This is a genomic window from Moraxella canis, from assembly GCF_002014965.1.
In the GTDB taxonomy this organism is placed as follows: domain Bacteria; phylum Pseudomonadota; class Gammaproteobacteria; order Pseudomonadales; family Moraxellaceae; genus Moraxella; species Moraxella canis.
Window position 1 is genome coordinate 138,428 of the sequence record NZ_MUXT01000004.1, and the last position, 115,343, is coordinate 253,770.

Here is a 115,343-nt window from a genome sequence, read left to right on the forward strand (position 1 = left end):
AGGTGCGGTGGTGTCTTTTGGGTTATTGGGCTTAGGATCTGCTATAGGAGATGTTATAGGCTGATCTGTAGGAGAGGAATTTTTGTTTGAGGCTTTAGGTTCTGATTTGTTATCATGAAGCGCGGCAGCTGTGATAGCGCCAACACCTAGCAGGCCCATTCCAGCTTGAAAATAGGCAGAGTAATCGATTGTTTCGACTTCTGATAATAATGCTTGGATTTGTTCCAGTTCGGCATCGCTGATGTCATTATCGATGAATATTTTGGGGGGGGAGGTTTCCAAAGATTCAGTTTGCATTGCTTCCAAGGCCAACTGATCTCCAATCTCCAAACTGATGATAGAGCCATCTTTAAGCAAAATGTTAAGCTTACCATTTTGACGTACAATAGATTGAACCTGCGAGTAGTCTAAAACTAGTCGGCTTCCATCTGCACGAATAATCAATAACTGCTTCATATTATTAACCTCACGGTAGGATAAGAAATATTTCTCACTCACAAACAATAGCAAAAACGATTGTCACTTTTCGTGACCAAATTAGCACAAAAATGATAACAAGTAAATACATTTAATTAATAACAACTTAGTAGCTTAGCCATAATTTACAGTGAAAATAGGTTATTTTTTTAAAATGATTATCTTTATAAAAATTATTCCCCAAACCCCTATATTTTTTTGATGATTTTTAGTAAAATTCTATTTTACCAGCAACAGATATATTACTATGAGTACTAAATTTATCTTTGTAACCGGCGGTGTCGTGTCATCACTTGGCAAGGGCATTGCTGCGGCTTCCATTGCGGCCGTGTTAGAGGCTCGCGGTCTTAAAGTCACCATGACCAAGATGGATCCTTATATTAATGTGGATCCCGGCACGATGAGCCCATTTCAACATGGTGAGGTCTTTGTCACAGAAGATGGTGCGGAGACGGATTTGGATTTGGGCTATTATGAGCGCTTTTTACGCCGCTCAAAAATGAGCAAAGCAAACAACTTTACCAGTGGACGCATTTATCAAACTGTACTTGCTAAAGAGCGCCGCGGTGACTATTTGGGCGGTACTGTCCAAGTCATTCCCCATATTACCGATGAAATCAAGCATAAAATCCGCGCCAGTGGCGAAGGATATGATATTGCAATTATTGAAATTGGCGGAACCGTCGGAGATATTGAAAGCTTACCTTTTATGGAGGCGGTTCGCCAAATGCAAGTTGAGCTTGGTCGCACACAGTCGTTACTGATGCATTTGACTTTGGTGCCTTATATTGCTTCGGCAGGCGAGTCTAAGACCAAGCCAACTCAGCATTCGGTCAAAGAACTTCGTTCGATTGGTCTGCAGCCAGATGTGCTGATTTGTCGTTCAGAGCAGCCAATTTCTGAAGATAACCGTCAAAAAATCGCGCTATTTACCAATGTTGAGACGCGCGGGGTTATCTTGTGTGAAGATGCAAAATCGATTTATCAAATTCCACGCCGCCTCCATGAGCAAGATTTGGATGATTTGATTTGTGAGCGTTTTGGCATTACCGCGCCAGAGGCGGATTTGTCAGATTGGGATAAGGTTGTTGATGATTTATTTAACTCTCAAGGTGAGATTGTGGTCGCCATGGTGGGTAAATATGTCGAACTTCCTGATGCTTATAAGTCTGTCAATGAGGCTTTGCTTCATGCAGGCATTCATAATAAAACAAAAGTCAACATTCGATATGTCAGCGCCGAGTCGCTAGAGACCGATCCAGAGGCGATGAAGCAGATCACCGATGTGGATGCTATTTTGGTTCCAGGTGGATTTGGTGAGCGCGGTACTGTGGGCAAGATGAAAGCCATTCAATTTGCGCGTGAAAATAACAAGCCATTTTTGGGCATTTGCTTAGGGATGCAGCTTGCAGTGATTGAGTATGCGCATAATGTCTTGGGTATTGAGGCTAATTCTACTGAGTTTGATCGAAAAACGGCAAACCCTATTATCGGTTTGATTACCGAATGGTTTGACGAAAAAGGTGAGCTTCAGATCCGCTCTGATGACAGCGATTTAGGCGGTACCATGCGCTTGGGTGCCCAAGAGGCAGAATTAGTATCAGGTTCTAAGCTTGCTAAGATTTATGGCGCGCATAACATTACCGAGCGCCATCGTCATCGTTATGAGATGAATAATCGCTATATCGAGCCTTTAGAAAATGCTGGTATGAAAATTTCAGGCTATTCTGCCAAGCAGCATTTGGTTGAGTCGGTCGAAATTGACAATCATCCTTGGTTTGTCGCGGTGCAATATCACCCAGAGTTTACCAGCTCGCCTCGAGGTGGTCATCCGCTATTTAACAGCTTCATCAAAGCTGCGATAGATGTGAAACAAGCCTAATCATTGAGCACATCAAACCAATTGGCTTTGATGTGCTTTTTACTATTTATGATGTTTTTGAGTGAGTTTGGTAGTATAATGACGATACCAAACTTGCTATTTATGCAGGATAAATAAATAAAATTGTAAGGATTTGAGATGACACAGCCAATGACAGCCGCTCAATCAACCATTACTGTATCAGGGATTGAGATTGGTAATGATAAGCCTTTTGTTCTATTTGGCGGTATGAATGTGCTTGAAAGCCGTGAATTGGCTTTTGAGATTGCTGAGCAGTATATCGATATTTGTCAAAGACTGGATATCGGTTATGTATTCAAAGCAAGTTTTGATAAAGCCAATCGTTCAAGCTTACACTCTTTTCGCGGTCCAAGCCTTGAGACTGGCTTGACTTGGTTGAATGATATTAAAGAAACTTACAATGTCCCGATCATTACTGATGTGCATGAGCCTTATCAAGCCGCACCCGTTGCTAAAGTAGCTGACGTATTGCAGCTACCGGCTTTTTTGTCCCGCCAGACCGATTTGGTGAGCGCCATTGCGCGTACTGGTAAGGTGATTAATGTCAAAAAAGCACAGTTCTTGGCACCGCATGAGATGCGCCATATCATTAATAAATGCTTAGAAGCAGGTAATGATCAAGTGATCCTTTGTGAGCGTGGTTCGGCGTTCGGCTATAATAATTTGGTGGTCGATATGCTTGGCTTTGATACAATGAAGTCAATGAATGTGCCGGTGTTTTTTGATGTGACACATGCGCTTCAAGAGCCTGGTGCTCGTAGCGATAGTGCAGGTGGTAGACGCCATCAGATTACCACGCTTGCTCGTGCAGGTATGGCGACGGGCTTGGCGGGACTATTTTTGGAAGCCCACCCCGATCCTGATAAAGCCAAATGCGATGGTCCAAGTGCCTTACGCTTGGATCAACTTGAGCCATTTTTGACACAAATTAAGCAGCTTGATGATTTGGTCAAAGGCTTTGAAACTTTAGATACAAAATAATTAAAGAATTTTATCATTAATAAGCGATTGCGATAGGAGCTACTATGTACGCTGAAGAGACAAAAAATGTTGTAGAAATTAAAGACATCATTGCTCGAGAGATTCTAGACTCTCGCGGCAACCCAACCATTGAAGCGGATGTTATTTTGGCAAATGGTATCTGTGGACGCGCTGCAGCGCCGAGTGGTGCATCGACTGGCTCACGCGAAGCGTTGGAGCTGCGCGATGGCGACGCTTCTCGTTATTTGGGTAAAGGTGTCAAAAAAGCGGTGGCGAACGCCAATAGCCAAATCCGCACCGCGCTACTTGATAAAGATGTCACACAGCAGACCGAGATTGACAACATTTTGATCGAGCTTGATGGCACAGAAAATAAAGGCAATATGGGCGCCAATGCCATGCTGGCGGTATCGTTAGCAGCAGCCAAAGCAGCAGCCATCGCCCAGTCACTACCTTTGCATCAATACATCGCCAATCTGCGCGGTCAGACTTCACTGACCATGCCTGTACCAATGATGAATATTCTAAATGGTGGCGCGCACGCTGACAATACAGTCGATATCCAAGAGTTCATGATTGAGCCTGTGGGATTTACGTCATTTTCAGAGGCGCTGCGTGCAGGCACTGAAATTTTCCATGCGCTCAAATCAGTGCTAAAAGCACAAGGTCTAAATACAGCTGTGGGTGATGAAGGTGGCTTTGCGCCTAACTTGCGCTCAAACGAAGAAGCGATCACAGTCATCATGCAAGCCATCGATAAAGCTGGCTACAAAGCAGGTCAAGACATTTATTTGGCACTAGATTGTGCGGCATCTGAATTTTATAAAAATGGTCAATACATTTTGGCAGGGGAAGGCGACAAAGCCTTTGATAGCCAAGGTTTTAGCGATTATTTAACCAGTTTATGCAACCAATATCCAATCATCTCTATCGAAGACGGTTTGGATGAAAGCGATTGGGAAGGCTGGGCATATCTGACCAAACAGCTGGGCAAAAAGGTTCAATTGGTGGGCGATGATTTGTTCGTGACCAATCCTAAGATCTTGCAAGAAGGTATTGATAAAGACATCGCCAATGCCATTTTGATCAAATTTAACCAAATTGGTACTTTGAGCGAAACTTTAGATGCCATCTATTTGGCTAAACAAAACGGCTATGCCACTGTCATCAGCCATCGTTCGGGTGAAACCGAAGATTCAACCATTGCAGATTTAGCCGTCGGTACAGCAGCAGGTCAGATCAAGACAGGTTCGCTGTGCCGATCTGATCGTGTCGCCAAATATAATCAGCTTCTGCGCATCGAGCAGCAAGTACGCGCAGCCTATCGCGGACGCGAAGAATTTATCGGTCTGCGTGGCTGATCTGTAATCTTTATCAATGGCTTGGGAAAACCACTGTGGCAAATGCGAATAAAACACTTAAACAGATGATGGTCAATCAGCTTAAGCTGATGATTGCCATCGCTATTGCCGCAGTGATTTTGGTGTTGATGCAGATGCAGTACTGGTACGGCGACTATGGTCATGCCAATTTAGCCGCTGTAAAAACTCAGCTGCGCGAACAAAATCGCTTGAATCAAGAGCAGATCTACAAAAATAACATCTTGCTGGCTGATGTCAAAGATCTAAAATCGGGTCTTTCGGCAATTGAGGAACATGCGCGGTTAGACCTTGGCTTAATCAAGCCTGGCGAGACGTTTATTCAGCTGTCAAATGCACCAATCACTTATTCACGCCAGCCCTTGCCTGAGATTGACGAAGGCATAGAGTCTGTGGATTCTGTCCCAGAGCCTACGCCTGATCGCTGATTTATAAAATTTTTTGATCGCCAAACTGTTTGATCTGCTTTGGCGATTTTTATTATTTGATGACTTATGAAGACAACTATTTATCCACTGATCGTCGCTGCTGGCACAGGATCAAGATTCGGCGCCAACAGACCTAAACAATACCTGAAAATCGGTCCCAAAAGCATCTTGGCACACAGTGTTTCTCGGTTAAACCATTCTGATCTTAGCGCACTGACGGTGGTAGTTGCTGATGATGATACCTATATCCAAGATGAAATGTTAGCGATTCAATCTTCTTTTAATCAGAGGGTTTATTACACGATTGGTGGCGATGAACGGTGGCAATCGGTGATGAATGGACTTGCTAAAATCTGTGACGAAGGGGGTCGAGATGATGATTGGGTGCTCATTCATGATGCAGCAAGACCGTGTTTGCCCTATGCTGATTTGGATCGATTGATTCATAAAATCCGAAGCGATCAATACAGTGCGGCAATACTGGCTGCAGCTGTGGTGGATACATTAAAATTTGCCAAAGATGATCATATCAGCCATACGGTCAGCCGAGATCATTTGTGGCAAGCTTTGACGCCTCAAGCGTTCAAAATCGGGGTTTTAAAGTCGGCTTTTAAATTTGTCATCACAAACCGCCTGCAGATCACTGACGAAGCGTCGGCTTGCGAAGCGATGGGAGAGCCTGTCGCCATTGTGCCGGCGTCTCGGATGAATATCAAGCTGACTTATCCTGACGATCTGCCGCTCATGGAAGCAATCTTAAGCAGTTCATTTGATGCATTAGCTTAACAAGCGCTATGGCGGTTTGGTTATTTGCCTTTGTTAGCTTGGCTGCACTAGCCATCTTGGGCAGTATTGAGCAGTTTTGGTTTAATCAAAAATGGCTTGATATTTTAGCTTCAGAGGGATTTACACTGCTGATCACTGCAGGCGTACTGCTGTGTTTATTTGGGTGGCAACTGATAGATGCATCTGGGAAAGCGAAGCTTAGCCGATTACTCAAAGCTTGGATGCTTATCAGCGTTGTTTTATTATTTGTCATGCGTACATTGGTAGCGTATGTCGCTTATGAGTCACACACGCCAAGCGCTCGCTACATCGTCAGTGCTGACGCCCACATTCATACCCTCAGTGATGGCGTTTATGATGAGGTGCTGGGCACATCATTTCGCCAAGTGGCAACGTTGCATAATATTAAACCTGTCACCGCTTCCACTCACCACGCCTCGCATTTAAAGATTTATAATCCTTTTGGGGGATTTGATCATGACCGTTTAGAGGGTTTAAATCAAGGGGATTTAGAAAAATTAAACTCAATGGAGGGCATGACGGTACTTTTGTTAGCCAATCCAAATTTTACGAAAGCTGACTTGAGCACACTGACCGAAGTTCAGCCTGCAACGCGTTTGGCTACTCAAATTGTGATCACGCCGATCGATAAGACACCCTCGGCAAGCGGTTTTGATACCAATCAGTGGCTGCGCACTCGGCATGTCCATGCTCAAGCAAATATTTTGTCCGTTGATGAGATCACACCGCTTGAGGCAGAGTCTTTTTTCCAGCAGTTTTATTTTCGTCTTGAGCGATTTCGGTATCAGCTCAGAGCGCACTTTTACCAAGATTGGCATGAGCTTAGCGCATCAGAGGCGCAGGCACGCGCTGTCTCACTAAGTTTGATGACAGGCGATCGCGCTTTGATTGATAAAAACACCAAAGAGCTGTATCAATTGGCGGGCATCTCTCATTTGCTTGCCATCTCAGGGACGCACGTACTGTTTTTGGCGGTGATTTTATCGGCGCTGGTAACATTTTTGACGGATAAATTTGCACAGCGCATTTATACGCACTTGCCAAGATGGCAGATTCGCATGATGGTGATGGTGGCGGCAAGTTTGGTTTATGCGCTGTTTACAGGATTTGATGTGCCTGCGGTGCGAACTGTTTATTTATTGGTTGCAGCTTGGTTGGTGCGATACTTAATACTGCCTGCTGGTATGATCTCTGTACTGGCGTGTGTGGCGCTGGTTATGATTTGGCTTGATCCTTATGTGTTATGGCAAGCAGGCTTTTGGTTGTCATTTATTGCGGTGCTGTTGTTGATGCGATATGAGACATCCAAAATTGATATGATGGATCATACCCGTCAAACTCAGGGGCGGCTTGAGCGGTGGGGCTTTGAATTCAAGCAGGCGACGTGTTTGCAATTTTGGCTATTTTTTAGCATGCTGCCTGTTTCTATTTTATTATTTGGTAAGGTGTCGATCTGGGGTCTGGTGGTGAATTTATTTGCCATTGGATTATTTGGTTTTGTGATTGTGCCTATCAATTTGATCGCTGGCGCGGTTTTTGGGATTTTACCAGAGCTATCGCAGATACTATGGGGCGCATCTTCTGCTGTGCTTTATTGGTTGCATGATGCTTTATATTTTGGACTCAGTAGCCAAATTGGTGGTTTGGGTGCTTGGCTGTATGCACCTTTTGGAATGGCGGGATTTTTGCTCAGTTTTATGGTCGTGGGCTTATGGATACTGCCAAATGTCTTGCCTAGGGTGCTGATCATACTGCCTGTAGTAGCGATGATATTTTTGGTGCTGCCCAAGCAGGCACCGCGTTTTGAGCTGATCATTTTGCCAAGTGATACGCCCAATATCAGTCAAGCACTGCTGATCTATCACAATGATCATCAACAAAAACACTGGCTCATCTTAAATGATTTGGGCGCTAAAACCCTGAGGGCGAATCACACTCAGACGCTGACAGATCAGCTGTATCGACTGGGTGCAGCACAGCATGGCATCGATGGTATCATCGTCCAAAGCCCAAGCGGCATATTTTTGCCTGTGGTGGGTCAGCTTGCCAAAGCGCTGCCAGTGCACCGCTTTTGGCAGGCGGGTAATCATGAGCCTTTGGCAAATATTCATCACACACCATGCAGTGCAGGGCTGCATTGGCAGTCTGAAGGCATCAGCATAAAAGCTCTGACAGGTTGGCATGAGATCAGCGATGAGCGCGTGCAGCACTGTGAAATTGAAGTTTTGGCGGATTTACCCCTGAGCGCTCCGGACTTGATGGAAGATGAGCCTGAATCTGACTTAGGAGCTGATGTCGCCACTTCAAATCGAACGCAGCTGATCATCAGCACCAATCGTGAACCGCTGCTTTGGCAGCTGTGGGATATGCTGTGTCTTTCTGATGATCGGCTGAAGTTAGCGACGCCTTTAGGCTATCACTCTGTTTGGCTTAGCACCACACGCGCCGCTGATGCCAGTCATGCCAAAGCCAACTTAGATGCCCCGCAATTACTTTACTTGGATAAATAGTGAATAATCAGGCGGGTGTGCTATCGTTCGGGTGGTTTTTGAGTTACAATAAAGGTATTTTTACAGTTTAAGCATTTATATATAAGGTATCAATTATGGCATGGCCACCAAATCCTGACAAATCACCCCAAAAAATATCACCCGACACACCCATGAGTGCACCCAGACAGGGCGAAGAATGGCGTCTGCTTGAGAAGACTTTGCTTGCCAGTATCGAAGAACAAAAATCAAGCCGCCGTTGGTCAATTTTCTTTAAATTGCTCACTTTTGCTTATTTGATGTTTGTGATTGTCGCGCTTGGTTTTGGGTGTAGTGGCGGCGGCTCATCGCTTGAGCGCGTCGGGATAGGTGAGCCGCACATTGCTGTGGTGGATGTGACTGGCGCGATTACCGCGAATGGTGATACCAATGCTTTGAATATCAACGACTCTTTGATGGAAGCTTTTGATAACCAAAACGCCAAAGCAGTGGTCTTAAATATCAATTCACCCGGCGGCTCTCCTGTGCAGTCAGATGAAGTCTGGCAAATGGCTATGATGCTCCGCCAAGAAAATCCTGACAAAAAACTCTATGCCATCATCGGTGATGTTGGTGCATCAGGCGCGTATTATATCGCGTCGGCAGCTGATGAGATTTGGGTCAATCCATCAAGCTTAGTCGGTTCTATCGGTGTGATCATGTCTGGCTTTAATGCAGAAGAGCTGATGAGAAAAGTAGGCATCAAAGATCGTACACTGACCGCAGGTGAGTATAAAGACATCCTAAGCGTCAGCCGTGAGATGACCGCCAGTGAGCAGCAGCATATCCAAAATATGCTAGATAACACACACCAAAACTTCATCAATGCTGTCAAACAAGGTCGTGGCGATAAATTGATCAATCCTGAACAAAATCAGCTATTTAGTGGTCTGATTTGGACGGGTACAGATGCTGTTGAGCTGGGGCTAGCGGATAAAACAGGCAGTATCAGTGAGCTTAAAAGACAGCTCGAGCTGGATACGGTGGATTATACCTATGTTAATCCGATGAATAAACTGTTTGATCGTTTTGGCGTGCAGGTCGGTAAAGGTTTGGGTGAGGGCTTGAAATTTAGCCTAAATCAAGAACAAACGGATATAAAATAACCAAAAATAAAAACGCTCACTGAGAAAGTGGGCGTTTTTACTTTGTGTCGATTTTAAGGAAGTTATTTAAATTTATCCCAAATCGCATTTTTGATTGACATCGTTCAATGCTTCATCAATGATGGATTGACTGACGCCTTTTTTGCGCAGCTTTTCGATGAATAGCGTGTCATGGGCAAGCGTGTAATTGGAATTATCGCGGTCAAGACCTTGACGAATGTATAAGCGAATCAGACCTTGGATGCGGTTAAATCCATGCATCTGAGCGGTCTCTTCAAGATGCTGAATGATTTCTTCGGACAAGCGCAAATGCACAGGACGCATGATGGTCTGTGGATGATCTGAATAGCGATTTTTAATGTGTGGGGGTAACATAAATATCCTGATGGTTTATTTTCAAAAAGATTATAGCATGATGGTGGGGGATGTCAATTTTTGGCTTAATTAAGAGTTTGGGTCATATTTATACGATTTAAGAATTGATTCTAGATTAATTATTTTAATAATTTTTATTAAATCTTTATATTGAATTGCACTAAATCTGGAGCATAATGCCTACTGGGTTTATCTTTGATTTGTCATCTTATTCTAATATCGCTGACATAATAAGTGTATAAGCTGTCATCATTGTTTGATAGTGAAATACAATTTAGATCTCTGCCTCTAGGTCAGCGACCACTAAACTGCTACGTTGATCTATAAATATTTCGACATATTAAACATATGCTTTAACTTAAGGATACTTGTTAAAGCTGATTCGTTGGGTGTGGTTGATAAGTTTAAATGACGTTAAATTTCTATCATCGCTAGTGATTTAGCAATCGCCATGATCTATAAGCACTTGGATAACTGTCAGGGTATATAATCATGTATAAAATTTTTAAAGGTAATCATAATTTTAAGGGTCAATCTGGGACGTGTTTGCATAACACCGACAGCCGCCACAAGAAGTTTAAGTTGGTATCAGGCGTCTTAGCAACAGCGATGCTGGCGACGACGACTGTTTATGCTGCAGAGCCGTTATATCAAGGTCAAAATAATTCGATCACAAATAATGATCCATCTGCCGAAATCAGGGTTTGGGGTAGTGACAATACCGACATATCTGAGAATGCAGGCAAGATTACTATCATTGGTAGTACAAATGAAGAAATTTTTAAAAACTTGGCAAATTCGAAGATTGTCATCATTGGAGATAATAATTATTCATTTAGCGAAAATGCTGGTAACATCCATGTTAACGGTAATGTTAATGGTCAAATTACTGGCAACCTAGAAGGTTCGGTGATTAAAGTATTTGGTAGTGATAACTATGAAGTGAAAGATAATAATGAAAATGTAATAGTTGGTGTGATAGGTAATAATAATGACTTTATTAATAACAATAAAGAAGCGGCTACCATAAGCATCTATGGTAATAAGAATAGCACCATTGCTGAAAATCAAGAGCGTTCTATTATTAGCATTGTCGGTGATTTAAATACCGATATTAATCAAAACTCTGGCTCAATAACTATTATTGGTAATGACAATGCCCGTGTGCAATCTAACGAAAACTTGGTAATCATTGGTCATAACAACGAAGATATCAGCAATGTGTCTGATACCTTTATCTTAGGTAACGATGTCACTAATGTACAAAGCAACTCCGTTGTATTGGGTAATGCTTCTGCTGGTAAAGCAGTTACTGAAGTTTCAAGCCAAGAAGTGGCAGGTGGCACATATACTTTCGCTGGTGCTGCTTCTCAAGACAATGGTTCGGTATCGGTGGGTGCAAAGGACAAAGAGCGTCAAATTCACTATGTGGCTGCAGGCGAAGTCTCTAAGAATTCAACTGATGCTGTGAATGGCAGCCAATTGCATGCCGCTTATCAGGGTATCAAACTAAACGATGCCCGCATCTCAAATATGGAGACCAGAGTTGACCGTATTAATGGTCGAATTGATGTTCTAAATAAACAAGTCCATGCAGCGGGTGCGACTTCTATGGCAATGGGTAACCTTGTCCAAGCTTATCGTCCGGGTCAAAATTCGACAACAGTTGCTCTGGGTCATTATGGGGATGCGTCAGCGATCGCCTTTGGTTTGAGCACTGTTGCTGATGACGGCAAGTGGGGCGCGAAGATCAGTTTTGCTGCCAATACCGAAAGCGAGTTCGGTGCTGGTGCTGGCCTAGGTTACTTCTGGTAATTGTCTGTTGTTTTAGTTTGTTAAATCAAAAATCCAGTCTTACTAGGCTGGATTTTTTTTATTGCTGAATCATAAAAGAGGTGTCAAGAATTGTTGTAATTTTTCGTATATGTTATATAATAACGCCCCTTAATGTTTTGTTATATTATATCATATTATGAGGGCATCATGACAAAAAAACCACTTGTATGCGCGATATTGGCGGCTTTTTCATTACCAGCGATGGCTCAAACTGAGTTGACAGATGAACCAACGGTTGTTTTGGATGAAGTTTTAGTGACTTCTCAAGCCAGCCAAAATTCAGGATTTGCATTTAATAATACCAAAAAAGCCAGTGATGTCACTGTGACAAGAGATAAGCTAAAACACCGTTCTGCCACGCTTGGCAATGCCTTGGCAAATGAGCTGGGCGTACACAGCAATCCTTTTGGTGGCGGTTCATCAGCGCCTGTGGTACGCGGACAAGAGGGCGTTCGGCTGAAGATTTTACAAAATGGCACAGATGTCATCGATGTGTCCTCTATGTCGCCTGATCATGTGGTGGCAGCCGATACGCTTTTGGCTGAGCGAGTGGAGCTAGTGCGTGGCGCCAATACGCTACTTTATAGCACTGCATCGCCTGCTGGGGTGATCAATGTGGTTGATGGTCGCATTCCTGAGCGTATGCCTGAAGGGACTATCCATGAAAATATGGAAGGCGAGGCGATTTTACGATACAACACAAACAGTAACGAAAAAGTCGCTACCGCTGGCGTTACCTTTGGTGTGGGTGAGAATGTCGCGGTGAGAGTTGAGGGCTTGAGCCGTAATGCTGATGAGTATAAAGTGCCACATTTTCAAGCCGATAAGATGCTAGATTATTTACCAGGCAGTGAAAATAAATCTACCGTTGGTATGGTGGGTGTGTCTTATATTGGCGACAGAGGCTTTATTGGCGCATCTTATAGCCGCCGTAAAGATCGCTACGGCATTCCAGGTCATATCCACTGTGACAGTAAGCGTGAGCACTTTATTAAGTGGCATGATCTTTCAAAATCCAATTATTATCTGCCCATTTATCCACATTTGATGGAAGATGAGGATATTTATGACAATCCACATACACATTGTAGCCATGATCATGAAGATCATGTAGGTGAGCACAATCCAACAGGCGTCCCTGTGAACCATGAGCACCATTCGCCTTGGATCGATATGGAGACGGATCGCTACGATATTCGCGGCGAGCTGCGCCAGCCGATCACAGGCTTGGATAAGGTTAAATTGAGTCTGACTTATGCTGACTATTATCATGATGAAAAAGACGCAGGTAACGAGCAAACCTTAGATAATTTTAAGCCATCTGAACGACAGACGACGGTAGATCGAGGCTATGCCAGCTCCATTTTTACCAAAAAAGGGTTTAATAGCCGCTTGGAATTTTATCACACCCCGACCGAGCGCTTATCGGGTATGATTGGTGTGCAGTACCAAGATCAAAAATCCAGCGCAGGTGAAGCGTATCTGCCAAGCTATTTTGAGTCAGAAGAAGAGTGGCAAAAAGCCCAAAGCCAAAATATCAACCAATATCGCCCATATTTATTGGTGCCTAATACCAATAAAAGTTTCAGCGTATTTGGGCTTGAGCAGTTTAAATTGGATAATTTAACCTTTGAGGTGGCGGCGCGCTACGAAAAACAAAAAACACCGATTGATTATGAGCAGCATTTGCTTGATCATGCTTTGGAGTATTTTTTGAGTAAGGCGCAGGTCAAAGCACCTGATCATCCTGATTTGAGCACTTATAAGCAAAGTGCTGTATCCTACGCAGGGACGGCGCTGTGGGGCATTACGCCTGAGTATCGCTTGTCGTTTACTTATTCGCATAATGAGCGTATCCCATCGCCGATGGAGCTGTATTATCAAGGCGGGCATTTGGCGACCAGCTCATTTGAGCATGGCAATAAAAATCTCACCAAAGAAAAATCAGACAACTTTGAGATTGGGCTGACGCATACAGGCGATAAACTGAGCTACAAAGGCAGTGCTTATTATAGCGATTTTGATAATTATATTTTTAATGAAAATATCGCCAAAGAAGGCAATCTTTATATGCGCCGCTACAATCAAACCACTGCTAAGTTTTATGGCTTAGAAGGTGAGATGACTTATCAGCCGAATATGAATCACAGTATCACGCTCTTTGGCGATATGGTGCGTGGCAAAATCGGCGCTTTGCCAGATGTTAAGGGCAGACTCATGCACGCTGGCAGAAAATGGGTGTATTTTGACGATGACATCAAAGAGATGACAGTGGATGAATATGGTGACTATGACAATACCAGTGATTTGACCTGCAGCTCAAAAACGCCTGAAGAATGGGGGCAGATTAATGAATATAATGAATGTAGTACAACCATCAATGTCTATAAAAATGGCACAACCATCGCTGGAGAAGAAGATTACGACCGCTTGGCTCGCCATGCGACCAATGCACCGCGCGTACCACCGAGCCGCTTAGGATTGCGCTGGCAAGGTTATTTTGGTGATAACTGGTCAGCCAATGCTGAGTTTAGCCATGTGTTTTCACAAAATAAAGTGACCACTTCAACCATCGCCATCAAGCCTGAATTCAGACGCCCAGAAGGCTGTGAGCGCATCGACAGCGACTGTGTGGTGAGCGAATATGGCAGCGAAAATAATCCTTTGACCATGCAGCCGCGTTATGTGGTAGAAAATAAAACCGCAGGTTATAATCTGCTCAATCTTGGCGTGGATTACAATAATGTGTATAAAAATGTGGATTATACGCTGTCTTTGCGCGCCAATAACTTGCTTGATGAGCAAATCTATGTTCATAACTCATTTTTACCATTTGTGCCGCAAATGGGGCGTAATGTGACCTTGGGACTGACGACGAAGTTCTGATTTGATTGAGTTTGATCAATAAAAATCACCCTAAGATCATCTTGGGGTGATTCTTATTCAAATGCATGGATAAATCTAACAAGCAACAAAAAGCCCTTATTGATTTGATATCAAAACAATAAGGGCTTTTAAAATATGGCTCCCCAACCTGGGCTCGAACCAGGGACACACGGATTAACAGTCCGATGCTCTACCGACTGAGCTATTGGGGAATGATGGTGGGTCGTGCAGGATTCGAACCTGCGACCAATTGATTAAAAGTCAACTGCTCTACCAACTGAGCTAACGACCCTTAGCGAGTACTAGAATCAATGGTGGGTCGTGCAGGATTCGAACCTGCGACCAATTGATTAAAAGTCAACTGCTCTACCAACTGAGCTAACGACCCATTGATCTAGTCGGATACGGTATTCCATATCGCTAACGTGGTGCATATTATACGCAAAAATTTTTTGATTGCAAGTGTTTATTTTCAAAAAATGTCAAAAAAATGAAAATTTGACTAAAATCTCAATTTTTGCCTTGAGTGCTAAAAAAAATCCCAAGCAAAAGCTTGGGAGGATGGTTAGCCAATTAAAGTGCTTCACACGAGACACCGATGGATGCGCCCGTAGCGTCGGTGAATGTAAAGTAAGCAGTGCTTGCTTTTTGGTGCCATTCGCCGCCGTGACCAAAGAAACCTTCGGTGTTCACATAGCGCTCGCCTGAGGCAGATGGCGTGTGATTGAGGATGGCGGTCGCATTTTGGTGACTGATGATGGTCAGCTGTCTTCTGCTTGTGCCTGCTGGGCTGACTGCGACACTGATGCCATTTTCGCACTCAAATCGCTGGGTTTCAGTAGGTTTGGTGTTGGGTGTGGTGGGCGCGGATGTTTTGGTGTCGGTAGCTTGGCAGCCAGCTAGTACAGCCGTTGCACAAATACTGGCAATCAGTGAGTTTTTCATAATAACCTCCTTGGAAAAACGATCATATAAGCATTCATCACAATGCCTGATTTGAGTATTTTAGCATAGCATTTTTAGTATCGCTATGGCGTCTTAGGTGATGAATCTGGGGTGAGCCAAAACGACTATTTAAAGATATTAAGTTAAAGATATTAAGCAAACGACTATTTTTAGGTATTAAGTATGGCGATTTAGAGCATCGACAGGATTTAGGCGTGCTGCATTTCGCGCAGGTAAAAACCCAAAAATCACCCCAATCATCATTGAGCAGGCTAAGGCGGCAGCGATTGATAAAGGCGAATAGATGACCTGAAAATTCTCGCCGCCAAAGCGATTGATCACGCTACCAATGGCATAGGCTAAGCCCACGCCAAGTAAGCCGCCAAGAATACACACCAAGACAGCTTCGATCAAAAACTGCTGTAAAATATCACTTTGGCGCGCACCGACTGCCATTCTTACGCCAATTTCGCTTGTGCGCTCTGTGACTGATACGAGCATGATATTCATCACGCCGATGCCGCCGACGACCAAGGAGATGATGGCAATCGATGAGATGAGTAAGGTCATCGTGCTGGTCGTGGACTCGACCGTTTGGCGGATTGAGTCGGTATTCATGATGCTAAAATCATCTGTACCATGCCGTGCTTCGATGAGGTCGCTGATGGCAGTTTCTGCGACAGCTGAGGGCGTATCTTCATCGATGAGTACCACAAACCGATCAATGTAACTTGTGCCCAATATCCGATGCATGACGGTGGTATGGGGCATGTACAGCTGAGGGGTATTGGTTTGGCGACCAAAGCTCGTGTTCTTTTTGGATAAAACACCAATGACTTGACCGGGCACATTACCCACTAAGATGACTTCACCGATGGGATTGCCTTCGCCATTAAAAAACGCTTGATAGGCGTTGTGATCCAAAATGATGTCTTGGGTGAGATTTTGGACATGATGATCACCAAAACCTTGTCCAAGCATCAGTTTTTCACCTGTGACTTCAAGATAATTTTGACCGACGCCATTGACGCTTGCATTGGTTTCGATGTCTTTATATCGGGCGATGACAGAGCTGTCAACCTGAGGGCTGACACTTTTGGCGTAGGGCTGTGCGGCGACGGCATCTGCATCGGCAGTGGTGAGATTATCATACCCAAAACGCCGCCTTGGATCCCCAAACGGATAGCCGTCATTGACCGTGATGGTATTTGTACCCAGTTGATTGATATCAGCTAGGATTTTTTGCTGTGATCCTTGACCCAATCCAACGATCGAGACGACAGAGGCGATGCCAATGATGATCCCAAGCATGGTCAATAAGGTGCGCATTTTATGGGCTTTTAATGCGTATATGGACATTTTGAACGCTTCTTTTAGGCGATCAAAAACGCCTAATAATGCACCAGAAGTTTGGGGATGCTCAGAGGCGCTGCTTTGCAAGGCTCGTTGGCGGTCGGCATTGGATGTGTAGTGATCATCGATCACTTGACCATCTTTAAGTTCGATGACGCGGTCGGCTTGCTGGGCTAAGCTTGGGTCGTGCGTCACCATGATGATGGTATGACCTGCTTCTTTAAGCCTGTGCAAGATGGTCATCACATCGATCCCTGAGGCGCTATCTAGCGCGCCTGTCGGCTCATCAGCTAAGATGATATCACCGCCATTCATGAGCGCTCGAGCGATTGACACGCGCTGCTGCTGACCGCCTGACAGCTGGCTGGGTCGATGATGCGCTTTATCGCCCAAGCCCAAAGCGGTCAGCAGCTCTAAGGCTCGCTGCCGACGCTTGGCGGTCTCCATGCCAGCATAGACAGCAGGCACGGTGACATTATCTTGAGCGCTGATATCGCCAAGCAGATGATAGCGCTGAAAAATAAAGCCAAAGTGTTCGCGGCGTAATTTGGCAAGCGCTTCGGAATCTAAATCGTTTACCGAGCGACCATAAATAAAATATTCGCCCCCACTGGCTTGATCTAGGCAGCCTAAAATATTCATCAAAGTGGACTTGCCTGAGCCAGATTGTCCAATGATAGCCACCATCTCACCTTGATAAAGCCTCAAGGTGATACCATGCAAAATGCGTATCGAGGTTTCCCCTGTCGAAAAATCACGAACCAAATCCCTGATTTCAATCAGCGGTGTCTTGGGCGGTGATGCTGGTATTGTCATCGGTTATCCTTATCGCATCATCGATCTGCCAGAGTTTCTGGGTCTGCCTGAGCTTGGTTCGCCTGACGCTTCGCCGATGACGATGACATCGCCTTCACTGAGCCCTGATATCACTTGAGCATTTACGCGATTATTCATGCCGATGACTACTTCGACTGGTGTAGCAAAGCCATCTTGATCAATGATACGCACGGTGGTTTTGCCGTCGCTCTCTTCGATGGCGGCGGCGGGGATGACGAGGACATTTTTTGCTTGGTCAATGATGATATTGACTTGGGCGGTCATGTCAATGCGAAATTTGCCTTCGGCATTATCCACATCCAAATAGCCAATATAATATACCGCGCCATCAGTGCTGCTTGAGCTACTCATCGTTTCTGGGGCGGGCTCAATACCTGCCAAAATGGCATCGTACTGCTGATTGGGATTGCCGATGATATTAAATCGTGCTGGCATTTGGGGATGGATATTGACCACATCAGCTTCAGAGATTTGGGCATTGATACGCACGCGGCTTAGGTCAGCAAGCGTCACTATGGTAGGGGCTGACTGATTGGCATTGACTGTGGTGCCTTGTTTTTGGCTCACCGAGACCACAGTACCATCCATTGGGGCGCGAATGGTGGTGTAGCTTAGATCTTCTTCTGCGGTTGCGACATCATTTCGTGCTTTGGTGATGGCGGCTTCTTGACTATGGATGGCAAGCTTTGCATTAGTGACTGCGGTGAGTGCGTTTTGATAATTGGCTTGGGCGGTGGCAAGCGCGCCTTGGGCTGCCAAGACTTTGGCGTGAGCTTCATCATATTCTTCACGGCTTACAGCGTCTATGTCAATGAGATTTTGCAGCCGCTCAAAACTTTGTTTGGCACGATTTAATTCAGCTTGCTTAGTATCAACAGTCGCTTGAGCGCTCACGACTTCACCTTGGCGACTGCGTAAATCTCCATGAGCTTGGTTTAGGCTTGCTGTGGCTTGACCAAGGGTCGCTTCGGCATTAGACAGGACATTTTTTTGCTCAACTTGGCTGATCTGTGCGATGATGTCGCCTTGTTTGACAAAATCGCCGACATCCACATGCAGTCGCACAATCTCTCCTGACACCTGAGCGCCAACCTCAACCGTTTGGATGGCTTTGATTTTGCCAGAAGCCATCACAGTATTTTCAATATCACCCAAGCGGACTTCAGTGGTGAGGTATTCGGGCGGAGTGGGTGCTGGATTGAGTTTTTGATAAATAAAAACAATCAAAAGCACTGTCAGCACCGCGATCACCAGCCATTTGATGGGCGAGCGTAATTTAAAAGATCTTTTTGAAGAAGGTATGAACGATGACATGTGTAAATCCAACAAAAACCTGCAAAAGCGCTTTGAATTTTATCCAAACATAAAGCTATGATAACAAGATTTTGTTTATAAAAAATCAAATAATGTTGTTATTTGTATGCCTGCTAAGGCGTTGGTGGATTTTGGGTGTGATTTGATCACCAAACAGTCACACGCTGACACCACAAATTGATAATACCAGCCTGCGAATCAATCGCCATGCGTTGTCTTGGCTGAGTCCTTTGATGGTTTTATCAATGTCATAAACTTCGGTGAGCCAGTGAGAGATCATGCCATCAGAGACTAAATTTGCAAGAGTTTGATAACTAAAGACTTTGTTACGCCAAATGCCAAGCTTTTGGGGGTCTTGACCATTTCTTAGGGCGGCGATGAGATGAATGTCTTTTGATATTGCCCATAAAATAATGCTGGGTGCGGTATCGGTTTGGTGAAGATAGTCAATGATTTTTAGGCATTGATTGGGCTGCCTTTGGATTAGCGCATCAGATAAATCAAAAACACTGAACACACCACCTTCAGATAGAAGTGTACTAAGATCAGGAATATCGATCACCGCAGGCGGTGACTGGCTAGGCAGGGTATGAACATAAGACAGTCGCCACAGCGTCTGATAAGCGGTCAATAAATCGTGCTGAGTATGGCTCATGAGCATCTGCCATGCGTCAGCGGTGAGCGAAAGCCCAAACTCTTGGGCTTTGGCGGTTAAAAGGGCGCGCCGCTCAGATTCGTTTTGGATGGCGCCATGGACGATCAGTCCATGTTGGTCAAACAGCTTAAAGGCTTTGGTGTTTTGAGATTTTTTATCTTGTTTGGGTAAAAGCCAAATCAGGTGATGTGAACTGGCACCGGCTTTGACATCATTGGCAAAGTCTGCTAATTGGCTTAAGACGGCATCGTCAGGCTTATGCTTACCGCTGATGATAATGGCGCTAGATTCCCCAAAGAGTGACAGTGAATCAAGTTCTTGGGTGGCTTCTTGCCAACTTTTGGGGGAGGTGAGGTCAATGCGCTTGATCACTTGATGATTGGCTTGCCAAATCGGACGGCACGCATCAATGAGCCACTGAAGAATCAGCGGCTCGTCAGAGTGTGACAGCCATAAACCGCTCAGCGTCATGGCAGGATCTTTGAGGGATTCAGCAACTGCCAAAAAGCGCTTTTGCATGGCTAGGGCGTATGAGTCTGACTGCCAAGCGCATAGTACTGCTCAGCGATGCGATGCGCCAAGCTGTTTTGTAGCCATACCTTGACAATTTCGCCTTGCTGATCGCTGGTCGCTACACTGGCTTCATTATATTGATAGCTGCGCTCAGTTTGCACCACTTTGCGAATGGTTTGACCATTCATCTGATAGATGACATCAGCAGTCAGCACTAAGCGAATTTCGGATAATACGCCAAGCAGCTTATATTCACGATATCGCAAATTATTGACTTGAATCTGATGGGCGGCGCTGGCGTCACTCACCACACCAAGCTGAGCCAACTGTGTCTCAAGCTTGGGTTTGAGCGCATAACCAACAGCGCTACTTTCAGTCACGATATTGACATGGTCATAAGTCGGCGCCAGCTGAACGCCCGTATCGCTGACACCGCGTAGACCAAACCCGCAGGCAGTCAGTGACATTAAAGTCAATGCCATCACGCCTGCTTGCATCATGGATTTTATTTGCATCAAGCACCCGCCACAACAAAACTGATGAGTTTATTAGGTACGACGATCTCTTTTTTGATTTCGCCAGTCAGATATTTCGCCACGCCTTCAATATTCTTGGCTTCTCGGATAAGCTCGGCTTGATCTGTACCAGTGGCAACTTCCATCTTACCGCGTACTTTACCATTAACCTGCACGACCATGGTGATGGTGTCGTTGATCAAAGCTGATTCATCCAAAGTTGGGAAAGCTTGGGTGTGCGCATCAATGTTGAGCGCCTGTAATAAATACTCGCCAACGTGTGGAGCATACAAAGACAACATCGTCAATAATGCAACGATGGCTTCATGGCGCACCGCGATGTCATTATGATCGGTCGGCTTAAAGCTGGCAATTTCATTACAAAGCTCCATCAGGCTAGATACAGGCGTATTAAGCGCCATATGCTCGCCTAGGCTGACATCGATCTTGGCGATGGTCTCATGGGTTTTGCGGCGTAGGTTTTTGGCATCTTTTGACAGAGCATCTTTATTAATTGTCAAATCAGTTGATTGACTATTTTCAATGGCTGACAAATGTTCGCCAACGGTGCGCCATACTTTTTTGACAAAATTATGCGGACCTTTGAGTGCGCTGTCTGACCATTCAAGCGTCTGATCGGCAGGCGCGGTGAACATCGTATAAAGACGAACTGTGTCCGCTCCGTATTGCTCAACGATATCCTGAGGATCGACGCCGTTGTTTTTGGACTTACTCATTTTTTCGATTTTACCGATCACCACAGGCTTACCATCAGCTTTTAAGGTGGCGCCTTCGATTTCGGTGCCGTTCATGACAAAGTCAATCTCGTGCGGGAAATAGTAAGTGGTGCTGCCGTCGCTATTTGAGCGATAATAAGTGCCCGCCAATACCATGCCTTGAGCCAACAGATTGGCAAAGGGCTCATCTTTACTTACCAAGCCTTCATCACGCATCACTTTGTGGAAAAATCTTGCATAAAGCAAATGCAGTACCGCATGTTCAACACCGCCCACATACTGATCGACAGGCAGCCACTTATCGGCAGCGGCGCGCTCAATCATTTGGCTATCATCATGTGGTGACGCAAAACGCTGAGCGTACCAGCTTGATTCTACAAAGGTATCAAACGTGTCGGTTTCACGTTCGGCTGGCTGACCGCATTTTGGGCAAGTGGTGTGTAAAAATTCAGGCATATTTTTTAGGGGGTTGCCGCGCCCATCAGGGATGACATCGGTTGGTAGCACTACAGGCAAATCGGCTTCATCCACAGGCACCGTGCCGCAGTATTCGCAGTTTACCATTGGAATTGGGCAGCCCCAATAGCGCTGACGACTCACGCCCCAGTCGCGCAGACGATACTGGGTGGTGGCTTGACCTAGGCCTTTTTCGGTGATGATGTCATGGACTTTGGTGACTGCATCGTCATAAGATAAGCCGTCCAAAATGCCTGAATTGATACAAAATCCTGTCTTGTCGCTGTACCAATCTTGCCACTGGCTAGTACTGTAGTCGCTTGGTTTATCTTTAAAATCAATGACTTGTGGGATGGGCAGATTGTATTTATTGGCAAATTCAAAATCACGCTCATCATGCGCAGGCACCGCCATGACAGCGCCAGAGCCATAGCTCATCAGGACATAGTTTGCTACCCATACTGGCACATCGGCACCTGTGATGGGGTGTTTGGCGGTCAAGCCTGTGTCGATACCAACTTTTTCGGCTTTGGCGATGTCGGCTTCGGCGACCGAGCCTTGCTTACATTCTGCGCAGAATGCAGCAATGGCAGGGTTTTGTTTGGCGGCGTGCTGAGCAAGCGGATGTTCGGCTGCCACTGCCAAGTAACTGACGCCCATGATGGTATCAGGGCGCGTGGTAAAGACGCGCAAGACATCATCACAGCCATCAATTGAATAAGCAAAATCCAGCTCCATGCCTTGGCTTCGACCAATCCAATTTTGCTGCATAGAAAGCACTTGCTTTGGCCAATGACCTTCCAAGGTCTTTAGGTCATCCAATAGCTCATCGGCATAATCGGTGATCTTAAAGTAGTACATCGGGATGTCGCGTTTTTCGACGATGGCACCCGAGCGCCAACCACGACCATCGACCACTTGCTCATTGGCAAGAACAGTATTATCCACAGGATCCCAGTTTACGGTGGCAAGTTTTTTATAGACCAAGCCTTTTTTATACAGCTGCAAAAACAGCCACTGCTCCCAGCGGTAATATTCAGGTGTACAAGTGGCAAATTCACGCGACCAGTCAATCGACAGCCCCAATGCCTTGAGCTGCTTACGCATACTGGCGATATTTTCAAAGGTCCATTTGGCAGGCGCAACTGCATTGGCGATGGCGGCATTTTCGGCAGGCAAGCCAAAAGCATCCCACCCCATCGGCTGCATCACATCATAGCCTTTTTGGCGATAATATCTGCTAAGCACATCGGTGATGGCGTAGTTGCGTACATGCCCCATGTGCAGCTTGCCGCTTGGGTAGGGGAACATCGAGAGCATGTAGCGAGTGGGCTTGTCGGTTTTCTCGTTATTGGTGTGATAGCGTTTGTCGCTTTCCCATTGGGCTTGTAATTGTTTTTCGATGGCGGAAAAATTGTAATCTTCTAAAGAAATTTGGCTCATGTTGCTATCCAAAAAAGTGGAAAGTTAAGAAATAAACTTAGCTATTATACCCAAATTCGCTGATACTTTGCTATACTTTGATCACTTTAAATAAAAAACTTCATCAAGGAGATAGGCTCATGACAATCACCATTTATGGCATCAAAAATTGTAATACGATGAAAAAGGCTTTTGATCAATTAAACGCACTTGGCAAAGCGTATGAGTTTTTTGATTATAAAAAACAGCTGCTGACTTTGGATGAATTTGGTGAATTTGTGACACTCTTTGGTGATAAAGTCATCAATAAGCAAGGACTAACCTACCGAAAACTTGATGATGACGCCAAAGCGGTGCTCGGCAGTGGCGATGTGTCAGCGATGTATGAGATTGTCAAAACCAATCAAAGCATGATCAAGCGCCCAATCATTTTGGGTGGTGCCAAGCCAGTGATTGGATTTGATGATGCAGAATATGAGCAGGTGTTTGGGTAATACAGTAAGCAACCTAACTGACATTTTGAGTTGTTGAGAAAGCGATATGCAGGTACATATTTTAAATCAGTTAAAAATTTCTTTAGATAAAGATGATGATTTAGGAAAAATTCTTAAGAGTAAAGATTTTTATTTTCAGAAAGCTCAAGATGCACTGATTAAGTTTCAAGAATTACCACTATCCAAAGATGAAGAATCTTTTTTATTCAATCATAAAAAAGATTATCAAAAGTTAAGGTATGAATTTGAGACCAATAGCAAATACAAGGAAGTTGGAAATCTGATTTTTGAGATCATTTCTTATTGTGATTATCACGCAAGAGATAAGGATAAATTGAATCAATATGATGATAATCGTACACTTGCCAAAGCCTATGTTAGAATGCATTCTTGGGTTGAACATCTAATTTCATTCAAACTTGATAAGCAAAGTATATCATCTGTATCGGTGGATAATGCCATCAGGTATTTATTGGATCCGATAAACAATTTTACAATATTGAGCGAAAATCATCGAAAGCAAATCTGTAAAGTGCTTCAAAAACCGTATGATCCAACTAAATTTAACGAGTATCTTGTAGATTATTTTAATGCTATTGATATACCTGTTAAGCATCCTTACAATAAAAATTGGTCATCTCATTGCTTTGTTATCAAATAAAAGATGAGTGGCAAAACGCATCTGCTAAAAATGATACCTGTTTTGAAGTTGAAAACTTAGAAAAGATACTCAAGTCCAAAAATCAGATTATCTTGCAAGGTCCGCCAGGTACAGGTAAGACAAGGCTTGCCAAAGCTTTGGCAGTCAGCTTATTAGCTTTAAAAGATATGGATGGTTTGAAAGATTCTCCAAACTGCCAAATCATCCAATTTCATCCCAGTTATACTTATGAAGATTTTGTGCGTGGCATTGTCGCTGTGCCGCATGATAATGGCATCCAGTACCAAGCTCAAGATAAGATTTTGGCGAAGATGGCAGCGATGGCGGCAGCCAACCCAAGTCAAAATCATGTCCTAATCATTGATGAAATTAACCGCGCCAATTTGTCTGCCGTACTTGGCGAGCTGATTTATGCGCTTGAGTATCGCGGTGAGGCGGTCGAGTCGATGTATGAGGTCGATGGTAGCCGAACCATCATGCTGCCGCCAAATCTGTATGTGATTGGTACGATGAATACCGCTGATCGCAGCGTGGGTCATATTGATTATGCCATCCGTCGGCGATTTGCTTTTGTGGATGTCTTGCCGACCGATTTATCTGACGAACTTGGTGATGAGTTTGCCAAGGCTTGCTATGACTCAGTCCAAAAGATTTTTGATGAAGAGACTTCAGGGGATTTTGACAAACGCGATGTGCAGCTTGGACATGCTTACTTCATAACCGATAAGATGGATATTCAGACACGCCTAGATTATGAGATCAGGCCCATTTTATATGAATATCTCAAAGATGGTGTGCTAAAGCCATCCGCCAAACAAAAAATCGATGAGCTAACCGCTTAATGGCGCTGCCAATGAGTTTACAACTTAAAATACTTGGATATGATAAAAATTCGTCTAAGAGAACATGAGCTAGTAACAATTGGCTCAAAAATCGTATCTACCGACTATGCGCTGCCGTCAGAGATTTACGAATCTTTGAGCGTGGCTAAGCCTAGGCGAATTTTTGCAAATGTCAGCCCATTTAGCCTGACTAAGGATGATGACAAGGGCGTTTATCACCTGCAAGCGGGTTATTATATCGGTGCAGATTGGCTTGTCGAAAATGGCGCCTTTGTCTATGTTGAGCCTAAGATCAATATTGGGCGCATCCACCACTTTGAAAAAGCGGTGGAGCAATTGGGTGATGCAGATCCGCCCACTCAAGATTCATCAAGCCAGGCGATGTTTTATGAAGTGGATATCATAAAAATGCTGACAAAGATCTGTGAAGAACCCGAAGCGGTCAAGCATATCGATTCGCTATTGTTCATTGATTGGCACAGTCCGCAGATAGAGCTTGAACAAAAATCAGACATTTTGACGCCATTTTTGATCGCGCAGTTTTTGGGCGTGCTCAAAAATATCGTCAAAAAGGCTTAAAAAAATCCTATCATCAAACCCAAGAAAATCTGAGCGGTAAAATGAAAGGCAGGCTTTTGGTTGCCAAGCACATCCAAAACAATGTGATCAAAAATCATATGATCAAAAATTTGTGCGAATATCCTGCTTTTGACATCAATATTCCTGAAAATCAGTTTTTGAAGTATGTTTTAAGGGTTTGTGATCGCTACCTTGAGGGTATCGGCAGTGCGTCTGGCAGCCAAGACATGCGGCAATTATTGAATTTTTGCCGAGCGGCTTTTGAGCAGGTGAGCGACCAAATCAAGGTCAAGATCCCAAAACATCGTCGGCAAAATGCCTTTTTTAAAGATTATCAGCAAGCGATCGAATTGGGTGAATGTATTTTAAAGCGTTTTGGGTATCAGCCATCGGTCGATGAGGCACATCAAAAGACGCCGCCGTTTTGGATTGATATGCCCAAGTTATTTGAGCTGTATGTGTACACTAAGATGCTAAAAACTCATCAATCTGCCAAGCTGATTTATCAGTTTGGCACGTATGGCAATGTCTTGGATTTTTTGATCGCTGATGGCGAGCATTCACTGATTATTGATGCTAAATATAAATTAAAATACCATCATAGCCTGATCCACCAAGACATTCGCCAAGTGTGTGGCTATGCGCGGCTAAATAAAGTGCGCCAAATAGCCAAAGTGTCAGACGATCAGCACATACGGTGTTTGATCATTTATCCTGTCATTGATTCATCAAAAAGTCAGCTTGATTTGAGTGATCAGACGCCAATTCATGGCTATTATAAAGTCTTTAAATTGGGCTTGGCTTTACCAATCACGCCTAAGGTTTTGCCTGCTTAGATGTGATTGGTAAATGTTAAAGTGATGGCTTAATCAGCGTTTTTATCAAAATCTGGCACCTGCATGCCCCAATTGGCATAAAACTGCGCCACAAATTCATCAAAGCGATTATTTTCAATGGCTTGGCGAATGTCAGCCATCAGGCGCTGATAGTAGCGCAGATTATGAATCGTTGCCAGTTGCGCAGAAAGCATCTCTTTACATTTGTGCAGATGGTAAAGATAAGCACGGCTGAAATTTTGGCAAGTGTAGCAGTCGCAATGCTCATCAAGCGGTGCTGTGTCGGTGCGATACTGACTGTTTTTGATGCGAATCACACCTTTATTGTCGCTATTACCAGTAACAAAATAATGCCCATTTCTGGCGTTTCGAGTCGGCATCACGCAGTCAAACATATCCACACCGCGACGCACCGCTTCGACGATGTCGGCAGGCTTGCCCACGCCCATCAGATAGCGCGGCTTATCATGAGGCATGGCATTTGGCAGATAGTTGAGCACTTTGATCATTTCTTCTTTGGGTTCGCCGACCGACAGACCGCCAATGGCATAGCCATCAAACGGCATCTTAAGCAGCCCATCTAGCGACTGCATGCGCAAGTCTTGATACATACTGCCTTGGATAATGCCAAATAGGGCGTTTTTATTGCCTAGGCGCTGATGCTCATCGATGCAGCGCTGACCCCAGCGCAGTGACAGCTCGAGCGATTTTTTGGCGTCTTCATGCGTGGCAGGATAGGGCGTACACTCATCAAACTGCATGACGATGTCAGAATTTAGATCGTTTTGAATTTGCATGGAAGTTTCAGGCGACAAAAATACTTTTGCGCCATCAACGGGTGAGCGAAAAGCCACACCTTCTTCGGTGATTTTACGCATCGCACCCAAACTAAAGACCTGAAAGCCGCCTGAGTCGGTCAAGATGGGCTTATTCCACCCCATAAAGTCATGCAAGCCACCAAATTCACGAACCACTTCCATGCCAGGGCGCAGCCACAGATGGAAAGTATTTCCAAGAATAATGTCTGCGCCGATGCCCTCAATGTCGCGTGGCAGCATACCTTTGACCGTGCCATAAGTGCCTACAGGCATAAAAGCGGGCGTTTGTACCTCGCCATGTGCCAAGCTGACTGTGCCGCGGCGTGCGTGGTTGTTACCGCCGTCGGTATTATGTAGGGTAAATTTCATAAGTCTCAAATCTGTCTTTATTGATCAAAACCGATTATTTTATCATAAAACTTACTTTGATAACATGGACTTGTTATGAATTTGTTGGGCTTAGTGGTCAGTATATTTACCTATCTTGATGATGTTTGTCGTTCAAGAAACATCGCATCACCATAGCTGAAGAATCGATACTGATGTTCGATGGCATGATTATAAGCATCTTTGATGGCTTGGGTGCCGGCAAATGCTGAGACCAGCATGAGTAGCGTCGATTTGGGCAGGTGAAAATTGGTAATCAAACAGTCCACCACGCCAAACTCATACGGGGGATAAATAAAAATTTGGGTATCGCCTGAAAACTCGACCAATTCACCGTCTATTCGATGTAGATGCGCTGTCTCAAGCGTCCGTGTCACCGTCGTCCCCACGGCGACGATGCGACCGCCCGCTACTTTTGTGGCATTAATCAGCGCTGCGGTAGGGGTAGGCAGATGGGCGTACTCAGCATGCATGATGTGGTCGGTTAAGTTATCCACCTTAACCGGAGCAAAAGTGCCAGAACCGACATGCAAAGTCACAAAAGCAATTTGAACGCCTTTTTGTCTAAGCTGTGTGAGCAGCGCCTCATCAAAATGCAAGCTCGCTGTGGGCGCTGCGACACTGGCAGATTTGTCAGGATCATGGAATACAGTCTGATATCGCTCGTCATCTTTTTCGTCAGCTTTTCGCTCAAAATAAGGCGGAATGGGCATTTGACCGTATTTATCCAGATCAGCCAAAATGGGCGACTCAAAGCTTAAAATAAATAAATTGTCTTGGCGACCCATCACGGTGGCACGCATTTGATCGTCGGCAAGGCTCAGCACCTGACCTGCTTTTGGTGAACGGCTTGAGCGCACATGGCACAAGGCTTGATTGGCAGGCGCGCCAGCCTCATCGGGCAAAATACGCTCAACCAGCACCTCAACTGCACCGCCTGTTTGCTTTTGACCATGCAGGCGAGCTTTGATGACCTTGGTGTCATTGAGCACCAACAAATCACCAGGGTTTAATAACTTAATCAGATCGCCAAAATGCAGATCTTGGCAGGTGCGATCACTGACATGTAACAGGCGGGAGCTGGTACGATTTTCTAAAGGATAGCGCGCGATCAAAGATTCTGGCAGGTGATAATCATAGTCGCTGAGTAAAAGGGGCTTTGTTTGCTGTGTCATGGCTTAGGGGGTAATAATTAGTCAATGCGCATTTTAACAAACTTTGAGCATATTCTCTAGCGGCTGATTAAGCATAAGGACTGTCTGCGTGATGGCTGCTTGACTTTATGCCACACTATAACTGTGCTAAAATGCCCCAGTGATCAGATAATAATAGTTATCAAAAAGTGATTTAATTAATAAAGCCAGTATGGCGGTGACATATGTTTGAATTATTTAAAAAGAAAAAACCAACCTCCAGCGCCGTGCAAGCGGTCATTGATGACATGACGCTCTACGGACACCCTTTTACAAAATATATTGAAAAAATGAATCTGACCGATGGCAAGGTGTTGGATCTACAAATGCGCATTGCAGAATCTGATGATACCGCTGAGCTTGAGCAGCAGTATCACACACTTCAAAAGCGGCTATACCCGCTGGGCATCGAGGAGGTGAATATCAATGTGACTGTCACCTCAAAGGATGGCAGCTTGGCTAATACCCATGACCACACCGCGCAGCCTAATCTGGTAAAAACCCATCACCCCACCAAAAACGCCGATACCATCCCCGCTCACCATGATGAGCCTGCACCTACGAAGGCGGCAACTAAGCAGTCGCAGCTGAGTGCCCATCCGCGCATCAAGCATATCATCGCAGTGGCTTCGGGTAAGGGCGGCGTCGGTAAATCAACCACGACAGTGAATTTGGCATTAGCACTTCAAAAGATGGGTAAGCGCGTCGGTATCTTAGATGCTGATATTTATGGACCGTCGATTCCGACCATGCTGGGCGTAGCCTCGGCAAAACCTGAAGTTGAAAATGATCAATTTATACCTATCGATGCCCATGGCTTAGCCGTACTTTCGATTGGTAATTTGATCGAAGCTGAAAATACACCGATTGCATGGCGGGGCATTAAGGCCACTGGCGCACTGATGCAGCTATACAATCAAACCAACTGGCCGCAGCTGGATTATTTGCTCATTGATATGCCGCCGGGTACGGGCGATATTCAGCTGACACTGGCACAGCGCATTCCTTTGACGGGCGCGGTTGTCGTCACGACGCCGCAGCATATTGCACTGCTGGATGCCAAAAAGGGCGTGGAGATGTTTCGTAAAACAGACATTGCCGTTTTGGGCATTATAGAAAATATGGCGCTGCACACTTGTTCAAATTGTGGTCATACCGAGGCGATTTTTGGCGTTGGCGGCGGTGATGAAATGGCAAAAGCCTATGGCGTGCCTTTGCTTGGACAATTGCCACTGGACGCCGCTATCCGCGCGGCGATGGATAATGGTAACACAGATGAGCTGACTGGTGCTGATTTTTCTCGGCACTATGAGCATATCGCCAAGCTGCTTGACGAGCGCGCAGGACAATTTACCAAAAAGTCCAGTGAGCGATTTTTTTAATCCAAATAATCCAAAGTATGAGCTTGGCGGTTATTAACCAATCAAAAAGATGCTTGTGATAAGCATCTTTTTGATTGGTGAAATTATGGGCAAAGGGCGTTAATGATGTTTTGATTGGTGGTGTCATCAAACGCCAAAGTGGGATTGGTACAATCAACAGAAATACCAAGCGGATGCGCTGCTGCACGGCGTTCAAAAAAATACAGTGTGCTGTGTTTGATGGCTGGATTATTGGCATCTGTCTGAGTATTGCCCTTATCTAGTACCACGAACTGAAAAACTTGTGGTTTGACATACGACCATGGACGAAACCAGGTGGTTTTTTCTACTTTGGCGACGACAACGCTTTGGTCGGGCAGTTTGGCGATGGTATCATTTGCCCAAGTATATTCGGTATATACCTGAAAGCCGATCATCCCCAATCCTGCAGCCGCAGGTACGATCCATTTTGGCGTGCGCTTATAAAACAAGCGTATCGGCATGACAAGACCTGCTAATAAAAAGCCGCTAAAGATGGTCGCCAAAATTTCCCAAAACATCATGGTTGGTATATCCTTTATGCCTGTATAAAATATGTAATTTTATGTAGTAAAATATTATGAATAAGTATTATAGACAACTACGAATCAAAATGCCATAAAAATTATCATAATATGACAACGATAGCCAGTACTTCTAACTCAATTAAAAAATCGCCCAGGACTCTGAGCGATTTTTTTTGTGGAGGGGTGGATTAGTGATCAATCGCGCCGCCTGCACCTTTTGGATAACGAACACTTTCAACCAAGTCTTGAACTTCTTTAGGTGGTGGATTACCCATTGACGATACAGCGATTGCAACAATAAAGTTAATCACAGCGCCAATCGCACCAAATGATAGTGGAGAGATGCCCAAGATCCAGTTAGCTTCTACGTTCTCAAAGGTGTTTGTGCCTGGAATGAAGAACCAGCCCATGTACAAGAACACATAGATACATGTTGCGCTCAAGCCTGCAATCATACCTGCGGTTGCACCTGTTGAATTGACGCGTTTTGAGAAGATACCCATCATCAATGCTGGGAATAAGCTTGATGCGGCGATACCGAAGGCTACAGCAACAACCTGTGCAGCAAATCCTGGCGGATTCATACCCAAATAAGTCGCAACCACAATCGCAATCGTCATCGAGATACGCGCTGCCATGAGCTCGCCTTTATCGGTAATGTCAGGTTTAATGGTTTTCTTGATAAGGTCATGTGAGATGGCTGATGAGATCGCCAACAACAGACCTGCGGCAGTAGATAGTGCAGCTGCCAAACCACCTGCTGCGATCAAACCGATGACCCAGCTTGGTAGATTTGCAATTTCAGGGTTAGCAAGTACCAAGATGTCATTGTTCACAGTCAGCTCATTACCTTGCCAACCTTTTTCAGTCGTGGCAGCTGCTGCGTATTCTTCGTTTTTGTCATTGTAGTACTGGATCAAACCATCGCCGTTTTTGTCTTCATATTTCAAAAGACCAGTAGTTTCCCAGTTCTTCATCCACTCTGGACGTGCTTCGTATGACAATGCTGGCTGATCAAGTCCTTGTGGATAAACCGTATTAATGATGTTTAGGCGTGCCATAGAACCCACTGCAGGTGCTGTGGTGTATAGCAAGGCAATAAAGATCAATGTCCAACCTGCCGAAATACGCGCGTCTGATACCTTAGGTACAGTAAAAAAGCGGATGATAACGTGTGGCAAGCCAGCAGTACCAATCATCAATGACATGGTCAACAAGAACATGTTGAGCTTATTTGGTACATCAGCAGTGTACTGAGCGAAGCCAAGGTCGGTGACTAGCATATCAAGCTTCTGTAGAATTGGCATGCCTGTATTGACATCATTACCGAACATACCTAGCTGAGGTAACGGGTTACCAGTCAGGTTTAAAGAAATAAAGATGGCAGGAATGATATAAGCAATCATCAATACGCAGTACTGAGCAACCTGGGTGTAGGTAATACCTTTCATGCCCCCAAGAACCGCATAGAAAAGAACCACAATCGCCGCGATGATCAGACCTGTGTTACTATCAACTTCTAAGAAGCGAGAAAAAGCAACGCCTGCACCAGTCATCTGACCAATAACATAAGTGGTACACGCCATGATCAAGCAGACAACCGCGACCAAGCGAGCAGCTTTACTATAGAAACGATCCCCAATAAAGTCAGGCACGGTGAATTTACCAAACTTACGCAAATACGGCGCAAGCAGCAAGGCTAACAGAACAAAACCGCCAGTCCAGCCCATCAAGTAGGCAGAAGCAGCATAGCCGCCCATGGCAAGCATACCTGCCATTGAGATGAATGACGCCGCACTCATCCAGTCAGCAGCAGTCGCCATTCCATTGACAACTGGGTGTACGCCACCACCTGCTACATAAAATTCTTTGGTGGAGCCTGCACGCGCCCAAATCGCAATACCGAAGTACAGCGCGAACGACAAACCAACAAAGATGATGTTAATCCAAAACTGACTCATGGGTTAGTCCTCCTTGACCCCAAAGCGTTCTTCTAGCTTGTTCATTTGCCATGAATAAAAGAAAATCAGAACAATAAAGAACAAAATTGAACCTTGTTGCCCAAACCAAAAGCCCAAGTCAGCACCGCCGAATTGGATGCCTGCAAGCATTGGTCTGAGCCAAATGGCAAAGCCATGTGAAACAAGTGCCCAAATAATTAAACAGATAGTAATGATTCGGACGTTGGCTGCCCAATATCCGCTGGTATCATGATGTTGATGTTCATGTTGTGACATAGATCACTCCTTATCAAAGGAGCAGGGTATGGCGTATCATCAATGTGACGTGTGAGCTAATCCCTGCTTACAATTTTCCTTTTTGTAACCTGATTTGGTGATGATAAAACTAGCCAATTGACAGTTTGCTAGACAAATCAGATGGTCATAGCATAGCACAACTTTCATCAATTGCAATATCTGTGTATAAATTTTTTACAAAAAGTTTCTACTGTGTGGCTAAGTTTATCTCAAATTTATCCTTGTAAAATCTTTAAATTTATTAAGTAGTACAAGCAGTTCGCCAATTAATAAAAATAATTATCAAAATATAATGAATCTTATTTACATTAAAAAAATAATTGATTATAATTCTGCAATTGTTACAGTTTTATCACTTTTGATCACTGTTATTTACAAATTGCTTACTCAAAACCCCCATCTTGAGGTTTAACGATGACACACTCTTTGATATTGCATAAAAAAACCTGCTCAAAAAAGTATCTTTTATCGATACTTGTGCCGCTTTTGATGGCTCAAACTTCACAAGCCTATGCTAATGAGGTAGCTGAAGAGGAGCTTTTAGAAGTTCAGCTACAAGCCGATACCGTGATCTCGACTGCCGCTGCCACTCGACCTGTAGGTCAAACGGTCGTCAGCGATGAGCAGATCTCTCGTAATATGGTCGCTGATAGCCGCGATCTGGTGAGATATGAGACGGGTGTTTCGGTCGTAGAAACAGGGCGATTTGGATCAAGTGGCTATGCCATACGCGGCGTCGATGAAAACCGCGTGGCGATTATGGTTGATGGTCTGCGTCAGGCAGAGACTTTGGCGTCTCAAGGGTTTAAAGAGCTGTTTGAGGGTTATGGAAATTTTAATAATACTAGAAATGGTGTGGAATTTGAACATATCAAAAAAGCAACCATCAAAAAGGGTGCAGACTCGGTCACTGCTGACAGCGGCGCTTTGGGCGGCGCGGTGATTTTTGAAACCAAAGAAGCCAAGGATTATTTGAATGACAAAGATTGGCATGTGGGTCTAAAAACAGGCTATTCTAGTGTCGATGACCAAAAAATGGGCAGCGCAACTTTGGCAGGGCGTTTGGGTAATTTTGATGCGCTGCTGATCGCGACACACAGAGACAAAAACGAAACCAAAAATCACGGCTATGATGACTACGACGCCAGCGTGCAGGGCAGAACACGCGAAAAGCCTGATCCTTATGATATCACCCAAAAAAGCACGCTCTTAAAACTGGGCTATACTGCCAATGACAGTCATCGTTTTGGCATCAGTTTGGATGACACAAAACGCCGATCTCAAGGTCATGATTTTTCTTATACTTTAAAATATTCACCGCTGATAGACCATGAGGAGGTGGAGCTTCGCCATACGGATGATGAAACCAAGCGTAAGGCTGTGTCAGTATTTTATACCAACAGCTCGCCAACTCTTTTTTGGGATGAAGCTTCGGTGCGTTTGACAAAGCAAGACATCACCAACACAGCTCGCACGGATGATTATTGTGATGGCGAGCATTGTCAAGCGGTAAGTAACCCTCTAGGGCTTAAGCTAAAAGACGGTAAAGTGGTGGACAAAAATGGCAACCCATTGGTGATACAAGCTGGTGAAAATGGGAATGTTGAGCTTTTGGCGAATGGCGAGGTATATCAAGATTTTGACAGCAAGCGAGTGGATCAGTTTTGGTTTGATTGTGATTTATTTGATTGTAACAGTCCGATTGAGGCTTATGAAGCGCAGTATAATAAATTCATCGATACCATCAAGCTTGATTTAGATCGCAAACGCACCGATCCCAACACTGGCAAGACTTACGCAACGACATCAAAATTTTCAAATAAAATCTTGATGCCATTCCCGGGCAGTCCAGGCTATTTGAGCAACTTATATTCTGAGCGTGAGTTGAATTCTGAAACAAAACAAATCAACCTTGACTTCAAAAAATGGGTGGGCGGCAGTGATTTATCACATGACATCCGCTATGGCGGACACTACGATACGACCGAAAAATCCATGGTCAATCAAGCAGGCTCAAATGCTTGGTCATCTGAATGGTGGTCTGACAAAACTTTGGGCTGGGATTTGAGTGACAACCTACGCACATGCCAAAACTCTTCTTCATTCAATAGTCAGCTGTGCCCAACACAAAGCATGTTTTCATTCTTAATTCCGGTTAAGACCAAAGACGGCTCTTTGTATGTTAATGACACCATCTCTATGGGTGGGCGGATGAAGCTGGATTTGGGATATCGTTATAATCGCATCAAATATCAGCCAAATTATGTGCCCGGTCAAACTGCCAAAATTCCAGATGATATGGTGAAGGGCTTGTTTGTTCCCTTGCCAGAAAATAATGTCGGTGAAGCACCTAAATATTGGGATTATAATTCAGGGTTTAGTGATCCAAAATATTTGGCAGATCTTAAGGCGTATCAAGCCAAAAAAGACGCTTATGAAGCGGCAGTCAAAGCAAATCCTGATCAAAACATTGCCTATATTTCACAAAACAAAACCCATTCACAGCATTCATACGCGATCGCGCCTTCGTTTGATTTGACTGATCATCTGACTGTACAAGCCAAATATTCCAAAGGCTTCAGAATGCCGACGGCGGATGAGATGTATTTTACCTTCAGACATCCTGACATCACCATTAAGCCAAATGTGGATCTAAAACCTGAAATTGCCAAAACCAAAGAACTGGTCTTAACCGCGCATGGCAAATACGGCTTTATTTCAGGCAGTGTGTTTGAGACCAAGTACACAGATTTTATTGATTTTGTTTTTCAAGGCTTGGAAGATATTGAAAAAAACAGCGCCAGAAGATGGCCGATTTATCAAAGCATCAACCGCCAAAGCGCCAAAGCAGAAGGCGTGGAAATCAATGCGCTACTTCATGCAGGTGATCTGATTCCTGCTATCAAAGGGGTAAATTTTAGCTATAAGATGACACATCAAAAAGGGCGTGCTGATGGCGATATTCCGATGAATGCCATTCAGCCTGATACATCGGTGTTTGGGATTGGCTATGATGCGCAAAATGAAAAATTTGGCGCCAATTTATACATCACACGCGTGAGTGCCAAAAACGCTGAAGATACTTACAATCTGTTTTGGCGAGAAGAAGGGGCAAAAGACAGCACGCTCACATGGAGAAGTGAAGGCTATACGACAGTTGATTTGACAGGGTATTATAAGCCTACCAAAAACATCACCTTGCAAGCAGGCGCGTATAATTTGACAGATGAAAAATACATGACTTGGGATTCGGCGCGCTCAATTCGACCATTTGGCACCAGTAATATGATTGATAAGCAAACCGATAAGGGCATCAATCGCTTCTTGGCGCCTGGGCGTAACTTCAAGGTGAGTTTGGAGTATGTGTTTTGATTAACTAAGCTAGTCAACAGGTCTATTAACCAAAACCACCTAAGATAGCATCTTGGGTGGTTTATGATTTTAATGATGCGTGTGATCGTCATTAATCAGCTTGCACTAAAAAAACCTTTGGTCTGCCAAAGGTTTTTTAAATTATAAATCAAGTAACTAAGACGAACTGCCAAGCTGAATCTTAGGCTCAACCACCAGTGCATCAGGATCGCCAGCCACACGCTCACGCTTGACAAATAAGAAGAATGCCGCAGTGGTCACCACAGTCAGACCGATGCCAATGTACACAGACAGCTGATAATCCAGACCAAAGCCAATCTTATTATACGCTAAGAAAGTATAACACGCAGCCGTCATAAAGATGGCAGGAATGGTGCAAATCCAGTGCATCTTACGATAGCGATACAGATAGCCTGCCGCTGTCCACAGCATGACGACGGCGACGGTTTGGTTTGCCCAGCTAAAATAGCGCCATAGAATCTGAAAGTCCACTTTTGAAACGGCAAAGCCGATCACAAATAATGGAATGGCAATGAAAAGACGCTTCATCAAGGTGCGCTGTTCCATATTGAAAAATTCAGCGATGATCAAGCGCGCGGCACGAAATGCGGTATCGCCTGAAGTGATGGGCAAGATCACCACCCCCAGTACCGCAAATACGCCACCAATGGCGCCTAAGAAATAAATGGAGCTGTCATAAACGACTTTTGATGGCGAGCCTGCCGCAATGGCTTCTTGAAGCGATACCAAATCTGGATAAAATGACATGCCAACAGCACACCAAACCAATGCAATGATCCCTTCAGCAATCATAGCGCCATAAAAAATAAAGCGACCTTCAGATTCATTCATGGCACAGCGAGCCATCAGCGGTGTCTGTGTGGCATGGAAGCCAGACAGTGCGCCGCAAGTGATGGTTAAAAATAGTAAAGGCCAAATTGGCAAATCACCTTTGGGCTGTAAGTTTGACATGAATTTTTCAACCGACAATCCGTCAATAGAGCCAAAGAAGCTGACAGAGCCTGAGCCCAGATGATTACTGACCAAGCCATACATCATGCCAAGTGACATAAATAGCAAAAGTCCGCCAAAAAATGGATAAACGCGTCCAATGATTTTGTCAATCGGCAATAAGGTGGCGATGATGTAATACCCAAAAATCACTGTCGTCCACGCAATCAAAATCCCTTCTTTGGTCATCCCAAAGGCAGTCGCAGCCGCTGCGGTGTCCGTACTGGCTACTTGGGCGCTACCGCTGCCAAAGACATCCAATGTAATCGTACTAAGTAGCTGAGCGGGACTTGCAACAAACACCACGCCAACTAGTACAAGCAAAACGACCGCCAAGACATTAATAAATGCTTTGATCGGCGCACCAAGATATTTGCCTGTCAAATAGGGCATGGAAGCGCCGCCATTACGCACAGACAGCATACCACACATATAATCATGTACCGCACCTGCAAAAATACAGCCAAGTACAATCCAAAGCATTGCCACAGGACCATACAATGCGCCTAAAATAGGACCAAAAATAGGACCAGTGCCAGCGATATTTAGCAGCTGAATCAACCAAATTTTGGTTTTTGACATGGGTACATAGTCCACGCCATCTGCCATTGTGTAGGCGGGGGTATTTTTGTTTGGGTTAATGACGAAAATTTTTTCGACAACTTTACCGTAAACAAAGTAGCCAACCAACAAAACGGCGACACAAAAAAAGAACCATAACATGAAAAATCATCCAAACTGATGGGCGATTGCCTAATAATTAAAGTCGCCAGATTCCACAGGCGATCCAAGTTAAAACTTTAAATAACATAGCGAAATTTATTTGTATTGTAAAGCAAATTATGTGTTTTTTATCTATTTGTATGTATATTTTTTAATTGACATAGTTTTATCAATATCTAAGTGATCAATGTATCTAAGTTATTGATGCTCACAAAAACTTATAAAGAGTGATACCATTCAATCAAAACAATTTATAAGCTATTCTGAGAATAATTATGATATGATGATAAAGATAAAATTAGCCAATTAAAAAAGATAATGTTATGAAAAAGCAGCTTACCTGCATTGCATTGATAGGACTGTCACTACCTGCTTTAGCGGATAGTTTTTGGAATCATAATGGATCAATTATGCGTTTGCAGGCGTATGGCAATGATCGAGTTTTTAGCTACGAAGTACCAACCAATCGTATGGTTGGTGCAGGTGCGGCGCCTGGGACAATATTATTTGATGGCGTGCGACAGGGTAATAAATATTATGGTACAGCTCGTGTGTTCTCAAAATACTGTGCGGTGCCAATTGAGTATTCTGTAATTGGCACTGTTGTTACAGAGCGTAAGGTCGTTTTGCGTGGTACACGTGAGAGTTATGCGGCAGGCTGTCGTCCAACGGGTCGCTATACCACTGATGTGCTTGAATTTAATTATATAGGCAATAGTTACTGAGATAATTTGCAGTCAAAAAAGCAAACATTTTTTTTGTTTGCTTTTCTGTTTTGAGTTGACAAAAAATTACCCACCATTACGGCAGATAATTCTTATCAAATTATGACTTACTCATAGTTTTCAATGCTTGGGCATGAACAAATGAGATTTTTATCACCATAGACATCGTCGACGCGTCCCACCGATGGCCAGAACTTGTGCGCTTTGATGTAGTCTAGTGGGAAAGCGGCTTCTTCTCGGCTATACGGACGATTCCACTCGCCAGTGATGACAGCTTGGGTGTGTGGTGCGTTCACCAGTGGGTTATTGTCCAGACTCCAACCGTCCTGACCTGCCTGAACTTTTAAGGCTTCTTGCTTAATTTGCTTTAATGCACTGATAAAGCGATCAAGCTCAGCTTTGCTCTCAGATTCAGTCGGCTCAATCATCAGCGTGCCCGCCACAGGGAATGACATGGTCGGCGCATGAAAACCATAATCCATCAAGCGCTTAGCAATGTCAGTCTCAGAGATGCCTGTTTCTGCCTTCAATGGGCGGATGTCGATGATGCATTCGTGCGCGACACGACCATTTTTACCAGTATATAAAACTGGATAATCTTCGCTAAGCTTGGTGGCGATATAGTTGGCATTGAGTAGTGCTTGTTTGGTTGCTGCTAACAGACCATCACGACCCATCATGGTAATGTACATCCATGAAATTGGTAAAATACTTGCCGAACCATAAGGTGCCGCCGATACCGCTGATTGCTCAGATTGGGCATTGAACACAGGAGCGACGCTGTGACTTGAGATGAATGGTGCTAAGTGTGATTTTAGTCCAATCGGACCCATGCCGGGACCGCCGCCACCATGTGGAATACAGAAGGTTTTGTGTAGGTTCATGTGTAGTACATCTGCACCGACATCGGCTGGCTGCATGATACCCACTTGCGCATTCATGTTGGCGCCGTCCATATAGACTTGTCCGCCATGCGCATGAATCATGTCGCAAATATCACGAATGCCTTCTTCAAAGACGCCATGCGTCGAAGGATAAGTGATCATCAAGGCGCCCAGTTTATCGCTGTGCTCATCGCATTTGGCTTTTAGATCATCAATATCCACATTACCATTATCATCAGTTGCAACCACAACCACTTTCATGCCCATCATCTGAGCAGTGGCAGGGTTAGTGCCGTGCGCTGAACGAGGAATCAGGCAGACATCACGCTCAGTTTGACCCAAGCTTTCATGATAACGGCGAATGGCGAGCAAGCCGGCATATTCGCCAGAAGCGCCTGAATTTGGCTGCATGGAGATTTCATCAAACCCTGTGATGGCTTTGAGCTGGGTTTGTAGGCTGTCGATCATCTCGATATAGCCCTCGGTATCGCTTTTGGGTGCAAAAGGATGCACACCTGCAAACTCGCTCCAAGTAATCGGCAGCATCTCGCTGGTAGCGTTCAGCTTCATCGTGCATGAACCCAGCGAAATCATTGAGCGATTCATGGCAAGGTCTTTATCTTCAAGCGACTTCAGATAGCGAAGCATCTGATGCTCGGTGTGATGGCTGTTAAAGACAGGGTGGGTTAAGATCTCATCTTGTCTTAATAGATCACCTAATTGAACCTGCACAGCATCAAGACTGCCGTTGGCGCCAAAGATTTGGCAAAGCTCATCAAATTCGACTTCGTCGGTCAGCTCATGAAAAGAAACCGAAATACCGCCATTGGTATGCTGCCATAGGTTATAGCCTTTATCTTTGGCAGCTTTATAAATCGCTTCTGCTTGATCGCCGCACTCAACCAATACCGTATCAAAAAATACATCATGACGAACTGCCAGACCAGCTTTCTTAACCGACTCAGCAAAGGCAGTCGCTAAGGCGTGGATGCGCGTAGCAATACGCTTAAGGCCTACAGGTCCGTGATAGACGGCGTACATACCTGCCAAATTGGCAAGTAAGACTTGAGAGGTGCAGATGTTTGAATTGGCTTTCTCGCGGCGGATATGCTGCTCACGCGTCTGAAGCGCCATACGAAGCGCGGTGTTACCTTGAGCATCTTTAGAAACGCCGATGATACGACCAGGCGCGGAGCGTTTGTCTTTATCTTTAAAAGCAAAGTAAGCCGCGTGTGGACCACCAAAGCCCATCGGAATACCAAAACGCTGTGTACTACCCAAAGCAATGTCAGCGCCCATATCGGCAGGGGATTTGAGTAGCACTAAGCTCATGATGTCACTTGCGACAATCGCATAAGCGCCTTTTTGTTTGACTGATGCGATGATAGAGCTTAGATCAAGCACGTCGCCGTCTTTACCGACATATTGGAAAAACGCGCCAAAAAATTCGTCATTTTGCGCAGTATCAAAGTCGCCTACCACAACCTCAAAGCCAAAATATTTGGCGCGAGTTTGAATAACATCTAAGGTTTGCGGATAAGTGCGCTCATCCACAAAAAATTGGTTTGATTTTGATTTGCTGACACGCTTAGCCATCGCCATCGCTTCGGCAGCAGCCGTCGCTTCATCCAGTAGGCTTGCGCCTGCCAAGTCCATGCCTGTCAGATCAATACATACTTGCTGAAAGTTTAACAACGCTTCTAGGCGACCTTGAGCAATCTCAGCTTGATACGGCGTGTAGGCAGTGTACCAGCCTGGATTTTCTAGCACATTGCGCTGAATGACAGCAGGTAGGCGCGCAGGCGAGTAACCTTGACCGATATAGCTTTTGGCGACGGTGATTTTGTCTGCCATTTTGCGCAGTTTTGCCAAAGCATTGTGTTCACTCATCGCCGTTGGCAAGTCCAAATCCTTATTCAGGCGTACCGCCTTAGGCACCACGGCATCAATAAAGCTGTCTAGATCATCAAAGCCAACTGTTTTTAATAAATCTTGTTGCTCACTTTCATCTTTGCCAAGATGGCGATGCACAAAGGCATTTTCATAAAATAATTCAGAAAAATTGTTAAAAGTCATGGTCATTCCTCGTGATAAAATCCAAAACTCAGCGTTTAAATTGATTAGCCATCAGACAGTTCAATAAAGCCCAATGGCTAATCAATTTAAACAAGGGCAAAATGCACTTTTGCCCTTGTTTACTAAGGCATATGCTTATAGTGAGTTTTCGTACTCATCGCTGGTCATCAAGCCATCATAATCGGCAGGATTGGCAGGCTTGATTTTAAAGAACCAAGCTTTGCCGTATGGGTCTTCGTTAGCAAGCTCTGGGTTATCCACCAGCTCTTCGTTGATTTCTACGATTTCTCCAGAGATGGGTGCGTAGACATCCGAAGCGGCTTTGACCGATTCAACCACTGCGATTTCTTCATCTGCAGTCACTTCACGGCCCACTTCAGGCAGCTCAACAAATACCACATCGCCAAGTGCATCTTGGGCATGGTCAGTGATGCCAACAGTGATGGTGCCGTCTGCTTCTAGGCGTAGCCATTCGTGGCTGGCAACGTATTTTAAATCGCTTGGAATATTACTCATAAAAACTCCGTTAGGGTTGGGGTAAAAAATTAATTATAGGGTATGTATTGAAAAATTTGCCATTTTCCAATAGCTATTCGGTCGTGGTTGATAAAATTTGCAGTGCATGCCAAAGGCATAAAGCTCTCTTTTTAGTAAAAACTCATGAGTAAGAAAGGTATCTTTCATTGATTTTTCTGTGTCAATATGAATGGTTTCAACAGGATTGCCAATGCCCACCGTTTTAAAATGATCCAAAACAAATTGATTGGCAAGTAATGTCCCTTCCATATCATCATCACCAACCCCCAGATAGGGTTTAACAAGATTTAAGAATGGTGCAACTTGTAAGTCTTGATTATTTAAAGTCTTGGCAGCACTCTCACAAAGCTCAAAAGTCGCCTTTTCATCAGCCAAAGTTTTAAAGACGGGTGTGTCAGCCAAAGCTGACATAGATACCATGCTTAATAATAAACCGATTGCCAGTTTTTTCATAATCATAACCTTATTTAAAATCCACCCAAAAGCACTCACCACAGCAAAACTTTTGGGTGTTATCATCAATCAAACTGCTTTTGACCATTACGTACAAAAGGTAGTTTAAGCACGCGCACATCCACTTCTTTGCCACGCATGATGACTTTGGCAGTATCGCCTGTAAAATCGACTGGCACACGAGCGATGGCGATAGATTGCTTTAAGCTTGGGCTAAAGACACCGCTTGTGGTGATGCCATCGCCTTTATCGGTAACGACGGTCATACCATCACGCAGCACACCACCTTTGCCTGTTTGTAAAAGCCCAACTTGCTTGACTGTGACACCGTTATTTTTTAGGGCGGTTAGGGCAGATTTGCCCACAAACTCACGCTCGCCATTTTTAAGATCCACTGTCCAAGCCATACCCGCTTCTAGCGGACTGGTCTCATCGTCCATATCATTACCATATAGGTTCATGCCTGCTTCCATACGCAGTGTATCGCGAGCGCCCAAGCCGCAAGGCTGCACCCCGACATCTGCTAAAGCTTTAAAAAATGCTTCTGCTTGATCGGCGGGTAGGATCACTTCTACGCCATCTTCGCCTGTATAGCCTGTGCGAGCCACAAACCACTCATCACCCATATCTGCACCGACAAATGGCTTGAGTCCATTCACAGTCTCCGCCCATTCAGATTTGACAGTCAGTAGCTTTTCGATGGCTTGTGGACCTTGGATAGCAATCATCGCCAGCTCATAGCGCGGCGTAATAGTTACACCAAATGCTTCACCGATTTTGGCAAATTGAGCGGAGTCTTTTTCACGAGTGGCGCCATTTGACACGATGCGATAAGCGGTTTCATCTTCATTCATCAGATAGACGATTAAGTCATCAATGACGCCGCCGTTATCGTTTAGCATGGCTGAATACAGTGCTTTGCCCACAAAACCTAACTTAGCGACATCATTGGCAAGTAATTTTTGAAAGAAAGCTTTGGCTTGATCGCCAGTGACATCAGTTACCAGCATGTGAGAGACATCAAACATGCCTGCGTCGGTGCGCACGGCTTCATGTTCGACGATCTGAGAGCCATAATTGACAGGCAGCTCCCAACCGCCAAAGTCGATTAATTTGCCACCAAAGGCAAGATGGGCATCATAAAGAGGGGTGCGTTGTGGAGCGGTCATGGTCAATTCCTTAGCCTGATTGAGTGCAAAATAATGGGGTATTATCCTTAGAATAATACCTAAAATAAGCACCCCATCTGTCCTTTGACCTGAGATTTTCAATGATTTTGTATGAAATGATTTGGCATACAGTCATCATTTTCTTCCCTTCGGTAGGTGAATTTCACCATTCTCCAGATTGTGTTGGCAAGTATTTGCCGAGATTTTCAGTCCTGTGACCTGAGCGATTATGGGGAATGCGTGCCAAGCTGCACGACAGTTTGCGCCTTCGGTGGTATTTTGAAAACGTCCTGTTCAAAATACACTCTCCTGAAAATCAAAACACCCTTATTATGAAAAATAATGCTACAATTTACAAGTGAAATTTTGAGCTTTTTAAAAATAATTGGCAAAATACATTGGGCTGACTCAAAATGATTCCTGTGAATCAGCAATATCATAAAAGCTCATATGATTAATTGTATATATTAACATTTTATTAAGGAATTTTGAATGCACTGCGATGTTTATAAATTTCCAAAAAACGAAGGCTGGTATGTGTATATCGCACGTCCTGATTACCCGAATGACACCCAAGAGCTCAAAGACTGGCTGGGTGTTTTACCGACGGCGATGCGCGCTAAGCTTGGCTTGGGTCAGTTTGTAATGCATTTAGACTTGGCATCAAGACAAACACTGGCTCAAGCAGACATCGAGCAGGTTAAAGCTAAGCTTAATGAGCAGGGCTATTATATTCAAGCGCCGCCATCAGAGATGCTCGCTGCTCAAGCACTGATGAAGGCTAAAGAAGCTCAAGATAAGAAATTTGATTGAGTTTAACAATTTGATTTTTCATCAGATTTTTAAATATCACCAATTTTAACAACATTTTTATGCTTGAATTATTAAAAAGCGTGTTAAAATAAATCAATTTTATTTTTGGTCAAAATCAATGAATTGGTTAAAAGATTTACCGCTTGAGCAAATCGGTGAAGCGCTGTCAGGCTTTTTTAGCTTTTGGGGTCGACTGACGGAGGGTGTGCCTGCAGGTCAGTTACCGCTCATCGTTTATGTCGTCTGCTGTGGATTGGTGCTGCTTTTATGGCTAGTTATTATGCGCCTGATACCCCGACCTTTTAAGGGGATTAGTTTGGTCGTCTTGGCAGCGGTCATGTTCGCACCAGGACAAGCAGCAGGGGATACAGGTGAGATTGCGCCTGCGATGATTGGGGTATTTCATGCCATATTGATGAAGGATTTTGGTGCCGCGCTTGGGGCAACGGTGCCGATTTTTGCGGTGCTCGCCGCTTTATTGGTCGTGGGTGCAGCTTGGCAGATGGCTCGGGGTGCGATTGCGGCTAATGCTGAAAAAGAAGCGCAGGCGCTGCACATCCAGCAGCAAAAGCGACTACTGGATTCTGACCGATCGAACTAAGATAAGTATGACAAAAAAGCTGCTTTCGGCGGCTTTTTTCATGGCTATTTTTAATGATTGATGCACTGAGCTAAAATTAATGCTTATTAATGGTGTAGCACATCAACGTCCAATAAAGATGCCATCAACCCTTCAAAAGTTAATTTTAGCTTGAATGTTTTAAAATTTGGTGTATAATATGCGCCTTGTGACTATTATATCAGCTCACATCTCCTTGCTATCATCATAAGATGGTGGCTGTTTTAATCCGTAGGGAGTCCTTATGAGACATTATGAAGTGGTGCTACTGGTTCATCCAGATCAAAGCAACCAAGTTGCCGACATGGTAACCAAATACCGTACTTTGGTAGAAGATAATGGCGGCTCAAACCACCGTCTAGAAGATTGGGGTCGTCGTCAATTGGCGTATCCAATCAATAAGATTCACAAAGCACACTATGTTTTGTTAAACATTGAGTGTAACGAAGAAACTTTGGCTCAGCTTGAAGAGCTGTTCAAATATAACGATGCCATCATCCGTAGCCTAGTTATCCGTCGCGACTCTGCCATCACTGAGCAATCACCATTGGCGAAGGAAGCAGAAGATAAGCGCACTCGTAAAGCTAACCGCCGTAATGACGTTCGCACCGAGCAAGGTGAGAACGACGCTGACAGCGATAACTAATTAAGGAGATTTCATCATGGCACGTTTCTATCGTCGTCGTAAATTCTGCCGTTTCACCGCTGAAGGCATCACTCACATCGACTATAAAGATGTTGAACTTTTGAAGCAATATATCAGTGAAAATGGCAAAATCGTTCCTAGCCGTATTACTGGTACTTCAAACAAATATCAGCGTCAGCTAGCAGTTGCCATCAAACAAGCTCGTTATTTGGCACTATTGCCATATACCGACAACCACAAGTAATTAACGGAGAAAAATCATGCAAGTTATTCTATTACAGCGTGTCGTTAATCTTGGTAAACTTGGCGAGACTGTTGATGTTAAAGCGGGTTACGGTCGTAACTACCTAATCCCACAAGGTAAAGCATTGCCTGCAACTGAAGCTAATTTGGCTAAGTTTGAAGCTCGCCGTGCTGAGCTTGAAGCCTTGGAAGCTGAAGAATTGGCAGCGGCTAATGCACGTGCTGAAGCATTGACTGATGTTAATGTGATCATGCGTGCTAAGTCTGGTGATGAAGGCAAGCTATTTGGTTCTATCGGTGCTCGCGATATCGCTGATGCATTGACAAAATCTGGCTTGGAAGTTGATCGCTCAGAAGTTAAGATGCCTGAAGGTGCTTTCCGTCAAGTTGGCGAGTATAAAGTGACTATCCAGTTGCATCATGATGTCAGCGCTGACATCGTTGTGACCATCTTGTCAGAAGATGCACCAACCGCTGAAGAAGACGATAACGAATAATTGTTAAAATTTTTGGTTATCCACAAACCCCTAAAGGTCATACTTTAGGGGTTTTGTATTATCATGGTTAGACTGCCGAAATTGTATAGCCTTTTACTGCTTGAATACTCAGTTTAATGAATAAAAGTAGGTGGCGACAGCTTTTGACAAACTATAAATTCTTCTTAAAAATTTAATAAAAACCATTATCATAAAAGTTAATGGTTGTACACCTTATTTACACAAAGGATACAACTCCCAATAAATATCATTACAAAAAGTGCGGAATTGATCTTTGATCAGGTGATATAATCTATTCATAAAATATTGCATAGATCGCATAAAAAGTTCATGCGATTTTGTATGACACTATGACACATAGTGAGACCGACATATTATTGACTAATTTTTAACCATCGACTCTAAATTTTTGAATTTCAGTAATCTAAGGTCGCCCATATACTCAACCAAAAGTGATGATTATGAAAGCGCCAAAGCCCAAACTCAGTTTAACAACGTCACTACTCATTTTGACTTCAGCCATCGCTACCCTTTCTTTTTCTGCGTGCTATCAAATTAAGGATGCGGTGAATGGGGCGGTCAGTGAGGTGAGCCAGCAACCAATCAAAACCCCCAATCAGGCTGCCAAAGTGACTACCGCCAAAAATTCAAGTTTTCAAACCGCTACCGATGAGCTTTTAAAAAATTATAACTGGACATTGGTGTCTGCTGAGGTGCAAGGTGCGCCCATTCATAGTTATGAAAAGATTATTGAGGAGCGAGCGGGTAGTTTGATTTTCTCAAATCGCGGTGCGTATTTTAATGTGGGCTGTAATCACAATTTCCAAAATTATCAATTATCTGAAGGTCGGTTATCCGTCAGTAAAAGAGCCTCTACTTTAATGGCTTGCCATTTTCCCAGCGATGATCTACCCAATCTGGCTCAAATAGAATCAAAGCTTTCGCAGGATTTGAATGACTCAACCCTGAAAATTAGGACCAATCCTGATGATTACACAGCCACTTTGTTGCTCCAAAAAGGGGCTCAAGTGCTGACCTGGCAGGGAGAGATGAAGCCCGAAGTTCGTTATGGTGAGCCGGTTTTACTATTTTGGGAAGTTGAGCCAGAAAAAATTAACTGCGTTGATGAAAGCGGTAAAGAGCGTCAATGCCTAAAAGTTCGCAATGTCACTTATAATGAACAAGGCATTAAGACTGGGTCTGGCGCATGGCGTACTTTTTATGGCGAGATTCATGGATACGAACATCAGCCGAATTTGCGTCAAATCGTTCGCCTAAATGCCTATAATAATCCTGAGGGTAAAGAAAACCCGTATTATATCTACGACAGATCGGTTGAGATTCATTATCTGGATGTTCCAGTATCTCAATAAATAACTTTACGCCAAAGGTATTATAGAATCTGACTTGCAGTGCGTCATCAGCCAATCTACAAAACTGCGCACTGCCGCAAATGCGCCGCGATTCTTATAATAAATCAAAGAAATGGGTACAGGATCAATTTTCCAATCACCCAATAGCTCAACCAGTTCAGGATGTTTGTCTGCACTGGTTTTGCACATTTTACCCACGCCCAATCCTTTTACGATCATGTCATCAACCATGGTATAGTCATTACAGCCGATATACGCGTTTGGACTGACCTTGACGGTTTTATGATCTTGACTGAAGTGCCACGGCATACTGAGCGTTTGGGCGATGATTTTATGCTTATATAAGTCGCTAGGTGTCTTTGGTACGCCATGCTTTGATAGGTATTCTGCAGTGGCGTAGATGCCAAACTCCATCATCATCCATGTTCTTGCAACGACGTTGTCGTTTTGGATAGTCCCCACACGGATTGAGATATCAATGCCATCTTGAATCATATTGATTTTTTGTTGACTAAAATTGATATCCAAAGAAACCCTAGGATAAGCTGCCAAATATCCATCTAATAACGGTATCAGATAGCGATGACCAATATCAGTCGCCACAGAGATGCGCAGCAGTCCCGTGGGTTCTTCAAGCTCTTTATGAATGCTGCTGATGGCGTTATCTGCTTCTTTGAGCATATTTTGGGCATGCTCAAAAAATCGCTCGCCAAGTTCATTGAGAGTGACGCCTTTTTTACCGCGATTTAGTAGCTGTGTACCAAGCGTATTTTCTAGATGAGTCAATCTGCGACTCAGCTTAGAGACTGTAATACCAGTCAATTCTGAGGCAGAGCTTAAACTGCCTGCCTGAACCACGGACACAAACAATCGGATATCATCAAGACTGGGCTGAACCATAATATTTCTATATAACTTATTAAGGTGGAGATGGCAAAGTGTAGCTTGTTATTTCTTTAAAATCAATGGTATTCATAAAATTTTGTCTTTAGAATATGCTAGTAAACATAACATTTAAACAGATTTTGCCATACAGGGTAATGTGCGTTAGTTAATCCTATCGTATCATAAAATGCGGCTACCATAAGATAAAGTTTAGAAAACTAAACTTAATAAAAGCCGAATTAAGCGACAAATTCGTATCAAACTTTGCAAAAATAGAAAATAATGTTTTATAAATAACCTTGTTCAAGATGAATTTTCTCGGCATAATATCCACCATCAACATTGATCGCGATAAAACGATCAACCAATTTCATCTCGCCCAACAAGGGCAAATATTTAAGGAAATGACATCATGACAAAACAAGTTGCAGTATTAATCGGTAGCGCAAGCAAGACTTCTGTAAACAAGTTGGCGTTTAAATATCTTGAGTCTGTTGCTCCTGCCTCACTACAATTCAAAGTGGTTGAAATCGCAGACCTTCCACTATATGACCGTGATTTGGATGAGCAAGATGTACCTGCTTATAACCGTTTCCGTGAAGAAATCAAAGCAGCTGACGCTATCCTATGGATCAGCCCAGAGCACAATGGCGGTCCTTCAGCAATGATCAAAAATGCCATCGACATCGCTTCACGCCCAATGGGTCAAAGCGTTTGGACTGGCAAGCCATTAGGTCTAATCAGCGTCAATGCTAACGGTAGCTCACGGGTAACTGATCAGCTTCGCACCATCGCGACAAGCCCAGCACTAAATATGCCAACCCTACCATTTGGTGCATACTTCGGCGGTATCTTCGCTGGTGCGTTTAATGAGCAGGGCGAGCTGGTTTCTGAGCATGGTAAAGCGACTTTGGAAGGCTTTATCAATGCTTATGCTGAGTTCATCGAAAAGTTCTGATTTCGATGATCAGTCATCACACTGATGGATGAGTGAATCATAACCACCCAATTTAGGGTGGTTATTTTCTTTTACAAAGTAAGCTACCCATTGATTTAAAATTCGGCTACAATAGACAAATCTTTGTCTCATGGCTTTGTGTATGCCAGCAAATAATCCTTTAAAAAACCCAATTAATAACAGCTCGATAAAAAATAAGATCCATATCATCATCGAAGGGACAGACACGCCCGCCGGTAAGCTATTTGATGTGTTTATCTTGGTGGCGATCGTCACCAGCGTTTTGGTAGTCATGCTTGATAGTGTGCTGTTTTTGCGCTTGCAATATGGGCGTTTATTTTTTGTTGCTGAGTGGTTTTTTACGGTCTTATTTACCATCGAGTATGCACTGCGTCTTTATTCATCACCGAATCGTCGTCGATATTTGACCAGTTTTTATGGCGTGGTTGATCTATTGGCGTTACTGCCCACTTATCTGAGTCTATTTTTTGCGGGCACACATTATTTGCTGGTTGTTCGGATTCTTAGAATTCTTAGGATTTTTCGCGTCTTTCGGCTAAAATCCTATATGCAGCAAGCGGGATTTTTAGCAGCCGCCTTTAAGACCAGCCAGCATAAAATTACAGTATTTTTCTTATCACTGCTTTTGCTGGTCACCATCTTTGGTTCGGTTTTGTATGTCGTTGAAGGCCCTGAAAATGGCTTTACAAGCATTCCTTTATCAATCTACTGGGCAGTTGTGACATTGACGACGGTGGGTTATGGTGATATTTCACCAAAAACGCCGCTAGGTCAGGCGATTGCAAGCATGGTGATGATCACCGGTTACGCCATCATTGCTGTACCGACAGGGATTTTTACTGCTGAGCTAACGCGAACCATGCGCCCACAGCTGCAGCCAATTTCTTGTCCAAATTGCGGTAAATTTGGACATGCTACCAATGCCAAGTTCTGTGACCGCTGCGGTCATGATTTACACGTGTGACAGATGAATTTTTCAACATTTTGGCAAAATGCGCCTTTATCCTTTGTATTAATACTTAGCTTTATTGGCTTAGCGATCGTGCAGTTTTTGATGGGCGTGGATATTGATACGCCAAGCACGCGCGATTTGCTGCGATTTGGTGCCAATTTTATGCCACTGTCGATGACCAGTGAGCCTTGGCGGCTAATTAGTAGTGGGTTTTTGCACATTGGTGTGCTGCATTTACTATTTAATAGCTTTGCACTGTATTATTTTGGGCAAGTGACCGAGATTATCATCGGCTCGATGTATTTTGGAGTTTTGTTCATTTTAGCTGTGGTGGGCGGTAACCTGCTGGGAGATTATTTGGCATGGCAGGCTGTGTTTTTGGGCACGCCTCCACCTATCAGTGCTGGGGCATCTGGTGGTATCATGGGATTGGGTGCTTTTTTGTTTTCGCTGGCGCTGCTGCGTGCGCCCATCGGACTTAAGCTAAATACCAAAAATTTGGGCTTTGTCATGGCAATTAATTTATTGATGGGTTTTGCTGTTGATGGTATTGATAATGCAGGGCATATTGGTGGTGCGCTTGTTGGCTTTATTATTGGTGTGATTTATAGCCGTGCTCTGTCTCGTGGTCGACGCGCCGATCGAGTTTTGATTGGTGCGATGGTAGCCATCGTGGCGGTTTTTATGGTGATTTGGTATTGGCTGCATTGGCAAATCATGGCGGTGATTAATTAATTCAACTCATAAGAAAATCCCATCAAAGCGAGCTGATGGGATTGATTTATTGAATTTTATTATTTATCACGTAAAATCTGCGTGCCGACACCTTCTTCGGTGAATATCTCAAGCAAACATGCGTGTGGCACGCGACCATCAACGATAGTCACGCTGCGTAATCCTGATTTGATGGCTTCAAGTGCGCCCTCGATCTTGGGAATCATACCGCCTGAAATGGTACCATCAGCGATCAAGTTATCAATATCTTTGGCGGATAAATGGGTAAGTACATTGCCTTGTTTATCCAGTACGCCTTTAATATTGGTTAATAAAAGTAAGCGCTCAGCCCCTAGGAACTCAGCAACACGGCTGGCAACCAAATCTGCATTGATATTATAAGTATCGCCATTGGCATCTACCCCAAGCGGTGCGATGACTGGAATAAAGTCACTGGCAATCAGCATGTCAATCACATCTTTATTAACCGACTCAACTTCCCCCACAAAGCCCAAATCCACCTCTTGGCAGCTGCCATCATCATTGAGCTTTTGCATATACAGTTTTTTTGCCAAAATCAAATTGGCGTCTTTGCCTGTCATGCCGATGGCTTTACCACCGTGTTTATTGATCAGACTTACGATGGATTTATTCACTTGACCGCCAAGCACCATCTCAACGACATCCATGGTGGATTTGTCAGTGACACGCATACCGTCGATACGCTCGCTTTCACGCCCAAGCTCGGCCAATAAACTGTCCACCTGTGGACCGCCGCCATGCACTACAACAGGATGAATGCCCACAGTTTTTAGTAGCGCAATGTCTCTGGCAAATGAGCTTTCAAGCATAGGGTCAGTCATGGCATTGCCGCCATATTTGACCACGATCAGCTTATCTTTGTATTTTTGGATATAAGGCAGGGCGGTGGTGATGACTTCAGCCGTGATTTTGGCATCTTCTAGCGTCAAAGACATAACAGATTCCTAATGACAGTTGTTAAAAGTGATTATATCATGAATAACTTAATGGCGACCAGATGACCCAAAGCCACCCAAACCACGAGTGCTGATATCGCTAAAGTCATCAACAATCTCAAAATCAGGGCGTGCGATTGGTACGACGACATACTGCGCCATTCTTTCGGCGGGCTTAAGCTCAAAGTCGGTATCGCTGCGATTCCATATCGACACCATCAGCTCGCCTTGATAGTCAGCATCAATCAAGCCAACCAAATTACCAAGTACAATGCCATGCTTATGACCAAGCCCAGATCTTGGTAGGATCAGCCCTGCAAAATCTGGATCGCTGATATAGATGGATAAACCAGTACCGATAAGCTTAGTTTCGCCTGCGGCAATGATGATCGGCTCATCGATACAAGCTCGCAAGTCGATCCCTGCGGCGCCTTCTGTAGCGCGCGTCGGTAGGGGGAAGTCTGGATGAGAGCCGATTTTAGGATTGAGAATTTTAACTTGTACGCTTTTCATAAGGATCACTGATGTTATGATTTAAATAAGGCTATCATGATTGGATGTTTGATGCAATATTTGCAAAAATCTTTACTTTTTTGGTGAAATGACAAGAATAAAGCCCGATCATCATCGAGCTTTAAAGTATTCATCCGCTGATTAAGCGTTGCCTTCACCATTTTGGGCTTCTAGCTGACTTTGTAAGAAAGCTTGTTCAAAATTCACAGGCGCAAGCAGTAGCTGTGGGAAGCTGCCACGCGTCACGATATCGCTGATGGCTTCGCGAGCATAAGGGAATAAAATATTTGGGCAATACGCTTGTAGTAGATGCGGCATATCTGCCTCAGGAATATTGCGCATCAAAAAAATCCCTGCTTGCTGAACTTCGGCGATGAATGCCACCGACTCGCCAAGCTTAGCAGTGACGCTGACAGTCAGTACCACTTCTTTATATTCTTCATCCAACTCTTTGAAGCTTGTGCTGATGCTAACATCAGTCTCAGGCTGCCATTGTTTGGTAAATACTTCGGTGTTTGGCACTTCAAATGAAATGTCTTTTGTGTAGATGCGCTCTAAGCCAAGCTGTGGTTGAAGTTCTTCAGACATGATGAATTCCTTAATATAGGTGTCGTTGATATATTGAAAACGGCTAAATGATTAAGCCAAAAGCTCATCAAGTTTTCCATCGGCATTGAGTTTATTTAGCTGATCAAAACCGCCAATGAAATTATCGCCAATAAAAATTTGTGGGACAGTGCGATAGCCGTTAGTCTTAGCTGAGAGCGCTTCACGATCTTCAGCACTGATATCATACATGCTGATCTCATCATAAGCGACAGATTTACTATTCAAAAGCTGCTTGGCAGCGACACAATAAGGACAGGTCGGCGTGGTGTAGATGGTTACTTGTTTCATTGTCATTTCCATTAAAATAGGGTTAGATTCTTATATAAAGGCTGATCATTAAGATTTCAAGGTTGTTGATCAGGCTGATCATAATCCTTGACTAAAACTACTTTTTATTGGCGCCAACCAAGGGTAAGCCTGCTGCTTGATAGCCCTGAATACCGCCCTCTAGGCGCATGAAATTGGGTCGATTGATCAGCTGAACGGCAGCGCCTGCTTGCATGCCAATATCACACACCAAAATCACAGGCACTTCAATGGCTTGTAATTCTGCTAAGTGATTTTTAAGGTCGCTAAAGGGAATGTTTTGGCTGCCAGTGATATGACCATTGGCAAACTTGCTAGGCGGGCGAATGTCAATGATGCGAGCGTTTTGATTATTTACCAATAAACCCACTTCGCTTGGCGGAACTTTACGACCACTGCGCTTACCTTCGATGGCAAAAAATGCAATGATTAATACAATCAGCAAGCCGACTAAGACTGGGTGATTACCGATAAATTCAAACCAACGTTCCAAAGCATACTCCAAAGTCTAATCATAAAAGCATTATTATAACGCCAAACTTATCCAATTGCACCGTTTTTCATGTTCATGATAACGAGGTGGGTAGATTGGTGTTATTTGGCAGAAGGTTTGACTGCGCTTTGACCTGCTTTGGCTTCATCGATCAATGAGATGAGGCTTTCGATACGCCTTGGTAATACATCGCCTTGCATCGCTGCCGCCCATAGAGCGCATCCTTTGGCATTGGGCGCATGATTACAATCCCGAAATTGACAGCTGCCTACCAATTCATACAATTCTTCAAAGCCAATCATAATATCATCTGCCGACAGATGCCAAATCCCATATTCGCGAATTCCTGGCGTGTCTATGATACCGCCTTTGTCCAAATCATGGGCATCATAAGGCAGTAGTCGACTGGTCGTCGTGGTATGCTGACCAAGCTGTGAGTTTTGGGAGATGATGTTGGTGGATTGATTGGCGTTGGGCAAAAGCTCATTAATCAGGCTTGATTTGCCCACGCCTGATTGACCTGCAAAGATGGATAACTTGCCATCAATATGCTCAAAAAGTGTCTGCAAGCCTGCTTTGGTGTGCGTCGAGGTCTGAATGACACGAAAGCCATATCGATCGCCCAGTGCTTGGTATTCATCGATCATTTGCATGATGGCTTGTTGATCGTTTGAATTTTGTTCATTGAGCAAATCGGCTTTATTTAAGACCAATAGCGGTGTGATATGATTTAGCTTGGCGATTAATAAATATCGATCGATAAGATTGACGGCAGGCTTAGGTAGCGGTGCAAAGACGATGGCAAGCACATCCACATTGGCAGCGACCGGCTTGACCTTATGGTAGCGATCAGGTCGCGTAATCAACCTATGCCGATCAAGTAAAAGCTCAATGCGTCCCAGTCTTGCGGTGGTGTCAAGGCTGAATTTGACGCGATCGCCGGTGGCAAGCATCGGTAAGTTCGTGCGAGCGTGGCAGCGCCAAATCGCGCCAACTGCCACCAAAGGCTTGTCAGCATCTGTTTCAGGCTGACTTGGCATGACTGTGGGCAGATCTGTGATCTGAACATCAAGCTGCTTGCCAAAATGCGACACGATCACCCCTTCGGCAAATGTGCCATCATCGGCTTGGGTGGTTTGATTTTGTTCAATTTGACGAGTTTGGCGTTTGGTTAATTTGCGGCGGCGAATCAGCGACATAAATGATAACTTCAAAATAAATAAGATTGACCAAGGATTGCCATGATATCTTTATAAGACATATCTTTAGATGAATAGTCATGCAAAGCTTAGCACTCGCCACTGTAGCATAAAAAATTGACTTGGGCAAACTGTGTTTGGGCTTTTTGAAGCATTGATAAATCAAATTAGATCTTGGATAAATTGGGTGAATTTATTTGGGAAACCGCCAAAAATCTTCTATAATAAGGGTTTATTTTGATCATTCACCAAAACCAATCCAGCGGCTTATGATCACCAATCGCTGAATTGTCAAGTATAAGGCAGCCATGAGTAAGCTAAATCCCCGCCAATTAGAAGCTTTAAATCACACCCAAGGTCCGCTGCTGGTGCTGGCTGGTGCTGGCTCAGGCAAAACTTCGGTCATTACCCAAAAGATTGCGCATTTGATTGAAAATTGCCGCATTCCTGCTGATCGCATCACTGCAGTGACATTTACCAACAAAGCGGCGCGTGAGATGAAATCGCGCGTCCAAAAGCTGCTATCCAGCGAAAAATCTCGCGGGCTGACTGTCTCTACATTTCACCAGTTTGGGCTGCAGTTTTTGCGCTATGAATTAAAACACACGCCGCTAAAATCCAATTTTTCAATTTTGGATGCAGATGACTGTCATCGCCTGCTTGCCGAGCTGATGGTGCGTGATAACTTAAGCGGTGCTGAACGCCGTGAGCTGGTGCATGAAGCCATCAAGAAAATCTCTGATTGGAAAAATGATCTCATTGCGCCCGAAGATGCCGCCGAAACCCTGGACGATCCTGAAGATTTGGGATTTGTGCATTTGTATGAATTGTACGAGCGTAATTTGCGAGCGTACAATGCGGTCGATTTTGATGATTTGATCGTCATGCCTGTGCGCATCTTAAGGGAAAATCACGAGGTCAAAGACAAGTGGCAAAATCGCATCCGCTATCTACTGGTGGATGAATATCAAGACACCAATACCGCACAGTATGAACTGATTAAATTGTTGGTTGGGAGTATTGGGCGATTTACGGTCGTGGGTGATGACGATCAGTCGATTTATACATGGCGAGGTGCTAAGCCTGAAAATATGGCGCTTTTAAAGCAAGATTTCCCCAATCTTGAGGTAGTGAAGCTTGAGCAAAACTATCGCTCAACCAATCACATCTTAGGCGCTGCCAACGCGGTCATCGCCAACAACGAGCATATGTTTGAAAAATCGCTTTGGTCTGATAAAGGTGATGGCGAAACAATCCGCATCATTACTTGTAATAATGATTTTGATGAAGCTGAACGCGTCGCCAAAGAAATTTTGACGCATCGGCTGCGCAATAATCATACTTGGGATAAATATGCGGTGCTATATCGCAGTAACTTTCAGGCTCGAGCACTGGAGGCTCAGCTAAGACAGCTTGAGATTCCTTATAAATTGTCCGGCGGTACGTCGTTCTTTGCGCGTACCGAAATCAAAGATTTGATGGGTTATCTTCGTATTATCATTAATCCTGATGACGATGCGGCATTTTTGCGAGTGATTAATACCCCTAAGCGCGGTATCGGTTCGGCGACGCTTGAAAAGCTTGGGCTATTTGCGCAGCATTGCGGCACATCGCTACTCGGCGCGTGTACTCGTGCGGGTGTCAAAGAGGCGCTGGGGGCTAAGGCAGGCGCGACGATTCAGTCTTTTGGGGAATTTATCGAGCACTACACACGTGAGCTGCACGAAAACAGCGATCCGATGCCCTTGGTGCGTCAGATGATTACTGAAACAGGCTATATTGAGTATGTCAAAGAAAGCTCCAAAAATCCCCAACAAGAAAAAGGACGCTTAGATAATATCGAAGCGCTGTACTCAAGCATCACCGCGCTCATCAATCGAGCCGAAGATGAAGATGATAAGACGATTGATGCGGTGATTCGTAAGATGGTGCTCTTGGATATGCTTGAGCAGCAGCAAGAAGAAGAAAATACCAACAAGGTCAATCTGATGACGCTGCACGCCGCCAAAGGTCTTGAGTTTGATTATGTATATATCATCGGCTGCGAAGAAAAACTGCTGCCGCATGTCAATTCAATTCTCACTGCCAATATTGAAGAAGAGCGCCGACTGATGTATGTTGGGATCACCAGAGCCAAAAGCGAGCTGACTTTATTGCTGTGCAGGCAGCGCCGATCTGGCATGGATTTTAAGGAGGTGTCGCCTTCAAGGTTTCTTGATGAGCTGCCAAGGGAGCATTTATCTGGCGGCGGCGCTGTCGTCAAAAAAGAAGACCCCAAGAAAGTCGCTGAAAATTATCTGGCGAATATCCAAGCCATGCTCGCCGCCAAGAAAAAGTAATGATTAACACTAACAATGAAAAAAGCTGCATCGCATGGATGCAGCTTTTTCGCTAGCTACTTATGAGCTGCCTGTTTTTAGATCAGCATGTCATCACTAAACGCTCTGAGCGGCTCACCGCGCACTGTGTTTGGATTGGCTTTATAATAGCTGGCAGTTGATTTGGGCAATTTTTGACCACGAATGGCGTCACTGATTTTTTCCGCGATCATGATCGTGGTGGCGTTTAAGTTGCCTGTGATAATCAGCGGCATGATCGACGCATCGACCACGCGTAAGCCTTCTAAGCCATGAACACGACCTTGTCCATCAACCACCGCCATCTCATCATCACCCATCTTGCAACTACAAGAAGGATGATAGGCGGTTTCGGCGTGATTACGCACAAACTCATCAAGCTCTTGATCGGTTTTGGCGTGTCGGCTTGGGCTGATTTCACGTCCACGAAATTCATCCAAAGCTGGCTGGTGCATGATCTCGCGTGTAATACGGATGCCATCACGGAATTCTTGCCAGTCTTGCTCGTGCGACATATAGTTAAATAAAATGCTGGGGTGATCGTGTGGATTCAGTGATTTTAGGCGAATGCGTCCGCGTGAGGGCGAGCGCATCGACCCAACATGCGCCTGAAATCCATGCTCATTGACAGCGTTGGTGCCATTATAATTAATCGCAACAGGTAAAAAATGGTACTGGATATTTGGCCACTCAAATTCAGGGCGACTTCTGATGAATCCACCTGCTTCAAATTGATTGCTTGCGCCGATGCCTGTACCCATAAATAGCCATTCGGCACCGATGGCAGGCTGGTTGTACCATTTTAGGGCAGGATAAAGCGAAACAGGGCGTTTACATTCATACTGTAGATACATCTCAAGATGGTCTTGTAGATTTTCGCCCACGCCTGGTAGGTCTTGGACGACGCCAATGCCAAATTCATCCAAAAGCGCCTTTGGACCGACACCTGAGCGCTGTAAGATCTGTGGCGATGCGATCGCGCCAGAAGAGATGATGACTTCACGATTGGCGTGGACGGTGATTGGGTTTTTATCATTACCTTGTAGATACTGTACACCGATCGCGCGCTTGCCAGAAAATAACACTTTATCGGTGACGGCATGGGTTTTGATGGTAAGATTAGGGCGGTGTTTTGCCATATCCAAATAGCCACGCGCGGTGCTAGAGCGTCGACCTTTTGGTGTGACGGTTCTGTCCATCGGACCGAAGCCTTCTTGCTGATAGCCATTCAAGTCATCAGTGCGCGGATAGCCAGCTTGTACGCCAGCTTCGACCATCGCATCGAACAGCACATTATTACCGATTTTACTATTTTTATAAGATGTGGTGACGCTCACAGGTCCTTGACCGCCGTGATACTCATTTTCGCCGACATCGCGAGTTTCAGATTTTTTATAATAAGGCAGGCAGTCGGCATAAGTCCAGTCTTCAAGACCGCCAAGCTTTGCCCAGTTATCCAAATCCATCGCATTGCCGCGGATATAGCACATCCCATTAATGAGCGATGAGCCGCCCAAGCCTTTACCGCGTCCACATTCCATTCTGCGGTTATTCATGTGCGGCTCAGGGTCGGTGAGATATGCCCAATTATAGCGGCGACCTTGTAAAGGATAAGCAAGCGCGGCTGGCATTTGAGTACGAAAATCAAGGCGATAATCAGGTCCGCCTGCTTCTAATAACAGCACAGAAACATCACTATCTTCGGTCAGGCGAGTCGCCAAGACGTTACCTGCTGAGCCTGCGCCGACGATGATATAATCATAAGTTTGAGTCATGTGTTTTCCTTAGTGTGAATGGGGCTGATATGAAATTTAATCGTCAATCAATGATCAAACACTGAGCTAAATTCGCCCATCTCAACCTGAACAGATTTGATCTGCGTATAATGATTTAACGTGGTTAGCCCATTTTCACGACCAACGCCAGACTGCTTATAGCCGCCCACAGGCATCTTAGCGTCAGACTCACCCCAAGTATTGATCCAGCAAATACCCGCTTCTAGCTGATGGATGATGCGATGCGCTTGATTCAGATTGGGTGTCACCACGCCAGCTGCCAAGCCGTAATCAGTAGCATTGGCGCGTCTGATGACTCCTTCTTCATCTTGGTAACTCAAAATACTCATGACTGGTCCAAAAATCTCATCCGTGACAATGCTCATATCATCTTGACAGTCGGTAAATACTGTCGGCAGGACAAATGCACCAGCTTCCAAGGCATTGCCATCGCCAATCTTGATGTCAGATGCGCCAGCGCGACCACCGCCGCATAATACTGTTGCGCCTTCTGATTTGCCTTTCTCGATATAATCAAGCACTTTGTTCATGTGGTTGTGGCTGACGACAGGTCCCATATTGGTGGCATCATCGGTGGGATCGCCTAAGCGAATTTTATCAACGCGCGCCTTGATGGCAGATTCAAAGTCGGATTTTAATGACTCAGGCACAAACACGCGCGTGCCATTGGTGCAGACCTGACCTGAACTATAAAAGTTCGCCATCATCGCGATGTCTGCTGCCAAATCTATATCGGCATCTGGGCAGATGATGAGCGGAGACTTGCCACCAAGCTCCATCGTGACTTCTTTGAGCGATGAAGCGGCAGCCGCTGCCATGACTTTTTTGCCTGTATCAACCGAGCCTGTAAATGAGATTTTGGCAATATCAGGATGCTCGCTTAGATAAGCACCAACATCACCGCCACCTTGAACCACATTAAATACGCCATCTGGCAGACCTGCTTCGGTGTAGATTTCAGCCAGTTTCAGCGCCGTTAAAGGGGTGACTTCACTGGGCTTGAAAATCATGGCATTACCAGCAGCAAGTGCAGGCGCTGATTTCCAAAGTGCAATCTGAATCGGATAATTCCAAGCGCCGATACCCGCAACAACCCCAAGTGGCTCGCGGCGCGTATAAAAATAACTGTCTGGTCTGAGCGGTACTTGTATGCCTTCAATCGCTGTGGCAAGCCCAGCATAATACTCAAGCACATCGGCGCCTGTGACGATATCTACCGTCGTCGTCTCGCTCATGGCTTTGCCGCTGTCGGCGGTCTCAAGTTTGGCAAGCTCATCATTGCGCGCACGCAAAATCTCAACGGCTTTTAACAAAATGCGCGAACGCTCAACCGCAGTCATCGCCGCCCAAATCTTTTGACCAGATTTGGCACTTTCGACTGCTTTATCAACATCTTGCTGACTGGCTGACTGCACTTTTGTGATCACTTCACCTGTCGCAGGATTGATGGTATCAAAGGTCTCTCCACTGGTGGCATCGACATAGCGCCCATTAATATAAAGTTGTTTGGTATCTGACATGGTATGCTCCAAATTCATTTTGCTTGTCTGTCATTAATAACCGATAAAGATGAGAAACGAGTTATCTGAATTATTATCATTGTTTATCAGTAAGTTAATAATTGATTAGATAATTTAACTTGTCATCTCTTAAAATATGGTATATCATAACAAAATTCTAAAAATTACGCAAATGATTGATTTTAATAACAATTTTTGGTTATTTTTCTGTAATTTTAAGGTGTTTTTAAACATAATTTGTGTAATTTTTTGTAAATTTATTCAACTTTAATAAATAAAATATCAAGAGTATTTTATGGATGTACAAGCTCAAGGCAGTCGTCTGAACCGTACGGTTTTCTTTTTATCTGCCGCGATTATTATCTTTTTTAGTATTTATACGATGCTGTTTAATGACAGTGCTTCTGCGATTTTAGACAGCGTATTGGCGTGGGTAAGTACCACCTTTGGATGGTACTATTTCTTTGCAGCGTCTGCTTATATTATGTTTGTGCTGATTTTGGCGTGTTCGCGTTATGGCAGTATTAAGCTTGGTCCGAAGCACTCGCAGCCTGAATACAGCTTATTGACTTGGTCGTCGATGCTGTTTGCGGCAGGTATCGGGATCGATATCATGTTCTTTGCGGTGGCAGAGCCGATCATGCAGTACATGAATCCGCCTGTGGGTGATGGTCAGACGGTCGAAGCGGCAAGACAGGCGCTGACCTGGACGATTTTTCATTATGGCTTGACGGGATGGTGTATGTACGCCTTGGTGGGGATTGCGCTTGGATATTTTGCGTATCGTTATAACCTGCCACTGACCATCCGCTCAGCACTGTATCCGATGATCGGCAAAAAAATTAACGGTCCTGCCGGTGATGCGGTGGATGTGGCTGCCATATTGGGGACGATTTTTGGGATTGCGACGACATGCGGCATCGGGGTGGTGCAGCTGAATTATGGCTTGCATGTGATTTTTGATTTGCCTGAAAATTTGCTGTGGCAGGTGATTTTGATTTCTTTGGCGGTTGCGATCACCATCGTATCGGCAACGACTGGTGCCTCAAAGGGCATCAAAATCTTATCAGAGCTCAATATTTATTTTGCGCTTGGTTTGATTTTGTTCATTTTATTTTTGGGGAATACTGAGTTTTTATTAAATGCCATCGTGCTCAATATTGGCGACTATATCAGCCGCTTTCCTGCGCTGACTTTGGATACTTTTGCTTATGGTCAAGACCCTGATCAAAAACAATGGATTCAAGATTGGACGCTATTTTTTTGGGCATGGTGGATTGCTTGGTCGCCATTTGTGGGATTGTTTTTGGCGAAAATTTCTAAAGGTCGCACCATTCGTCAGTTTGTCATCGGTACGCTGTCGATACCGTTCATGTTTACCCTAGCGTGGCTGTCAGTCATGGGTAATGGTGCGCTGAATGAAGTATTTATGGGGAATATCGCGTTTGCCGAAAAAATCATCGCCCGTCCTGAAATTGGCTTTTATGAGCTGTTGTCGCATTATCCTTGGTTTTCGGTGACAGCGATTTTGGCATTTGTTTCGGGGCTGCTATTTTATGTGACTTCTGCGGATTCAGGCGCGATTGTGCTGAGTAATTTTAGCTTCAAAGGCGAAAATAACGACGAGACACCGCCTTTATGGATTCGGCTATTTTGGGCGATCGCCATTGGTATGCTGACCGCTGCCATGCTTATGACTGATGGCATCAGCGCACTCCAAAAAGCTACGATTATCATGGGCTTGCCGTTTAGTTTTGTGATGTTTTTTGTGATGACTGGGCTGTTTAAATCCTTGCGCTTAGAAGATTTTCGCGCCGAAAGTAATAAGCCTAATGCCGCACCAATCGCAGGTAATGTGGATATTGAGAATTGGCGCGAGCGTCTAACGCGGGTGACAGCTTATGCAGACGCCGATCAGGCGCGCCAAATGCTAGATCAGTCCTGCCTGCCTGCAATGCAAGCGTTGGTATCGGAGTTTGCGAACATTGGTCTTAAGGCGTCGGTCATCCAAACCCCAAGCGAAGATGACGCCAAACTGTATCAAGCGACTTTTACGATTAGCTTTGAAGATGAATATGATTTTAGCTATGGCATTTATCCGGTTAAATATCCTGTGCCTAATCGTCCGACTGTTGATGATGATCAAGAGTTTTATTATCGACTTGAGACGCATCTATTAGAAGGATTGCAGGGTAATGATTTGTCAGGATACAGTAAAGAGCAAGTGATCAATGACATCTTGGACAGATACGAGCGACATCGTGCGTTTTTGCATCTCAATCGTGAAACACCGGGCAATCGTCCTGTCTTTGAGTGATCTATCGAATAAAAGCCCCAGCTTTGGGGCTTTTTTAGGCAAGTATTAAGCGTGCTTTCGCATAAACAAAGTCACGACGCCCAAAGCAATCATCTGAACCACTAAGATCAGACCAACGGTCCACAGCCATTTGCCTTGAGCATAAGCCAAGGCACATGCCCACGCACCGATGAAGCCACCGCCATAATAACCCATATAATATAGCCCTGACGCCAATGATCGACCTTCGCTGACATGACTGGTCAAATAGCTGATGGTCGCAGACTGAGTGATGAACACGCCAGAGGACATCAAGGTCAGCCCCACAATCACCACGCTCAAAGGCGTAAATAATGTCATCAATATGCCACTAATAGATATCAAAACCGCCATAAGTATCGTAGAAGTCATCCCAAAGCGTGTCACCACGCGCGCGGATAATGGCGTGATGACCATACCAATCAAATAAATGGCAAAAATATTGGCAAGGTTGGCAGGCGTGAGCAGATACGGATTTTCTGACAGATGAAGATTGATGAATGTAAAACAGCCCACCAAGCTAAACAATACGCACGCTCCCAAAAAACCACTACAAATGACATGAGGATTTTTGGCATGCGAAAATAGCGTGGCGAATGCTGTGCGAAAATTTTCAGAAATGATAAAATTTTGTGAACGGGGCAGAGATTTCCATGCCCACAGCGCACCAATCAAGGTGCATATTGCCATCACCACATAGCCGTAGCGCCAACCAATAAAATGCTCCAAATGTCCGGCAAAAAACCGCCCACTAAAACCGCCAAGCACCGTCCCTGAGACATAAAGTGACATCATGGTTGCAAGTTTAGAGCTGTATTCTTCACTGATATAAGCAATCAAAACCACCGTAATGCCAGGCACGCTCACCCCTTGTAAAAACCGCCAAAAAATCACTTCATGGATACTGCCTGCCATGCCAATCAGCGCTGTCGGCAGCGTAAGCATAAGCAGTGAGCCGACGATGAACGGCTTTCTGCCGACAGCATCAGACAGCATGCCCATGAATGGTGAGATCAGCGCGATGGCAAGCACGGTCGCACCTACCGCCATCCCTGCTTGAACTTCGGTCGCCTGAAGGTCTGTCATCAGCACAGGTAAAATCGCCTGAACCGAATACACCTGCAAAAACGCAAAAAATCCAATCATAGCAATGGTGAATTTTTCACTTAAGGTTGGCAGATGGGAGTGAAGGGTAGTCATAGTCTTATTTTGGATAAAATTTGTGCCATATTGTAGCACAGATGAGACTAATAGGATTGAGTGATGAAAGCTTTCAAATTAAGGTAATTTGTATAATCAATTTTATATGATTAATAAATGGTTCATCTTAGGCTTTATTCGCTCAAACCACCAAAAACTTGTGTTTATCAAATAATCTGCCAATTTTGCCAAATCATTCTACAAAAATGCTAAAATATCGCCTTTTAATCCTTAAGATAAGTAGGAAATTGATATGGCACAGACTCAGGAGAGGGTATTGATCGTCGGCGGTGGTAATGTCGGCTTATCATTTGCTTTATTGTTGGCGCATCATGGCATTAAAAGCACGCTTGTTGAGCATCATCGCTATCCGACCATTGAGCCTGACGAAGATCGCGCACGCACGCAGTACTTAGACAGCCGTAATACGGCATTGTCGCGCCGCACTGTGCAGATTTATCAAGAAATTGGGCTTTGGGCGCGTCTTCAGAGTCACGCCTGTCATATTGATCAAGTGAAAATCAGTGAGCTTGGCAGCTTTGGGCACGCCACCTTAAATAAACACGAAGAAGGCGTGGAAAGCTTTGGGCAAGTGATGGAAAACGCACATTTGGGCAGGCAGTTATTACTGGCGGTCAAGGACAGTCCTTTGATTGACTTGTACGATGGCGCAAGTGTGATTGATATAGCTCAAGATGAAGTCAGCGCAAGCATTACGGTGAAATTTGATGACGATCAAATCAAAACCTTGACAGCGCCGCTTGTGGTGGCTTGTGATGGGCAGCATTCGGCGGTGCGCAGTCTATTAAATATCGGTGTCGATACTCACGACTATGAGCAAGTGGGCATCGTCGGCGTGGTACAAACTGACAAAGCGCATGAACATACAGCGATTGAGCGCTTTAGTACGGCTGGACCTTTGGCGGTACTGCCTTTGACAGATGGCGTCGGTGATGGCGGAACAGATCAGACGGCAGGCTATCGCCGCTCGGTGGTGTTTATTTGTCCAAAAGGCGAAGAAGGGCGATATTTGAGTGATGATGATTATTATCTTCAGACGCTCCAAACAGTCTTTGGGGCGGCGGCAGGGCGATTTGTAGCGACAGGCAAGCGCGGCGCCTATCCGCTAACTAAAGTACTGGCGCATCGTCAGGTGTCGGGTCGCTTCGTCATCATGGGTAATGCTGCTCATACCCTGCATCCTGTGGCAGGTCAAGGATTTAATCTGTGCCTAAGAGATGCGTATGCACTGGCAAATATGCTGGCAAACGCAGTCGCCAAAGAAGGCAATCAGGTGGATTTGGGTCAATATGATCGCTTAATCCGTTATGAAAATGCTCGCCAAAAAGACCAAAAACGCGTCATCAAATTCTGCGATACCGTCGTTGGCAGCTTTTGTCATCCCAATCCTGTGATGAAGTTTGCGCGTAATGTGGGCTTGATTTGTTTTGATAAAGTGCCAGGCATCAAGCCTTTGGTGGCAACTTATGCCATGGGGCTTAAGTCTTGATTTTTATCAGCCATACAGCGATACAGTATAAGGATGTGTCATGGTCTTAAAAGCGATAATGATTGTATTTGGGTGCTTATTTCTGGGTCAGGTCATCGTGGGTTTATTTGATTTGCCGCTGCCGCCGAGTGTGATTGGGCTGATTTTGCTATTTTTGGCGCTGCAGACAGGATTGGTCAAGCTGACCACCATCGAAAAACTTGCCAAAGTATTGATGGATTATTTGGTGCTGCTTGTCGTGCCTGCTTGTATTTCCATCATGCAATATCTGGATATCATTCGTGATGATTTTTGGGTGCTGATCATCGGCGTGAGCGTCAGCACGATCTTGGTGCTGCTGACTTCGGCAGGCTCATATACTTGGCTAAGAAAGCGTCAAAAATCCCACGCTCAAGCCATCAAAAAACAAGGTAGATAAGTCTGATGAATCAATTGATGACGCTGTATCCGACGCTGTCTACCAGCCCATTTTTATTACTGATGCTTTTGATGGGGGTGTTTGAGCTATCAGTTTGGGCAAGAGCACGCCTTAATCAGCCTTTGATTAATCCGACTTTGGTGACTACCATTGTTGTTATCTTGATCTTAAAATTTGCCAATATTGAGTGGCAAGCGTTTGACAAAGCCAGTAGCTATATCACCTTTTGGCTTCAGCCTGTGGTGGTCTGTTTGGCGGTGCCTTTGTATATTCAGTGGCAAAAAATTCGCGCGCAGTGGCTGCCGATTTTGGTGTCTCAATTTGTAGCGAGTGTTGTGGGTATTGTCTCGGGCGTCTGGATCGTGCGGGCACTGGGCGGCAGTCATGACAGCATGATCGCGACGGCGGCGAAGTCTGTGACGATGCCGATTGCCATTGAAGTGACCGAAGCTTTGGGCGGGATTATTGGCATCACAGCCGCAACTGTACTGATTGCAGGTGTGGTGGGTCAGATTTTTGGCGTTTGGATACTTTATCGATCAGGCATGAGATTGCCGATGGGTATGGGGCTGTCGCTTGGTTCAGCGTCTCATGCGCTTGGCACAGTGCGCTCAATGCAGCTGGGCGGGCGTTATGTGGCTTATGCAACGCTGGGTTTGATTCTCAATGGCATTATGACGGCATTTTTGGCGCCGCTGCTGGTGCCTTGGCTGGTATAAATACATCAAAAGCACTTGTTATTTTAAACCAAAAAGCAGTGCAACTGCCTTTGATTTTCATCCATAAACTTAAGAAAATTATGCAACAAATCATCATTCAGCTGTGTGGCGGGATTGGACTATTTTTGCTTGGCATGAGTCTGATGACGGACAGCCTAAAGGCGATGGCGGGCGAAAGCTTGCGCGCATGGCTTGGGCGTTTTACTGGTTCGCCGACTAAGGCGATGCTATCGGGCATTGGCTTTACGCTGGTAGTGCAGTCTTCGACCGCCACCACTTTGGCAACCATTGGCTTTGTTAGTGCAGGCGTTTTGTCGTTTGCTCAAGCCATCGGCGTGATCATCGGCGCCAATATCGGTACGACCAGCACAGGCTGGATGGTGGCTTTGCTTGGGCTGAAATTTTCGGTATCAATGGTGGCTCTGCCGATGGTGGGCGTGGGCGCACTGATGAAGCTTTTGGGGCGTAATACCATGGGCTTGTTGGGGCTTGCGTTGGCAGGCTTTGGGCTTTTGTTTATTGGTATTGATTTTTTGCAAGAGTCGATGGCAGGCGTCGCCAATCAGGTGGACTTGGGCAGATTTTCAGGCGATACACTGCTTACTCAGCTGCTATTGGTGCTGGTTGGGATCATTATGACGATCCTGCTGCAGTCATCGAGTGCAGCGATTACAGCGACTTTGGCAGCGCTGGCAGGTGGGGCGATTGACATGCCACAAGCACTGATTTTGGTGATTGGACAAAATATTGGTACGGTGGCTACGGCGATACTGGCAGCCATCGGTGCGACAGTGAGTGCTAAGCGTACGGCTGCGGTGCATGTGGTATTTAATCTGGGGACGGCAGTGGTGGCGTTCTTTGTGCTGATGCCTGCGACTTTATGGCTGACCCAAAACTCGTTTTTGGCAACTTGGGATGATGTTTTGGTCATTGCCTTTTTTCATACGGCATTTAGTGCGATGGGTGCGCTGATTTTTATGCCATTTACGCATCAATTTCAACTGCTGCTTGAAAAATTGATCCCTGAAAAAATTGATGCAGGTCACACGCATTATCTGGATGATAGCTTATTTTCGGTGCCTGCTGTCGCCATCGGCGCTGCAAAACATGCGCTGTGCCAGACGACCGCCGAGACTTTTGAGCAATTCATCCAAGCCTGCCGTGGGCAAATCTTAGGCACTCAAATCAGCGTCGGCGCGCTTGATGACAGTCTGGCTCGGGTGGACGAGTATCTACAAAAGATGCCCGTGCCTCAGTCGCAAGCCGATCAAGAAAGGCTGATGGCACTTTTGCAGTTGGTGGTTTATATTCGTGTGATCCGCGATGACTTGCTTAATAGTGCTTATATTGATTTGTTGCGCACGGATTTGGAAGATCATTTGGTGCGTGCGGTGGATCAGTTTGAAGAGCTGACGGCATTTTTGTACAATATGCCAAAACACTTGCCAAGCCAATTTGTGGACAGCTTCGTGGCGTTTGGCGATAATATGAAAGCCCAAAAAAATGATGTGCGTTTATCAATCATTGAGCAGTCCGCGCAGACGCAGCATCACGCCTCTGATGCGCTTGATATGATCGTGGCGCGCCGATGGCTTGATAGACTTGTTAAGCACACCGCCAAGATGGTGATTTTGCTTGGTAAATGATTTGTGAATTAAATGAATTTTATTTTATTAAATTCTACCAAGTTTTAGCTATACTTTTCGATGCTTTAAGGCAAGGTACATCATCGCCACATTGATGGCGTCGTTCAAAGCATCATGCCTTGGTAAATCGGGTATCCCTAAGGATTTGACCATTCCTGCCATGGTCAAATCCACATAGCTGTCATAGTATTTATTTTTGGTTTCTTGGGCATGAAACAGCCGAGAGACTTCAATTTGTGGCTGTGGCAGCTTGATACCAAGCATGGGTTTTAAAAACTTATTGACCATCGCCACATCATATTCCAAAAAATACCCCACAAGCGGTCGCCCGCCCACAAATTGCAAAAACTGCTCAATGGCATAGTCCACCTTGACGCCACCGCTCAAGTCCTTAGGTCTTAGCCCGTGAATGGTCACATTTGTTGCTTGCATCATGCCCTCAGGCTTGATTAAAATTTCAAAAGTTTCACTGGTCAAGATGCGATTGCCACGGATTTTGACGGCGCCGATGGAGATGATTTGAGCTTCAGAGACATTCAGACTGGTCGTCTCACAATCAAAGCTGACCAATTCATCAGGATGCGTGTCGTACAAAAATTCATAGCGCTTATCCTTGAGCTGACGGCGATAATATTGATGTATTAACTTGTCAAACATAATACGCCCTATGAATATTGCAGATTGAACTGACTGCTGACATGGTGCTTAAACCGCTTCACAACCTGCAAAGCATCTTTTAATAAATCTCGCTCAAGTGTGGATAAATTTTCAGTATCAATTTGGTTTGGGGTAAACTCTTGGTTGTGCTTGAGCGCTGATAGCCCGTTTTTTAGGCGTGTGTTCATCAGATATGCCAATGCCTCTGAGACATCTTGGCTAAGCTGTTTTTCGATCAAGCCCATCTGTGATAGCCGAGCGATGCGCTCAAAGGTGTTGGTTTCGCTGATTTTTGCCTTGAGTGCCAACGCACGCGCGCCATGCACCACAGGGAATGTCCCCATTTTTTTGATGTCCATTTTGTGCTTTTTTTGACCCAAAATCTGCGCAAAAAATCCGCGCCCGTCTTCGTCAAACTGATTCACTGCCCGCGCAAAACTCATCAGCATCCCTACATCACTGTCTAGATACACATTTAGGTGCGCGCGTACTTCATCAAGCAGTGTTTCGTCACCACTGACACATTTGACATCCATAAAAATCGCCAAATTCATCATATGGTCAGGCGTCGGATTTTTGCACCAGTTGCCCACCGTCTGCTTAAATTCACTCACCGGCTGACACCATGATGGGTTATTGACCATAATTTTGCCTGGGCAGGGCGGATATCCAAATGCAGCCAAAATGTCAGAAAAGCGCTCGGCATAAGGTCGCACCATCTGCATATCAATGCCATCACGGACGATCAGGGCATTGTCTTGATCGGTCTTTAAAACTTGTTCACCTCGACCTTCAGAACCCATCACAACCAAACAAGAGTTTGCCACAAGCTCCGCAGGCGCAATCATTCGCCACGCTTTTTCAAACAGGCGGCTATTGAGCACTTGCATCAGTTGGGCTAATTGTTTGGCTTGCATACCATTGGCATAGAGTGCTGAGATGGTATGGTTCATTTGTGAAGCTACTTGGGTCAGATCATCTAGACTGGTTGCAACTTCTAATTTTTCGGCAATCAAATGGCTGTGATTGGATAAAAATGCTAAAATATCAATTTGTTCAAGCACACCGATGGGATCGCCGTTAGTGGTGACGACCACGCGCTGAATGCGATGATTCATCATTTTTAGTAGTGCACTGAACATAAAATCATCGGCATCAGCACAGATCAAATCAAAGCGTGCCCACAGATGCGTGGCATCATTGGGATTGAGCGTGTCTGATGAGTGAATGAAGGCATCACGAAATACCGACTCGGTGACTAAGCCGATTTTGCCATCATGATGGATGAGTAGTGATTTGGATTTGTTTGCTTGCATGGTTTTGGCAGCGTCGATCAAGCTGATCGAGCCATCATACAGCTCATCATACGAGCGATAAGCGTCACGCACTTTGGCGGTGAATAGCCCCGCCAACTCATTTTCGCGGCGATTACCGGATTGATCTTTGAGCTTATCGGCGATATTGGCAAAAAAGTAAGCGCCAAATTCGCCATTTTCTTCGATGAGCGCACGGATGACAGTTTTGGGGATGGCGTATAATAAACTTTGCTCAACTGCAATAAAGCTGTGCCGATACGACTGCTCAAACAGCGCCCGTGTATCAAAACTGTCCGAAGGGTGATACAGTGCCAACACCTCGCCACTGGCATCAATTTCTTTGACCATGCCTTTGATGACGATATATAACGTATCAATGCTATCTTGCGCTTCAATGATGGCAGCATTGTCATCAAAAAACACAATATCTGTCGATTTTTCAAGTACTTGCCTTTGATGATTGGCAAGCGCATTATAAGGCGCGGTACTAAAATCAAAGCGATTCATTCAAGTTATCCTTTTGAGCAGTTTATCCCTAATCAATTCTTGATATATTAGCAGATATCAAGAATTTCACAAGCATCACACAACAAATTCCCGACAAAAACTGTGGATTAATTGGAAGGGTGCTTGGGCGGATTTGTTCAAATCAGCACTACAAAAGACGGGGTAAATACTCTATAATAAAAAGCAATTTAAACACATAAGAGTGAACAATGTCTATCAAATCAGATCGCTGGATTCGTCAAATGGCTGAAACTCATGGCATGATTGAGCCGTTTGAGCCCCATCAGGTGCGCTATAACGCTCAAGGTCAAAAGCTGGTCAGCTACGGCACCTCAAGCTATGGCTATGATGTACGCTGCGCCAATGAATTTAAGGTATTTACCAATGTACATTCTGCCATCGTTGATCCCAAAAACTTCGATGAGCGCAGTTTTATTGATATCATCGGTGATGAGTGTATCATTCCACCGAACTCATTTGCCTTGGCGCGGACGGTTGAGTACTTTCGTATTCCAAGAGATGTGTTGACCATTTGTTTGGGTAAATCCACCTATGCGCGCTGCGGCATTATCGTCAATGTCACGCCGCTTGAGCCTGAATGGGAAGGGCATGTCACCTTAGAATTTAGTAATACCACCAATTTGCCAGCGCGTATCTATGCTGGTGAAGGCGTGGCACAGATGCTGTTTTTCCAATCGGATGCCGATGATGTGTGCCAAACATCTTATAAAGATCGCGGCGGAAAATATCAAGGTCAAACAGGCGTCACCCTACCAAAAACCTAAACGGCGCAATACTCTGTCATGGGCGTGCAGGCTGTGTGATCAGTGGCACGCCCATTTTTTAGTTTTCATGTTAAATAAAACTGCTAAATCTGGCTTGGCGCAGTCTGCTATGTTAGCTTGGAGAGTCTAGCAAGTTACAAAACGCCACCCAATCTTAAGATAAAATACGCTAAAATGACAAGTCAATTGAGTTTATTGATTAAGATAAAAGGTTATTTATGAGCGATATTTATTTTGAGCGTACGCACAGTTTGGATTTTGAGAGCGCGCGAGCTAAAGCGCAAGCATGGCTGCAAGAGGCGGAAAATCAGTTTGGGCTGAATATCAATTACATCAAAGGCGATGATAAAGACAGTGCAAGCATCAATAAAGCAGGTGTCGATGCTCAAGCGACTTTGGACGCTGATAAAATCACCTTTCAAGCCAAACTTGGACTGTTCGCCAAACCGCTAAAAGGTGTGATCAGCTCAGGCATCGAAGAAGGCTTGGATAAATATTTTCCTCAAAGCTAATTTGAGATAATCAATAAGGAAGGGATGAGCATGGAGATGATATTGAGCATCTGCTTGGGCATTGGGCTTGCGGCAAGCACGGGTTTTCGTGTGTTTGTGCCTTTGTTTGGGCTGTCTATTGCAGCGCATTTTGGCATCATCCCACTGAGTGATTCGTGGCAGTGGCTTGGCAGCCTCTCTGCCTTGGTCATCTTAGGCGTGGCGAGCATGGTCGAATCGATGGCTTATCTGATTCCATTTGTGGATAATCTGCTTGATACGATCGCGGTGCCTTTGGCGGGCGTGGCAGGTACTTTGGTTATGGCAAGTACTTTGACTGAATTTAGCCCTGCGATGACTTGGGCGCTTGCCATCGTCGCTGGCGGCGGTGCGGCAGCGACCATCAAGACCACCTCTGCTGCCACCAGAGCCGTATCGACCGCCACAACGGCAGGCAGCGCCAATCCTGCCATCGGCATGGCGGAAACGGGCGCGGCGATTGGGCTTTCGGCGGTGTCTATCTTATTTCCTGTGGTTGGGATGATGATCGCTGTGATCGGCATTATTGCGCTGATTTGGATCATGGTTAGTCTCAAGCGCCAATTTGCCAAATAATCCAATTTATGATCACCAAGCGATGTATCTGACTTTTTATGATATTAAGTGTGCTTGGAGTGATACTCTTGGACGATCATACGAATCACAACGGTAGCAAATGTACCCTTGGGTAGTCTAAATTCAAGGCACAGATCATCGCCTGATCGCTCCCAAGTCAGATCATGTACCATCAGCCGAAGGGGACGGTATGTCAATTTGGCACCAATTTTTATCAATCCTTGGCAAAGGGTTTGATAACGATCATCGTCAAGCAGCGTATCATAAAGCGCCCGAGCGGCACCGCGATCACGACGATCGCCAATGCCCATGAGTGGTGCGGTTGGGTGGATGTCGCACTGTTTGACGCGACTTTTGATCTCATCTGTCAGCGCATCTTGAAAAATTGAGCCTGTGCCTTCTAAATTAAACACATCGCCCAAGAGTGCCTGATTCCAGGTGCCATCAGCCACGCGCTTGCCAAGCAAGGCATTAAATAGCGCGCTTCTGGCGGCTGATATCATCAGCCCATCTTTTTCGGCAAGCTTTTTGTTGGGGCGATAAGGCTGATTGCTCATCAGCTGTTTTTCAAAAAAGCGATAAGCCTTATCAAGATTTTTACCCTCAATGCCAAAACGCTGCTCACCAAAATAATTCGGCACACCGCCAGATTTGATGCGCTTAAGCGTCTCATCTATGGCACTGATATCGCCTTCAAGATGACACAGGCGAATGGCGAAATGATTGTATTTGTGCGTGCCTCGGTTGAGTTTGCGATTGTGCCAAGTCAGTTTATTGAGTATGATAGATTCGCCATCATTCAGATGTGCTTTGGTGAAATTTTCCAAAGAAATATCCGGCATGGTCTGACTGGGCAGGCGAATGCTAAACCACTGATGCGTGACCGCGTGCCGATCTTTGAGCCCAGAGTAGCCGACATCTCGCGCAGGCACACCTGCCCAAGCGGCAAGCAGCTTAGCGACATAAGCGGTGTTTAGATTGATCTTGGTGATGTGCAGCCACAGATGCTCGCCACTGCCTGAATGTTCGATGTCTAACATCTCAGTGACGATAAAGTCTTCAGGCATGCGTTTAAAATCAGCACTTAAGGCAGGCGGCTGCCAAGGCAGTGGTAAAGTTGTTGGGCGCATAAGTCACTTTTTGGTTATTTATTGATATCAAACTAAATCAGATCTGAATCAAACAGCTTTTTTGGCAGATAGCCAATCACCATCTCATCATCTTTTGCTGCCTCATCGGCAGTGATGCGCAGCTGATACTGTGTCTTGAAAGCTTTGGGTAGCACATCAGCGACTCGGTGAATCTCATCAATATCCACGCCATATTTATCATCAATATGCGATGTGGCGCGCGTGCCTGTGATATCAAATTGTTGATAAAATTCTGATCGCTTGGCGATGGCGATCGCTTCCGACATGTTGTTTGCGACGATGAGCAGTTTGTGATGAAATTCCTCAAAATGATTCGGCAAATAACCGCCCAAATTCACAAAATACAGCTGCTTATTATCACTATCATCAAAAGTGACGCAGGGCTGATCGGTAGAATGCTGCGCACGTGGCACAACTTCGATGCGATAGCCATTGACAGCAGTGACCGCGCGATATGCATCCAGATGCCAAATGTCCGTGATCTCTGGCCACGCCTGCTCAAAATGCGGGATTAATGATTTGACATCATCAGCGATACCAAAGAAAACATCGTGTTGTTCGATCAAGCGACCTTTGGGTGTCGCTCCAATTTTCAGCATAAAAAGTTTCACGGCAAAGTCCTTGGCGATATCCATCTAAAAAGCTAAGTATAGCATGATTTTGGCGATGCTAATAAGCCTAACTATCCATCGGTCGTGGCGGATTTTGGAGTGATCTAAGAGGGATGGTATCTGCCCCATATTCACCAAGTCAGAATGGTGGTATAATACCTTCATTTTATTTTAGATTTTGGATGACTCATGAGCGTACAGAGCAGCACCAACACCACGCACAAACCGCACAATCCTGACAATTTTATCCTAACACCGCCTGATGATTTTCCTTATAAAGACATTCAAGCGGGGAATAAAGCGCGTCTGACGGACCTGCTAAAAACGCAGATGCTGTTTTTGGATGGGGCGATGGGCACCGAGATCCAAAATTATAAGCTGACCGAAAGCGACTACCGCGGCGCACGCTTCGCTGATATCGCCAATGATGTGAAGGGTAATAATGATCTGCTTGTACTCACGCAGCCTGACATCATCAGCGCCATCCACAAAAGCTATCTGGAGGCAGGTGCGGACATCATCGAGACCAACAGCTTTAATGGTACTCAAATCTCGATGGCTGACTATCGCATGGAGCATTTGGCGTATGAGATCAACAAGCAAGCAGCGCATCTGGCTCGCTTGGCGTGTGATGAATATAACGCCAAAACGCCAGATAAACCAAGGTTTGTGGCGGGCGTGATTGGTCCGACATCTCGCACCTGTTCTATCTCGCCAGATGTCAATGACCCTGCCTTTCGTAATGTTACCTTTGATGAGCTTGTGGATAATTATACCGAATCTGCCTTGGCATTGATCGAAGGTGGTGCAGACATTTTGTTGATTGAAACAGTGTTTGATACCCTAAACGCTAAGGCAGCGATTTTTGCGGTGACAGGTGTGTTTGAGACAATCGGCTTTGAGTTGCCGATTATGATCAGCGGCACGATTACCGATGCTTCTGGTCGCACGCTGTCAGGGCAGACGGCAGAAGCTTTTTATAATTCTGTACGCCATGCCAAGCCCATCTCGATCGGCTTTAACTGTGCCTTGGGGGCAGACGCCCTAAAGCCGCACATCAAATCACTGTCTGATGTGTGCGAAACCTTTGTGTCAGCGCACCCCAACGCAGGCTTACCGAACGAATTTGGCGAATATGACGAAACTGCCATCGAAACCGCCACCATGGTCCAAGGCTTCGCCAAAGCTGGCATTGTCAATATCGTGGGCGGCTGCTGTGGCACGACGCCTGAGCATATCCAAACGATTGTTGAGATGGTATCGCCTTATCCACCGCGTAAGCTACCTGAGTATGTGCCTGCTTGCCGATTGTCGGGGCTTGAGCCGTTTAATATCACGCGCGATAGCTTATTTGTCAATGTCGGTGAGCGCACCAACGTCACAGGCTCCAAGAAGTTTTTAAGATTAATTAAAAATGAAGAATACAGCGAGGCTTTGGATGTGGCGCGCGACCAAGTCGAAGGCGGCGCCCAAATTGTGGACATCAATATGGATGAGGCGATGCTTGACTCAAAGCAGGCGATGATCCATTTTGTCAATCTCATCGCCTCTGAGCCTGACATTAGCCGTGTGCCTTTGATGATTGACTCCTCAAAATGGGACATCATCGAAGCAGGTCTAAAATGCACGCAAGGCAAGGCAGTCGTCAACTCCATCTCACTTAAAGAAGGCTATGATGAATTTGTCGAAAAAGCGCGCCTATGTATGCGATATGGTGCGGCGGTCATCGTCATGGCTTTTGATGAAGTAGGTCAAGCTGATACCGAAGCGCGTAAGATTGAGATTTGTCAGCGCTCTTATGATATTTTGGTGAACGAAGTGGGTTTCCCTAGCGAAGACATCATCTTTGACCCTAATATCTTTGCGGTGGCGACTGGCATCGAAGAGCACAGTAATTATGGCGTGGACTTCATTAATGCCACCAAGTGGATCACCGATAATCTGCCTAATGCCATGGTATCAGGCGGTGTGTCGAATGTGTCGTTCAGTTTCCGTGGTAATCCGATTCGCGAAGCGATTCACGCGGTGTTTTTGTATCACGCGATTAATCATGGCATGACGATGGGCATCGTCAACCCTGCCATGCTTGAGCTTTATGATGAAATTGAGCCAAGCGCACGCGATGCCATCGAAGATGTGATCTTAAACCGTAATAATGATAATAACGAAGCCACCGAAAAGCTTTTGGAGGTCGCCGAGCATTATCAGTCAGGCGATAAGAAAAAAGATGCCACTGCTGACTTGGCGTGGCGTGAGCTGCCTGTCGAAAAACGCATCGAGCACGCACTTGTCAAGGGTATTACCACATATATCAATGAAGACACCGAAGAGGCACGCTTAAAATATCCGCGTCCTTTGGATGTCATCGAAGGTCCTTTGATGGATGGGATGAATGTGGTGGGTGATTTATTTGGGGCAGGAAAAATGTTCTTGCCGCAGGTTGTCAAATCAGCGCGCGTCATGAAGCAAGCTGTTGCATGGCTAAACCCATATATCGAAGCTGAAAAAGTCGCCGGCGAAACCAAGGGTAAGGTGCTGATGGCGACTGTTAAAGGTGATGTTCACGACATCGGCAAAAACATTGTGGGCGTGGTCTTGGGCTGTAATGGCTATGAAATCATCGATCTTGGCGTGATGGTGCCTTCAGAGAAGATTCTGCAAGTCGCCAAAGACGAAAAAGTGGACATCATCGGTCTGTCAGGGCTTATCACGCCAAGCCTAGATGAGATGGTCTATGTCGCCAAGCAAATGCAAGAGCAAAACTTCCATCTGCCGCTGCTCATTGGCGGTGCGACGACTTCTAAGGCACACACTGCTGTCAAGATTGAGCCAAATTATCAAAATGATGTCGTCGTCTATGTGGCGGATGCCAGCCGTGCTGTCGGTGTGGCGACCACATTATTATCCAAGGACAAAAAGGCAGACTTTGTGGCGGACATACGCGCTGAATATACCGAAGTACGCGAGCGTCTTGCCAATCGTAAGCCAAAAGGGGCGAAGCTTAGCTACGAGCAGTCCATCGCCGAAGGCTTTAAATATGACTGGGATAATTACGCACCGCCCATACCAAACGCTACGGAGCAGATTATCTTTGATGATTATCCAATTGAGAATTTACTGCCCTACATTGACTGGACGCCGTTTTTTATTTCGTGGGGCTTGGTGGGCAAATACCCAAAAATCTTTGATGATGAGGTGGTCGGCGCAGAAGCCCAAGATTTATTTGCCAATGCCAATGCGATGATTGATAAACTGATCAAAGAAAAACTCGTCACCGCCAAAGCCGTGCTACGCCTTGAAAAAGCCAAGCGCACCGCTGCCGATACAGTCACCGTATACGACGATCATGGCAATGCTGCGCACCAGTTTGAGCACTTGCGCCAGCAGTCGGATAAAGTGACTGGCAAGCCAAATTATAGCCTAGCGGACTTTATCTCGCCCAATGGCGATGACTATTTGGGCGGCTTTACGGTGTCTATCTTTGGTGCTGAAGAATTGGCAAATGAATACAAAGCCAAGGGCGATGATTATAATGCCATCATGGTGCAGGCGGTGTGCGACCGCTTTGCCGAAAGCTTCGCTGAAAAACTCCACGAACTGGTGCGTAAAAAGTACTGGGGCTATCAAGCTGACGAAAACCTATCTAATGAAGAGCTGATCCGCGAAAAATATGTCGGCATCCGCCCTGCGCCAGGCTATCCGGCTTGCCCTGAGCACACCGAAAAAGGCAAGCTGTTTGACTGGCTGGACACCACGAATGCCATCGGCACTTACTTGACCGAAAGCTTCGCCATGTGGCCGCCGTCAAGCGTATCGGGCTTTTATTATAGTCATCCTGACAGTACTTATTTTAATGTCGGTAAAATCAGCACCGATCAGCTAGAAGACTATGCACGCCGTAAGGGCTGGGATATCAAGACTGCTGAAAAGTGGCTAAATCCTAATTTATAATCAAACCAAAACCAAAAAACCTTTGTCAAACTGATGATTTGGCAAAGGTTTTTGATTTGGTGTGGCGTTTATGGGCTAATCATCAGATTAAATGGCACTGGTTTTGAGCAGCTTAGCGGCGATACTACCCATTTCATTGACATCAGCACAGATACTCTGTTGGCTCAGCATATCGCCGCTTTTGGCATGTAGGGCGACGATCTGAGCGCAGGGCAGGGCGGCATCTTGGGCGAGCAGACCTGCCATCATGCCAGACAGCACATCGCCCATGCCTGCAGTTGCCATGGCGGCACTACCCAAAGTGCAGATGCTGATATTGCCTGTGGCGTCAATGCTCAAAGAATTTGCCCCTTTGAGCACCCATTGACCGCCATAACGCAGCTGCAAGCGACAGATGGCATCCATGCGATCGGCTTCAACTTGTGCAGCACTGATGCCCAAAAGTCGCCCAGCTTCAGCATGGTGCGGCGTACCGATACAGTGATTAGGCAAGCGACGAGGCTGATCTGCCAGATGCCACAGCGCATCAGCATCGAGTACGGTCGGTATATGATGAGCCATGAGTGCCGCCAGCCATTCTTTGAAGATGCTCTGAGCCCATTCATCACGCCCAAGCCCCATGCCAAAGCATACCGCATTCATCCCAGACAGCCAAGCTTGATCAATCTGATCGATGCGCCCAAGCATCAGATTGGGACTTCTGCTGATGATGGCGGTATGGTGATTGGGGTGCGTCATGACCGTTACCCGACCTGCACCGACTCGGATGGCGGCTTCAGCGCTCATCAAGGCAGCTCCGCCCATAAGCGCAGAGCCGCCGATGACCGCCACTGACCCAAAGCTACCCTTATGCAGATGACTGCTGCGCTGAGATCTGTCAGGCAGTCTGGGCAGCCGATCATTTGTCATGGCAATGGGAATCAGGTGCTCGTCTTTGGGGATCAAAGGGTGATTGATGAGATGCCCGACATGGCTTTTGGCATGACCCATAAATAATCCAGCTTTATAGTCCATCAGACACAGTGTCATATCTGCCGTGACTGCGGAGGGCAGGGGCATGCCAGTATCAGGATGCAGCCCCGAAGGAATATCGATGGCGACTTTGACACCTTTCATGGTATTAAATCGCTCGATGATAGCGCACCAGTCGGCATCAAGCGGACGCGTCAGACCATTGCCAAATAACGCATCGATATGTACATCTGCCTCATTAGGTGACTGCAGTAGAGGCACGCCAGCAGCCAGCGCACAGTCATAAGCGCGCAACGCATCGTCGCTGACGGCAGGCAGGGCAGGGTAGATAGACACTTGATAATGCTCTGATAGATACACCCCAAGCAGATAGCCATCACCGCCATTATTCCCAGCGCCGCACCAGATACAGACAGAGTCACCAGGCTTGAGATGGGTTTTTAGGGTATTAGCCATCGCCAGTGCTGCTTGCTGCATCAGCCCAAAGCTGCTATTATCAAGCCCAAACCAGCGCTTCTCCCACTCTTTGACCGCATTGGCTGAATAGACAGGCGTTGGGAAATCATGCATGATGGACACCTTTAAACTGAGTTAGCTGACTTTAGCAGAGTGGTCTTTGGATTGAGTGGCGATTGGTGGGACGCCATTTGCCATCAAAGTATCGCTTGGCGTGCCGCTATGAAACCGCAGCTCATCATCAGGCGACTGTATCAGCTCACGCTCAACGTCCCGAAAAAACGCCACGCGCTCATCAATGCTGTCATCTGTGATAGAACGAGCCAGCATTAAATAATCTTCATAATGACGGCTTTCTGATTTGAGCAGATACTTATAATAGCGTGCCAACTTTTCATCTTCTATGACATCCGCCAACGCCCCAAATCGCTCACAAGAACGCGCCTCAATGAACGCTCCAATGATCAGCACATCCACCATCGCAGCAGGCTCATGGGTGCGCTTGTGCTTCAAAAGCCCCTTGGCGTAGCGACCTGCGGGCAGATAATGCCAATCAATGCCACGCTCTTTCATCAATGACAGCACTTGCTCATAGTGTAGCATCTCTTCGCGTACCAGCTGCGCTAAACGCTCTTGGAGTGTGCGATGAAATTCATAACGAAAAATGAGATTCATCGCCGTGCCTGCCGCTTTTTTCTCACAGTTGGCATGGTCTTGGAGTAGTAATGGCAGATGCTCGCGCGCCAGGCTTAGCCAGCGCTCCGAAGTGCGACAGCCCAAAAACTCATGGATATGGCTAATGTCTGTCTTGGCGCGTGCGTGTGTGGTGATGACCGTCAAGTCATCTTCAGAAGTTATCATAGCGTCACTCATATCTTATCCAAACTCTCAAAATCAGCTTATTATATCATAGCTTGATCGCCCAAATGATCGCCAAATACCCAAGCCCCACACCCAGATATGGGCAGTGATAGGATTTGGGTATTTGATCCATTAGTTCATAAAATTTAGACTGGCAAGTCAATCCATCTAACCGTCACACTCATGTAACATTATTATGATAGATGCCCAAAATTCAGCTTACATATGTTTCATTTGTCAAGATTTTGAGATGAATAAGCCTGATTAAGTTGTAACAAATTTTTAAATTTTACACCATGAGTGAACCGAATTTTGGATAAAAATAGCATTTTTGGGTCTAATTTTATGCTTATCTAAGCAGTTAAATTAAAAATCACAGAAATTTAATATTTCATAAATATAATAAATATCAATAACTTATAAAAATAATTGTAAATGTTACAAAACTTTTCATGATTAAGGTATTGCAAAATATTTCAAAGTTGGTATCCTATAGTCACAGTATGAAGTTTGGTCGTCCGTATTGCTACAGTATGTAATTTTATGTTACTCTGTGTCATGATGGATTGCCATCATAGTTAGCGATACATCAGCATCCTGCCAGTGTATCATATTGACAAGTACTATTGTACTGGGCAACGACGCCCGATTTAAAGTGGAGAAACCCATGAAAAAACTAGTTCTAGCAACAGCAGTCGCTGCTCTGTCGATCACTGCTGCACAAGCTGCACCAACTGTATACGGTAAAGTGTTCCTAACGCTTGATTTAAATGATGGTGATACTGATCGCTCGTCAGTTATTACTACTGCTGAAACTAATCATGTAACTAAACTGACTACCAGAACTACCACCACTCCAAGTGGTCGACTCCCGTCAAATGATCGTAGTCAACTTAACTCAATTGGTTCGCGTGTTGGTTTCCGTGGTTCAGAAGCTTTGACTGCAAATACTGACCTAGTTTACCAACTAGAATACGGCGTAAAAGTTGATGACAACTCTCAACAGTTCCGTTCACGTGACACCTACCTAGGTCTTTCTAACAGAGAATATGGTACCCTACTTGCTGGTCGTCTAAAGGCTATCGACGGACGCGTTGACTATGCAAACGTAACCCAAGGTGGCGTAATTGACGGTGACAACGTACTAGCTTCATTTGATGCCCCACGTGCAAATAACGCACTTGCTTATGTCTCACCAAACTACAATGGCGCAACATTCTCTGCCATGTATGTGATGGATGAAAACAACTCATCTGATACTTTGAATCGTGATGCATTTGGTGTCGCTGCTCAGTTTGAGCCAGCAGGTCAGCCATACCGCGCAGGTATCAGCTACATCCAAGCTGGTGACGACCTAAAAGCGATCCGTGTCAGCGGTGACTATCAGCTATCTGCAGCGACCAAAGTTGGTTTGTTGTATCAAAACACAGACCGTGATGGCGATAAGAAAGAAAATGCTGTCACTATCAGTGCTAAGCACGCTGTAGCTCAAACGCCATGGGCAGTCTATGGTCAAGTTGACTTAGTTGACAACTTTGCGGGCGTATCTGATGCTGAGAAACAACGTTTTGTTGTTGGTGGTGAATATCGCTTTAATAGAGCAACTACTGGTCATATCTATGGTGCTTACCTAAACTCTGATAAGATTGTAACTACTGAAAAATCTTCTGTGTTTAATGCAGGTACTTTAAGCACGAGAGAAGTAACTGCAGTTCACACTGATGATTATGACGGCTTTGGTATTGGCGCAGGTATCGAATACCGCTTCTAATCCTAGCCTAAAGCTAAAAAAAGTCCATCCTATGCGATGGGCTTTTTTATTTGATTTGTAACTCACTGGTTAGGATATTGAGCGCATTGAGACGCCAGACATCTCAGCGCCTAAAGGTACCATGGTTTAAAAAATACGCGGTTTGGTTTGCGACAGCTTTATCTGTCAAAAAGCCCGTATGACTGACAGGGAGTAGCAAATAGTCTGTGGCGTTATGTAAGACTGTTTCGGAGACGAATACGGTGCCATCATTTTGGCTGTCAGATGTGCTCAGTCCATGCAAATGACGGCGCAGCGTCAATAATGGCAATCCAAGCCCAAAAGGGCGATTGCCTGCGATGACACCAATTTCGACACCGTTTGGCAGATGCGGACAGGTGCCATCAAGCGCACCCAGATAGGATTGATTAACTAAGAGTTTGAGATATCTATTGGCATAGTGAGCGGTCTGGCTGCCGCTGTGCGGTGTGCCAAGCGTGACACAGCGATGTACATGCCACTGCGGATAATGCGCCAAAAAATGCCGAATCACCAAACCGCCCAGACTGTGCCCCACCAAATTGATGGGTCGGCTGCTGTTATGGTGGCGGCTTAGATGCGCATTCAGACCTGCGCTGTGCGCCTGTATCGGCTCTAGCAGGCTGCGATAGCCATAGCGATAAGTCTCTAAGCCTGAATCATCCAGTCGTTTGGCTAGGGGTTTCATGTACCAAGGGCTTAGGTGTAAGCCGTGAATAAGAATGGTTAAAGGTGTTTGTGTTTCCATGATATTAAGTGGTGATTAAATTGATCACATCTTATCAAATTTATTGACCATTAAAAATGCCTAACACAAAACGCATACATTCCAAATAACAAAAAACCCAACCGATCGGTTGGGCTTGTAGCATCTGTCAGATCATTTGCCACGATAGGTGATACGACCTTTGGTCAAGTCATAAGGTGTCATTTCGACTTTGACTTTATCGCCTGTCAAGATGCGGATATAGTGCTTTCTCATCTTACCTGAAATGTGAGCGATGATCTCGTGCCCATTGTCTAGGCGGACTTTGAATAAAGTATTTGGCAAAGTGTCAATGACTTCGCCTTCAAATTCGATAATGTCGTCTTTTTTTGCCATAATCTTAAGTAATCAATAATAAATTTGACCTATTATACCCTTTTTTTGCCCAAAAATACAGCGCCAAATGGGGATTTTATATGATTTATCACCAGCGCACCTGATCAGAGCGTCAGTCAGGCAAGTTTAGCCATAATGGCGTCAGTGGCATCTGCGGTAAAAGTGATTCAAAGCGTTCAGGATAATAGGCATTGATAAAATAAAGCCCATCGGCGGATGCGGTTGGCGGCGCCAAGGTGCGATCTTTGGCATGCATCAGATCCAAAAGAGCGTCCGATGGCATCTCGCCGCGTCCGATGGCAAATAAGGCGCCCATGATGTTGCGTACCATGTGATGCAAAAATCCATCGGCTTGGATATCTAGCACCAAGTAGCTGCCATGCCTAAATAAATTGGCATGGGTGACCGTGCGAACTGGCTGATTTGATTGGCAGGCAGCCGCCCGAAAGCTGCTAAAATCATGTGTGCCCACGATGGATTTACTGGCACAAATCATCGCATCGACATCAAGCGGCGCGTATTCATGGGTGACTTGGTGACGCAAGATGGCAGGGCGATAGGGCTGATTGAGTGTAATATAGCGATAGCGCCGAGCGATGGCACTAAAGCGAGCATGAAAATCTGATGGCATGGGCTGAATCCACCTTAGGGCGATGTCATCAGGCAGCATGCTATTGACGCCGCGCAGCCAGTTGTGGGCTGAGCGCTCAGCGTGCGTCACAAAATGCGCGATCATATTGCCAGCGTGTACGCCGGCATCGGTACGCCCAGCAGCGATCAGCTCTATCGGTTCATTGGCGATGGTGGATAGAGCTTTTTCGATGACGGCTTGTACGCCGATGACTTCTTCTTGACGCTGCCAACCACGGTAGCGCGTGCCGATGAATTCGATACCGACAGCCAAAGTGTGTGTTTTCATAAATATTTCCAATGCTGAGCGCTGAGCTTTTGGGTGACAGAGAGCCAAAGTATTTGACCATAAATGGCAGGAATGGTCAATGAACCTGACGCCCAAACGCCATGATCATATTGCCATGCGCCTGCGGCATACTGGGCGCTTGTACCACCATAGGCGCACATGGTGGTACAGATGATGGCAATGCCGCGATCTGTCAATTCCGCTAAAGTATCGATGATGGCTTGGGACTTGGGCAGATTGCCGGCACCATAGCCAATCAAAATCACCGCGCAAGCATCAGCCGCCGCCAACAGCGCATCAGCCAGCGCATCAGGATCGTTAGGCAGGACATACACTGACCGAATCTTTACCGACTTGGCGCGCTCAATCAATGCAGGTAATTGATGCAGCCGAGTGGTGGTATCAATCGATGGCAAGGATCGCTCGTTAAATATCGCCTCTGATCCCACAAAGGCATGATGTGCTTGGCTATGAATTTTTTGGGTGTTTTTGGCATCGAAGGTGTGATGAAAAAACTGTACAAACACGCCCCGATGCTTTGCTGCCACGGTGAGCGACTCAGATAAATTATCCCAAGCGTCGCTGTCATAATTGATGGATAGCTCAGCCTGATGCGGCAATAATAAAGGCTGCATACTGCCAGTAATCACTAGGCTTAAATCAGTCAATTCATCAAACGCACGCGCCAAAAAAGCTGCCAAAAAACTGAGCGTATCTGTGCCTGTGATCAGCACAAAGTTTCGATAACCATCTTGATAAGCAGTCAAAATCAGCTCATAAAATCCCACAAAATCAGATGGTGTCATAAAGCTTGAGTCTTTGATGATCTGATTATCCAAAATCTGCACATGATGATCGGCTGCACCAAGTAGGTCGCCAAGCGTCGGCAAAAAAATCTTGGCAGGCAAAGGAGAAAGCGGTGTGCCGTGGCTGCCGAAGGTGCCGCCAGCATAGATGAGACAAATGGGTGAGGGGGTGGGTGTCATAATATTAAGCTGTGCTAAGGTTGGTGTTAAGTTAAATATACTCTACCAAGATGGGATAAATTTGCTCAATATTATAAATAAAACTACCCAATAAAGCCATAAAAAAGGTGCGCCAGTCATGACGCACCTTGATCAGTTGATCTGATAAAATCAGATACGACCTTGTAAAATAGCCAGCATACGGCGTAGTGGCTCAGCAGCGCCCCACAGTAGCTGATCACCCACGGTGAAGGCGGTTAGATACTCACCGCCCATATTCATCTTACGCAGGCGACCAACAGCAACATTGAGTGTCCCTGTCACAGCCACAGGAGTCAGGCGCTCCATGCTGGCAGCTTTGTCATTTTCTACCACGTCTAGCCATGGATTATCACTGCTGCGAAGAGCATCTTCGATGTCTTGTAAAGGAATGTCTTGATTTAGCTTGATGGTGAGTGCTTGGCTATGACAGCGCATGGCGCCGATGCGCACGCAGATACCATCGATGTTAATGGTCTCATCGGCTGACTTACCTAGGATTTTGTTGGTTTCGGCTTGACCTTTCCATTCTTCGCGAGATTGACCATTTTCAAGTTGGCTATCGATGTAGGGGATGAGACTGCCTGCCAAGACAGCGCCAAAATGCTGCTTGGGGAAGTCATCGCTACGCTGTGTATCGGCGATGATTCTATCGATCTCTAGGATGGCTGAAGCAGGATCGGCAAGCTGATCTGCCACCGAATCGCGTAATACGCCCATTCCGCTGATCAGTTCGCGCATATTATTAGCACCAGCGCCTGAAGCGGCTTGATAGGTCATGGCAGATACCCACTCAACCCAGCCGCGACGGAACAGCTCACCGATTGCCATTAGCATTAGGCTGACAGTGCAGTTACCACCGATAAAGTCTTTTTTGCCATCAGCCAGTGCTTGGTCGATGACATCGCGGTTCATTGGGTCTAGGATGATGATGGCGTCTTCTTCCATACGCAGGCTGCTCGCCGCATCAATCCAATAGCCTGTCCAGCCGCTTTGTCTTAGGGCGCCGTGGACTTGCTTGGTGTAGTCTCCACCTTGGCAGGTGATGATGGCGTCGCACAAAGACAGCTCTGACAGATCGGTGGCATCTTTGAGCGTACCGCCGTCCACACCATCAAACTGAGGTGCCGCGCCGCCAGCGTTACTGGTTGAGAAAAAAACTGGGCTGATGTGTTTAAAATCACCTTCTTCAACCATACGGCTCATAAGCACTGAGCCAACCATACCGCGCCAACCGACTAAGCCAACGACCATTTTTTCTGCCATTTTTGATACCTTTTATTGGTGAAAACGCTCAATCAAACCCATCTGATTGAACTAAAATAGAATTGATAACTATGCCTTTTTATCACCAAAAAATCAAGTCATTTTACGAGCTTTTGGGGACTTATTTTTTGGGTCTAAGATAACTTATATTTATACTACCATCAAGTCATGTCAGCTGCATGAACACGCCGCCTTAATAAAGCTGTGATCTGATAGTTATAAAAAACACTAAAGATCCAAAATCTATTTGATGACATTTTTATCTTTAAGCATCAATAAATACGCCATCGCTTGCCCGACTTTGGTGGATTTTAGGGTGGTGAATTGCTCAAGCATCTTATCATCTAGCACCGCGTCAATCGGTTTGTCCGACTCAAGATAAATGGTGCTGTCCGTATGGATCAGTTCACGATCAAGCAGGCTTTGTAAAATGGGCTGCCACAGATCTAGCGCATATGGCGGATCAATAAAGACGATGTCAAACTTATCTTTCATTGTCTTCAAAGCACTGATGGCATCGGCATGGAGGATGACCGCCTGATCTGATCGCTTCAAAAGCTCGGCATTTTGCGTGAGCATACGAGCTTGGGCAGAGTGCGGTTCGATAAACGTAACGTGTTTGGCGCCGCGCGATAAAGCTTCAAAGCCAAGGGCGCCACTACCTGCACAAGCATCCAAAACTTTGGCGTCGGTCAAATAGCCAGTCAGCCAATTAAATACGGTTTCTTTGAGTCTGTCTGGCGTGGGTCTGAGCCCTTGTGCGTCCACAAACGACAAAAGCCTGCGCCTATGCTGACCGCCGATGATGCGCACTTGATTGGTTGGCTTGGCTTTGGTGGGTTTTTTGGCGGATGTTTTCATGACAAGGTACGACTATTTTGGGGTAATTTAATCAATTGAGACAAAAGTCTGACTTTGTCCATCATTTTACTGTAAGTTTTGATTTTGCGATAGCACAAATTGGGTGACTTTATCAGTTTAAATCAATCCAAATATTGCCAAAATATGATATAATGTTATGGTTTTGACTAAAAAAAACCGACCCAATCAGCCCAAAGACCGATCATTATGTTTTCATCCATTTGGCAAGCTTTAAGTGAGCACCCTGAATTTATTGCGATGCTGACCATTCCGCCTGTGACAGCGTTTGTGACATGGGCGCATGTTTGGATGGCGCTTGAGATGCTGTTTCATCCGATTAGATTTTGGGGAATTCGCATTCCTAGGATGCCTTTTGGCTTAAAAGGCTTGGGCTGGCAGGGTATCGTGCCTGCCAAAGCCGGCAAAATCTCTGGGGTGATCGTTGATCAGACGCTCTCTAAGCTTGGCTCTTTGGATGAATTTTTTCAGGCGATGGAGCCTGAAGAGATGGCGGAGTTTATCACTGCCACTGTCGATAAAAACTTAGAAAATCTGATCGATGAAATCATGCTTGAGCGTTCGTACACGCTGTGGACGCACACGCCATACGCCATTCGACGCCGTATTTATGCCCATGTGCGCTCACGCTTGGCTGTGACGATGAAGTCTTTGGTGATGGATTTGACTTATAATGTCGAATCGCTTGTAGATATGCGCGAGATGATCGTCTCTAAGATGGAAAACGACCGCAAGCTCATGGTGGATATGTTTTTGCGTGTCGGCAAAAAAGAGATTAATTTTATTTGGAAAATCAGCGCACTGATTGGCTTTGGCTTTGGTGTGATTCAGATGGCGATTTTTTATTTTGTGCCACAGCATTGGACAGTGCCTTTTTTTGCGATGATTTGGGGGGCTTTGACCAACTGGATCGCCATTTGGATGGTGTTTAATCCCGTTGAGCCAAAGACGGTTCCGTTCATTCGCCTGTTTCGTTATGAGATGGTTAATAACCAAAAACGCGTGGTGTGGATGCGCCCGCATTGGCACAAATATTCTTGGCAAGGCGGGTTTATGAAACGCCAAGACGAGGTGTCAAGTGTTTTTGCTGAAATTGTCGTCAATGAGCTGGTCACCCTTGAAAATATCATGAATGAGATGATGTACGGCAGACGCGCCCATCAGACGCGCGAACTGGTCAAATCCCATCTGTATGGCATGCTAGAAGATCCTGTCGTCGCAACCACGCTCAAAGTGGGTATGGATGAGCGCAGTCTTGATAGCTTTAAAGATACCATTATTGATAAATCCATCGATGCGACGATGGTGCCGATCCGCGACCCAAAACTGAATGTCTCGCGCGCAAGCAAGATTTTTGGCTTGTTTGAAGGTCGTATCCGCGCACTGACTCCCAAAGAGTTTCAAAATCTTTTAAGACCTGCTTTCCAAGAAGATGAGATTACCTTGATTATTCTGGGTGGTATCACAGGATTTTTGGCAGGTTGGCTGCATTTGGTGGTGGTATTCTTCTAGGTAAGTACATGGATCCATTTCAATAAAACTGTACTTAATACTTAAATAATTAAGCGATGAAAGTATGAAACAGATGCTATTTATGAACACTAAAAGCCTTATGAACACTAAAAGCCGCCCAAACCTTATGATTTTGAGAATGTTAAAGCGATGACTTAAATGCCGCTACAACCATTTAAACCATGTAACCATCATCATAGCCCTGCAAACTTTGCCCAGCAAATGAGTGTTTTATTATGCTAATAACAGAACTTGGATATTTTTCGCTACTGCTTGCTTTTGTGCTTGCGATCTTGCAAGCCATTTTACCTGCGATAGGAGTCATCAAGCATCAAGCGCAGTGGCAAAGACTTGCGCCAAGTCTTGCGATGGCGCAGTTTTTGGCGATGGCGGTAGCATTTTTGGGCTTGGTTGCAGGGTTTTTGTACAATGACTTTAGCTTAATTTATGTGGCTAAGCACTCAAACAGCTTGATGCCTTGGTACTATAAGCTGTCTGCGACTTGGGGTGGGCATGAAGGCTCGCTGCTGCTTTGGATGACGATTTTGGCGACTTGGTGTATGTTGGTGTCTGTGTTTAGTCGCGGGCTGCCACTGGATATGCGCGCGCGTGTGTTATCCATTTTGGGTGGTATTCAGGTGATGATGCTTGCGATGATGATTTTTACGTCATCGCCATTTGACCGCGTTTTGCCAAATTTACCTGTGGACGGCGCAGATCTTAATCCGCTTTTACAAGATCCAGGGTTGATATTCCACCCGCCGATGCTATATATGGGCTATGTGGGGCTTGCGGTGCCATTTGCGTTTTGTATGGCGGCGCTGTGGGCAGGGCGATTGGATGCTGTTTGGACACGCTGGAGTCGTCCTTGGACTTTGACCGCTTGGGCATTTTTGACCTTGGGCATTGCGCTGGGTTCTTGGTGGGCTTATTATGAGCTGGGCTGGGGCGGCTGGTGGTTCTGGGATCCTGTCGAAAATGCCTCGCTCATGCCTTGGCTTGCGGCGACGGCGCTCATGCACTCGCTTGCGGTAACCGAAAAGCGCGGCGTATTTAAGGCATGGACAATTATGCTTGCCATTTTTGCATTTGCGCTGTCTTTATTGGGGACTTTTTTGGTGCGCTCTGGTGTCATCACCTCGGTGCATTCGTTTGCTGCTGATCCGACACGCGGCTTGGCGGTGCTTGCGATTTTAGCGATTGTGATTGGCTTTGGCTTATTGATGTTTGCGCTGCGGGGTTGGAAGCTGACAGTGGAAAGTAGCTATCGTCTAAAATCACGCGAAACTGTCCTTGTGATCAATAACTTAATTTTACTGGTCGCAACTTTGGTGGTGCTGCTAGGTACTTTGTATCCGATCATCGCTGACTTTTTCAAATTGGGTCAAGTCTCGGTCGGTCCTCCGTATTTTAATGCTTTGTTTGTGCCGCTGACTTGGCTTTTGCTTGGTTTTATGGGCGTGGGCGCTGTACTGCGCTATAAATATGATAGCCGTCCGCTGGCATCGACTCTGATGGCGTGCGCGGTCAGTGCACTGGTGCTGGGTTCGGTGCTGGCTTATATGGTGTCTCAATTAGCCGAAGAGCCATTTTTTGATTATAGTATTTATATCTCTGGTATTTTATCGCTATGGGTGCTTTCGTTCATAGTTTTTGATATCAAAGATAAGCTTAAACACCATAAAGGCAGTGTGTTGTCGGGATTGACTAAGCTTAGTCCAAGCTACTGGGGTATGCAAATTGCGCATATTGGCGTGATCGTCTGTGTGATGGGCGTGGCAGGCACCAGCAGTATGAGCATCGAAAAAGACGTGGCGATGACGGTGGGTGACAGCGTACACGTTCAAGGCTATGATTTTTATTTAGAAGAATTTCAGATGATCCAGGGGGCGAATTATGATGCCACTCAAGCCACTATCACCGTCAAGCAAAATGGCAAGCCTATTGCAGTGCTTTATCCCCAAAAACGTGATTATGTAGTGAGTATGATGCCAATGACCGAAGTAGGCATTCGACCAAGCCTTCTTAATGAGATGTATGTGGCGCTTGGCGAACCAATCAGCACCCAAGATGGTCAAGTGGATATGAATACTTGGGCAGTGCGCGTGTATGTCAAGCCTATGGTGCGCTGGATTTGGCTTGGCTCTATCATCATGGCGGTCGGTGCGTTGATTGCCATTTTGGATAAGCGTTATCGCTTTGCTAAGACCAGATCTGTTTTAAATAACACCGTCAAAGGAGTATAATTGTGGCTCAATCCAACAAACGCTTGATGCTTTTTATTATCCCGCTGATTATTTTTGCGGTTTTGGTGGTGATGTTTTTTGTGCGACTTGGCAAGCCAACCGAGATTAATACCAGTCGTTTGGTGGGCAATCCTTTGCCTGAATTTAGCCTGCCTTTACTTTCTGATACGACGCGCACGATGACCAAAGCCGATTTGCCAAAAACGCCCTTTATTCTCAATGTTTGGGGTTCTTGGTGTCCGACTTGTTATGTGGAACATCCTTTTTTATTGCAGCTGCATGAGCAGGGCGTGCCTATGGTTGGGGTGAATTATAAAGATGAGCTACCCGCGGCATTGGCTTATTTAAATGAACATAAAGATCCATTTATTTATTCTGTGCAAGATCTGTCAGGTCAGTATGCGCTTGATTTGGGTTTGATGGGCGCACCTGAAAGCTATGTGGTCGGGGCTGATGGTGTGGTATATAAGCACATTGTGGGCGAGATTGGCGAGATGAACTGGGCTGATATCCAAAGCTGCATGACGGCGGTGGGCGATGATCAGTTATCTGGTGATGATAAGATTCAAATTTGTAATAAGGATGCGTCATGAAAGTGCCTATTTTTGCGCTTATTTTAAGCATTGGCATGGCGATGACCGCCCAAGCCAGTTTTGAGGTGTATGAATTTGATTCACCTCAGCAAGAAGCACAGTATCGAGGGTTGATTGAGGAGCTGCGTTGCCCCAAATGCCAAAATCAAAATTTGGCAGGATCTGACGCACCGATCGCCCAAGACCTCAAACAAAAAACCTATGAGATGGTCAAAGATGGTCGCAGCGATACCGAGATTCGTAATTATATGTTTGAGCGTTATGGCGATTTTATCAGCTATAAACCGCCTGTGCGTCCTTCGACATGGATTTTGTGGTTTTTCCCGCCGATATTATTGATATTGCTAATTTTAGGTTGGATTTATAAAGCCAAAAAAGGACGTGTGCCAACCAGTGAGCCAGCAAGCGCACCTTTATCAGCCAGCGAAGAAGCAAAACTTGCCAAAATCTTGGCGCATCATCAAGATCGCGATCAAAACGGCTCCACCAAACCAAAAGAATAAGGCAAACATACCATGACACCCAGTTTAATATTGTTTTTTTCATTATGCGCGGTTTTGACGGTTTTGCTGTCTTTGGTGGTGATTTTGCCGTGGCTAAGAAGTCGTCCTGCGGCGGATAATCAGCTGATGGCAGTGAACGTGCAAGTCTTTGGCGAGCGCATCGCGGAGCTTGATGCTGATAAAGCAGCAGGCGCGATCGATGACGTGCATTATCAAGCGCAGATCACCGAGCTTAAGCGTCAGCTGCTTGATGCTCAGAAGACGGTAGAAGCCTATGCGCCTGTCGGTCTCAAGGGGCGTGCGATTGTCATGATTTGGATTCCGATATTGGCAGCGATTGCTTATCTGACTACTGCTGATCGCACGCCTGTCTTTACGCTTTGGCAAGCACAAGATACGGTGGGGCAGGTTGCGGATGATTTGCTGACTGGTAAGATTGATGTCCCTCCTGAATGGGCTGCCAAAGAATCGACGGCGCTCATCAGTGCCATGCAGACCAATGTCCATCGCCATGCTTATGATGCCGATCGTTGGATGCGCTTATCGGAGCTGTTTATGGTGCTTGAAGCGCAGCCACAAGCGCTTGAAGCATTGGCGCGCGCCAATCGTTTGCAGCCTGATAATGAAGAGATTGCGCTCACCTATGCACAGACCAATTTTTTTGTTAATGAAGGCAGAATGGATGCCAATACACGCAAAATCCTAACTGATATTCTTAGCAAAACACCCAATCATGAAGGCGCGATCATGTTGATGATCATGGGAGAGTCTCGCGCAGGTAATTATCCTGAAGCTAAGGCATGGATCGCAAGATTACGCTCTGGCATTGCCGCCCGCTCAGGCGATCACAGTGAAGCTTTGGCAAGTTTGGATAAATTGGTTGAAAACATCGATCGCCAGCAAGCTGCCGCTGCTCAAGGTGTCACGGTGGGTGTCAGCCTGTCGCCTGCGCTTGTGGATCAGCTAAGACCAGATGACGTGCTGTTTGTCTCTATCAGTGAGCAAGCAGGCGGTGCGCCTTATGCTGTCAAAAGATTGCCAGCCAGTGAGATCATGAGCCAGTCAGTCAGTGTGAAGCTTAGTGATATGGATGCCATGATGCCAACTCGCACCCTGTCAGCAGGGCGAGATGCAAGCGTGGTGCTGGTCGTCAATGCACGGATCAGTCATTCGGGTAATGCTGTCTCTGAGTCTGGGGATTTGGCTGCCAACCCCATTGTCCTAGATAAGCAAACCGAAGTATCTTTGACAATTTCTCAAATCGTACCATAACATATTTTTTAAGCCCAATATTGATAAAATATTGGGCTTATTGATGATAGCTATTTTGAAAGGCTTGGTCGGTATTTTTTTTACCAAAATACTCAAAAGGCCAGTGATGACAGTCTGTTGAATTGGTAAATACAAATATTCACAAAAACTTGTGATTTCATTGGATTTTGTGATAAAAAACTTGAACAATTCATCAATGTGCTTTATAGTACAGTCAGTTAACTAACAGCCGCTTGCCATCAGGCAGGCTTTATTTGGAGAATATATCATGATGCGCATTATTTTACTAGGTCCACCAGGTGCAGGCAAAGGTACGCAAGCTCAGCTAATGTCTAAGGAATTCAACATCCCTCAAATCTCAACTGGTGATATGCTGCGTGCAGCGATCAAGGCGGGTACTGAGCTTGGCAAACAGGCAAAAAGTGTCATGGATGCTGGGCAACTGGTTTCTGATGAGCTGATCATTAATTTGGTTAAAGAGCGCCTAGAAGAGCCAGATTGTGAAAATGGCTGTATTTTTGATGGATTCCCACGCACGATCCCTCAAGCTGAAGCCTTGGCAGATGCTGGCGTCGCCATTGATTATGTGATTGAAATCAGTGTCCCTGATGATGAAATCGTCAGCCGTATGTCAGGTCGCCGTGCGCATTTGGCATCAGGTCGCACCTATCATGTGATCTATAATCCTCCCAAAACGGCAGATGTGGATGATGTGACAGGCGAGCCTTTGGTTCAGCGCGATGATGACAAAGAAGAAGTGGTGCGTGATCGCCTATCGGTCTATCATGCTCAAACTGCAGCGTTGATTGGTCATTATCAAGAAGTTGCCAAATCAGGTGAAAACGCCCCTGAATATCATGACTTTGATGGAACAAAATCTATCGATACGGTTCGCGATGAGATTTTTGCTGTATTAAAATCTAAATAACACCAAGCAGCTTTAACAACAAAGCCCATCATTCACAGTTTTGATTATGGGCTTTGCTATATCTGTCAAATGAGCTTTAATCTGATCAGTGATCCAAATGCTCATGCAAAATCTTACGCAGCTGTACAATGGTTTTTGGGTTTTCGTGGATGTTGTGCCTGCCTTCAATGATGATCTCTGAAGCTGCGCCCTCAAGATGCGAGCTGGCATAAGGCACAATGCCATCAGAAATGGCGCCGCCCACGGTATCACTGGAGTTATTTTCAGAGTGGCTAATGCCAGTATTATTGCCGACGATGGTGTGATAGCGCACAGAGGGGCTGATCTGTACATCTTTAGTCAGTGCGACAAAAGATGAGCGATCCGACAGCTGACTTGCACCATTTTGTAGGTATAAGGAACCCAAAAAACTTTGCGATTGAACATCATCGGTCAGTGCTGCACCTAAAGATCTGGTGAAGTCAACGGGCAGCTTGATGATCCGCCGAGCGGCACGAGTAAACCAGCGATCTGCATAATCTGTGCCGCGATGAGGTGCAGATAAGAAAACCGCCTCATCAATTTGTGGTAATGATGTTAATTTTAGCCGCTCAGAAATGGCATGACGCTGATCTGAGGGTAAATCATTGATCAGTTTGAACTGCTCTTTATCATCCAGTGTGACGAGCGCATCGGTCAAATTGGTATCAGAAACCAGCATTCTAGATATCACACCGCCCATACTATGCCCAATGAGCACGGCATTTTTGCTGGCTTGGTCTTGCCCGTGCGGATCGAGCTTGCTAAATGTATGGCGAATCAGCTCATGGATTTGATAGCGATTCTCCAAGATGGGCAAATTGGTAGAATAAGCAATTTGCCAAACTTGATAATGCTGATTGAGCTTAGGATCTGTCATCAGGGTGTTGGTGAGATTGACCCAGGTGTCGGGGCTAGATGCCAAGCCATGCAGCATGATGATCACTTTTTGATCGGGATCATAAGGCTTTAGCATGAATAACTCGGGCAGGGCGACAGCGTCATGACGCGATATCATGTTCATCAGCGATACTTGTCTTAATTGGTTTTCAGCCAACCACAAAGCATAGCCTGCTGAAAAATTCGCTGTCAAAGGATAGGATGTATCGCCGATCTCGATGTGAGTTTTATAACTGGGATTAAAAAAATACGCATGAAATTCATGTGATGACAGTACCTCATCGATGGTCTTGCCTGTAGGTTCGATGATGGCGGTGAGCTGAACATGCCCAACATTATGAATGCGATCATCTAAAGCTTTATTGGGTGCAAGATTTTTTAGATTACGGGCACTGGCAGTATGTCGATCGTTGATGGCGCCAACGAAACTCACACCAAGCCCTGAGCGTCTGGTATTGACATCCAAATCCACCAATCTAGAATCATAAGCAGAAATCACCTCAGAAAACAGCTCACTGCTGCGTTCGTGCTTTTTGAGCTCGCTTGCCAAAAAGTCACGAGCGCCAACAGACATGTGCAGGGTATTTTGACCGCGGTCGTTAGTGCTGATACGGCTAATTCTCAGCTGATTGTAGACAGGCTCTAATTGCTCCGCTGATAACACATCTTGGAATTTGGCGTCATAAAACGCGCCATTTTCCCTGAGATAAATTTGAGTGATCAAATCATTAATGGCAAGATGATACAAATCCAGCGTCCGAACATCTGACTCTCTGGGAATCACAGAAGGATTGCTGTCACCGCCTAAACTGTGATAAAACAAATAAGCATAGCTGTATTTGAGCGTCTGATAAAGCGCATCTCGATATTGGGCATGGCACTCAGTACGAGCTTTAAGCTTGCTTTCGACAGTGTCTTCACTGTTAGGCGAATTGGCATAATAAGGATCAATGGGCGGTCTGGCAAGCTCGATGCGGCAAGCGTCCTTGGCAATGAGATTCTCAGCATGTGTATAATACAGCTCGCTAAATACAGACAGCTGTAAACGGTTGGGTGTTTCGATCAAAAAAATCGATCGTACATCATCAATACAGGCTTCAAAATCCGCCATGCAGCTTTCTTGGGTATGACCTGACGAAACCAAAATGGATCGGGTTGCGGCGCTGACTGTACTGCCTGTGACGATACTGCTTCTGGTTTTTTCAAGAAGTTTGGCAGGCGTTTGTTTGGGCGGTGTCAGAGTGCTACAAGCGCTTAAAATAATCATTAAGCTGGCAGACAGCAAAAGCTTACCTGAGCTTGATTTGCTTGGTTTTACTGATAAAGTCTTCATGGATTTCTCTAGTGAGGCGTATGGCAGATCGTCAGTTGGATCAGCTAAAATCAGTCAAGGCTTTATCATAATAAAAAAAATCCGTACAATCAAGGGACTGTACGGAGGATCACATGACTTACAAACTCATTATTTGATGGGCTTGACGTTGATGTCGTTATCTTTGATGTTCCAAATGTAGTAACCGCCATTATCAACGATGCGAACTTGTTCAGCAATTTGCTCGTTATTTGGATGTTTGGCAGCCAAATCACGCAGACGCTTGAGTGCTGCTGAGCGATTGTCATTTAATAGGTCGGCTTGAGCGATACTTTGCTCAGCTTCGACATTGCCCATCGAGACGGCTTTATCCAAATATTTACGACCTTCTTTAAAGCCGCCAGACTCTGACAACATCATACCAAACAGATAGTTGGCTTCGTTGTCATTAGGTTTAAGCTGTAAGGCTTTTTGCATGTGATTGCCGGCACGAACAGTATAAGCAGTGCCTAAGTTAAGATTTCTTGCCATACCATTGAGCTTGGCAGCACGAATGACCACATCAAATGATGCGTCAGGCGCAGCGGCATAAGGTTCAATCCAATCAGATAAATGCTTGATATTTTCTGAAGTGACATATTCAGCAGTGCGGCTTGGGAAATTGGTTGGATAGTGACGAACATTAGGCGACACATCTTCAATGAATTCATCAATCAAAGTCACATCTAAGATGACTGTACCAGCTGTGTTGGCTTGGATTGTGACGGTAGGAATGTTTTTTACTTCAGTAACAGAGATATTTGGTGCAGGCAGACCCTTGATGACAGTTTGTAATAAGTCAGCGGTACCAGCACGAGGCGTCAGGGTTTCTGTGATTTCGCCGCGCATATTTGGGCTTTGATAAGTGGTATTGGCTGTAGCGACAGAGCCAAACATGACGCCACAAATTGATAAAGTCAGTGCTAATTTTTTCATAAAAACATCCATAAACTATAAATTATAACCCTGTGACGGGACGAAATTGATCAAATCATAGCAGATTTCATGCTGCTTCAGGGTAACGATTTACAAAAATTTGCATAAAATCTTACCCTTTTGTTGCAAATTGAAAATCAAGGCAAAATCGCCGTTTCATCCATATTGATTGGCAATGTGCGATCGTATTTTTTGAGTTTTAAGTATAAATAAATACCAAAGCCAAGATTTAATAAGGCGCTGATGGCAAACAGCTGCGGCAAGTTAAGTTTGATCACCGCCAAAATCAAAATGGCAAAAATCGCAGACACGACCATAAAAATTGCGTTAAAAATATTATTGGCGCCAACAACGCGTGAGCGATAATCAACGGGGGCGTAAGCTTGCATGGCGGTATATAGTGGAACGATATAAACACCACCGCTAAAGCCCAATAAAAACAGCTCAACAAACACCGCCCAAGTCTGCGAGTGGCGGATCAGCTCTATGACAGTATAAGGCTCAACCGGCACCGGCAAAGACAGCTGATTTAGTGACACATAAAGCGCCATCGCAAAGACTGATAATCCCGCTAATCCATACGGCAGAAGCCTAAAGCTGACTTGGTTTTTGGTGAGTGTTTTACAAAGTAGCGATCCAATGGCGATACCGACAGAAAATAAGGTCAATAAAAAGATCACCACCGATTCATCACCATGCAACAAAACTTTGGTGACTTCTGGCGTCTGTGTCAAAAACGTCGCGCCATAAAACCAAAACCAACTGTTACCGATGATGATAAAAAACAGAAGCGGTAAGCCATAAAGATATTTGATGATATCAAAACTGGTGCGAGCGATGTTCCAATCAATCTGCAAATCTGGCGCATGGACTTGAGTTTTGGGGATTTGGCGTGCCGCCAAATATCCTAGTATCGCCACAAAAATCGTCACGACCGCCAGCCAGTATTCAGATAAATACAGCTGAGTTAGCACGCCTGCGAGCATCATCCCTGTCAAAATGGCAAGACTGGTACTGGTTTGAAATAATCCATTGGCAGCGACGATCTCATCGCGCTGCATGGTTTCGGGCAAGTAAGCGTATTTGATCGGACCAAAAAAGGTGGACTGAGTGCCCATCATAAACAAGCAAAAAAACAGCAAGCTGTATATTTCGTAAATAAACCCCACCGCCGCAATCATCATGATGATGATCTCAATCAGCTTGATACGCCGAGTCAAAAACGATTTTTCATATTTATCTGCAATTTGACCTGCCAATGCCGAGAATAAAAAATACGGCAGGATAAATAACAAGGCAGCCAAGTTATTTAATAAACTGACTTCCACGCCAAGTTTCATCGCTGCTGAGTAGGTGAGTACCAATATCAATGCTTGTTTAAAGACATTGTCGTTAAATGCCCCAAAAAATTGGGTAAAAAACATTGAAGTAAACACCGGACGGCGAAATAATTTCAGCTGACTTGCCATAATATTTGATATCTAAAAGCTTTTTGTAATTAGGGATTTGGGGTGTATTTGGGCTTTAATCGTCTGTAAACTCTGTTATAATAACAGCAATTTGCTATTTTATCTTGAGTTTTTTGTATGTCAAAGTCGGTTTTATTGACCAATCGGATATTTGCGCCTGTCTCCTTGGCGGCATGCCTGCCGTTTGTTATGATGCAGGCTTTGGCACAGCAAAATGATTCTGACACCACCCTCACCACTCATGCAGCCGCTCAAGATGCTGCCGATCAAGTAGTGGCGAATGTTCCCATGCCTGCCTTGCTGACGCCAGAGCAGATACAAGCGCGTCTGAACGCAGCGAGTCTTAATACTCCTGCCAGACCACAAGCTTTGGATACTGTGAAGGTGGATCATCAAGCGCCTGTATCACGCATCGGCGATCAATCACCTCCACTGGGGCTGGATATGGTGGCGATCGAAGATACCGCACCGCTGAGCTCAGAGGAATTATTTGCCCAAGAATCTGATGAGACAGGCATCAATCCTGAGGATTATATTCCTGAATATCAAGGTAAGCAGCCTGATACTGAAGTGATAGTACCACAGACGCTAGAGCCTGAGCAGCCAGGGTTAATAAAGCGTCTTTATGCTCGTCTATTTAATGATGGCGTCAGCAAAGTGCCTAGGCTTAAGGCGACATTTTATCAATCATCACAATCAGGCGAAATCACTGCTATTCAGTCATCGGATCAAAAAACAGAGCCCTATGCCAATATTAAGGCAGCGCTTGAAGATGTCACCCAAGAGTCGGTGATGGATTTGAGTGGATCGATAGCGCGACTAAGACAAACTGCTTTAGCCGCAGCGCGTGCTGTTGGCTACTATGATGTTGATTTATCAATCATAAGAAGCAGTGTTGGGGAAGTGGATGTCGTCATCTATAGTCTGGGCGAGCCTGTTCGTATTGATTATCGAGCGGTCGAGGTGCGCGGTGAGGGCGCTGATGATGCAGCATTTGCTGAAGTGTCAGATGAAGTGCCGCTGCAGACAGGCGATGTCTTTCATCATGGACAATACGAAACTAAAAAATATCTCATCGAAAATACCAGTGCTGAACATGGCTATTTTGATGGACGATGGTTGGATCATTCGGTTGATGTGATCTTACCAGATAACATCGCCGATGTTAGCTTGATTTATGACACAGGCACGCAGTATCGCTTTGATGATGTGGTTTTCTTTACGATTGATCCTGAAACCAATCAATTGACAACCGATCCAGATAAATTGCCAGTCAAACGAAAATTGCTTGAACAGCTACTGACCTTTAATATGGGAGAGGCTTATAATTTGCAGGCGGTGCGCGCACTTTCTAATGATTTGCTTGCCACGCGCTATTTTAATATGGTTAATACTGAGATTGTCTTTCCAGAGCGCGAACAAACCCAAAACGACCAAGTCGGCTTTGAGCGGTCTTCAGGCAGCCGCGCCGAACAAGGACAAGTCGATGACAGCACGCTGGAACCCGTCATCGAGACAGTGGAGCTGGCAGATGGTACGCTGGTGGATATCTCGCCGATCGAGTTTAGTACATCCAGTCTGATTCAAGATAAATTGGATTTGGTGACTGCCAAGGCACGCCGTCTGCACGAGATGCCTGATGATAGGGTGCTTGCCATCAATAATGACGATCGTATCAATCGCTCTATTTTGGGTAGAATCAGTGATGCTGTCTCCGCTGTGGCACGCGCCATTTTACCTGATGAATCTGAAAGTGATACGATAGATTTGCCTGAGCGCGCCGCATTGGCAAATCGTAAAACGCCTGCTGATGTCTATCAAAGTAAAAAAGTGCCGCTGTATGTCTTTGTGGCGAGTGATAAACCGCGCGATGCACAGATTGGTGTGGGCTGGGGATCAGACACAGGTACCCGAGTGGTCACTAAATTTGAGCATAATTTGGTGAATCGTGATGGCTATCAAGCAGGTGCTGAGCTAAGAGTGTCTGAAGATAAAAAAGGGGTCAAGCTGTATGCCACCAGACCGCTTAGCCATCCTTTGAATGACAAGCTAAGAGCAAGCTTGGGCTATGAAGAAGAAGTGTTTGGACAATCCACAAACGGCTTTGATTTGTCATCACGGACGCTCGAGCAGGGCATTAGCCGCAATATCATTCAGCCTGGCGGCTGGAATCGCACTTATTCACTGCGCTACCGACTGGATGAGCTAGAAACACAAGCGCCGCCAGACACTTGGCAGGATTTGCCTGTCAATTTTGTGGGCGGAAAGCCAACCCAAGAAGCGTTATTGGCAGGCGTGGCTGTCCATAAAACCGTCGCCGACGATCCAGTCAACCCGATGCGTGGATATCGTCAGCAGTACTCTTTGGAAGTCGGCTCTGACAGCGTTGTTTCTGATGCCAATATGGCGATTGCCAGAGCGGGCATCAGCGGAGTTTATAGTTTTGGTGATAATGCATATGGCAGCAATCGGGCACATCAGCTGATCGGTGGGCTGCAAGCAGGATATATCTGGTCGGATAATTTTGATAATGTGCCATATCGCTTACGGTTTTTTGCTGGCGGCGATCAAAGCATCCGCGGCTATGACTATCACAGTTTATCGCCCAAATCCGATAAAGGCTACCTGACAGGTGGTCAAGTCTTGGCGGTCGGTACAGCTGAATATAACTATGAATTTATGAAAGATCTGCGCTTAGCGGTCTTTAGCGATATTGGTAATGCCTATGATAAGGGCTTTAATAATGACACCAAGATCGGCGCAGGTGTCGGTGTACGCTGGGCATCCCCTGTGGGTCAGGTGCGTGTTGATGTGGCAACTGGCGTCAAAGAAGAAGGCAATCCCATCAAGCTACATTTCTTTATTGGCACACCATTTTAATTAAGCTTATTTTAATATATGATACTCGCACACTGATCGGTGTGAATTGATAATTTTAACCATTTGTGATTAAATGGCGCATTGGTAATCAGATGTCTAAAGGCAGTGCATGACTCATCAGGATCATTCAAAAAACTCATCCACAGCAGAAAAAACAGTTTCTGCTGACGCTGCCGCGCCTATCAAAACGCAGCCCACACCACCAAACCCACCCACGCCCAAGCCGCGTTGGCTGATCTACTTGATTCGCTTAATTATCGGAGCGATTATTGCTACTTTATTGTTGTTGGTTGTGCTATTTGCCATGACCAACAGCGAAGCAGGCTCGAAGTTTTTAATCGAAAAAATCGCGCTAGAGACTGGTACTGAGCTTAAGTATAGCGAAGGCTCAATTCGCCGCGGCGTCTGGGTGCAAGATGTCAAAATCGCTCAAGGCGAAGACATTACCGTCACCGTCAACCGCGCCTATGTGCAGCTTGGGTGGCGTGCGCTGTTTGCTCGTCAAGTGCATTTGGTGAATCCTGATATCGACAAGGTGCGCGTCACGAATACCAAGCCGTCAACGGGTGAACCTTTTGACTATGCGACCATCAGCTTGCCGGTGACGCTTGAGCTTGAAAATGCCAAAGTCAATGAAATCATCTATGATCAAGCGGGCTCTGAGCCTGTGGTGCTGCACCATATCGCATTTGACCACGCCTTATGGATGGATTCAAAGGTTGAACTTGATAATGCCATGCTCAGCTATGGTGATGATATTGATGTCAGCCGTGCGACGGGTGAGATTGATTTGACGGGTAATTATCCGCTGTCACTGTCAGCAGATGTCCATGTCTCGGCACTGGATGGTGCTTATTTTGATACTTTGGCAGTAAAAGCAGGCGGCAGTCTAAAGCGTACCGTTGGCACGCTGACCAGTAAATACAATCAGCATGATGTGACGGGCAGCTTTATCGCTCAAGGATTGGATAAAAACTCGCCTTTTAGTGCGCGCTTGGATTTTGATGAAGTACTGCTGCCTTATGCTGACAGTCAAAATATTTTACTTCAAAATGGTACCATCATCGCTGATGGTGTCATCTCAAATATTGAGCTGCGCATTAATACTGATTTGTTTGCCAAAGATATCCCCGATGGGCACTATCATGGTCGCGGCATCATTCGCGGCAGTGTGATGGATATTCCGTATCTACAGGCGGATACACCCAGTGGCACTTTGGTTGCAGTAGGCAGTATGAACTGGTCTGATGGCTATGAGCTTGACGCAACCATCTCAGCAGACGGCTATCGCATTCGTGAAGCCATGCCAAGCGACTATCGCGACTATGAAGCTTATTTGCCCCAGGTTTTAACAGGAACGCTTGGGGTCAAATATACGCTATTGGATAAAGATAGTAATGATACCCGATTTGAATTTGATCTCAATCAAAAAGATGGCGAGCGCATTCAAGCCTCGCTTGCCCAAAATCAAACGATCAATCGCGCACCTTGGCGCATTGAAGCAACTTGGGCAAATCTGATTCGTCATGATGTCCCACAAATTGGCGAGATCCATAGCCGCTCAGGTCAGGCGTCGGTTCGTTTGGAAGAAGGGCGTACTTATATCGACGCGACCGCTGATATTATCAAGCTCAATGCTGCCCCAAGTGGGCTGTATCGCGTGCAGGCGAATATTGAGCAAAATCAGCGCCTGTATTTGACAGATTTTGAATATCAAGGCGTGATGGGCGAGCTCAGCGGTACTGGTAGGGTTGATTTTGCTACTGCCCAAAGACCGCTTGCATGGCAGCTTGACTTAACCGCCAATCCAGTCAGACCCAACGCCTATTTTCAAACACCAAATCAGACACCGTTTGAGCGAATTTCAGGCAGACTCATCGCTTCAGGGCGCCTGCGCGAGATGGGCGATGTGTCGATTCATGACATCAAGGTGGATGACAGTGATTTGATTGCCTTATTAAATGACGGCAAGCAAGTACATCTGACAGGTCAAGGCACCAGTGAGCTTAGGCTGCAAGGTGGTGAGATTCGGCACCTTAAAGCAAGTTTTGATGGTCAGCTTAACCAAGATATCTTGCCGCAGCTGGCTCGCTCAAGCATTGGGCTAGATGTTGAGGGCAGTCTTAATGATTTGACCATTACGCGCGCGCTCATGATCAATGATTCAGGCAAAGTGTCGCTTGCAGGTCGCCTTGGATTGGATGATGGTATTGCCTGGGATATCAAGGGGCGATTGGATGAGGTGGATACTGCCGCTTTTGTTGATGATGAAAATTTGGTCGCCATCATCACAGGCGATCTTGCTACATCAGGCAGATATCGTGACGGAGCGCTGGGCGATGTGGCGCTCACCTTTGATGGTCAAGTGCTCAATAACTCAATCCCAAATGGTAATCTAAGTATTGACGCGACAGGCTCAGGCAGCCGCTTTATGGTCAATCATCTAAGACATGATGGCGAAGCAGGCGCACTGAATGCTAAAGGCTGGGTGGATATCAGTCAAGGTGCCGCATGGCAGCTAGAAGCTGATATGAGTTCACTGAACTTGGGCGCGTTTATCCAGTCGCTTGAGACCGACTTAAACGGCACAATTCAGCTTGCGGGCAGTTGGCAAGAGGCTCGCCAAATCATTGATATAGGCAATCTGGATATCACAGGCAGCTACAATAATCAGCCGCTCATCGCCTCAGGCAGTCTCTACGCTGAGCTTACACTACCCAAGGATCTTGCTGGATATATCGAAAGTATCAAGCAGGCAAGCCGTCCGCCGACTTCATCTGATGAGCTATTGGCACTAAGAAATCGTATTGATGACAATGCACGTCAAACCCAAAACATCATCCGTAAACTAGACGCTGATAATTTACAAGTTCGCATTGGTAACAATCATCTGACCATGTCGGGTGATGAAAGACAGCTGACCGCCAGTGTCAATGTGGTCGATCTTGGTCAGCTGATCAATACCGCAAGCGGTGCCATTCAAGGCGGTGTGATTGTGATGAATGATCACCATGCCTTGCCAACGCTATATATCGATGCCAGCGTCTCCGCGCTTAGGCTTGCCAATATCACCATCCAAAATGCCCAAGCCATCGGTAAAATCGTCAATTTAGGCAATAGCGAAAGCCAGCTTTTGGTTCAAGGCGATGACATCATCGTGATGGGCCGCGTCATCAAATCGGCTCGAATTGATTTTAGCGGTACAGAAGCCAATCATATTGTGTCTATCTCGACCAAAAGCGGTGATATCGAAGCATCTACGCGCATTGATGGGGCGTTTAATCGCAGTAATATGCGCTACAGCGGGGTATTGTCAGATAGCTTTGTGAATAGCAGGTTTGGCGAAATGTCGCAGCGTCAGCCGACCGAGTTTGCTTATGGATTGGGCGATGGTAGCCTACAAGTGGCGGCGCATTGCTGGCAGTCATCACATATCCAAGATGATGGCGTGGGCGTCATTTGTTTACAGGACACATTAAGCTATACACCAGAATCAGGGAATGTTAATCTTATTATCCAAAATCTTGACACCCAAGTGCTGTCAGCGGCTCTGCCAAGTGATATTCGCTGGCAATCAATGCTTAATGGCCGCATAAAAGCACAGTGGCAGGCAGGTCAAGCGCCTTTGGTTGATGCTGTGCTGTACTCTGATGATGGCACGATTGGCTTGACCCAAGAAGATACCGGCTATGTCGAGATGCCGTATCAGCGCGCATCTGTGATTGCCAAAAGTGTGGAGAAAGGGTTAAAAGTTAGAACTGATGTTTTAGGTGCAGCAGGTCGTGGTTATGCCGACGTGATTATCGATCCTAATCAAGCAGATAAGCCCATTTCTGGTGCGCTTGTCATGAATGATCTGAACTTGGCAGTATTGCGACCATTTTTCCCAAGTATTCAGGTGCTCAGTGGTAAAGCAAGCCTAGCTGGCGGCTTGGGTGGGACACTGTCTCGACCACTGTTTTATGGCAATGCCAACTTAGAAGATGGCGCACTTTCTATCGTGGGCGTACCGTTGCCGATCTCTGATGTCGATGCCACTATGAGTATTCGTGGAACTTATGCATCACTTGATGGCAGCTTTGTGGGTGGTGAGGGTCATGGCGTACTCTATGGCGAGATGGACTGGGCAGAAGAGCTGCACGCTCGTTTGGGTGTTTTTGGTGAAAATCTCACTGTCAGTCAGCCACCGCTTGTGACTGCCCAAATCAGTCCTGAACTAGAAGTGATGATCAGACCTTTCCAAAAATTTGTCGAGGTCAAAGGCGTAGTGAGCATCCCATCAGCGACCATTCGCCCACCAGAGGCAACCGCTGATATCGTGACCGAATCTCCAGATGTTTCAGTGCTTGACCGACGCATCACAGGTAATGTTGACCAAATCTTGGCCAGAGCTGAGCCTTGGGATATTAATGCAAATATCGGTATTGATTTGGGTAATAATATTGAATTTCGAGGTTTTGGGGCGGTCGTGCCTTTGGCGGGCGCATTGCATCTGACACAGTCAGGTCAAGGTGCGATGCAAGCGCTTGGGGTGATTCAAGTGTCTGAGCGCACCAAAATTGATGTCATCGGTCAGAACTTAGATTTAAATTATGCCCAAATTCGCTTTGATGGCGATATGCTCAATCCGCGCTTGTCCATCGAAGGCGAAAAACAAATCGAAGGTCAGACCGTGGGCGTGCGCATCCGTGGTACGGCATCTGATCCTGATATCACGGTGTTTAATGATGCGGGTCTGGGTGAGCATCAGGCGATGAATGCGCTCATTACAGGGCGTATCGATGAATCCAGTGATTTGGGTATTACCGAGCAGGGTTTCCGCTCGCAGGTGACCAACCATCTGGCTGCGGCAGGACTCAGCCTTGGTCTGTCAGGTACGCGCGATTTGACCAATCAAATCGGGCAGGCTTTCGGTTTTCAGAGCTTGACCATTGATGCTTCGGGCAGCTCAGATGACACTAATGTCAATGTCACTGGCTATATCACGCCAGATTTATATTTGCGCTATGGCGTGGGTGTATTTAATGCCGAATCCACGCTATCCATGCGCTATCAGCTGACACGCCGAGTTTATATCGAAGCCACCAGCGCCGCCGAAAACATGGTAGATGTGATTTATCGCTGGAAATTTTGAGTAAGTTATCCAAATTTGCTCAATATCTGAGCGCCAAAAACCCAACAAGCACCACTTGTCATGATAAATGATGCCTGCTGGGTTGGAGAAAGATGGTTTATTTAAATGTGATAAATCAGCATGGTTATTTGGTCAAAATCAATCGATTGTTTCGAGTGAGGCGCAGTCGGTATTCTTCACCTTGATGTTCGATGCGTACTTCCTTGGTCATGGCGAACAGATTTTGAGAATATAAGGTTGGTAAGCGAATGCTATCACGATTGGTGAAATAACGAGCGATATTCATAGTCATGGCGATTTTCCTTGTGTTGACGGGTGATGGGTGGTTATCCCAAGCCGTATGCTAAACTATTAACTTGTAAAACGCACCTGTGTGCCGGCATGATTGCCGTAAAATGATAACCCTTGTTTAATATTGAATGATATTTGTTTTTAAACAATAATAATTATCATTTATGATTATGATAACAGGTTTTTGATAAATTGCAAATGTAAATGATAAAAATTGATGAAATGAATCAAAAAAATTTATAAGTGATTGAAATATCGAGCATTATGAAATCAACTCCTAACAAGACCGAGCCGCTAACTGTTCATGTTGCAGTGGCTGTATTAAGATATGCCGATAAATTTTTATTAGCTCGGCGCTCCCTCCATCAGCATCTAGGCGGTAAATTAGAATTCGTTGGCGGTAAAATTCAGGCAGATGAATCGCCTGCTTTGGCGGTCGTGCGTGAAGTTCATGAAGAAATTGGACTTAAATTAAATACCGACCAGTTGGTTTTTATGGGTAAAATCGCTCATGACTATGCGGATAAATCTGTCTGTCTGCACATTTATCAAGCCTGCTTAACCGACTGCCAATATGGCGATTTTCGCCATCGGAGCGTGGGGCTTGAAAATCAAAGCTTATATTGGTTTAAACAAGATGAAATCATCTCTAGGGCGCATGAGCTGCCCGCCGCCAATGCGTGTATCTTAGATTGGCTAAGCTTGCCAAAAGTATTATATATCAGCCAGGCGCTGAGTGAATTTGGCGGTATGGAAAAATTTGCCAATTATTATATCCAGCATCTGCCTAAAGGGGCGTGTTTTTATTTACGCCCTTGTATCGGTGCGCATGAGATCATACAGCTATTGGCACTGATGACAGAGTCGCGCGCAGATTTAAGGCTTATCGTTGGGTGGTCTGTTTATCACGCGTATCATCAGCAGGGCGGTGATGTCAAAGACTTGATGGTGAAATTGACGCGTGCTGAACTGGATCAATTTGGCGCGCATGATCTGCCTGCTGACCTGCCGATTTGGGTGGGGGTTCATGATGAAAAAGAGGCGCGCGCTGTCAATCAGCTAAACAAAAGCCATCGCGTCTTGGCGGCACTAATTTCACCAGTGCGCCCAACCGCCACACATCCTGAGACGCCAGTGCTTGGCTGGGAGGGGTTTTGGCACTTAGCGCAGCTTTGTGATGTCCCAAGTCTTGCTTTGGGCGGCATGCGGCTATCAGATTTACAAAGCGCCAAAGATCATGGGGCGATCGGCATCGCAGGGATCCGTGGTATGGTTGAGCGGACTGGTGCAGCGAATGTGATCAAAGGTGGCTTTGACTGATCACCGTGATAATATTTACAGTGTAAATAGCCCTATTTCAAAAATGAATTAACATTGCTAAGTTTTGAATATTCATTTATAATTCTAGTGTTTGTGATCATTTGAATCTTAATTAATTTGACGAAAATACCGTAAGGAAAATACCATGTCAAACCTTTATTCTACTCACTTATCATCTCGTAAAACCCAGGAGTCTCAAGCTGTTGAATTGCTTGTTGCGTTGAATGCCTTGGCTAATAACCAAGTGGCTGTGACTTTCTTGGGTGAGCGCGCGTCTTTGGATGTGGCGGCACTGATTGCTTTGCATGATAATCATGGCGTGGCGCTGGCTGATACTTTGGCGCTGGCTAAGGCTTTGGTTGACAATGGCTTATCAAATACTTCGCTTGATATCGCACACGCGGTTAAAGCACAAAAATCAGCCAATGATTTTAGCAGCGGCAGCCAAGCCAAAGCGACTGATGTGGTGTTGTACGGTTTTGGTCGCATTGGTCGTATCTTGGCGCGTCTATTAATGAGTCGTCCTGCATCAGACACAGGCTTACAGCTTAAAGCCATCGTTGTGCGTCCAGCGGGCGAGGGCGATTTGGCTAAGCGTGCATCGCTACTAGAGCGCGATTCGGTGCATGGTTGGTTTAATGGCTCTGTGCAAGTTGATACCGCAAATAACGGCATGATCGTCAATGGTCGCTTTATTAAGGTGATCTATGCTTCTGATCCATCAGAGGTAGATTATACAGCACATGATATTAATGATGCGATCGTCATCGATAATACAGGTAAATGGAAAGATGAAGAGGGTCTTGGTAAGCACTTAGCATCTAAAGGCGTCAAAAAAGTACTTTTGACTGCACCTGCTAAGGGCGAGATCAAGAACGTGGTATATGGTGTCAACCATGACACCATCGGCGATGATACCATCGTATCAGCTGCCAGCTGTACTACCAATGCCATCACGCCAACATTGAAAGTGTTGCATGATGAATACGGCATTGTAAATGGTCATATGGAGACAATCCACGCATTCACCAATGACCAAAACTTGGTGGATAACCACCATAAAGCCGATCGCCGTGGACGCGCTGCCCCATTGAACATGGTGATGACTAGCACAGGTGCTGCATCAGCAGTCTCAAAAGCCATCCCTGAGCTTAAAGGCAAACTATCAGGTAACGCCATCCGTGTGCCGACACCGAATGTTTCATTGGCGATTTTAAACTTAAACTTCGATAAATCAGTCGGTGATGCTGACGCGATCAACGCCTTTATCCAATCAAAAGCCCAAAGCGAGCAATGGCAAGCACAGATTGATTATTCAGACTCCCCTGAAGCGGTCTCAACCGACTTTGTCGGCTCTGAAAAAGTGGCAATCTTTGATGCCAAAGCAACCATCGCTGCCGATAATCGCGCGACGCTGTATGTTTGGTACGATAACGAAATGGGTTATAGCACCCAAGTGATCCGCGTGGCTGAAGAGATGGCAAAATAACTGAGCTTATTTTGCTTAATCAAAAGCTCATCAGCTTAGTAGGTTGATGGGTTTTTATATTTTCATCATGGACAAGCTGTTTAATAGATCAAGGAGATTAAGGTTATGAAAAAACGATCGATTGCTTTGGTGGCTGCTATATTATCGCTTAGCGCTTGCCATATGATGCCAAAATCTATTCAAACTCATCAGGTTAGGCCCATGACGACAAATCAACCCACCAAAACTTTAACCAGTCGCCATAATTTTGATGATACAGTAGTGCGGCTAACCGATACCATCACCCAAAAAGGCATGACCATCTTTGCGGTCATAGATCACCAAGCTGCTGCCCAAAAAGCAGGACTAACCATGCAGTCTGCTAAAGTAATTATTTTTGGTAATCCAAAAGTAGGCACGCCGCTGATGGTCAAAAACCCTTCATTTGCCCTAAAACTCCCCCTAAAAGTGCTTGTTACCGAAGTGGCAGGGCAAACTCAAGTGGCTTTCTTGACCACCGAAGCGCTTATCGCTGATAGCCAAATTAACTATGATGAAGTCGCCAACACTTTGGCAGGTGCCGAAAAGCTGATCCAAACTGTGGTAACGCAATAAAAACAGCCTATGATTATCAATTGACTATCAATGTCATGGGCTTTTATTTGATTCATCGCCGATAATGATGGCTTATATAACTTGACAGTTGGCTAAAGCGCAATCCAATATCGGCGAGTAATTTTGTCATTGACACTTAGCTTATCTGCCAAAATGCCGCCTTGATTTTCGATGACTTTGGCTGATGCCAAATTGGTATCATCGCAGGTGATCAGCACCTGTGTTAAGCCTTTTTCTTGGCAATGTGTTAGGGCAAGCTTAAGCATTTGACTGGCGATGCCCTGTCCCCAATGGTCTGGATGGGTGCTATAGCCGATGTGTCCGCCTTGCGCTTTTAAAAAGTCATTCAGCTCATACCGTACATTGATGATGCCAAGCACTCGCCCAAGCTCATCCACGCCCAAAAAAGAAGCATCCGCCACTTTAAAAAACGCTTCGTTGGGCGCAGGCGTGCCTGCAGGCGCATGAGCAAAATCTAGCCAATCTTCATAACGATCAAACAGCGCAAGCGATGCGCCATGCAGCACCAAGCCCTTGTCATCAAAGGCTTTGGCGAGCGCTAAAACCTGAGCTTTATGCTCAAGCGTGGGCGAGGTAAGAGTAATGGTCGGCATAACAGTGTCCTAAAATTAATTATGATCAGCCTTATTTTATCGCAGAAATGATTTTGCGTTTTGTTATTTTTCAATCATGGGGCAATTTGTGCTACAATATTCACTAATTAACTAAAATTTGAGCAAAATTATGCGTTTTATTGATGAAGCTGTAATCAGTGTCAAGGCAGGTGATGGCGGCAACGGGATAGTCAGCTTTCGCCGTGAAAAATTTGTTCCCAAAGGCGGACCTGACGGTGGCGATGGCGGAAAAGGCGGTGATGTCTATGCCATCGCTGATGACAATACCAATACCTTGGTGGATTATCGCTACACTCGTAAGTTTGAGGCGCGCCGTGGCGAAAATGGCGGCAGTAAAAACTGTTCGGGCAAGGGTGCTGATGATGTATATTTGGCAGTTCCGATTGGGACGACGATTATTGACACCGATTTGGATGTGGTGATTGGAGATTTGACCGAAAAGGATCAAAAAATCTTAATCGCCAAAGGGGGTGATGGTGGCTTTGGTAACACCCGCTTTAAGTCATCAACCAACCAAGCTCCGCGTAAAGCCACTCCAGGCTTTCCAGGCGAAGCCAAAAATATCAAGCTTGAGCTTAAGGTCGTCGCGGATGTCGGTTTGATCGGCTTACCCAATGCAGGTAAATCTACCTTTATTCGCCAAGTCTCTGCCGCCCGCCCTAAGGTCGCCGATTATCCGTTTACGACACTTGTCCCAAACTTGGGCGTGGTGGATGTGGGGTCGCACCAGTCTTTTGTGATGGCGGATATTCCAGGTTTGATCGAAGGGGCGTCCGACGGTGCGGGTCTTGGCATTCGGTTCTTAAAGCATGTAGCGCGTACCCGTCGCTTGCTGCACATCGTCGATGTCAAGCCGATTGATGGCTCAGATCCTGTGGCAAATGCCGAAATTATCTTAAATGAATTGGCGAAGTTTTCACATGAACTATCACAGCTGCCGCAAATTTTGGTATTAAATAAAATTGACCAAATCCCTGAAGAAGAACACAATGCCGTTTGTACTGATATCGTGGCGCGTCTTGGTTGGACAGGCATGGTGTTTCGTACTTCGACTTTGACTGGCGAGGGTGTGGAAGCGGTCAAGCATCATCTGATGCAAGCGATCGAAGATGAGCGCGAGCGCGAGCTTGAAGATCCGATGTTCGCCGAAGAGCAGGCGGCTCGTTTTGCACGCCTAGAAGAAGAAGTGCGCCATAATACTGAGATTCAAAAAGAAGCTTACCGCGCCATGCGTAAAGCACAGCGTGAGGGTCGCACAGGCGATGACGATGATGATTGGAATGATGACGATTATGATGTCGCGGTCGAGTACGCACCCTATTAATAGTCGGCTTTTATCATAGATTTTTAGGTTTTATCAGCGTTTTATGGATGCGTCTTTAGCATCCAACTGCTTTTTTGTTTGAGAAGTGTCTTGAAAACTAAATTACGCCGTGTCGTCGTCAAAATCGGTTCATCTTTATTGACTAATAATGGTCGCGGACTGGATCGCACCGCCATTTATGAGTGGGCGCGCCAAATCTCGATTCTGCACGCCAAAGGTATTGAAGTGGTTTTGGTGTCTAGTGGGGCTGTGGCAGAAGGTGTGGTACGCATGAATTTGCCTGAACGCCCAAAAAAGCTAGAAGCCTTACAAGCCTGTGCCTCAATTGGTCAAATGGGGCTCATTGAAACTTGGTGGCAAGCCCTGATCCAAAAAGGCGTTCAGTCTTCGCAAGTGCTTTTGACGCATGATGATTTGGCGAACCGCTCACGCTATTTAAATATCTCTCAAACCATCGCTCAGCTACTGGACTGGGGTGTGGTGCCTGTCATCAATGAAAATGACACCATCAGTTTTGATGAGATCAAATTTGGTGATAATGACAGCTTAGGTGCAATGGCGGCAGCGATGGTTCATGCTGATTTTTATATCATTTTGACCGATCAAGATGGCGTGTTTACCGATAATCCTAGAAATAACCCTAATGCAACGCTCATCAGTCAAGAGCGCGCCATGGCGGATTATTTGTTTGAGGTGGCGGGTGATGGCGGTAAATGGGGTAGCGGCGGTATGCTTACCAAGATTCGAGCCGCGCGCTTGGCGGCGATGGGTCAATGCCAAACCGTCATTGCTAACGGCAAAGTCGATGATGTGATCATCCGCTTGGCGGCAGGTGAGCGTATCGGCACACGCCTGACAACTGACAGTAAAGATAAGCTGATCGCGCGCAAGCAGTGGCT

General features: G+C 45.4%; 95 protein-coding genes, 3 tRNA genes and 2 riboswitches (1 of these 100 cut by a window edge). Of the genes, 50 read left to right on the forward strand and 48 right to left on the reverse strand.

The genetic code is table 11. The features are described 5' to 3' along the window. A partial coding sequence (locus B0180_RS10135) for a hypothetical protein (protein WP_167366912.1) occupies positions 1 to 456 on the reverse strand: 456 nt, incomplete at its 3' end. 268 nt (positions 457 to 724) lie between these two features. Here B0180_RS10135 and B0180_RS03030 point away from each other — a divergent pair. From B0180_RS03030 to sppA, 7 genes are all read left to right on the forward strand, one after another. Beyond that, positions 725 to 2,359 (forward strand): CTP synthase, encoded by a 1,635-nt coding sequence (locus tag B0180_RS03030; RefSeq protein ID WP_078255605.1) that lies wholly within the window; start codon positions 725 to 727, stop codon positions 2,357 to 2,359. A 150-nt stretch (positions 2,360 to 2,509) separates the two neighbouring features. Then, positions 2,510 to 3,361, forward strand: a complete 852-nt coding sequence (gene kdsA / locus B0180_RS03035) for a 3-deoxy-8-phosphooctulonate synthase (RefSeq protein ID WP_192831311.1) — start codon at positions 2,510 to 2,512, stop codon at positions 3,359 to 3,361. A gap of 44 nt (positions 3,362 to 3,405) precedes the next feature. After that, positions 3,406 to 4,722 (forward strand): phosphopyruvate hydratase, encoded by a 1,317-nt coding sequence (eno, locus tag B0180_RS03040; protein ID WP_078255606.1) that lies wholly within the window; start codon positions 3,406 to 3,408, stop codon positions 4,720 to 4,722. 35 nt (positions 4,723 to 4,757) lie between these two features. Continuing rightward, a complete protein-coding gene (locus B0180_RS03045; RefSeq protein ID WP_078255607.1) occupies positions 4,758 to 5,168 on the forward strand; it encodes an FtsB family cell division protein in 411 nt (136 codons plus the stop codon). Between the two features lie 66 nt (positions 5,169 to 5,234). Continuing rightward, on the forward strand, positions 5,235 to 5,954 hold the full coding sequence (ispD, locus tag B0180_RS03050) for a 2-C-methyl-D-erythritol 4-phosphate cytidylyltransferase (RefSeq protein ID WP_078255608.1): 720 nt from the start codon (positions 5,235 to 5,237) through the stop codon (positions 5,952 to 5,954). A gap of 8 nt (positions 5,955 to 5,962) precedes the next feature. After that, positions 5,963 to 8,485 carry a ComEC/Rec2 family competence protein gene (locus tag B0180_RS03055; protein ID WP_078255609.1) on the forward strand — a complete coding sequence of 841 codons (2,523 nt, stop codon included), beginning with the start codon at positions 5,963 to 5,965 and terminating at the stop codon, positions 8,483 to 8,485. A gap of 95 nt (positions 8,486 to 8,580) precedes the next feature. Next, positions 8,581 to 9,609, forward strand: a complete 1,029-nt coding sequence (gene sppA / locus B0180_RS03060) for a signal peptide peptidase SppA (protein ID WP_078255610.1) — start codon at positions 8,581 to 8,583, stop codon at positions 9,607 to 9,609. 72 nt (positions 9,610 to 9,681) lie between these two features. Here sppA and B0180_RS03065 read toward each other — a convergent pair whose 3' ends face one another. Further along, complete coding sequence (locus tag B0180_RS03065; protein WP_049237482.1) at positions 9,682 to 9,984, reverse strand: hypothetical protein; 303 nt, start codon at positions 9,982 to 9,984, stop codon at positions 9,682 to 9,684. 492 nt (positions 9,985 to 10,476) lie between these two features. Here B0180_RS03065 and B0180_RS03070 point away from each other — a divergent pair, with 492 nt between their 5' ends. Continuing rightward, positions 10,477 to 11,799, forward strand: a complete 1,323-nt coding sequence (locus tag B0180_RS03070) for a YadA family autotransporter adhesin (RefSeq protein ID WP_078255611.1) — start codon at positions 10,477 to 10,479, stop codon at positions 11,797 to 11,799. Between the two features lie 168 nt (positions 11,800 to 11,967). After that, complete coding sequence (locus B0180_RS03075; protein WP_078255612.1) at positions 11,968 to 14,706, forward strand: TonB-dependent receptor; 2,739 nt, start codon at positions 11,968 to 11,970, stop codon at positions 14,704 to 14,706. A gap of 136 nt (positions 14,707 to 14,842) precedes the next feature. On the opposite strand, the gene B0180_RS03080 is transcribed toward B0180_RS03075, so the two are convergent. The 9 genes from B0180_RS03080 to leuS all read right to left on the reverse strand — a co-directional run bounded on the left by B0180_RS03080 (position 14,843) and on the right by leuS (position 23,474). Continuing rightward, positions 14,843 to 14,918 (reverse strand) — tRNA-Asn (locus tag B0180_RS03080). A gap of 4 nt (positions 14,919 to 14,922) precedes the next feature. Beyond that, a tRNA-Lys gene (locus B0180_RS03085) sits at positions 14,923 to 14,998 on the reverse strand. A 20-nt stretch (positions 14,999 to 15,018) separates the two neighbouring features. Beyond that, positions 15,019 to 15,094 (reverse strand) — tRNA-Lys (locus tag B0180_RS03090). Between the two features lie 185 nt (positions 15,095 to 15,279). Then, positions 15,280 to 15,651: an MliC family protein gene (locus B0180_RS03095; protein ID WP_078255613.1), complete on the reverse strand. Its 372-nt coding sequence runs from the start codon at positions 15,649 to 15,651 to the stop codon at positions 15,280 to 15,282. 177 nt (positions 15,652 to 15,828) lie between these two features. Next, the gene (locus tag B0180_RS03100; protein ID WP_078255614.1) at positions 15,829 to 17,820 is read right to left on the reverse strand and encodes a MacB family efflux pump subunit; all 1,992 of its coding nucleotides are present in this window, start codon (positions 17,818 to 17,820) and stop codon (positions 15,829 to 15,831) included. Positions 17,821 to 17,829: 9 nt separating this feature from the next. Continuing rightward, on the reverse strand, positions 17,830 to 19,155 hold the full coding sequence (locus B0180_RS03105; RefSeq protein WP_078255615.1) for an efflux RND transporter periplasmic adaptor subunit: 1,326 nt from the start codon (positions 19,153 to 19,155) through the stop codon (positions 17,830 to 17,832). Positions 19,156 to 19,312: 157 nt separating this feature from the next. Then, positions 19,313 to 20,329, reverse strand: coding sequence for a DNA polymerase III subunit delta (gene holA / locus B0180_RS03110; protein WP_078255616.1), 1,017 nt, complete (start codon positions 20,327 to 20,329; stop codon positions 19,313 to 19,315). 2 nt (positions 20,330 to 20,331) lie between these two features. After that, positions 20,332 to 20,838 carry an LPS-assembly lipoprotein LptE gene (locus tag B0180_RS03115; protein ID WP_049235679.1) on the reverse strand — a complete coding sequence of 169 codons (507 nt, stop codon included), beginning with the start codon at positions 20,836 to 20,838 and terminating at the stop codon, positions 20,332 to 20,334. Next, positions 20,838 to 23,474 carry a leucine--tRNA ligase gene (gene leuS, locus B0180_RS03120; RefSeq protein WP_078255617.1) on the reverse strand — a complete coding sequence of 879 codons (2,637 nt, stop codon included), beginning with the start codon at positions 23,472 to 23,474 and terminating at the stop codon, positions 20,838 to 20,840. The genes B0180_RS03115 and leuS overlap by 1 nt, the downstream gene beginning before the upstream one ends. A gap of 119 nt (positions 23,475 to 23,593) precedes the next feature. Here leuS and B0180_RS03125 point away from each other — a divergent pair, with 119 nt between their 5' ends. The 5 genes from B0180_RS03125 to B0180_RS03145 all read left to right on the forward strand — a co-directional run bounded on the left by B0180_RS03125 (position 23,594) and on the right by B0180_RS03145 (position 26,865). Beyond that, complete coding sequence (locus B0180_RS03125) at positions 23,594 to 23,947, forward strand: ArsC/Spx/MgsR family protein (RefSeq protein WP_078255618.1); 354 nt, start codon at positions 23,594 to 23,596, stop codon at positions 23,945 to 23,947. 46 nt (positions 23,948 to 23,993) lie between these two features. Then, complete coding sequence (locus B0180_RS03130) at positions 23,994 to 24,608, forward strand: hypothetical protein (protein WP_078255619.1); 615 nt, start codon at positions 23,994 to 23,996, stop codon at positions 24,606 to 24,608. A gap of 92 nt (positions 24,609 to 24,700) precedes the next feature. Next, positions 24,701 to 25,450 carry an McrB family protein gene (locus tag B0180_RS03135; protein ID WP_233424906.1) on the forward strand — a complete coding sequence of 250 codons (750 nt, stop codon included), beginning with the start codon at positions 24,701 to 24,703 and terminating at the stop codon, positions 25,448 to 25,450. 39 nt (positions 25,451 to 25,489) lie between these two features. After that, complete coding sequence (locus B0180_RS03140) at positions 25,490 to 26,029, forward strand: hypothetical protein (protein ID WP_078255621.1); 540 nt, start codon at positions 25,490 to 25,492, stop codon at positions 26,027 to 26,029. Further along, on the forward strand, positions 25,975 to 26,865 hold the full coding sequence (locus B0180_RS03145) for an McrC family protein (protein WP_233424916.1): 891 nt from the start codon (positions 25,975 to 25,977) through the stop codon (positions 26,863 to 26,865). Before B0180_RS03140 ends, B0180_RS03145 begins: the two co-directional genes overlap by 55 nt. 29 nt (positions 26,866 to 26,894) lie before the next feature. Here the strand turns inward: B0180_RS03145 and tgt are convergent, their stop codons facing one another. Continuing rightward, entirely contained in the window at positions 26,895 to 28,052 is a 1,158-nt protein-coding gene (tgt, locus tag B0180_RS03150; protein ID WP_064611994.1) for a tRNA guanosine(34) transglycosylase Tgt, read from the reverse strand. Positions 28,053 to 28,162: 110 nt separating this feature from the next. Continuing rightward, on the reverse strand, positions 28,163 to 29,245 hold the full coding sequence (queA, locus tag B0180_RS03155; RefSeq protein WP_078255623.1) for a tRNA preQ1(34) S-adenosylmethionine ribosyltransferase-isomerase QueA: 1,083 nt from the start codon (positions 29,243 to 29,245) through the stop codon (positions 28,163 to 28,165). 203 nt (positions 29,246 to 29,448) lie between these two features. Here queA and B0180_RS03160 point away from each other — a divergent pair, with 203 nt between their 5' ends. Next, complete coding sequence (locus B0180_RS03160; RefSeq protein ID WP_078255624.1) at positions 29,449 to 30,645, forward strand: Mrp/NBP35 family ATP-binding protein; 1,197 nt, start codon at positions 29,449 to 29,451, stop codon at positions 30,643 to 30,645. Between the two features lie 83 nt (positions 30,646 to 30,728). Here the strand turns inward: B0180_RS03160 and B0180_RS03165 are convergent, their stop codons facing one another. The 3 genes from B0180_RS03165 to B0180_RS03175 form a co-directional block, all read right to left on the reverse strand. Then, entirely contained in the window at positions 30,729 to 31,187 is a 459-nt protein-coding gene (locus B0180_RS03165) for a hypothetical protein (protein ID WP_049235686.1), read from the reverse strand. A 191-nt stretch (positions 31,188 to 31,378) separates the two neighbouring features. Then, positions 31,379 to 33,151, reverse strand: a complete 1,773-nt coding sequence (locus B0180_RS03170; RefSeq protein WP_078255625.1) for a sodium:solute symporter family protein — start codon at positions 33,149 to 33,151, stop codon at positions 31,379 to 31,381. Positions 33,152 to 33,154: 3 nt separating this feature from the next. Beyond that, positions 33,155 to 33,427, reverse strand: coding sequence for a DUF4212 domain-containing protein (locus tag B0180_RS03175; RefSeq protein WP_049235688.1), 273 nt, complete (start codon positions 33,425 to 33,427; stop codon positions 33,155 to 33,157). Between the two features lie 510 nt (positions 33,428 to 33,937). On the opposite strand from B0180_RS03175, the gene B0180_RS03180 reads away from it, so the two are divergent. After that, on the forward strand, positions 33,938 to 36,820 hold the full coding sequence (locus B0180_RS03180; RefSeq protein WP_233424907.1) for a TonB-dependent hemoglobin/transferrin/lactoferrin family receptor: 2,883 nt from the start codon (positions 33,938 to 33,940) through the stop codon (positions 36,818 to 36,820). Between the two features lie 156 nt (positions 36,821 to 36,976). Here the strand turns inward: B0180_RS03180 and B0180_RS03185 are convergent, their stop codons facing one another. Next, positions 36,977 to 38,554 (reverse strand): carbon starvation CstA family protein, encoded by a 1,578-nt coding sequence (locus tag B0180_RS03185; RefSeq protein WP_078255627.1) that lies wholly within the window; start codon positions 38,552 to 38,554, stop codon positions 36,977 to 36,979. 323 nt (positions 38,555 to 38,877) lie between these two features. Here B0180_RS03185 and B0180_RS03190 point away from each other — a divergent pair, with 323 nt between their 5' ends. Then, positions 38,878 to 39,279 carry a hypothetical protein gene (locus B0180_RS03190; RefSeq protein ID WP_078255628.1) on the forward strand — a complete coding sequence of 134 codons (402 nt, stop codon included), beginning with the start codon at positions 38,878 to 38,880 and terminating at the stop codon, positions 39,277 to 39,279. A gap of 107 nt (positions 39,280 to 39,386) precedes the next feature. On the opposite strand, the gene gcvP is transcribed toward B0180_RS03190, so the two are convergent. The 4 genes from gcvP to gcvT all read right to left on the reverse strand — a co-directional run bounded on the left by gcvP (position 39,387) and on the right by gcvT (position 44,398). Further along, complete coding sequence (gene gcvP, locus B0180_RS03195; RefSeq protein ID WP_078255755.1) at positions 39,387 to 42,239, reverse strand: aminomethyl-transferring glycine dehydrogenase; 2,853 nt, start codon at positions 42,237 to 42,239, stop codon at positions 39,387 to 39,389. Positions 42,240 to 42,374: 135 nt separating this feature from the next. Further along, positions 42,375 to 42,755 carry a glycine cleavage system protein GcvH gene (gene gcvH / locus B0180_RS03200; protein WP_078255629.1) on the reverse strand — a complete coding sequence of 127 codons (381 nt, stop codon included), beginning with the start codon at positions 42,753 to 42,755 and terminating at the stop codon, positions 42,375 to 42,377. A 33-nt stretch (positions 42,756 to 42,788) separates the two neighbouring features. Then, on the reverse strand, positions 42,789 to 43,268 hold the full coding sequence (locus B0180_RS03205; protein WP_143821261.1) for a hypothetical protein: 480 nt from the start codon (positions 43,266 to 43,268) through the stop codon (positions 42,789 to 42,791). Positions 43,269 to 43,294: 26 nt separating this feature from the next. Then, positions 43,295 to 44,398 (reverse strand): glycine cleavage system aminomethyltransferase GcvT, encoded by a 1,104-nt coding sequence (gene gcvT / locus B0180_RS03210; protein WP_078255631.1) that lies wholly within the window; start codon positions 44,396 to 44,398, stop codon positions 43,295 to 43,297. Between the two features lie 67 nt (positions 44,399 to 44,465). Next, positions 44,466 to 44,585: riboswitch (glycine riboswitch) on the reverse strand. Between the two features lie 10 nt (positions 44,586 to 44,595). Continuing rightward, positions 44,596 to 44,720, reverse strand: a riboswitch (glycine riboswitch). Positions 44,721 to 44,890: 170 nt separating this feature from the next. Here gcvT and B0180_RS03215 point away from each other — a divergent pair. From B0180_RS03215 to B0180_RS03240, 6 genes are all read left to right on the forward strand, one after another. After that, positions 44,891 to 45,211: a YcgL domain-containing protein gene (locus B0180_RS03215; RefSeq protein WP_078255632.1), complete on the forward strand. Its 321-nt coding sequence runs from the start codon at positions 44,891 to 44,893 to the stop codon at positions 45,209 to 45,211. Between the two features lie 118 nt (positions 45,212 to 45,329). Further along, the gene (locus tag B0180_RS03220; protein WP_078255633.1) at positions 45,330 to 45,812 is read left to right on the forward strand and encodes a hypothetical protein; all 483 of its coding nucleotides are present in this window, start codon (positions 45,330 to 45,332) and stop codon (positions 45,810 to 45,812) included. Positions 45,813 to 46,074: 262 nt separating this feature from the next. Next, complete coding sequence (gene rpsF / locus B0180_RS03225; RefSeq protein WP_049235695.1) at positions 46,075 to 46,476, forward strand: 30S ribosomal protein S6; 402 nt, start codon at positions 46,075 to 46,077, stop codon at positions 46,474 to 46,476. A gap of 16 nt (positions 46,477 to 46,492) precedes the next feature. Beyond that, positions 46,493 to 46,720 (forward strand): 30S ribosomal protein S18, encoded by a 228-nt coding sequence (gene rpsR, locus B0180_RS03230; RefSeq protein WP_049235696.1) that lies wholly within the window; start codon positions 46,493 to 46,495, stop codon positions 46,718 to 46,720. Positions 46,721 to 46,736: 16 nt separating this feature from the next. After that, positions 46,737 to 47,216, forward strand: a complete 480-nt coding sequence (rplI, locus tag B0180_RS03235) for a 50S ribosomal protein L9 (protein WP_049235697.1) — start codon at positions 46,737 to 46,739, stop codon at positions 47,214 to 47,216. Positions 47,217 to 47,677: 461 nt separating this feature from the next. After that, complete coding sequence (locus B0180_RS03240) at positions 47,678 to 48,589, forward strand: META domain-containing protein (RefSeq protein ID WP_078255634.1); 912 nt, start codon at positions 47,678 to 47,680, stop codon at positions 48,587 to 48,589. Between the two features lie 6 nt (positions 48,590 to 48,595). On the opposite strand, the gene B0180_RS03245 is transcribed toward B0180_RS03240, so the two are convergent. After that, complete coding sequence (locus tag B0180_RS03245) at positions 48,596 to 49,489, reverse strand: LysR family transcriptional regulator (RefSeq protein WP_078255635.1); 894 nt, start codon at positions 49,487 to 49,489, stop codon at positions 48,596 to 48,598. A gap of 397 nt (positions 49,490 to 49,886) precedes the next feature. Here B0180_RS03245 and B0180_RS03250 point away from each other — a divergent pair, with 397 nt between their 5' ends. The 3 genes from B0180_RS03250 to B0180_RS03260 all read left to right on the forward strand — a co-directional run bounded on the left by B0180_RS03250 (position 49,887) and on the right by B0180_RS03260 (position 52,140). Continuing rightward, positions 49,887 to 50,432 (forward strand): NADPH-dependent FMN reductase, encoded by a 546-nt coding sequence (locus B0180_RS03250; RefSeq protein WP_049235700.1) that lies wholly within the window; start codon positions 49,887 to 49,889, stop codon positions 50,430 to 50,432. 142 nt (positions 50,433 to 50,574) lie between these two features. Then, positions 50,575 to 51,417: an ion transporter gene (locus tag B0180_RS03255; RefSeq protein ID WP_078255636.1), complete on the forward strand. Its 843-nt coding sequence runs from the start codon at positions 50,575 to 50,577 to the stop codon at positions 51,415 to 51,417. A gap of 3 nt (positions 51,418 to 51,420) precedes the next feature. Then, on the forward strand, positions 51,421 to 52,140 hold the full coding sequence (locus tag B0180_RS03260; protein WP_078255637.1) for a rhomboid family intramembrane serine protease: 720 nt from the start codon (positions 51,421 to 51,423) through the stop codon (positions 52,138 to 52,140). Positions 52,141 to 52,199: 59 nt separating this feature from the next. Here B0180_RS03260 and argB read toward each other — a convergent pair whose 3' ends face one another. From argB to rsgA, 6 genes are all read right to left on the reverse strand, one after another. Then, positions 52,200 to 53,096, reverse strand: a complete 897-nt coding sequence (gene argB / locus B0180_RS03265) for an acetylglutamate kinase (RefSeq protein ID WP_049235703.1) — start codon at positions 53,094 to 53,096, stop codon at positions 52,200 to 52,202. 48 nt (positions 53,097 to 53,144) lie between these two features. After that, a complete protein-coding gene (gene dut / locus B0180_RS03270) occupies positions 53,145 to 53,609 on the reverse strand; it encodes a dUTP diphosphatase (protein ID WP_078255638.1) in 465 nt (154 codons plus the stop codon). 141 nt (positions 53,610 to 53,750) lie between these two features. Then, the gene (gene secB / locus B0180_RS03275) at positions 53,751 to 54,197 is read right to left on the reverse strand and encodes a protein-export chaperone SecB (RefSeq protein WP_078255639.1); all 447 of its coding nucleotides are present in this window, start codon (positions 54,195 to 54,197) and stop codon (positions 53,751 to 53,753) included. 51 nt (positions 54,198 to 54,248) lie between these two features. Further along, complete coding sequence (grxC, locus tag B0180_RS03280) at positions 54,249 to 54,512, reverse strand: glutaredoxin 3 (RefSeq protein ID WP_167366914.1); 264 nt, start codon at positions 54,510 to 54,512, stop codon at positions 54,249 to 54,251. Positions 54,513 to 54,603: 91 nt separating this feature from the next. After that, entirely contained in the window at positions 54,604 to 55,017 is a 414-nt protein-coding gene (locus B0180_RS03285) for a rhodanese-like domain-containing protein (RefSeq protein WP_049235820.1), read from the reverse strand. Positions 55,018 to 55,118: 101 nt separating this feature from the next. Further along, a complete protein-coding gene (gene rsgA, locus B0180_RS03290; protein ID WP_078255641.1) occupies positions 55,119 to 56,216 on the reverse strand; it encodes a ribosome small subunit-dependent GTPase A in 1,098 nt (365 codons plus the stop codon). A 308-nt stretch (positions 56,217 to 56,524) separates the two neighbouring features. Between rsgA and B0180_RS03295 the strand changes: the two genes are divergently transcribed. Further along, positions 56,525 to 58,555 (forward strand): UvrD-helicase domain-containing protein, encoded by a 2,031-nt coding sequence (locus tag B0180_RS03295; protein WP_078255642.1) that lies wholly within the window; start codon positions 56,525 to 56,527, stop codon positions 58,553 to 58,555. 77 nt (positions 58,556 to 58,632) lie between these two features. Here B0180_RS03295 and betA read toward each other — a convergent pair whose 3' ends face one another. Continuing rightward, a complete protein-coding gene (gene betA, locus B0180_RS03300) occupies positions 58,633 to 60,348 on the reverse strand; it encodes a choline dehydrogenase (RefSeq protein WP_078255643.1) in 1,716 nt (571 codons plus the stop codon). A 47-nt stretch (positions 60,349 to 60,395) separates the two neighbouring features. Next, positions 60,396 to 61,889, reverse strand: coding sequence for a betaine-aldehyde dehydrogenase (betB, locus tag B0180_RS03305; RefSeq protein ID WP_078255644.1), 1,494 nt, complete (start codon positions 61,887 to 61,889; stop codon positions 60,396 to 60,398). A gap of 295 nt (positions 61,890 to 62,184) precedes the next feature. On the opposite strand from betB, the gene betT reads away from it, so the two are divergent. Beyond that, positions 62,185 to 64,206, forward strand: a complete 2,022-nt coding sequence (gene betT, locus B0180_RS03310; protein WP_078255645.1) for a choline BCCT transporter BetT — start codon at positions 62,185 to 62,187, stop codon at positions 64,204 to 64,206. Between the two features lie 45 nt (positions 64,207 to 64,251). Here the strand turns inward: betT and B0180_RS03315 are convergent, their stop codons facing one another. Then, entirely contained in the window at positions 64,252 to 65,424 is a 1,173-nt protein-coding gene (locus tag B0180_RS03315) for an MFS transporter (protein WP_078255646.1), read from the reverse strand. Positions 65,425 to 65,677: 253 nt separating this feature from the next. On the opposite strand from B0180_RS03315, the gene B0180_RS03320 reads away from it, so the two are divergent. The 4 genes from B0180_RS03320 to B0180_RS03335 all read left to right on the forward strand — a co-directional run bounded on the left by B0180_RS03320 (position 65,678) and on the right by B0180_RS03335 (position 69,717). Next, entirely contained in the window at positions 65,678 to 66,934 is a 1,257-nt protein-coding gene (locus B0180_RS03320; protein WP_078255647.1) for an FAD-dependent monooxygenase, read from the forward strand. 40 nt (positions 66,935 to 66,974) lie between these two features. Next, the gene (locus B0180_RS03325; protein WP_078255648.1) at positions 66,975 to 67,352 is read left to right on the forward strand and encodes a CidA/LrgA family protein; all 378 of its coding nucleotides are present in this window, start codon (positions 66,975 to 66,977) and stop codon (positions 67,350 to 67,352) included. Positions 67,353 to 67,357: 5 nt separating this feature from the next. Continuing rightward, complete coding sequence (locus B0180_RS03330) at positions 67,358 to 68,071, forward strand: LrgB family protein (RefSeq protein ID WP_078255649.1); 714 nt, start codon at positions 67,358 to 67,360, stop codon at positions 68,069 to 68,071. 80 nt (positions 68,072 to 68,151) lie between these two features. After that, positions 68,152 to 69,717, forward strand: a complete 1,566-nt coding sequence (locus B0180_RS03335) for a Na/Pi cotransporter family protein (protein ID WP_078255756.1) — start codon at positions 68,152 to 68,154, stop codon at positions 69,715 to 69,717. 48 nt (positions 69,718 to 69,765) lie between these two features. Here the strand turns inward: B0180_RS03335 and B0180_RS03340 are convergent, their stop codons facing one another. Together B0180_RS03340 and B0180_RS10025 are read right to left on the reverse strand one after the other, a co-directional pair. Next, positions 69,766 to 70,374 (reverse strand): 3'-5' exonuclease, encoded by a 609-nt coding sequence (locus B0180_RS03340; protein WP_049235716.1) that lies wholly within the window; start codon positions 70,372 to 70,374, stop codon positions 69,766 to 69,768. Between the two features lie 8 nt (positions 70,375 to 70,382). Beyond that, positions 70,383 to 72,197, reverse strand: coding sequence for a DUF294 nucleotidyltransferase-like domain-containing protein (locus B0180_RS10025; RefSeq protein WP_143821262.1), 1,815 nt, complete (start codon positions 72,195 to 72,197; stop codon positions 70,383 to 70,385). A gap of 209 nt (positions 72,198 to 72,406) precedes the next feature. On the opposite strand from B0180_RS10025, the gene dcd reads away from it, so the two are divergent. The 3 genes from dcd (at position 72,407) to B0180_RS03370 (ending at position 74,088) form a co-directional block, all read left to right on the forward strand. Continuing rightward, complete coding sequence (dcd, locus tag B0180_RS03360; protein WP_078255651.1) at positions 72,407 to 72,982, forward strand: dCTP deaminase; 576 nt, start codon at positions 72,407 to 72,409, stop codon at positions 72,980 to 72,982. A 218-nt stretch (positions 72,983 to 73,200) separates the two neighbouring features. After that, entirely contained in the window at positions 73,201 to 73,494 is a 294-nt protein-coding gene (locus B0180_RS03365) for a polyhydroxyalkanoic acid system family protein (protein WP_049235719.1), read from the forward strand. A gap of 30 nt (positions 73,495 to 73,524) precedes the next feature. Next, the gene (locus B0180_RS03370; protein ID WP_233424908.1) at positions 73,525 to 74,088 is read left to right on the forward strand and encodes a DUF4126 domain-containing protein; all 564 of its coding nucleotides are present in this window, start codon (positions 73,525 to 73,527) and stop codon (positions 74,086 to 74,088) included. A 44-nt stretch (positions 74,089 to 74,132) separates the two neighbouring features. On the opposite strand, the gene truD is transcribed toward B0180_RS03370, so the two are convergent. After that, a complete protein-coding gene (gene truD / locus B0180_RS03375) occupies positions 74,133 to 75,218 on the reverse strand; it encodes a tRNA pseudouridine(13) synthase TruD (protein ID WP_078255653.1) in 1,086 nt (361 codons plus the stop codon). Positions 75,219 to 75,250: 32 nt separating this feature from the next. Next, complete coding sequence (locus B0180_RS03380) at positions 75,251 to 75,850, reverse strand: DUF1543 domain-containing protein (RefSeq protein ID WP_208609377.1); 600 nt, start codon at positions 75,848 to 75,850, stop codon at positions 75,251 to 75,253. Positions 75,851 to 76,039: 189 nt separating this feature from the next. Between B0180_RS03380 and metH the strand changes: the two genes are divergently transcribed. Beyond that, a complete protein-coding gene (gene metH, locus B0180_RS03385; protein ID WP_078255655.1) occupies positions 76,040 to 79,801 on the forward strand; it encodes a methionine synthase in 3,762 nt (1,253 codons plus the stop codon). 87 nt (positions 79,802 to 79,888) lie between these two features. Here the strand turns inward: metH and B0180_RS03390 are convergent, their stop codons facing one another. Further along, positions 79,889 to 81,343, reverse strand: a complete 1,455-nt coding sequence (locus tag B0180_RS03390; protein WP_078255656.1) for an NAD(P)H-hydrate dehydratase — start codon at positions 81,341 to 81,343, stop codon at positions 79,889 to 79,891. 21 nt (positions 81,344 to 81,364) lie between these two features. After that, positions 81,365 to 82,102, reverse strand: a complete 738-nt coding sequence (locus tag B0180_RS03395) for a MiaE family protein (RefSeq protein WP_078255657.1) — start codon at positions 82,100 to 82,102, stop codon at positions 81,365 to 81,367. 655 nt (positions 82,103 to 82,757) lie between these two features. On the opposite strand from B0180_RS03395, the gene B0180_RS10140 reads away from it, so the two are divergent. Further along, positions 82,758 to 83,861 (forward strand): porin, encoded by a 1,104-nt coding sequence (locus B0180_RS10140; RefSeq protein ID WP_078255658.1) that lies wholly within the window; start codon positions 82,758 to 82,760, stop codon positions 83,859 to 83,861. Between the two features lie 103 nt (positions 83,862 to 83,964). Here the strand turns inward: B0180_RS10140 and B0180_RS03405 are convergent, their stop codons facing one another. The 6 genes from B0180_RS03405 to rsmD form a co-directional block, all read right to left on the reverse strand. Beyond that, positions 83,965 to 84,567 carry an alpha/beta fold hydrolase gene (locus tag B0180_RS03405; protein ID WP_233424909.1) on the reverse strand — a complete coding sequence of 201 codons (603 nt, stop codon included), beginning with the start codon at positions 84,565 to 84,567 and terminating at the stop codon, positions 83,965 to 83,967. 192 nt (positions 84,568 to 84,759) lie between these two features. Beyond that, a complete protein-coding gene (infA, locus tag B0180_RS03410; RefSeq protein WP_003657459.1) occupies positions 84,760 to 84,981 on the reverse strand; it encodes a translation initiation factor IF-1 in 222 nt (73 codons plus the stop codon). A gap of 112 nt (positions 84,982 to 85,093) precedes the next feature. Next, the gene (gene truA, locus B0180_RS03415) at positions 85,094 to 85,900 is read right to left on the reverse strand and encodes a tRNA pseudouridine(38-40) synthase TruA (RefSeq protein WP_078255660.1); all 807 of its coding nucleotides are present in this window, start codon (positions 85,898 to 85,900) and stop codon (positions 85,094 to 85,096) included. Further along, positions 85,897 to 86,886, reverse strand: coding sequence for an asparaginase domain-containing protein (locus tag B0180_RS03420; RefSeq protein ID WP_078255661.1), 990 nt, complete (start codon positions 86,884 to 86,886; stop codon positions 85,897 to 85,899). Before B0180_RS03420 ends, truA begins: the two co-directional genes overlap by 4 nt. Positions 86,887 to 87,036: 150 nt before the next feature. Then, positions 87,037 to 88,158, reverse strand: coding sequence for an aspartate-semialdehyde dehydrogenase (asd, locus tag B0180_RS03425; protein ID WP_078255757.1), 1,122 nt, complete (start codon positions 88,156 to 88,158; stop codon positions 87,037 to 87,039). 255 nt (positions 88,159 to 88,413) lie between these two features. Continuing rightward, positions 88,414 to 89,031 carry a 16S rRNA (guanine(966)-N(2))-methyltransferase RsmD gene (gene rsmD, locus B0180_RS03430; protein WP_078255662.1) on the reverse strand — a complete coding sequence of 206 codons (618 nt, stop codon included), beginning with the start codon at positions 89,029 to 89,031 and terminating at the stop codon, positions 88,414 to 88,416. 207 nt (positions 89,032 to 89,238) lie between these two features. Between rsmD and B0180_RS03435 the strand changes: the two genes are divergently transcribed. The 6 genes from B0180_RS03435 to adk all read left to right on the forward strand — a co-directional run bounded on the left by B0180_RS03435 (position 89,239) and on the right by adk (position 96,103). Further along, the gene (locus tag B0180_RS03435) at positions 89,239 to 90,561 is read left to right on the forward strand and encodes a DUF445 domain-containing protein (protein ID WP_078255663.1); all 1,323 of its coding nucleotides are present in this window, start codon (positions 89,239 to 89,241) and stop codon (positions 90,559 to 90,561) included. A 236-nt stretch (positions 90,562 to 90,797) separates the two neighbouring features. After that, positions 90,798 to 92,807: a heme lyase CcmF/NrfE family subunit gene (locus tag B0180_RS03440; protein ID WP_078255664.1), complete on the forward strand. Its 2,010-nt coding sequence runs from the start codon at positions 90,798 to 90,800 to the stop codon at positions 92,805 to 92,807. A 2-nt stretch (positions 92,808 to 92,809) separates the two neighbouring features. Further along, positions 92,810 to 93,400: a DsbE family thiol:disulfide interchange protein gene (locus B0180_RS03445; RefSeq protein ID WP_078255665.1), complete on the forward strand. Its 591-nt coding sequence runs from the start codon at positions 92,810 to 92,812 to the stop codon at positions 93,398 to 93,400. After that, complete coding sequence (locus B0180_RS03450) at positions 93,397 to 93,903, forward strand: cytochrome c-type biogenesis protein (protein WP_078255666.1); 507 nt, start codon at positions 93,397 to 93,399, stop codon at positions 93,901 to 93,903. Before B0180_RS03445 ends, B0180_RS03450 begins: the two co-directional genes overlap by 4 nt. 12 nt (positions 93,904 to 93,915) lie before the next feature. Further along, positions 93,916 to 95,175 (forward strand): c-type cytochrome biogenesis protein CcmI, encoded by a 1,260-nt coding sequence (ccmI, locus tag B0180_RS03455; RefSeq protein ID WP_078255667.1) that lies wholly within the window; start codon positions 93,916 to 93,918, stop codon positions 95,173 to 95,175. A gap of 271 nt (positions 95,176 to 95,446) precedes the next feature. Beyond that, positions 95,447 to 96,103, forward strand: coding sequence for an adenylate kinase (gene adk / locus B0180_RS03460; RefSeq protein WP_049235823.1), 657 nt, complete (start codon positions 95,447 to 95,449; stop codon positions 96,101 to 96,103). 85 nt (positions 96,104 to 96,188) lie between these two features. Here the strand turns inward: adk and B0180_RS03465 are convergent, their stop codons facing one another. The 3 genes from B0180_RS03465 to B0180_RS03475 form a co-directional block, all read right to left on the reverse strand. Continuing rightward, on the reverse strand, positions 96,189 to 98,354 hold the full coding sequence (locus B0180_RS03465; RefSeq protein WP_078255669.1) for a lipase family alpha/beta hydrolase: 2,166 nt from the start codon (positions 98,352 to 98,354) through the stop codon (positions 96,189 to 96,191). Between the two features lie 129 nt (positions 98,355 to 98,483). Next, on the reverse strand, positions 98,484 to 99,308 hold the full coding sequence (locus tag B0180_RS03470) for a tetratricopeptide repeat protein (protein ID WP_078255670.1): 825 nt from the start codon (positions 99,306 to 99,308) through the stop codon (positions 98,484 to 98,486). A gap of 137 nt (positions 99,309 to 99,445) precedes the next feature. Further along, the gene (locus B0180_RS03475; RefSeq protein WP_078255671.1) at positions 99,446 to 100,777 is read right to left on the reverse strand and encodes an MFS transporter; all 1,332 of its coding nucleotides are present in this window, start codon (positions 100,775 to 100,777) and stop codon (positions 99,446 to 99,448) included. A gap of 117 nt (positions 100,778 to 100,894) precedes the next feature. Here B0180_RS03475 and B0180_RS03480 point away from each other — a divergent pair, with 117 nt between their 5' ends. Both B0180_RS03480 and B0180_RS03485 read left to right on the forward strand, forming a co-directional pair. Further along, positions 100,895 to 103,657, forward strand: coding sequence for an autotransporter assembly complex protein TamA (locus B0180_RS03480; RefSeq protein ID WP_078255672.1), 2,763 nt, complete (start codon positions 100,895 to 100,897; stop codon positions 103,655 to 103,657). Positions 103,658 to 103,766: 109 nt separating this feature from the next. Beyond that, positions 103,767 to 108,791, forward strand: a complete 5,025-nt coding sequence (locus B0180_RS03485) for a translocation/assembly module TamB domain-containing protein (protein ID WP_078255673.1) — start codon at positions 103,767 to 103,769, stop codon at positions 108,789 to 108,791. Between the two features lie 124 nt (positions 108,792 to 108,915). Here B0180_RS03485 and hemP read toward each other — a convergent pair whose 3' ends face one another. Beyond that, entirely contained in the window at positions 108,916 to 109,077 is a 162-nt protein-coding gene (gene hemP, locus B0180_RS03490; RefSeq protein ID WP_227507050.1) for a hemin uptake protein HemP, read from the reverse strand. A 269-nt stretch (positions 109,078 to 109,346) separates the two neighbouring features. On the opposite strand from hemP, the gene B0180_RS03495 reads away from it, so the two are divergent. The 3 genes from B0180_RS03495 (at position 109,347) to B0180_RS03505 (ending at position 112,485) form a co-directional block, all read left to right on the forward strand. After that, positions 109,347 to 110,402, forward strand: a complete 1,056-nt coding sequence (locus tag B0180_RS03495; protein ID WP_078255675.1) for an NUDIX domain-containing protein — start codon at positions 109,347 to 109,349, stop codon at positions 110,400 to 110,402. A gap of 145 nt (positions 110,403 to 110,547) precedes the next feature. Continuing rightward, the gene (locus tag B0180_RS03500) at positions 110,548 to 111,891 is read left to right on the forward strand and encodes a glyceraldehyde-3-phosphate dehydrogenase (RefSeq protein WP_078255676.1); all 1,344 of its coding nucleotides are present in this window, start codon (positions 110,548 to 110,550) and stop codon (positions 111,889 to 111,891) included. A gap of 201 nt (positions 111,892 to 112,092) precedes the next feature. Next, the gene (locus tag B0180_RS03505; protein WP_233424910.1) at positions 112,093 to 112,485 is read left to right on the forward strand and encodes a DUF302 domain-containing protein; all 393 of its coding nucleotides are present in this window, start codon (positions 112,093 to 112,095) and stop codon (positions 112,483 to 112,485) included. A 92-nt stretch (positions 112,486 to 112,577) separates the two neighbouring features. On the opposite strand, the gene B0180_RS03510 is transcribed toward B0180_RS03505, so the two are convergent. Further along, positions 112,578 to 113,099, reverse strand: a complete 522-nt coding sequence (locus tag B0180_RS03510; protein WP_078255678.1) for a GNAT family N-acetyltransferase — start codon at positions 113,097 to 113,099, stop codon at positions 112,578 to 112,580. Between the two features lie 130 nt (positions 113,100 to 113,229). On the opposite strand from B0180_RS03510, the gene cgtA reads away from it, so the two are divergent. Continuing rightward, positions 113,230 to 114,444 carry an Obg family GTPase CgtA gene (gene cgtA, locus B0180_RS03515; RefSeq protein ID WP_078255679.1) on the forward strand — a complete coding sequence of 405 codons (1,215 nt, stop codon included), beginning with the start codon at positions 113,230 to 113,232 and terminating at the stop codon, positions 114,442 to 114,444. 90 nt (positions 114,445 to 114,534) lie between these two features. After that, on the forward strand, positions 114,535 to 115,343 hold the 5' portion of the coding sequence (proB, locus tag B0180_RS03520; RefSeq protein WP_420866054.1) for a glutamate 5-kinase. Its footprint extends 304 nt past the window's final position; only the first 809 of its 1,113 coding nucleotides appear in the window; it begins with the start codon at positions 114,535 to 114,537; its stop codon lies off the right edge, out of view.

Coding starts and splice junctions, on each gene's coding strand:
- adk (WP_049235823.1), top strand. CDS start 95,447: ATGCGCATTATTTTACTAGGTCCACCAGGTGCAGGCAAAGGTACGCAA.
- rpsR (WP_049235696.1), top strand. CDS start 46,493: ATGGCACGTTTCTATCGTCGTCGTAAATTCTGCCGTTTCACCGCTGAA.
- B0180_RS03245 (WP_078255635.1), bottom strand. CDS start 49,489: ATGGTTCAGCCCAGTCTTGATGATATCCGATTGTTTGTGTCCGTGGTT.
- B0180_RS03055 (WP_078255609.1), top strand. CDS start 5,963: ATGGCGGTTTGGTTATTTGCCTTTGTTAGCTTGGCTGCACTAGCCATC.
- dcd (WP_078255651.1), top strand. CDS start 72,407: ATGTCTATCAAATCAGATCGCTGGATTCGTCAAATGGCTGAAACTCAT.
- B0180_RS03125 (WP_078255618.1), top strand. CDS start 23,594: ATGACAATCACCATTTATGGCATCAAAAATTGTAATACGATGAAAAAG.
- B0180_RS03465 (WP_078255669.1), bottom strand. CDS start 98,354: ATGAAGACTTTATCAGTAAAACCAAGCAAATCAAGCTCAGGTAAGCTT.
- B0180_RS03100 (WP_078255614.1), bottom strand. CDS start 17,820: ATGACAATACCAGCATCACCGCCCAAGACACCGCTGATTGAAATCAGG.
- B0180_RS03370 (WP_233424908.1), top strand. CDS start 73,525: ATGGAGATGATATTGAGCATCTGCTTGGGCATTGGGCTTGCGGCAAGC.
- truA (WP_078255660.1), bottom strand. CDS start 85,900: ATGAAAACACACACTTTGGCTGTCGGTATCGAATTCATCGGCACGCGC.
- rsgA (WP_078255641.1), bottom strand. CDS start 56,216: ATGTCGCTGATTCGCCGCCGCAAATTAACCAAACGCCAAACTCGTCAA.
- B0180_RS03180 (WP_233424907.1), top strand. CDS start 33,938: ATGGCTCAAACTTCACAAGCCTATGCTAATGAGGTAGCTGAAGAGGAG.
- grxC (WP_167366914.1), bottom strand. CDS start 54,512: ATGACAATGAAACAAGTAACCATCTACACCACGCCGACCTGTCCTTAT.
- argB (WP_049235703.1), bottom strand. CDS start 53,096: ATGTCTTTGACGCTAGAAGATGCCAAAATCACGGCTGAAGTCATCACC.
- cgtA (WP_078255679.1), top strand. CDS start 113,230: ATGCGTTTTATTGATGAAGCTGTAATCAGTGTCAAGGCAGGTGATGGC.
- eno (WP_078255606.1), top strand. CDS start 3,406: ATGTACGCTGAAGAGACAAAAAATGTTGTAGAAATTAAAGACATCATT.
- tgt (WP_064611994.1), bottom strand. CDS start 28,052: ATGAAATTTACCCTACATAATACCGACGGCGGTAACAACCACGCACGC.
- ccmI (WP_078255667.1), top strand. CDS start 93,916: ATGACACCCAGTTTAATATTGTTTTTTTCATTATGCGCGGTTTTGACG.
- betA (WP_078255643.1), bottom strand. CDS start 60,348: ATGACTCAAACTTATGATTATATCATCGTCGGCGCAGGCTCAGCAGGT.
- rpsF (WP_049235695.1), top strand. CDS start 46,075: ATGAGACATTATGAAGTGGTGCTACTGGTTCATCCAGATCAAAGCAAC.
- metH (WP_078255655.1), top strand. CDS start 76,040: ATGAGCGTACAGAGCAGCACCAACACCACGCACAAACCGCACAATCCT.
- B0180_RS03395 (WP_078255657.1), bottom strand. CDS start 82,102: ATGAGTGACGCTATGATAACTTCTGAAGATGACTTGACGGTCATCACC.
- B0180_RS03405 (WP_233424909.1), bottom strand. CDS start 84,567: ATGAAACCCCTAGCCAAACGACTGGATGATTCAGGCTTAGAGACTTAT.
- B0180_RS03420 (WP_078255661.1), bottom strand. CDS start 86,886: ATGACACCCACCCCCTCACCCATTTGTCTCATCTATGCTGGCGGCACC.
- B0180_RS03240 (WP_078255634.1), top strand. CDS start 47,678: ATGAAAGCGCCAAAGCCCAAACTCAGTTTAACAACGTCACTACTCATT.
- B0180_RS03215 (WP_078255632.1), top strand. CDS start 44,891: ATGCACTGCGATGTTTATAAATTTCCAAAAAACGAAGGCTGGTATGTG.
- B0180_RS10140 (WP_078255658.1), top strand. CDS start 82,758: ATGAAAAAACTAGTTCTAGCAACAGCAGTCGCTGCTCTGTCGATCACT.
- gcvP (WP_078255755.1), bottom strand. CDS start 42,239: ATGACTTTTAACAATTTTTCTGAATTATTTTATGAAAATGCCTTTGTG.
- B0180_RS03140 (WP_078255621.1), top strand. CDS start 25,490: ATGATAAAAATTCGTCTAAGAGAACATGAGCTAGTAACAATTGGCTCA.
- B0180_RS03475 (WP_078255671.1), bottom strand. CDS start 100,777: ATGGCAAGTCAGCTGAAATTATTTCGCCGTCCGGTGTTTACTTCAATG.
- B0180_RS03070 (WP_078255611.1), top strand. CDS start 10,477: ATGTATAAAATTTTTAAAGGTAATCATAATTTTAAGGGTCAATCTGGG.
- B0180_RS03030 (WP_078255605.1), top strand. CDS start 725: ATGAGTACTAAATTTATCTTTGTAACCGGCGGTGTCGTGTCATCACTT.
- rsmD (WP_078255662.1), bottom strand. CDS start 89,031: ATGAAAACATCCGCCAAAAAACCCACCAAAGCCAAGCCAACCAATCAA.
- B0180_RS03260 (WP_078255637.1), top strand. CDS start 51,421: ATGAATTTTTCAACATTTTGGCAAAATGCGCCTTTATCCTTTGTATTA.
- kdsA (WP_192831311.1), top strand. CDS start 2,510: ATGACAGCCGCTCAATCAACCATTACTGTATCAGGGATTGAGATTGGT.
- B0180_RS03325 (WP_078255648.1), top strand. CDS start 66,975: ATGGTCTTAAAAGCGATAATGATTGTATTTGGGTGCTTATTTCTGGGT.
- leuS (WP_078255617.1), bottom strand. CDS start 23,474: ATGAGCCAAATTTCTTTAGAAGATTACAATTTTTCCGCCATCGAAAAA.
- B0180_RS03220 (WP_078255633.1), top strand. CDS start 45,330: ATGAATTGGTTAAAAGATTTACCGCTTGAGCAAATCGGTGAAGCGCTG.
- B0180_RS03175 (WP_049235688.1), bottom strand. CDS start 33,427: ATGTCACAACATGAACATCAACATCATGATACCAGCGGATATTGGGCA.
- truD (WP_078255653.1), bottom strand. CDS start 75,218: ATGCGCCCAACAACTTTACCACTGCCTTGGCAGCCGCCTGCCTTAAGT.
- B0180_RS03330 (WP_078255649.1), top strand. CDS start 67,358: ATGAATCAATTGATGACGCTGTATCCGACGCTGTCTACCAGCCCATTT.
- B0180_RS03495 (WP_078255675.1), top strand. CDS start 109,347: ATGAAATCAACTCCTAACAAGACCGAGCCGCTAACTGTTCATGTTGCA.
- B0180_RS03250 (WP_049235700.1), top strand. CDS start 49,887: ATGACAAAACAAGTTGCAGTATTAATCGGTAGCGCAAGCAAGACTTCT.
- B0180_RS03095 (WP_078255613.1), bottom strand. CDS start 15,651: ATGAAAAACTCACTGATTGCCAGTATTTGTGCAACGGCTGTACTAGCT.
- B0180_RS03065 (WP_049237482.1), bottom strand. CDS start 9,984: ATGTTACCCCCACACATTAAAAATCGCTATTCAGATCATCCACAGACC.
- B0180_RS03185 (WP_078255627.1), bottom strand. CDS start 38,554: ATGTTATGGTTCTTTTTTTGTGTCGCCGTTTTGTTGGTTGGCTACTTT.
- B0180_RS03160 (WP_078255624.1), top strand. CDS start 29,449: ATGTTTGAATTATTTAAAAAGAAAAAACCAACCTCCAGCGCCGTGCAA.
- B0180_RS03510 (WP_078255678.1), bottom strand. CDS start 113,099: ATGCCGACCATTACTCTTACCTCGCCCACGCTTGAGCATAAAGCTCAG.
- B0180_RS03440 (WP_078255664.1), top strand. CDS start 90,798: ATGCTAATAACAGAACTTGGATATTTTTCGCTACTGCTTGCTTTTGTG.
- B0180_RS03340 (WP_049235716.1), bottom strand. CDS start 70,374: ATGTTTGACAAGTTAATACATCAATATTATCGCCGTCAGCTCAAGGAT.
- B0180_RS03295 (WP_078255642.1), top strand. CDS start 56,525: ATGAGTAAGCTAAATCCCCGCCAATTAGAAGCTTTAAATCACACCCAA.
- betT (WP_078255645.1), top strand. CDS start 62,185: ATGGATGTACAAGCTCAAGGCAGTCGTCTGAACCGTACGGTTTTCTTT.
- B0180_RS03315 (WP_078255646.1), bottom strand. CDS start 65,424: ATGACTACCCTTCACTCCCATCTGCCAACCTTAAGTGAAAAATTCACC.
- sppA (WP_078255610.1), top strand. CDS start 8,581: ATGGCATGGCCACCAAATCCTGACAAATCACCCCAAAAAATATCACCC.
- B0180_RS03485 (WP_078255673.1), top strand. CDS start 103,767: ATGACTCATCAGGATCATTCAAAAAACTCATCCACAGCAGAAAAAACA.
- infA (WP_003657459.1), bottom strand. CDS start 84,981: ATGGCAAAAAAAGACGACATTATCGAATTTGAAGGCGAAGTCATTGAC.
- B0180_RS03435 (WP_078255663.1), top strand. CDS start 89,239: ATGTTTTCATCCATTTGGCAAGCTTTAAGTGAGCACCCTGAATTTATT.
- B0180_RS03320 (WP_078255647.1), top strand. CDS start 65,678: ATGGCACAGACTCAGGAGAGGGTATTGATCGTCGGCGGTGGTAATGTC.
- B0180_RS03105 (WP_078255615.1), bottom strand. CDS start 19,155: ATGTCATCGTTCATACCTTCTTCAAAAAGATCTTTTAAATTACGCTCG.
- rplI (WP_049235697.1), top strand. CDS start 46,737: ATGCAAGTTATTCTATTACAGCGTGTCGTTAATCTTGGTAAACTTGGC.
- B0180_RS03115 (WP_049235679.1), bottom strand. CDS start 20,838: ATGCAAATAAAATCCATGATGCAAGCAGGCGTGATGGCATTGACTTTA.
- B0180_RS03365 (WP_049235719.1), top strand. CDS start 73,201: ATGAGCGATATTTATTTTGAGCGTACGCACAGTTTGGATTTTGAGAGC.
- B0180_RS10025 (WP_143821262.1), bottom strand. CDS start 72,197: ATGAATCGCTTTGATTTTAGTACCGCGCCTTATAATGCGCTTGCCAAT.
- asd (WP_078255757.1), bottom strand. CDS start 88,158: ATGGTCGTTGGCTTAGTCGGTTGGCGCGGTATGGTTGGCTCAGTGCTT.
- gcvH (WP_078255629.1), bottom strand. CDS start 42,755: ATGAGTAATATTCCAAGCGATTTAAAATACGTTGCCAGCCACGAATGG.
- B0180_RS03075 (WP_078255612.1), top strand. CDS start 11,968: ATGACAAAAAAACCACTTGTATGCGCGATATTGGCGGCTTTTTCATTA.
- betB (WP_078255644.1), bottom strand. CDS start 61,889: ATGTCAGATACCAAACAACTTTATATTAATGGGCGCTATGTCGATGCC.
- secB (WP_078255639.1), bottom strand. CDS start 54,197: ATGTCTGAAGAACTTCAACCACAGCTTGGCTTAGAGCGCATCTACACA.
- B0180_RS03165 (WP_049235686.1), bottom strand. CDS start 31,187: ATGATGTTTTGGGAAATTTTGGCGACCATCTTTAGCGGCTTTTTATTA.
- B0180_RS03170 (WP_078255625.1), bottom strand. CDS start 33,151: ATGAGTCAGTTTTGGATTAACATCATCTTTGTTGGTTTGTCGTTCGCG.
- B0180_RS03450 (WP_078255666.1), top strand. CDS start 93,397: ATGAAAGTGCCTATTTTTGCGCTTATTTTAAGCATTGGCATGGCGATG.
- holA (WP_078255616.1), bottom strand. CDS start 20,329: ATGCAAAAGCGCTTTTTGGCAGTTGCTGAATCCCTCAAAGATCCTGCC.
- B0180_RS03505 (WP_233424910.1), top strand. CDS start 112,093: ATGACGACAAATCAACCCACCAAAACTTTAACCAGTCGCCATAATTTT.
- B0180_RS03335 (WP_078255756.1), top strand. CDS start 68,152: ATGCAACAAATCATCATTCAGCTGTGTGGCGGGATTGGACTATTTTTG.
- dut (WP_078255638.1), bottom strand. CDS start 53,609: ATGAAAAGCGTACAAGTTAAAATTCTCAATCCTAAAATCGGCTCTCAT.
- queA (WP_078255623.1), bottom strand. CDS start 29,245: ATGACACAGCAAACAAAGCCCCTTTTACTCAGCGACTATGATTATCAC.
- B0180_RS03255 (WP_078255636.1), top strand. CDS start 50,575: ATGCCAGCAAATAATCCTTTAAAAAACCCAATTAATAACAGCTCGATA.
- ispD (WP_078255608.1), top strand. CDS start 5,235: ATGAAGACAACTATTTATCCACTGATCGTCGCTGCTGGCACAGGATCA.
- hemP (WP_227507050.1), bottom strand. CDS start 109,077: ATGAATATCGCTCGTTATTTCACCAATCGTGATAGCATTCGCTTACCA.
- gcvT (WP_078255631.1), bottom strand. CDS start 44,398: ATGACCGCTCCACAACGCACCCCTCTTTATGATGCCCATCTTGCCTTT.
- B0180_RS03190 (WP_078255628.1), top strand. CDS start 38,878: ATGAAAAAGCAGCTTACCTGCATTGCATTGATAGGACTGTCACTACCT.
- B0180_RS03500 (WP_078255676.1), top strand. CDS start 110,548: ATGTCAAACCTTTATTCTACTCACTTATCATCTCGTAAAACCCAGGAG.
- B0180_RS03130 (WP_078255619.1), top strand. CDS start 23,994: ATGCAGGTACATATTTTAAATCAGTTAAAAATTTCTTTAGATAAAGAT.
- B0180_RS03480 (WP_078255672.1), top strand. CDS start 100,895: ATGTCAAAGTCGGTTTTATTGACCAATCGGATATTTGCGCCTGTCTCC.
- B0180_RS03470 (WP_078255670.1), bottom strand. CDS start 99,308: ATGAAAAAATTAGCACTGACTTTATCAATTTGTGGCGTCATGTTTGGC.
- B0180_RS03390 (WP_078255656.1), bottom strand. CDS start 81,343: ATGCATGATTTCCCAACGCCTGTCTATTCAGCCAATGCGGTCAAAGAG.